Below are 115,343 nucleotides of genomic sequence, written 5' to 3'. Positions count from 1 at the left end.
CACCAGAGGAGAAATACGTAGTTTATTGGCAATCATGCCTAATATAAAAGCGAGTACAAGGCCGCCGACAATGGTGGTGATAAGCGGGGTGGCGTGATGCATTCCGTCTCCTTTGGTTGCTGTGATGATCCTAAAAACCCAAACTGCGAGTAATAGTTTATGACAATTTTAATGTTTATGTTTATGAATAATTATTGAATTTTGAAGAAAACAGGATTTTAAAGGAAAAAAAGCACGGATCGGAAAACTACGAGGGGATGTTTGAGGCAAACGCTGATGGTCACTGTAAGTGATGACGACCAAAGTTTACCTTTGGCCGTCAGAAAATCAGGCTTTATGTCGGTTATCAGGTAAGAATATGGTCAGTATCCCCAGAAGTGGCAGGAAAGCACATATTTTGTAGACCAAATCGATACTGGTATGGTCGGCAATCAGCCCTAACACCGCGGCTCCCAAGCCACCCATGCCGAAGGCAAAACCGAAAAATAACCCAGAAACCATGCCGATACGCCCAGGAAGCAACTCCTGTGCGTAAACCAGAATGGCAGAAAACGCCGATGCGAGGATAAAACCAATGATCACGGTTAAAATCCCGGTCCATTCCAGCGTTGCGTAGGGTAAAACGAGGGTAAATGGCGCAACGCCGAGGATAGACCCCCAAATAACATATTTTCTGCCAATTTTATCGCCTAATGGTCCGCCAATCAACGTCCCGGCCGCGACGGCAAACAGGAAGGCAAACAGGTGAAACTGGGCGTTTTGTACCGATAATCCGAATTTTTGCATCAGATAAAAGGTGTAATAGCTGCTGATGCTCGCCATATAGAAGTATTTGGAGAAAATCAGTACCAGCAGGATGCTTACCGCCAGCACCACTTTATTACGCGGCAACGGATTAACGATAGCGACCTTCGGCTTTCCTTTACTCATCCGATGCTGCGCGGCATACCAACGGCTGATTTGTGCCAGGACGACAATCGCTAATAGCGCAGCCAGAACAAACCAGGCCACATTACCCTTACCATATGGCGCGATGATGACAGCCGCCAGCAACGGTCCCAGTGAGCTGCCGAAGTTGCCGCCAACCTGGAAAATCGATTGGGCAAGGCCGTGGCGACCGCCGGAGGCCATACGCGCCACACGGGACGATTCCGGGTGAAATACCGAAGAGCCGGTGCCAACCAGCGCCGCGGCGAGCAGCACCATATGGAAGCTGCCGGCCATGGCCAGCAAAACAAGCCCGCTCAGCGTGAAGCACATTCCTATGGGCAGCGACCACGGCATCGGGTATTTGTCCGTCCAGTAACCCACCACCGGTTGCAGCAGCGAAGAAGCTAACTGGAAGGTTAGGGTGATCATCCCGATCTGCATAAACGTCAGCGAGAACTCTGACTGCAATAGCGGATAAATCGCCAGGATCAGCGACTGAATCATATCGTTTAGCAAATGGGAGAGGCTGATCGCTCCTAAAATGCCAAATGAGGTGCGTGCTTTAGCAACCGACGCTGACGCGCCAGCCACAGGCTGGGTTGGTTCACTTATTGCCATAGAAAGTCACTTCTGTTTGGGTTGCGATTATGAGGGTAATCTAATTTGTTATTATTACCTGACTAACATACCTGCGGAAGGTGTTTGAAGGAAGTCTCATTTCTGAAAACATTTTCGACTATTATTTCATATCATTGTAATTTCAGTCGTTGATTTTGGCTCAGGGAGAGAAATATGAAGTTTTTAAAACGGGGCGTGGCGCTGGCGTTATTAGCCGCATTTACGCTGGCAGGTCAGCCAGCGCAAGCGTACGAAAAAGATAAAACCTACAAAATTACCATTCTGCATACCAACGATCATCACGGTCACTTCTGGCGTAGCGAATATGGGGAATACGGACTGGCGGCGCAAAAAACGCTGGTGGACGGTATTCGTAAAGAGGTGGCTGAGGAAGGGGGCAGCGTACTGCTGCTTTCTGGTGGTGATATTAATACCGGCGTACCGGAGTCCGATCTGCAGGATGCGGAACCTGATTTTCGCGGGATGAACCTGATTGGCTATGATGCGATGGCGGTCGGAAACCACGAGTTTGATAATCCGCTTAGCGTATTGCGCCAGCAGGAAAAATGGTCCAAATTTCCGTTTCTCTCGGCCAACATTTATCAGAAAAGCACCGGCGAGCGTTTATTTAAGCCGTGGGCCATCTTTAAGCGCCAGGATTTAAAAATTGCCGTACTTGGTTTAACCACTGACGATACGGCGAAAATTGGCAACCCTGAGTTCTTTACCGATATCGAATTCCGTAAACCTGCTGATGAAGCCAAACTGGTTATTCAGGAACTGAATATGGGTGAAAAGCCAGACATCATTATCGCGACCACCCATATGGGACATTATGACAACGGCAACCACGGCTCGAACGCCCCTGGCGATGTCGAAATGGCGCGCAGCTTGCCAGCAGGTTCGCTGGCGATGATTGTCGGTGGCCACTCGCAGGATCCGGTGTGTATGGCTGCGGAAAATAAGAAGCAGGTTGATTACGTACCGGGTACGCCGTGTGCGCCAGATAAGCAAAATGGGATCTGGATTGTACAGGCACACGAGTGGGGCAAATACGTGGGCCGGGCGGACTTTGAGTTCCGTAACGGCGAAATGAAAATGGTTAACTACCAGCTCATTCCCGTTAATCTGAAGAAAAAAGTGACCTGGGACAACGGTAAAAGTGAGCGCGTACTCTACACCCCGGAGATTGTTGAAAATCAGCAAATGCTTTCGCTGCTGACGCCGTTCCAGAATAAAGGTAAAGCGCAGCTCGACGTGAAAATCGGTAGCGTCAATGCGCGCCTCGAAGGCGACCGTAGCAAAGTCCGTTTCGTGCAAACCAATATGGGGCACTTGCTGCTGGCTGCGCAAATGGCGCGAACCAGCGCTGATTTTGGCGTGATGAGCGGCGGCGGTATCCGTGACTCCATCGAAGGTGGCGATATCACCTATAAGAGCGTGCTGAAGGTACAGCCGTTTGGCAACATCGTGGTGTATGCCGATATGAGCGGGAAAGAAGTGATTGATTATCTGACCGCGGTGGCGCAAATGAAGCCGGACTCCGGAGCCTACCCGCAGTTTGCCAACGTCAGCTTTGTAGCGAAAGACGGCAAACTTAATGATTTGAAAATCAAAGGCGAACCTGTTGACCCAGCCAAAACCTATCGTATGGCAACGCTGAGCTTCAACGCCACCGGCGGTGATGGCTATCCGCGCATTGATAATAAACCAGGCTATGTGAATACCGGGTTTATTGATGCGGAAGTGCTGAAAGAGTACGTGCAGAAGAACTCACCGCTGGATGCCAGTGCGTATGAGCCGAAGGGTGAGGTGAGCTGGCAGTAACAGAGCGGAGTGCCGGATGGCGGTGCTGGCACCTTATCCGGCCTACAGGTCAGTGCGATTTGTAGGCCTTAAAGCTGCGCGCCATCAGGCATTCATTCTATAACCGCTTAATCCCGGCGGGCGATATCGGCGAATTTCGCATCCAGAATTTTCGCCAGATCGCTCGCTGCCAGTTCGATATCCAGCCCGCGTTTGCCGCCGGAAACATAAATGGTGTCAAACGTTTGGGCAGGCGCATCGATAAGCGTCGGTAATCTTTTTTTCTGCCCCAGCGGGCTAATACCGCCTACCAGATAGCCTGTAGTGCGTTGCGCGACCATGGGATCGGCCATATCGACCTTTTTGGCACCCAATGCTTTGGCAACCTTTTTGAGATCCAGTTGACCTGCTACCGGTGTGACGGCGACCGCCAGATGCTTCATGTCGCCATTCACGGCAACCAGCAGCGTTTTGTAAACCTGGTCCGCGTTCAGACCTAACTTTCGCACCACTTCATCACCAAAGTTCGTCTCGGACGGATCGTGATCGTAGGTGTGGATCTGGAAAGAAATTTTGTTTTTTTCGAGTAATTTAACGGCGGGTGTCATAGCAATTTTCCTGGCCCAGACAAAATACGACTCAAGCATACGCCTGATGTCTGTCTAAAAAATAGTACCATCTTGCGCAATAGTATTGGCAGGATGATGACTTTGAGCGACAATCGAACTACACCGACGCTTTAAGCGCCGGGATCATAATAATGATGAAATTCCTCTTTGACGGGCCAATAGAGATATTGGCCATTTTTTTTTACCGTAACATCTCCGGCAAATTTCCTTCTCCGTATAAATGCAGCGCGCCAACGGCCACGACGTAGTGACCAGCAGGCATCGCTCTGAGCCGATCGCGCCAGGCTGTGTTGCGTTGATGCATCAATACGTCATACAACGACTGGCTAAAGGTATTGGGAAGCGTCAGTTCGCTATTGCGCGGCGGCGTTTCAAGCCACCAGCCCATCATCTGCTGTAGCAGTCTGGCATTGGTATGCCAATGCGTCAGAGTATCGTCCAACAGGGCCAGTCCGTTATCAGGCAACTGACATAACAGCTCGATTTGACTGGATGCGCCTTCCAGTTCGATTATCGGTTTATGCGCCTGTTTAGCCGCATTCAACAGTTGATAATCAATCCCGTATTCCGCTCGCAGCCCTAGCTGCTGTGCCTGCGTTGCCTGTAATACCATGGCAATTTGCCACAACGGCTGAGTAGATAACAGGGATGGGGAAATGCCCAGTTCGTTGGTGACTTTACGCAGGTTTTCTAACTGCTCCGGGCTGAGACGTTCTTCGAGTGCAGCATAGGCCGGAAGGTTGGCAAACGGCGCGTCGTCACCGGAAACATCCGCTTCGACAATCAGCGCATCGGCATGCTTGAGCTTTTTGAGTAATTTGGCAGGCAGAGGCGCCATATCGCGGCTGCCCATGTGAATGCTGCCAATCAGATGAAAATGGCGGTTGCCGGGCAAAGAGATGTCGATGGCAGGCCAGGTATAGTGGTTGCCGCGCAGTGCAGACCATAATGCTTTTACCCGGTATAACAAATCCATACGACCTCCCTAAGTGGAGAACCATGCTAGCGCGTGGCCGGAAAAGTCGCAATGTGTGAATTGCCGGATGGCGCAGTTGATAGCGCCATCCGGCAAAGGGTTACTCTTTAGGTTTGAAACGCAGCAGTCGGTTCGCGTTGCTCACCACGGTGATGGAAGAAAGCGCCATCGCCGCCCCGGCGACCACCGGGTTGAGCAGCGTGCCGGTGAACGGCCACAGGATCCCAGCTGCAACCGGGATGCCGATGCTGTTGTAGATAAACGCGCCGAGCAGGTTCTGCTTCATATTGCGTAGCGTTGCCCGGGAGATAGACAGCGCATCCGCAACGCCCATCAGGCTATGACGCATCAGCGTAATCGCGGCTGTTTCAATCGCCACATCGCTGCCGCCACCCATGGCGATCCCTACATCGGCCTGAGCCAGCGCAGGCGCATCGTTGATGCCGTCACCGACCATGGCGACCTGACGCCCCTGGCTCTGCAGACGCTTGATCGCCTCGGCCTTACCGTCCGGCAGAACGCCCGCAATCACCTCGTCAATACCCGCCTCTTTGGCAATGGCGTTGGCGGTCGTTGGGTTGTCGCCGGTCAGCATCACCAAACGATACCCGGCGCGGTGCAGGCGCTGGAGCGCTGCCACGCTGTCGCTACGCAGTGGATCTCGCACCGCTAACAGCGCCGCTGCTTTACCATCAATCGCCAACAGGACCGGAGTTGAACCCTGGGAAGCCTGAGCGGTGATTTCAGCCTCCATTTCAGTGGTATCTACCTGCTGTTCATTGAGCAGTGCCTGATTTCCCAGCAGCAACGTATGACCTTCGGTCTCGCCGCTGACGCCTAACCCGCGCAGCGTACGGAAACCGTTGACCTGCGGCAGCGAGACATCGCCTGCTTTGTCCAGAATCGCCCTGGCCAGCGGGTGGCTGGAACCCTGTTCAAGGGCTGCAGCCAGACGAATTGCCCGCGCTTCATCGGTGTTGCCAAACGTTTTGATGGCGACAACCTGCGGTTTGCCTTCAGTCAGCGTCCCGGTCTTATCAAAGACGAGAGTATCCAGCGTGCTGGCGCGCTGCAGCGCATCGGCATCGCGTACCAGTACCCCAAACTCAGCGGCACGCCCCACGCCGGAAATAATCGACATCGGCGTTGCCAGACCCAGCGCACAAGGGCAGGCGATAATCAGAACGGTGGTGGCAATGACCAGCGTATAGACAATCTGCGGTGCTGGTCCAAAGAAATACCAGATAGCCGCACTGACCAGCGCAATGGCGACCACGACCGGAACGAACACCGAGGAGATACGGTCGGCCAGTTTGCCAATTTCCGGTTTGCTGCTTTGCGCTTGACGCACCATACGAATAATGCGTGACAGCGTGGTGTGACTGCCAACGGCGCTGGCGCGGAACAGCACGCTGCCGTCCTGTACGACCGTACCGGCGTGGACGCTATCGCCTTCACCTTTTTGCTGAGGAATCGGCTCACCGGTGAGCATAGCTTCATCCAGCCAGGCTTCGCCCTGCGTAATTTCTCCATCGACCGGCACGCGGTCGCCGGTGGTCAGGCGCAACAACATTCCCGCCTGAACGTCTGCCAGCGGCACGTTCTTTTCACCTTCGTCAGTAACGACGCGTGCGGTCGGTGGCGTCAGATCAAGCAGTTTTTCCAGCGCTTTGGACGAGCGCTGGCGAGCCCGCGCTTCCAGCATGTGTCCGAGGTTAATCAGACCAATAATCATGGCGCTGGCTTCATAATAGAGGTGTCGTGCTTCCATCGGGAACCATTGCGGCCAGAGGTTGACGCTCATGGAATAGAGCCAGGCCACCCCTGTACCCAGCGCGACCAACGTATCCATAGTCGCGGTGCCGTTCATCAGGCTTTTCCACGCATTGCGGTAAAAGTGACCGCCCGCGAAAACCATCACCGCAAGCGTTGCCAGACCAATCGCCAGCCACAGGCTGCGGTTGTCATCGCTCACCATCATGTTGTCGCCAATCATTCCCCATACCATGACAGGGATACCCAGCAGCAGCGCGACGGCTGCCTGCCAGCGAAAACGTTTCATGGTTGCCACGGCGGTTTCTTGCTGACGCTCGCGGCGCTTAGCATCATCTTCAATGGCTTCTGCGCCGTAGCCTGCTTTTTCTACCGCCTGCACTAAATCTGCGGCGGAGGCACTGCCCATTACCAGCGCAGTGCGTTCCGCCAGGTTTACCCGTGCCTGGGTGACACCCGGTACGCTTTGCAATGCATTTTGTACACGGGTCACACAACTGGCGCAGCTCATGCCGTTTAACAGCAACTGTTGGCTGTCATCATCAGCCGTAGCTGCCGGAAGCTCGGAAGGGACCGCTGCCAGTGCTTCCGACGGGATTGATGACTCCGTCAGCGGTTTAGCCTTTGGGTGGCTTAACTCCGCGCCGTAACCGGCTTGTTTGATGGTTTCAATCAGCGCTTCTGCGCTGGCGCTCCCGGTAACATGCGCCTCTGTCACGGAGACATCCGCTTGCTCAACATCCGGACGTTGTTCCAGACTTTCTTTAACGCGTTTTACGCAGTGACCACAGGACAAACCGTCCAGGGTTAGATCGATTGTTTGAGACATAACCAACTCCTTCATTGCAGGTTTAACTGACTGTGATAAAGGTTAAACCTTCCAGCAAGGGGAAGGTCAAGGGTGTTTTTAGAAAAGATGAAAAAAGGGGCGAAGGGGGAAAAAAACGGGAACGTCACCTCAGAGCGTTCCCGGTCTGTTATTGATTGAGAACGATAAGCGGCGTTCGATGCTCCGGTTCATTTATGACCGTGAGATCGGCACCGTACAGCGCGTTCAGCGCCCGTTGCTTCAGGACATCCTGCGGATACCCGTTATCAACAATCCTGCCGCGTTCCATCAATACCACGCGGTCGGCATAACGCGCTGCGAGGTTGAGATCGTGCAGGACGCAGCAGACGCTAAACTGCCGTTCACGCACCAGGCGACGCAGCAGACGAAAAAGGTGCTGCTGGTGGTGAATATCCAGGGCGGAGGTAGGTTCATCGAGAAATAACCATTTGGGCCGAGGCTCGGGCTCCCAAAGCTGAACCAGCAGACGTGCCAGCTGTACCCGCTGTTGTTCTCCTCCCGACAGATGCCGGTAATCGCGCGCGGCCATCGCCTGGCAGTCGCACAACGTCATGATGTGTTCCGTTTCATCGCCCGTATTGCGCGTGCGATACGGATGCCTGCCCATGCGGATAACCTCCTGCACGCTAAACGGGAAGGCCATATGACTATTCTGGCGCATCACCGCACGGGTTTTTGCCAGCTCGGTGATTGACCACTCGTTCAGCGGCTTGCCGAATAAGCTACAACGCCCACTGTGAGGTTGCAGATAACCCGTAAGCTGGCGGAGCAGCGTTGATTTCCCGGCGCCATTCGGGCCCAGAATCGCGATAATCTCTCCTTCAGGTAGCGTCAGGGAAACATCATCGGTCAATCGTCTGCCCTGAATGTGGTAAACCAGATTTTCAGCAACGATCATGACACCCTCCGGCTACGCAGTATTAACCACAGAAAATACGGTCCTCCGATCAGGCTGGTTAACAGACCAACGGGCATTTCGGCAGGCTGCACCAGAGTGCGGGCCAGCGTATCGGCAATAAGGAGTAGACAGGCGCCCGCCAGCGTAGAGCAGGGAATCAACCAGCGATGATCGGCGCCGGTAGTCATTCTGATCAGATGTGGGATCACCAGGCCAATAAAGCCAATTACGCCGCTGACCGAAACGGCAGCACCAACCAGTAGCGAGCTGAGCAACAGTAACTGCTGGCGCTTACGTTTGACGTTCACGCCGAGATAATGCGCCTCTTCATCACCCAATTGCAGCAAATTAAGCGTGCCCGCCATACAGACGGTGACAGCAATGGCTGGAAGAACAACGGTACTGGCAACCAGCAGCGTTGGCCACTGGGCCTGGCCGAGATTGCCCATCATCCACAGCGTAAGTTGACGTAGCTGTTGCTCATCGCCCACATAGCTCAGTACGCCAATAGCCGAACCGCACAAAGCATTGATAGCGATACCGGCTAACAGCAGTTGCATCATTCCGCCGTGGCTATGACGCTGGCTTATCAGGAAAATAATCGTGCAGACCACCATGCTGCCCGCGACGGCAAAAATCATCTGCTCATACAGCACCAGCACCACGGGAAACGAAAATGGGATAACTATCGCGATACCGACCATCAGCGCGGAGCCGCTACTGACACCAAGCAGGCCAGGATCGGCCATCGGATTGCGAAAAAGCCCCTGCATGATAACCCCTGCCGTTGCCAGCGCTGCGCCTACCAGAACGGCCAGCAACACGCGGGGCAAGCGGATGTTCAACCAGATGTCACGGTATTCGTCGTTGAACAGCGCGCTGAAGCTAATGTTCAGCGCCCCCTGGCTGGCTCCGAAGAGCATCAGAGCGACCAACAACAGAGAAAGACCCGTCAGAATGCTGACGGAAGAAAGCGAGTCCTTAAGCACGCAACGCTCCATAACGTCTTTGCGGCGCGAAGTTCCCGCGCCGCGAGGGGTTTACGCGGGTTTCAGTCCTGGCTCAACCAAACTGTAAATCTGGTTATTGAGTGACGGGGCTGTAGCCAGTTCGTGAATGTGCCTTGCAACATCTGCACGCATCACAAAACCATGGCACTCCTCGGCCTGTATCCGTTGCGCCTGACCTGTGGCTGCACCGTTCAGCAAACCGCCGGGGCGGAGAATGGCGTAGTCCAGTTGACTGGTTTGTAGCCAGCTTTCAGCCAACGATTTTTCGCGTACCGCCTGACCAAATGCGGCCCTGGCGCGTGGGGACAAAAAGGGCCAACTGTCGCCACAGCCAAGCGAAGTCACCAGAATCATGCGTTTGATCTCCGCTTTTTCTGCTTCATCAATGACGGTTCTGTGCGCCAGATAATCCTGGGCACCGCCCATGGAGGAGATCACCGTGGCATGTTGACCCGCTGCGCGACAGGCACAGGCGGTGACCTGGCTGTCGCAGGCGTCGCCAATGAAGACCTGCACACCTTTTTCCTGCAACCCGGCAGCGACCTGCGCGTTGCGAACGACGGCAATCACCGGACGTTGTTCCGCCAGTGCGAGTGCCAGTGTTTTCGCGCCGACGCCGCTACCACCTGCACCAAAAATGAGCCATGGAGCCATCAGGCATGTTCCTTTAAGGATGAAGACAGCGTGTGAAAGGCGCTGACCTGGTCGGCCAGTAGCTGACGATGCTCATCCCGACCGAGGAAAATTTTGAACATAGCGCTACCCGCCTGGTTAAAGAAGAGAATGGACGCGGTGTCCATGCCCATAAATTTGCGTTCAATCAGGGCGATATGTGTGCAGTTTTCTGCCTTGATATGACCGGTCATGCCTTTTTTGCCGCGCAGGTTGAAGTAACCGTGGCGGTGGAATCCGGAAGGTAATTCACCGGTGAATTCCAGAATGACATCAGCAGTATGGACCAGGGTGGTGACTTTGCCCCATTCGCTGACGGTTTCCCAGACGGTATCAAATTGACTGCCGGAAACCAGCGTCGGGGAGGGGAGGTTTTTCACCACCTCCAGCAGCGTGGTGTTGTACTGGGCTGCGATAGCTTCCAGCGTACCGTCCGGCTCAGTTTTCAAAAAATCCTGTAAAGAGACATGGCTCATACTTCACTCCTTTTATGGTTGCTCTACCGCAATACGCGGCGTGTTAAGTGTTTGAATCAGTTCATCAAGAGACTGCAAAATATTGCTCGCCCAAAAACGTCCTTCATTGGTCAGGCGTACACAGGTGCTGGCATCTCGCGTCAGTCCTGCGTGATGCCACTGGGTCAGTAGCGGGGTCAGTTTTTGTGCATGAGGTGTCAGTTCATCCAGCGGGACGCGGGCCGTTTCAATACCGGCCTGGAGGGTGTGTCGCCACTGGAAACCACGCTCGGCGGTGCGCATCATCATCATGAGCGGTTTTTTTCCGGCGGCGATGGATTCATGCCATGTGGTCAGATTGCGCTCGACCATCCAGGAATAGCCATTGACTGACCCTCCTGCGCCAGAGCCGAATGCCAGACAGTCTGCGCCCTGTTTAATCAGCAGGTTGTACAGATTGCGTTCCCGTGTGGTGCGCGCCCAGTGGCTGTTGCTGATGCAGCGCCAGCCCGCGCTGTCCATAAAATCGCAGCCCTGAAGATAGAGGTCGCGACGTTCGGCAGGAGAGGGAACCGTTGTGCGCCCGGTTTCAACCGCTTTGCCAAGCGGTGTATTAGGGAGCAGGTTCAGAGCATAAAGATCTACGCCGTCGAGGCCGATGTCGCGGGCAATCGCCAGATCCTCGCTCCACACCTTTGCGTCCTGTCCAGGCAGACCAAACAGCAGATCGCAGACCACGGCGGCTCGATCCCGTTTTACCAACCCCTGCATAAAGGCCATCGCGGTCGGGCCGTCCGAAGTGCGCGCCATTTTCTTGCGGATCCGGCTGTTAAATGACTGAATGCCGATCGAAAATCGATTGGCGCCAGCGTCAAGGCAGGCATCTATTCGCGCATCGTCAAAATTGAGTACCCGCCCCTCAATGGTGATTTCGCAGTCCGGCGCCAGCGGTAGCTTGTCACGTAGTGCGGTGATGATTCTGGCCAGATCCCGTGCCGACAGCGCAGACGGTGTACCGCCGCCAAAATAGACGGCGTGAATCGGGGCCGACTGATGCAATGCGCTATCGGCTTCCATCTCTATTTCGCGTAATAGCGCGTTGGTGTAGCGGGCGCAGTGATCCTCTTCAAAGCGGTTTTGATAAAAACCGCAGAAAGTACAATGTGTTGCACAGAAAGGGATATGCAAGTACACCAACCGTTTCCGCGGTGGGGTTGGCTGGCTGATGACCTCCTGCCAGGTTTGTGACAATAGCTCTTTGGCAACCGGGATCGCCCCACGCCAGGGCATCGTGGCGCGGCGATCCTTAAATGGCTGACTTCCCTCGAGCGCAAAATGCGCGGTGAGATCCAGCGAGTGTTCAGTTTTCATTGTTCTTTATAAATCCAGTTAGTGAGGCCAGAATTGCTGGTGCAGGGCTTCAACCGCATCGGCGACGCGCGGCCCCATACCCAGAATTAGCGCCTGGTCAACCGCCACAATGCGCTGGTTTTTCCAGGCCGCAGTGTGGGTAATACCGGCAATCGCGCTCAGACGAGCCAGACCGCCATCCACCATTTGCGACGTCACCACGATCACCTCTGGGTTGGCGGCGATCAGCGATTCCGCGCTGTAGCTTTTATACTGCGCATGGGTGGCGACATTTTGTGCGCCTGCGAGGGTCATAATGGCATCGGCTACGCTGCTTTTTCCGGCGACCTGTGGCGCGCTGCCGCCAGCGGAGAGAATGAACATGGCTTTGACCGGCGCGTTTTTCGCTGCCACGTTGTGCTGAACGCGATCCAGACGTTGACGTATGCGATCGATCAACGTCTCACCTTGTTCGCGAATGCGCAGGGTTTGAGCCAGTTCCCGAATGTTGGCGTACATCTGTTCGACGGTGGCCGGTACGCGCGGCAACGTCACGACGTTAACTTTTTGCGCCCGCAACTGATCCAACACGATTTGAGGGCCAGCATCCTGCCAGGTGATAAAGCTGTCCGGATGCAGCGATAAAATGCCCTCGCTGCTTAACTGCTTCCAGTAGCCGATATGCGGGAGTGCGGCAGTTTCGGGTGGATACGAGGTGGTTTCATCAACGCCGACCACCCGGTTGCCGATGCCCATGGCGTATATCAGTTCGCTAAGAGAGCCGCCCGCCACCACCAGGCGGTCGGCGGACTGGGCACTGAAAACGCAGGCGAGGCTCAGTAAGCCAATCAAGAGTTTTTTCATCGTCAGAAATTCCACGCAAAGCCAACGGCGGCATTGAAACCAGCGTCTGGAATAGATTCATGCGCGGTTCTGTAACGCTTGTCGGTCAGGTTGTTGAGCGCGAGGTTGACCTGATACTGATCCTGCGGACCGAACTCGGTGTTGAATGCAAGGTTAAGCGTGGCCCAGCCTGGGTAGTTGATTTCCGTGGTGCCGGTATTATCTTTGGCGCTGGACGCCGCGCGGATAAAGACATCGGACGTCAGGTTAGCGGCGTTCATCAACCAGGTATGTTTCAGGCCGACGCGCCCGGTCAGAGTGGGTTCGCCGGTATCCCAGGTTTTAAGGGTATTGCCTTCGTACTGACGGCGAATGAGATTACCGCTCAGGTAAGGTGAAACTGCCCAGCCGTTGTATTCTGCGGTGAGTTCCATGCCCCAGGTTTTGGCCCGATCGATGTTGTCGTAGTAGTAATAGCCGCCCCGTGAAGAGGTGGTATTACCGCTGCATACGGGTTGACCTGAACAGGCCAGGCTGGCGATATAGTCTTTGGCTTCGGAGTAATAAATGGCGCCGTCAATCAGCCACATATTCCCTTTATACCGTGCACCCAGCTCATAGTTATTCGAGTGTTCCGCCTTCAGGTTTGGATTGCCGTAGGTTACGCTGCCGCCTGCGGACGTCTGCATAAACAGCTGAGTCAGCGTGGGGAAGACATAGCCCTGGGCATATGCAGCCCGAAGTTCAAGATCTTTAAAACCGGAATAGCGTAGGCTGGTTGAGGTCACCAGTTCATCATCGTGAACGGAATTTCCTCCGGTGGATTGCCAGGTGCTGCCGCTGCTTTGCAGGGTTTGCGTATCGTTGCGCTTGAGCTTCGAAGACAGCCAGTACTGGCGTGCGCCTACGGTCCACGTCCAGTCATCGGCAAAGCGCCAGTCGTTTTGCGCGAACAATGAGGTGTTGCTTTGCTCCGCTTCGTTGTATGACAGGGTACGTGTTTGCGTATCGAAGAAGCCGGTAGCTGCGGTCTGGCGCGTACTGCCGTCCGTGTCCTGTTTTATTTTGTCATGCTGATATTGAGTGCCAATCACCAGCTCGTTGTTAGCAGGCAGGGAGAAGTTGCTCTGTAGCGTTACCCCTTGGGTATACTGTTTGTCGTTGGTATTGGTCTGATTGCTGACCGTCAGCGCTTTAATCATCGGGCTGGGGATAACCTGGGTCGTTTTGACCCGGTTTTCAAATTTGCGCTCTATTGTCTGGCTGTATGCGTCAACATGGATGTTCTTCAGGTAATCCCCATCGGCCGCGTAGTCGTAGAAAAGACCGATTTTCTCGCGTTCCAGCTTAGGTATTTTGACGCTAAAGTCGTCGAACTGGCCCTCTGGATCGTCAAACCAGGTTTGAGTAGACAGTTTGTAGCGATCGAGGGAGAGCCCAATTTTGTGGCGATCGAAGTTGTAACCCAGCCATACGCCCTGGCCGTTATTACGGAAGTTGGTGTTGGGCAATCTTCCGTCAGGCGTATCGCGGTCCCCCTGGTCGGAATAGCTGCCATTGATGCGGTAGTCAAAGTTTCCGATGCTCCCCCAGGCCGCTGCCGACTCTTCCCATCCTGCCGTTGCGGAGTTATAAACAGCCTTAACGCTGCCGCCGAGAGGCTTATCACCGCCTTTTTTGGTAATAAAGTTTACGACACCGCCAATCGCCTGCGAACCGTAGAGGACAGAATAGGGGCCTTTGACCACTTCAATCCGTTCCAGCGCGGATTCGTCAATCAGCAAACCGGCTCCGTAGTTTTGTCCGGCACGTTGGTAACTGACGACCTGGCCGTCGATCAAAATCAGCACCCGCGAAGACGCTTCGCCACGGATACGAATTTGTTTCCGCCCTGCGAGGGCGTTATCGGTGACTTCGACGCCGGGAATATCTTGTAAATCATCAGCAATAGAAACGCTGGTGGAGTTTTGCAGCGTCTGGCGATCGATAACCTGTATGGTTGCTGGGCTATCCCAAAGGCTACTTTCTGTGCGGTTAGCCGTGACGATAACCGTGTCTTCGTCGGACGTAGAAGCGTGTGTTGGAGAGGTAGCTGCAAAAGCGGCGCCGGACATGCATAATGTCAGGGCTGAAAGAATAAATGGCCTTTGGTTATTCCGTGGCAACATAAGAGAACCTTTATTGAATGTAAATGATCATCATTATCATTCGCGTTTATATATAAAATTGTTTCCCTTTGTTCAAGATGAAAGATGTAGAACCAATATATCTTTTGATTTGAGTCAATTTCGTGCAGTCATTAAATGCATAAATGTGATCTAAATCGGATATAACAATGTGAATTAAAAGGATTTGTGCATCGCGGTGAGGGTGGGAAATGTGCAGGGTTCTCGGGTAAATCATCAGGACAATCTGGGCTATAATGGGCTCAGTACCAACAAGATCCGCGGGGGAAATGTGAATATTAGCGATGTTGCGAAAAGAACCGGTTTGACCAGCAAAGCGATACGCTTTTATGAAGAAAAAGGCTTAGTGACGCCGCCGCTGCGTAGCGAAAATGGCTATCGCACATACAACCAACAGCATCTGAATGAACTTACGCTGCTGCGCCAGGCACGCCAGGTGGGTTTTAATCTCGAAGAGTGCGGCGAACTGGTGAATCTGTTTAACGATCCGGCGCGTCATAGCGCAGATGTGAAAAAGCGTACCTTAGAAAAGGTCGCGGACATTGAGCGGCATATCAGCGAGCTGCAGGCCATGCGCTTGCATTTGCTGGCACTGGCGGAGAGTTGCCCTGGCGATGACAGCGCCGAATGCCCGATCATTGATAACCTCTCCGGCTGCTGCCACCATAAAGCGAAGGCTTAACGGCGAGGGGGATTAAGCATAAATACCACCGTGCCGCGGTACCACGGGGATTTCTCAAGCTGCGCTTCAGCCTGCGGGTCCCGGCTACCGTTTTGCACCAGCCCCAGCTTAAACGGAATGCGCAGACGACTGAGTGCGGGCAGATACGCCTGATAATTCGTTACCGTATGACGGCCCTGATAGCTCTGGACCACCAGTTCATCGACCGCCAGCGCATTCAGCGTGGCGACGTCGCCCGTTTTTGCCCAATCCAGCAGTCCAGTCACGCCAAGTGCAAACTCGGCCGGTAACTGTTGGCGTAATTGCTGCAGAAAGCGGGCGTAATCGGCAAGCTGATGGGTCGCCGCGTCAAAATCAACCTGCAGGCCGACTACATGATTCCCGGCGGCCTGCCAGCGTTGCATCAATCTTATGATTCGAGCCGGGATCGCCTCCGGTACGTCGAGCGTGGTAAAGCGCACGGTCAGCCAGATCGAGGGAAAAGACAGGCGGCTGACCGGCAGCCCGAGACGCTGGAAAACCACGTTACCCGAACGAACCAGCACCTCACCCTGATGCAGATAGACCGTTTGTGCGTCTTTCAGCTCATCACTGGCCTTCACGCCGGACCACAGCCAGAAGGCCGGATGCTCACGGGCGGCGACGATATCCGCCGCCTGCGGCTGGCCTGTCAGCAGCGCGGTTACCAGTAGTATTTGAGTTTTTGCGCCCACGGACTTCCCGGATACTGCGTTTTCAGTTGGGTGAACCAGCCTTTACGCTGCAGTTTATCCACTTCCTCACCGCCGCACTCGTTAGAGCCTGACGGCGCATAGCACATGATGGCGCGATACAGCGCGAAGCTCTTGTCTTCAACCTCTGCTTTCGGCGAAGTGATCACCTGCTGATAGTAGCGTTGCCTGTCGAACTGACCGAACGGCTCCTTGCGCGATATTGCTGATTCAAGAACGTCGTTGCCAGCACTGTTTTTCCACAAATCGACGTGGGTTTGCGTGGTGCGGAAGAATTCGCCTAAGCAGTTCAGCGCGTGGGCATCATCCGCTTTTTTGCTCAATACCGTTACCGTTTCATTGAGGCTGCGACAGGTGTAACCGCGCTCGGCAGCGTCGCCATTCCAGTCGAAAATACTCAGATTAACGTCATCAAACGCGTCGCCAATAACCGGCGGAGTAATGGCGCTGGCCAGTTTTCTGTCATTCAACCAGTCGCCAAAGCGGTTTTCGGTAAGATCGCGTACCAGCAGCGTATGCAGGGCGATGGTACGCTCTTCATTGTTAGGTCCATGGACGGCCTGCTGGCGCAGCAGTTCAGGCGAGGCCTGTGTTTTCAGTATCTGCGAGCGAAAACGTAGGTTGGTTACTGCGCTTTCTGGGGCAAAAACCGCCGCCACGTCGCCGCTATAAACCAGCGTTGCGGCGAGCTTAGCCTGTACATACTGCTGCTGTTCGTTGTCCTGGCTGAGTTTTAGCAACTGCTGCCAGAAATCACGCGCCGCGCGCCAGTTCTTCTGGCCCATCAGCGCTTCGCCGTACAGCACTTGTTCGCTGAAGGCGAGGGTATCGTGAATGGCGAGTTTCTGCGCTGGCGTAACTGCCTGAATAATCGCCGCGTAGTTCTCCGTCGCCAGCCACAGATTCAGTTGCAGATCGCGCCATAGCGGCAGTTTTTGGCTCTGCTCAAACACCGGTTTGCTGGCATCGAGCTGCGCCTGGGTCAGCGTGGGTTTACTGTTGTTATCCAGACGCAGCGCGCGCAGCAGTTCGATATAGCTGACAAGCGGCGCATCGGGGAATGCTTCCACCACGGACTGTTCGTAGAACGCCATACCGTAGACATTATCGTATTCGATGACTATTTCTCGCAGTTGCCGAGCGTCAGCCGACTGCTGGAGCGTCTGCTCATACAACTCGGCCAGCTGCGGCCACGCCTGTAAATACCAGTTGATGCGACGCAGCATACCGCGCGCGGAGTCGGCATACAGGCCTTGCGGGTAACGTTGCAGATAGGCTTGCGCCTGCGTCTGAGCCTGAGTCGCGTCCTCGCGGTTAATTTTTGCAATATCAAAATCGCCGTATTCGCCCACGCTGTTCTGGCTGCTCTTGTTCAACGCCGCACGCATCAGCATGTATTGCGCGGTCTCTGCCAGCCACGGGCGCTCACTTTTGGCAAGCTGAGTGAAATCCCGTTCGGCGCTGGCATAATCACCGGCATAGAAACTGGCAGCTGCGGCCAGATAATTTTTATAGGACTGAGCCGGTGAATCAGCCGGGAGGGTGGCAAGTGAAGACTCAATTTGCTCGCGGGTTGCCCCGGATAGCAGCCCCGTACGCGCCTGGGCTAAGGCCTGGCGCTGTTCCGCTGTTAACGTCGAGTCGGCCAGCAGTGCGGCAAAAAATGCGCTGACGCTCTCGGTGTTATTCGAAACATGACGGTTCTCAAGCTCAGCGTCGTTGACGTTTATTTCGTCTGCGCTAATGTTCAGTTCGGCCATCTGTCGGGAGAGTGGGCTGTCTGCGGCGGATGCCGGAGCAGCGGCTGGCTGCGAGGTTGCCTCATCCCATTGCGGGTGATAGGCAAAATAGAAATCCCGGGAGCGGGTGATATCCGCTGGCATTGATTGCACCGGCAGAGCAAATGATTTTTCCTGGCTCAGCAGCCGCAGCAGGTTGTCGCGGCTGTCGTTTTCAGGGTTAAAGGTTGGCGTGCCTTTCAGCAGGCAGCTGTCGTCGCTCCATTTGCAGTCTTCCATATCGAAAGAGGCGAATGCCTGCGGGGCGGCGGTCAGTAATGTGCAAAGGGCAAAGGCAAGGGGTGTCTTCCTGACCATAGTCTTATTTCCTGTCTTTTTAATGTGATACCGCTTTAATAATCAGGGTTATCCCTTCAACGGCAATGACTTCAACCTGCGTACCGGCGCTCAAATCGTCGCTGGCGCTAACGGGCCAGGAACTGTCGCCGACGCGCATGTGTCCGCGACCATTGACCAGGGCGGTTTCCAGAATAAATCGTCGGCCAACCAGCTGCTGTCCGCGCTGGTTAAGATGGCTGTCGGCGGGTTTCTGCTCCTGAACGCGCCTTGCCAGCCATTTCCACCACAGCCACGCCGCCAGCAGGGTGAGGACGGCGAACATCGCCCCCTGCCACGCCCAGTCTAGCGGAACGAGCCAGACGACCAGACCGGTAATTACCGCCGCTACGCCGCTCCACAGCAGATAGCCGTTACCGCCCAGCATCTCGGCGGCGAGTAGCAAACCGCCGAGGCTGAGCCAGAAGATGTGCGGATGCACCAGAATCATCGCTATCATGATTTTTTCCGCTCGCTGGCGCTGTCCTTAACCAGTTCGGCGATCCCGGCAATAGAGCCCATCAGGCTGCTGGCATCCAGCGGCATCATCACCACTTTGCTGTTATTCGACGAGCCGATATGCTGCAGCGCTTCAGTGTATTTCTGCGCCACGAAGTAGTTCACTGCCTGAATATCCCCAGCGGCAATGGCCTCAGACACCATCTGCGTTGCGCGAGCTTCGGCTTCTGCTGAACGTTCACGCGCTTCAGCCTGTAAAAACGCGGACTGGCGTTCACCTTCCGCTTTAAGGATCTTCGACTGTTTCTCACCTTCGGCCTTGACGATTTCTGCCTGACGGATCCCTTCGGCCTCAAGAATGTAGGCACGCTTGGTACGTTCGGCTTTCATCTGCGCGTTCATCGCGTCGATAAGTTCTGCCGGAGGACGCACGTCGCGGATCTCGATACGGGTGATTTTGATGCCCCAGGGATTCGTGGCTTCATCAACAATATGCAGCAGGCGCGTGTTGATGTTGTCGCGTTGGGAAAGCATTTCATCGAGTTCCATCGAACCGAGAACGGTACGAATGTTGGTCATGGTCAGGTTGATAATCGCCAGTTCCAGGTTGCTGACTTCATAGGCCGCTTTCGGCGCGTCGATCACCTGAATAAAGCACACGGCATCAATTGCGACGTTGGCGTTATCTTTGGAGATGACTTCCTGAGAAGGGATATCAAGCACCTGTTCCATCATGTTGATCTTACGACCAATGCGATCCATGAACGGCACAACAAGGCTTAAACCCGGTTGCAGGGTTTTGGTGTAACGGCCAAAACGCTCTACCGTCCACTGATATCCCTGCGGGACGATTTTGACGCCAGCGCCGACGATCACCAGCGCGACAAAAATAAGAATAGGAATAAAAATGAGCATTGATGAAACCTCCTGTTGTGCTGTCCTTTACTGCCTCATTAATCAAATTATACCCGATTTATCAAGGTGGGCTCCCTTATAATAAATTACAGGCATAGACTGTCTGCACGAAAGATGTAAAAAAGGAATGGGTAATGGAAGAAAGCAGTATTTTGCTTCAGTTAAAAAATGTCGCATGGCAGGCAGGGGAGACGCAGGTTCTCAATAACATCAGTTTTGATCTCCGCGCCGGAGAATTTAAGCTGATTACCGGCCAGTCCGGCTGTGGGAAAAGTACGTTACTCAAGATTGTGGCGTCATTAATGAGTCCGACTGCCGGTGAAATTCTCTTTGAAGGCAAGGAGATAAATACCCTCAAGCCGGAAACGTATCGCCAGCAGGTCTCCTATTGTGCGCAAACGCCTGCTTTATTTGGTGACACCGTTTACGACAACCTCATTTTCCCCTGGCAAATCCGTAACAAACGTCCGGAGCCGGATGCGTTTCTGAGCGATCTGGCCCATTTTGATCTCCCCGAGACGATCCTCAAAAAAAGCATCAATGAGCTGTCCGGTGGCGAGAAGCAGCGCGTCTCGCTAATTCGTAATTTGCAGTTTCTGCCCAAAATTCTGCTGCTTGATGAAATCACCAGCGCGCTGGATGAGGCTAATAAACGTAATGTGAACGAATTAATTCACCACTATGTTCGCGATAAGAATATTGCGGTGCTGTGGGTGACGCACGACAAAGATGAAATTACGCATGCGGATAATGTCATAACCCTTCAACCGCACGCCGGAGAAATGCAGGAAGCACGCAATGAACGAGCATAATATTACCAATGAGTCCCTGGCATTAGCGATGATGCTGGTGGTGGTGGCGATCCTGATTAGCCACAAAGAAAAACTGGCGCTGGAGAAAGATATTCTCTGGAGCGTTTGCCGGGCAGTGGTTCAGCTGATTATCGTCGGCTATGTGCTGAAATATATTTTTGGCGTTAACCACAGTATTCTGACCTTACTGATGGTGCTGTTTATCTGCTTTAACGCGGCTTATAACGCACAAAAGCGCAGTAAATATATTGATAAAGCTTTCCTCTCGTCGTTTATCGCTATCACGGTGGGGGCGGGATTAACGCTGGCGGTGCTGGTTTTGTCTGGCTCTATCGAGTTCACGCCGATGCAGGTCATCCCGATCTCCGGCATGATTGCAGGCAATGCGATGGTGGCAGTGGGGCTGTGTTACAACAATCTGGGACAGCGGTTTAACAGCGAACAGCAGCAAATTCAGGAAAAACTTAGCCTCGGCGCGACGCCGAAAGTGGCCTCTGCGCCGCTGATTCGCGACAGCATTCGCGCCTCGCTGATCCCAACGATCGACTCTGCAAAAACGGTAGGGCTGGTAAGTTTACCGGGGATGATGTCCGGGTTGATCTTCGCGGGTATTGATCCAGTAAAAGCGATTAAATATCAGATTATGGTGACGTTTATGCTGCTTTCTACCGCCAGCCTGTCGACCATTATTGCCTGCTACCTGACTTATCGGAAGTTCTATAATTCGCGCCACCAATTAGTCGTAACGCATTTGAAGAAGACGTGATGTGATGCCGGAGGGATCGGTATTGGTAGAATTTGTATGCCCGATAAGCGCAAGCGTCATCGGGCAAAATCAAACGGATTAGTACAACAGTGCGTACAGTTGGCGGCGGTATTTTGAGGCCAGCGCATCGCCGGTTCCGAGTGCGGCAAGGATCTCCTGGAAGGTCTTACGTGCCTGACCGTCGGCAGCAGTGAGATCTTTCTTCAGGTGGCTGAACAGCAGTTCCAGTGATTCCTCGTTACGTCCGACCTGATGTAACTGGATGGCTAGTTGAGTTGCCAGCGCCGCATCCTGCGGATTGCTGGCGACTTGCTGCTGCAGCTGTTGGATTTCCGGCGTATCCGCCGCCTGCTTCAGCAGTTCTATCTGCGCCACCAGTCCCTGATAGCGGGTGTCCTGATCCTGCAACGGAATGGTTTTCAGCACCGCTTCGGCATCGTCAGAACGATTGAGGGCGATTTGCGTTTCCGCCAGCAACAGGCCAATTTCGCTGCTCTGGTTGGAGATCTGCCAGGCTTCTTTCAGCAGCGGCAGTGCATCCGCGTGATTACCGGCTTCGATGAATTCGATAGCCTGACGCGCTTTCAGCTCTTCTTCGCTCGGCAACACTTTTTCCAGCAGTGCGCGGATAACCTCTTCCGGCTGCGGGCCCTGGAATCCGTCCACTGGCTGACCGTTCTGGAACAGATAAACCGTAGGGATGGCGCGCAGGCCAAACTGAGAAGCGATCATCTGCTCGGCGTCGCAGTCGAGCTTGGCGAGAATAAACTGACCGTTGTACTGGGCGGCAAGGCTCTCCAGTACCGGCGTCAATTGCAGGCAGTGCTGGCTGCGCTCAGACCAAAAATAGAACAGGACCGGCGTGGTCATCGACTGTTCAAGGGTCTGCTGCAGGTTCGATTCGTTAATGTTAACAATATTCTGTGTGGACATGGAGTTACTCTCTTTTGTCGATTTCTTGTTACATGGGGGCTGACGCGCGTGCTTCAACTCAACCCTGTAAAATTTTGTCCATTATGCGGCCTGGCAAGAGGCGTTTAAGTAGCATCACTGCCCAGGTCACCAGCGTAACCGGATAACGTAGCTTTGGTTTATCGCTCTCAAATGCATGACGTACTTTGGCGACAACCGCTTCTGGTCCCAGCGTAAAACGCGCGGCAATGCCAGGGTTCTCGACGGGCTTATCGCTCTGGGTCTGGTTGACGTTTTCGGTAAAGCGGGTACGGATGGGGCCGGGCTCAATCAGGCTGACCTTAATGCCGCTGTGGCGCAGTTCCATACGCAGCGCGTCGGACCAGGCTTCCAGCGCATATTTGCTGGCGGCATAGGCGCCGCGTCCCGGCGTTGAGATCAATCCCATCACCGATGAAGTCATCACGATACGTCCTTCGCCGTGAGGGAGCATAGCGGGCAACAGGCGCATGGTAAGCTGATGTGCGCCAAAGAAGTTGGCGGAAAATTGCTGTTCCATCTGTTCACGGCTGATGGTGGGCAGCGGGCCATAGACGCCGTATCCGGCGTTGTTAAAGATCCCATATAAACGATTATCGGTCAGGGCGATCACTTCATCGGCGGCACGATCCACGCTTTCGGGTGAATCCAGATCCAGCAATACGCCAGTGAATCCCATACTGTTCATACGCGCGACATCGTCAGGTTTGCGACAGCCTGCCAGAATTTGAAAACCCTGGCGCTTTAGTTCAAGCGCGCTTTCCAGACCGATTCCGCTGGAACATCCTGTTATTAAGACCGATTTTTGCATAACTTTACCTGTCAGGATCTCCGTTGTTTTATGAGTCGTGATTTACTAGAGGAGTGAGATGTTGCGCCATCCAGTCGGCAATAAACGGCTGAGCGTCACGGTTAGGATGAATACCATCATCCTGCATCCACTGGGGTTTCAGATAAACCTCTTCCATAAAAAATGGCAGCAGAGGAATATCAAACTCTTTGGCGAGCTTTGGATAAATCGCGCTAAAGGTTTCATTATAACGGCGGCCATAGTTTGCCGGCAGACGAATTTGCATCAGCAGCGGTTCGGCATTTGCCGCTTTGACATCCTGCAGAATCGTGCGCAGGGTTTGTTCGGTTTGCGCAGGCGCAAAGCCGCGCAGGCCATCGTTACCGCCAAGTTCGACCAGCACCCAGCGCGGCTGGTGCTGCTTGAGTAATGCAGGTAGACGGGCCAGACCTTGCTGCGAGGTGTCGCCGCTAATGCTGGCATTCACCACTGGCGTTTTGGTTTGCCATTTATCATTAAGTAGCGCAGGCCACGCGGCGCTGGCGGACATACGGTATCCGGCGCTCAGGCTGTCACCCAGAATTAATAACGTGTCCGCAGCGGCGGCGCGGAAAGTTAACAGGACCAGGAACAGGAAAGGCCAATGCCAGCGGAAAACATTGTTGAAGTTCATCATCTTAAGAAATCCGTCGGTCAGGGTGATCAAGAGCTATCCATCCTTACCGGAGTTGAACTGGTTGTCAAACGCGCCGAGACCATTGCGTTGATTGGCGAGTCGGGATCGGGGAAATCCACGCTGCTGGCGATCCTCGCCGGGCTGGACGATGGCTCCAGCGGTGAAGTCAGCCTGGTGGGGCAGGCGCTGCACACTATGGACGAAGAAGCCCGGGCGCAGCTGCGGGCGCGGCACGTGGGTTTTGTCTTCCAGTCATTCATGTTAATTCCAACCCTCAACGCGCTGGAAAACGTCGAACTACCCGCGCTGCTACGCGGCGAAAATAGCGGAAAAAGTCGTGACGGGGCAAAAACGCTGCTGGAGCAACTGGGGTTGGGAAAACGTCTTGATCATCTTCCGGCCCAGCTTTCCGGCGGGGAGCAGCAACGCGTAGCGCTGGCACGGGCGTTTAACGGACGCCCTGACGTGCTGTTTGCCGATGAACCAACGGGCAATCTGGACCGCCAGACCGGAGACAAAATCGCCGACCTGCTGTTTTCTCTGAACCGGGAACACGGTACCACCCTGATTCTGGTGACCCATGACCCGCAGCTGGCGGCGCGTTGCGATAGGCGTTTACGCCTGGTGAACGGACAGTTGCAGGAGGAGGCATGATTGCACGCTGGTTCTGGCGCGAATGGCGCTCGCCTTCATTACTGATTGTCTGGCTGGCGTTAAGCCTGGCGGTGGCCTGTGTACTGGCGCTTGGCAATATCAGCGATCGCATGGAAAAAGGGTTGAGCCAGCAAAGTCGTGAGTTTATGGCGGGCGATCGGTCGCTGCAAAGTTCGCGCGCCGTACCGAAAGCGTGGATTGACGAGGCGCGACAGCGTGGTCTGAAGGTGGGTGAACAGCTCACCTTTGCCACCATGACCTTTGCCCGGGATACGCCGCAACTGGCGAACGTCAAAGCAGTGGATGATGTGTATCCGATGTACGGCACGCTGCAAACCAATCCGCCAGGGCTGAAACCGCAGCCGGGCTCAGTGCTGTTGGCCCCGCGTCTGATGGCGCTACTCAACTTAAAAATCGGTGATTCCATCGACGTTGGCGATGCCACCCTGCGCATCGCCGGAGAAGTGGTGCAGGAACCGGATTCCGGTTTTAATCCCTTCCAGATAGCGCCACGCCTGATGATGAACATGGCGGATGTCGAAAAAACGGCGGCGGTCCAGCCGGGAAGCCGTGTGACCTGGCGCTATAAATTTGGCGGTACGCCACAGCAACTGGAAGCCTATGAAAAATGGCTGCTTCCGCAGTTAAAGCCGGAACAGCGTTGGTATGGGCTGGAGCAGGATGAAGGGGCGTTGGGGAAATCACTGGAGCGTTCGCAACAGTTCCTGCTGCTGTCGGCACTGTTAACGCTACTGCTGGCGGTTGCTGCCGTTGCCGTGGCGATGAATCATTACTGTCGCAGTCGTTACGATTTGGTGGCGATATTAAAAACGCTCGGTGCGGGCAGGGCGCAGCTGCGCAAGCTGATTATCGGCCAGTGGCTGATGGTGCTGGCGCTGTCTGGCGTGACCGGCGGGCTGTTCGGGCTGTTATTTGAGCGGGTGCTGGTGGTATTACTGAAGCCAGTTCTGCCCGGTGAGCTACCGCCCGCCAGCCTTTGGCCGTGGCTGTGGGCACTCGGTACGATGACCGTCATTTCTCTGCTGGTGGGGCTACGCCCTTATCGCTTGCTGCTGGCGACGCAGCCGCTGCGGGTACTGCGTCGCGACGTGGTGGCAAACGTCTGGCCGCTTAAGGTCTATCTGCCCGTAGCAACGATAGTTGTGGTTGCGCTGCTGGCCGGATTGATGGGCGGAAGTATGCTGCTGTGGGCGGTACTGGCCGGGGCTGTGGTGCTGGCGCTGCTGTGCGGTGTGTTGGGCTGGATGTTGCTTAACCTGCTGCGTGGTCTGACGCTGACCTCGCTGCCGCTGCGTTTGGCGGTCAGCCGGCTGTTGCGCCAGCCGTGGTCAACGCTGAGTCAACTGTCGGCATTTTCGCTGTCCTTTATGCTGCTGGCGCTGTTGCTGGTGCTGCGCGGCGATCTCCTCGACCGCTGGCAGCAGCAAATGCCGCCGGAAAGTCCAAACTATTTTCTGATCAACATTGCCACTGAGCAGGTGGCTCCGCTGAAGGCTTTCCTTGCTGAGCATCAGGTGATCCCGGAGTCGTTCTACCCGATAGTGCGGGCCCGTCTGACGGCGATCAATGAGAAATCGACCGAAGGCAATCAGGATGAAGCGCTGAACCGCGAGCTTAATCTGACCTGGCAGGATACCCGCCCGGATCATAACCCGATCGTTGCCGGGAGCTGGCCGCCAAAAGCGGGCGAAGTGTCGATGGAAGAGGGGCTGGCGAAACGACTGAGCGTTAAGCTTGGCGATCGGGTGACCTTTATGGGGGATACCCAGGATTTCAGCGCTACGGTCAGCAGTCTGCGCAAAGTGGACTGGGAAAGCCTGCGACCAAACTTTTTCTTTATCTTCCCTTCCGGCGCGCTGGATGCTCAGCCACAAAGCTGGTTAACCAGCTTTCGCTGGGAGAACGGCAACGGCATGCTGACGCAGCTTAACCGCGAATTCCCGACTATCAGCCTGCTGGATATTGGTGCCATTCTCAAACAGGTGAGTCAGGTGCTGGAGCAGGTGAGCCGCGCGCTGGAGGTGATGGTAGTGCTGGTCACCGCTTGCGGTATGTTGCTGCTATTGGCGCAGGTGCAGGTCGGGATGCGTCAGCGTCATCAGGAACTGGTGGTCTGGCGCACGCTGGGAGCGGGTAAGAAGTTGCTGCGTACCACGCTGTGGTGCGAGTTCGCGATGCTCGGGATGGTCGCCGGACTGGTGGCGGCCATCGGGGCGGAAACTGCGCTGGCGGTGCTGCAAACCCGCGTGTTTGATTTCCCCTGGGAGCCAGACTGGCGGCTGTGGGTTGTGTTGCCGCTTTGTGGGGCATTGCTGCTCTCTCTCTGCGGCGGATGGCTCGGTTCACGTCTTCTTAAAGGCAAAGCGCTGTTCCGTCAGTTCAGCAGTTAATTCATATTCGTGATGATTACGCACCGGTTTTTTTAAATCGGTGCGTTTTTTTATCTATGTAGCACAAAATGATAACTCATTGATATTTAACAGCACAGAACAATAAAAACCCGACAACACGAGTGTATTAATAAACGTTAATATTTGTATGCTGAATAATTGGCAGGCTATCTATCAAGGTACAAATAATGACTATAAAAAAAACGGCGCTGGCGGTATCGATCGGCGCAGCAGTGGCATTAACGACTTTCGCCTCCCAGGCGGAAATCACGGTCCTGAAACAAGATCCGCAGGCGGGCAACCCGCTGAGCCGTCTTAATTTCACCGTCGGCGGGAGTATTCGTCCGCAGTTCCAGAATATGGCCGGTGACGATGGTAAGAATGGCTACAAACGTAATGGCTTCGACGGTGGGACGCGTTTCCGCTTCGCTGCTGACTACTATCTGTTTGATGACATCAGTTGGGTGAGCTATTACGAGCTGGGCGTTAACTTCCCGGCGATGTTCAACTGGGACAATCACTATGCTAACGGCGCCAACGATACTACGCGTCGTATGCTGTACACCGGTTTGAAGAGCGCGACCTGGGGTACGCTGACCTTCGGTCAACAGAACAGCATTTACTATGATGTGGTGGGCGCGAAAACGGATATCTGGGACTACGACATGATCGGCCAGGCGCCAGGTAACGGTATCAATGGCGACTACGACGGTTCCTATCGTACACGTAAGTCACTGAAGTATAAAAATACGGTAGGCGATGTTGATCTTTACGCGTCTTATCTGTTCAGCGATGACTACAACCCGAACAACGGTTTGCGCTACAAACGTAAAGGCGGCGGCTCCCTGGGTGTGGATTATCACATCACCGATGACCTGACCTGGGGTACGGCGTGGAACTACACCCGCGCGGAAATGCGTGGCAACACCAGCAAAACCTACGATCAAAACATCGTCGGTACTGCGCTGAGCTGGAAACCGGACAACTGGACCTTCTCGCTGGGCGGCGGTTGGTATCAAAACTTCATGACCACCAAAAAAGTCTCTGTTAATGACTATTTTGCAGGTGACGCCTGGGGTCTGGAATACTTTGCGGGATACACCTTCCCGGTTGGCCAGTATGCGCTGAAATCCGTGCAGCCATACTTTATGGGCGATCGTATTGAATACGTGAATGGCCGTAACTACCTGCGTACCGACAACGGTGTGGGTATCAGCTTCCAGCTGGATTACGGTTTCCGTGTGGATTACGAACACGTCTTCACCTCCAGCACCGACAATCTGGGCGACATGAACCTGGTGCGTCTGCGTTACGACTTCTAATCGAACGCCTGCCGCCCGATGCGTTTATCGGGCCTACGAGAGCAGGGGGATCGCGTTATTTGTAGGCCGGATAAGGCACTTGTGCCGACATCCGGCTTTTTCATGCCTTCTCACATTTAAAAACACACTCTGCAACATCATGAAATAATTTCAAGGACAGCAGGTTGTGATCTGTGTCATGTTAACAATCAGCCTGTTAACAGGCCAACAAGAACAACGCCGCAAGAACGGCGTGAGACATGACACCACAACGTTAAAATGGAGAGATTATGGGATTGCGTCAGAGTTTACGCGTCGCGACCGGGGCGCTGTTACTGGCCTGTGGATTACAATTTGCTCATGCGAACAGTGATCCGCACACCATCGTATTTGGCGTCGCACCTGGGCCGTACGGCGATATGGTAAAACAAGCCATTGCCCCTACGCTGAAAGAGAAAGGCTATAAGGTAGTAGTGCGCGAATTCAGCGACTACGTGCAGCCTAACATGGCGCTCTCCAATGGCAGCATCGATGCTAACCTGTTCCAGCATTCACTCTACTTTGACAAATTCACCGCCGATAAAGGCCTGAAGCTGAGCAAGCTGATTGTGGTCCCGACGGCCGGGATGGGTTTTTACTCACATAAAATCAAAAGCCTGGATGAGTTGAAAAAAGGGGATGTGATCACGCTTTCCAACGATCCCACCAACCTGGCTCGCGGTCTGCGTTTCCTGCAGTCTATTGGCCTTATCACCATCAAAGATAACATCGATCCAACTAAAGCCTCCGAGCGCGATATTGCCAGCAACCCGAAAGGGCTGGTGTTTAAACCGCTGGAAGCGGCACAGCTGCCGCGTACGCTGGACGGTGTGACCGGTGCGCTGGTCAACGGCAACTTTGCCGTAGCGGCGAAACTGGATCTTGCCAGCGCCATCAAGCAGGAACACCTGGACGAAAATCTGAAAAATATCATCGCGGTACGCAGTGAAGATGCGGATAAACCATTTGCGAAAGATATTGTCGAGGCGGTGAAATCTCCGGCGTATCGTGCGGTGATCGACGATCCGCAAAATATCTACAGCGCCTTCCAGAAACCGGAATGGATGTCGGCAGCCCAATAATCGCTGCGCACAAGGGTTAACAGGGGCAGCGACGACTGCCCTTTTCGCATTTCTGAGGTGGCTATGATTGAGATTGAGAAAGTTTGCGTGGATTTTAGCGCAGGCCGTGGAGCATCAACCCGGGCGGTTGATGACGTTAGCTTGCGCATTGGCGCAGGTGAGATATTTGGCATTGTCGGGACCAGCGGCGCGGGAAAAAGTACGCTGCTGCGCACCCTGAACGCCTTAACGCGTCCGAGCCAGGGAAGCGTTAAGGTGAACGGCGTAGAAATTTCCGCACTGGAAGGCGCGCATCTACGTAAAGCCCGTCAGCGTATCGGGATGATTTTTCAACATTTTAATCTGATGCATACCCGTACCGTGGCGCAAAACGTCGCCTTTAGCCTGAAGGCTGCCGGATGGGAACGCAGTAAAATTGGCCCGCGCGTGAGCGAAATCCTGTCGCTGGTGGGGCTGTCAGACAAGGCGAACCGCTTTCCGGTTCAGCTCAGCGGTGGGCAAAAGCAGCGTGTGGGTATTGCCCGCGCAATTGCCAATCACCCGGATGTGCTGCTGTGTGATGAACCCACTTCCGCGCTGGATCTGGAAACCTCGGCCACGATTCTGACGTTGCTAAAGCAGATCAACCAACAGTTAGGGATCACGATCGTGCTGATCACCCATGAGATGAACGTGATCAAATCCATTTGCGATCGCGTGGCGGTGATGTCCGGTGGCAAGGTAGTGGAGTCTGGCGAGGTGTTTGATGTTTTTGCTCACCCGCAGTACGCTTTCACTCAGCAACTGGTGTCGCATACCCTCAATCTGACGTTACCCGACCGTCTGCGCCAGCATCTGCCTGGCCAGTTGCTAAAAATTCTGTTCATCGGTGATTCGGCAGAACAGCCGGTGTTGTCAGAAGTGGCGGTTAAATTTGGCGTGGCGGTGAACATTCTGCACGGCAAAATTGAATATATCGGCGAACGTGCGCTGGGGATTCTGGTGGTGCAACTGACCGCGCCGCATAACCCTTCTGCGGTGGATGTCGCCGTGGAACATATTCGTCAACGTACTGCACAGGTGGAGGTGATTCGTGGATGATTTATTGCCTGATTTGACGCTGGCGTTTAATGAAACCTTCCAGATGCTGAGCATCTCTACGCTGTTGGCAATTATTGGCGGTCTGCCGCTCGGTTTTCTTATTTTCGTTACCGACCGGCATTTATTCTGGCAAAACCGTTTTGTGTATCTGCTCAGCTCCGTGCTGGTGAATATTATCCGCTCGGTGCCGTTTGTGATCCTGCTGGTTCTGTTGTTGCCGCTAACCCAGTTTTTGCTCGGCAATACCATTGGACCCATCGCGGCGTCGGTTCCGCTGTCGGTAGCAGCAATTGCTTTCTATGCCCGTCTGGTTGATAGCGCGTTACGTGAAGTCGATAAAGGCATTATCGAGGCGGCGGAAGCGTTTGGCGCCAGCCCGATGCGCATCATCTGCACCGTTCTGTTACCGGAGGCGAGCGCGGGTCTGCTGCGTGGGCTGACGATAACGCTGGTGAGTCTGATCGGTTACTCCGCAATGGCCGGTATCGTTGGCGGCGGTGGAGTCGGCGACCTGGCGATTCGCTTTGGTTATTACCGCTACGAAACCCAGGTCATGATCGTCACCGTGGTGGCGCTGATTATTCTGGTGCAGGTCGTTCAGGTGCTGGGCGACTGGTTGGCGAAACGCGCAGACAAGCGCGACAGACATTGATTACTGTACGCTAAGCCAGTCAGCCACCTCCTGCCATGAGCCGCGAAAGACGATTTTCGCGGTTTTCTTTTCCAACTGATAGCGATACATCGGGTCGTAATACTCGTTGAGCAACGGTACCAGCCAGCTCATATGCGCGTCGGTGCTGCCCGTTGCCTGCTGTTCGCGCAGAGCCACGTCGAGCAGGGTGGTCAGCTCGGCAAAACGTTGCAAACCCAGACGACGGCGGATAGCAAACAGGCCGTGGTGCAGATACTCGCTGTACTCCTGCCAGCCCTGACTCTCGCCATAAGCGTGAGTGAAATCGTGGTGCATGCGCACAAAATACTCTTCGCGCAGCCGCTCCAGCCGTAGCTCAAAAGGATCGTCCACCACCGCAATAGCGGCCTGGCTCATGCGTTCGCGCAAACATTCGGGCAGATGATTAGCGCCGATCATGCGGCCTTCGTCCTCAAGTACCCACAGACGCAGATCCTGACGGCTGTCGGTTTTCAGCATTTCGACCGCCAGCAGGTTTTCAAAGCTTGCCTGGCTCAGCTGCGGTTCAACGGTGCGACCAAATGAGGAACCGCGATGGTGCGCCAGACCTTCGAGATCCACACCGTTTGGCTGCTGTTGCACCAGTTGCGTTTTACCGTTCCCGGTACAGCCGCCAATTAAGACGATCGGTTTTTGCACCAACTCTTCAGTCAGTTGAATCACCGCCTGACGCAATGCTTTATAACCGCCTTGTATTAGCGGGTAGTCAGTACCGGACTCGTGCAACCATTGCTGCACAATGTGCGAACGCTGGCCGCCGCGCGCGCAGCATAAGTAGCCCGCAGGATTTTGACGACAGGCATTAAGCCAGGCCTTCATGCGTTGCTGGCGAGTCTCGCCACAGACCAGTTGATGGCCGAGCGCGAGGGCGGCCTCAGGCCCCTGACGTTTATAACAGGTACCCACGGCAGCACGTTCGTCATCGTTCATTAAGGGAAGGTTTATTGCGCCCGGCATGGCGCCCTGCTGAAATTCGACGGGGGCGCGTACATCGATTAAAGGCGTACCGGCGAGCAGAATTGCGCGATAGTCCGTTCCATCGTTCATGTTTGATCCTGAAAATACAAAACAGCAATGGAGGGGATTTTACGCGCCAGGGGAGGGGCCGGGGAAGGATAAAATCCATTCCCCGGCATTAATGGCTTATTTCAGCTTTGACTGCGCCCAGATAATACCGCTGGCATATTCCGGCGGCAGCAGGGGGATAAGCGCTTCCAGTGTCGCGCTAAGGCGCGCGGTATCGCTGTCGCTCAGGTTCAGGTGCCCCACCTTACGCCCTTCACGCACTTCTTTGTCATACCAGTGCAGGTGTACCAGCGGTAGCTTCAGCCAGTCGTAGTTCAGGTCGCTACCAATCAGGTTTACCATCACCGAAGGATTATTCACCACCGGCGTAGGTAACGGCAGGTTGGTAATGGCGCGCAGGTGCAGCTCAAACTGGCTGATGCTGGCGCCGTTTTGCGTCCAGTGTCCGCTGTTGTGCACGCGCGGAGCCAGTTCGTTGATCAGCAGACCTTCCGGGGTGATGAAACATTCCATCGCCATCACGCCGACATAGCCCAGCTCCTGCATGATGGCGGAGAGCATCGCTTCAGCCTGTGCCTGCTGTCTGGCGTTAGCCTGCGGGAACACCACGCTGGTGCGCAGAATGCCGTCCTGATGCAGGTTATGGGTTAGCGGATAGAAAACGGTGCTGCCGTCATGCGCCCGAGCGCCAACCAGTGAGACTTCGCCAGAGAAGTTGATTCCCCGCTCGACGATGCACTCGCCATAGCAATCATCCGGCAGTTGTGCGGTTTCATTTGCGCGCAAACGCCACTGCCCACGACCGTCGTAGCCGCCGACGCGACGTTTGACGATCGCCAGCTCGCCGAGTTTGTCGAATACCGCAGACCATTCGCTTTTATCTGCCAGCAGATGCCACGGCGCAGTCGCCAGACCGAGCTTGTCAAAAAGCTGCTTTTGCGTCAGACGGTCGGCAATAATCGGGAAGACGTCGCGGTTAACAAATGCCGGGTGGCGCGCCAGTTCGCGGGTGAGTGCCGTTTCCGGCCAGCGCTCAATCTCAGCGGTGATCACGCTTTGCTGAAAAGGGACAGCAGCCGGTTCAGCGTCCAGCCCGACGGGCCAGACCGCAATGCCCAGCGGCTCGCCGGCCTGACGCAGCATGCGTCCTAGCTGACCGTTACCGAGTACGCAGACCTGCTTCATGCCGCACCTCGCGGGTCCGGATTCTCCAGTACCTCATCGGTTTGTGCTTTGCGCCAGTCGTCCAGACGCTGGTGTAATACTTTGTCGTGTGTAGCCAGAATTTGCGCTGCCAGTAGGGCCGCATTGGCCGCACCCGCTTTGCCGATCGCCAGTGTTCCAACGGGAATACCGCGAGGCATTTGAACAATGGAGTAGAGGCTATCTACGCCGCTCAACGCTGCGCTTTGCACCGGAACGCCTAAAACAGGCACCAGCGTTTTCGCCGCAATCATGCCAGGCAAATGCGCTGCGCCACCGGCTCCGGCAATAATCACCTGATAACCGTTCTCTTCAGCGCTTTCGGCGAAGCTGAACAATTTGTCTGGGGTGCGGTGGGCGGAGACGACTTCAACATGATGCGGAACGTCCAGGATTTCGAAGATTTCGGCGGCGAACTGCATGGTAGCCCAGTCGCTTTTGGACCCCATCACGATGGCGACACGCGCCGGATTATTGCGGGAAGACATGCGTCTGAAAACTCCTGTGGTGCACTACACTCGACTTTTGAGGCCACAGAGAATAGCATAATTAACCTTCAAGGAAAACGATTGCGCGCTTTACACTTCACTCTTCAAGCTGCCTCTTTGTTGGCTGCATCTGCTCACCCCAGTCACTTACTTTTGTAAGCTCCCGGGGACTCACAGATTTGCCGCCTCGATGCAACTCGGATAGTTTTGTGTAAAGAGGAACTGGATATCTGCAGAATTAAAACGGAAACGCGATTAGCTCAACGTCGCTGGGCGTGACTTTCACCATTGAGCCTTCGGTATGCCATGCGCCTAATACCACGCGGAAAGCGGGTTGCTCATTGGCCGTGAGTTCGTGGACAGCCGGACGGTGTGTATGTCCGTGAATTAACCACTGGACCTGATGTTTTTCCATCTCGTTAATCACGGCCTGCGGATTCACATCCATGATTTCCAGCGATTTACTGCTGTTAGCGGCTTTACTGTTGGCGCGCATTTTTGCGGCAATGCGCTGGCGAACAAACAGGGGCAGGGCGAGAAACAGCTTCTGTAGCCAGGGTTGATGTACTTTGGCGCGAAACGCCTGATAGCCTGCGTCGTCGGTGCATAAGGTGTCGCCATGCATGATCAGCACCTTGCGGCCATACAAGTCGAGCACTTTTTCTTCGGGAAGCAAGGTCATGCCGCTCGCACGGGCAAAACGTTTACCGAGCAGAAAATCACGGTTGCCGTGAATAAAAAAGCAGGGAACGCCGGAATCAGCCAGTGATTTTATCGCTGCGGCCATTTCATGATGCAGTGGATTCGGGTCGTCGTCGCCAATCCAGGCTTCAAACAGGTCGCCGAGAATGTATAGCGCATCGGCATTGCGTGCATCGCCGGCTAAAAAACGCAGAAAACCGGCGGTGATCGCCGGTTCTTCTGTGCAGAGATGAAGATCTGCAATAAACAGTGTCGCCACGATTACTCGCTGACGGTCACGTTTTCGATGATAACGTCTTCTTTTGGCACATCCTGGTGCATACCGCTGCGACCGGTGGATACGCCTTTGATTTTATCAACCACGTCCATGCCTTCAACAACTTCAGCGAACACGCAGTAACCCCAACCCTGCATGCTTTCACCGGAGAAGTTCAGGAAGTCGTTGTCAGCAACGTTGATGAAGAACTGTGCGGTTGCGGAGTGCGGAGCCTGAGTACGCGCCATTGCCAGCGTACCACGGGTGTTTTTCAGACCGTTGTTCGCTTCGTTTTTGATCGCTTCTTTTGTGGCTTTTTGCTTCATGCCTGGCTCGAAACCGCCGCCCTGGATCATGAAACCGTTAATAACACGGTGGAAAATGGTGTTGTTGTAAAAACCTTCGCGGCAGTAGTCCAGGAAGTTTTTAACTGTTTCAGGCGCTTTATCATCAAACGTTTTGATTACGATATCGCCGTGATTAGTGTGGAAAGTAACCATTTTTGCATCCTGTTCCGATAGATTGGTGCTTCGACCCCGTCAAGGGTCAGAGTTAGGGGTGTGTTATAGCATAACCGCAAGCTGTGATCACCTCGCAAAGTGTGCTGCTTCCGGTCTAAATTATGGGTATTATACAGACTTTACTATCCACACACGTCTACACGGAATCTTCGATGTTAAAAATCTTTAATACACTGACGCGCCAAAAAGAGGAATTCAAACCTATTCATGCCGGGGAAGTCGGCATGTACGTGTGTGGTATTACCGTTTACGATCTCTGTCATATTGGCCACGGACGTACCTTTGTTTCTTTCGACGTCGTCGCGCGCTACCTGCGCTTCCTCGGCTATAAGCTGAAGTATGTACGCAACATTACCGATATTGATGACAAAATCATCAAGCGCGCGAATGAAAACGGTGAAAGCTTTGTCGCGTTGGTCGACAGAATGATCGCGGAAATGCATAGCGATTTCGATGCGCTGAATATTCTGCGCCCGGATCTGGAGCCGCGCGCTACGCACCATATCGCTGAAATTATCGAAATCACTGAGCAGTTGATTGCCAAAGGTCACGCTTACGTTGCTGATAACGGCGACGTGATGTTCGACGTGCCGACTGACCCGAACTACGGTCAGCTGTCACGCCAGGATCTGGATCAGCTGCAGGCGGGTGCTCGCGTTGACGTGGTTGATGTGAAGCGTAACCCGATGGACTTCGTGCTGTGGAAAATGTCCAAAGAAGGCGAGCCGAGCTGGCCGTCTCCATGGGGCGCAGGTCGTCCGGGCTGGCACATCGAATGTTCGGCGATGAACTGCAAACAACTGGGTAACCATTTCGATATTCACGGCGGCGGTTCGGACCTGATGTTCCCGCACCATGAAAACGAAATCGCGCAGTCCACCTGTGCGCATGACGGTGAGTACGTTAATTACTGGATGCACTCCGGGATGGTGATGGTTGACCGCGAGAAAATGTCTAAATCGCTGGGCAACTTCTTTACCGTGCGCGATGTGCTGAAATACTACGACGCCGAAACCATTCGCTACTTCCTGATGTCGGGTCACTATCGTAGCCAGCTCAACTACAGCGAAGAGAACCTGAAACAGGCGCGTTCTGCGCTGGAGCGTCTGTACACTGCACTGCGCGGTACCGACAAAGCCGTTGCCCCTGCGGGTGGCGAGGCCTTTGAAGCACGTTTCATTGAAGCGATGGACGATGACTTCAACACGCCGGAAGCTTACTCCGTGCTGTTTGATATGGCGCGTGAAGTTAACCGCCTGAAGGGTGAAGATATGGCGGCGGCTAACGGTATGGCTGCGCATCTGCGCAAGCTCTCCAGCGTGCTGGGACTGCTGGAACAGGATCCGGAAGCGTTCCTGCAAAGCGGGGCGCAGGCGGATGACGGTGAAGTTGCTGAAATTGAAGCGTTAATCCAACAGCGTCTGGATGCGCGTAAAGCGAAAGACTGGGCGGCGGCTGATGCCGCGCGTGACCGTCTCAATGAGATGGGCATCGTGCTGGAAGACGGCCCGCAGGGCACCACCTGGCGTCGTAAGTAACGCTCTATATTGCCGGATGGCGGCTTACGTCTTATCCGGCCTACGATGGAATGATCGGTAGGCCTGATAAGCGTAGCGCCATCAGGCACTATTAATGACGTTTGTACCACCACAGCACACCCATCATCATAACGGCCGGCAGCCATACCCACATCAACTCCGAAGTTATTACCTGATGCCCATACGGTGTGGCGTAGCGTGATAGCGCAAACGGGGCGACTTTAATCACCTGCCACGGTGCAAAGAAGCGTTCATCCGACCACGGCCACAGCCAGCCGACGCCTTTGCCGCCTGTCGTAACGGAATCCAGCAGACTGTGTGACAGCAGTGAAACCGTCAGGAATAGCCAGCAGCGAATCAATCCCGCCTTAAACCATCGTCGGCCAATCAATACGCAGAGCAGCGGTACCACGAAGGCGAACAGCAGTGAGTGGGTAAATCCCCGGTGGCCAAACACATTGCCATAGGCGACACCGAACTTAAATGACAACACATCGGCATCTGGCAGCATAGCCAGAACGACGCCAGCAAACAGTAATCGTGGGGGGATGACTTTAAGTCCGAGACCTAACCCTAAACAGAGCGGAACGGCTGCGTGGGTAACAATAGTGGGCATGATGATCGCTTCGTGTGGAAAAACAACATGCTAACAGTTCACTGTGAAGCGGGGATGAAGTCATTATCTGAAAACGAGAGGGAGAAGTGGCCGGATACGGTGTTTACCTCATCCGGCACTTAGGGTCATGCCACGACGCTAATGCTGTGACCTTCAAAGCTCACGGTCTGTCCGGCAACGATTTTGCAGCGTTTACGCGTTTCAACAACACCATCGACCTTCACCAACCCTTCGCCAATAGCAATTTTTGCCTGGGCGCCGCTTTCGCTCCAGCCTTCCAGCTTCAGCAGATCGCAGAGTTCAACATGCGGGTGTTTACCCAGTGAAAATGTGGCCATCTTAAACGTCCTTTACATCATGATATTCAACACACGCCTGCAGCGTGTTTTCGATAAGTGTGGCGACCGTCATTGGGCCTACGCCGCCGGGGACCGGCGTGATATATGACGCGCGTGCGGCAGCATCTTCAAAGACCACATCGCCAACAACCTTACCATTCTCCAGACGGTTGATGCCGACATCAATCACAATCGCACCTTCTTTGATCCACTCGCCAGGAATAAAGCCCGGTTTACCGACGGCAACAATTAGCAGGTCAGCATGCTCAACGTGGCGACGCAGATCTTTGGTGAAGCGATGGGTAACGGTGGTGGTGCAGCCAGCCAGCAGCAGTTCCATGCTCATTGGGCGACCGACGATGTTTGAAGCGCCAATAACGACCGCATTCAGGCCGTAGGTGTCGATGTTGTAACGCTCAAGCAGGGTCACGATACCGCGCGGGGTACAAGGACGGAGGCGCGGCGCACGCTGGCACAGGCGACCGACGTTATACGGATGAAAACCGTCAACGTCTTTATCCGGTGCAATGCGCTCCAGCACTTTAACGTTGTCGATACCGGCAGGTAACGGCAGCTGTACCAGAATACCGTCGATGGTGGTATCTGCATTGAGCGTATCGATCAGCTCAAGAAGCTCCGCCTCGCTGGTGGTTTCGGGCAGGTCATAGGAGCGGGAGACGAACCCCACTTCGTCGCAGGCTTTGCGTTTACTCGCGACGTAAATTTGCGAAGCCGGATTGCTGCCTACCAGCACAACAGCCAGGCCTGGGGCGCGTAATCCAGCCGCTAAACGCGCCTGAACTTTTTGAGCAACCTCAGAGCGCACCTGCTGCGCAATCGTTTTACCGTCAATAATCTTTGCTGCCATCAGAGAGAGGATTCCGTCTGTTACGTTAAATCGAAGGGGATGCCACTATTTTGTCAGAAGCGGGACGTGCTGTCAGTTTTCGTTTGCGTTTTTATGTGGGCCAGGGCCATCACGGTCTGTAAATGGTGTCAGCACAAAGGCTGAAGCCTTACGAATAAATAGTAAGCATGCTAATTAAAATTAACGTGAATGAAACATCTCATCACCCTGGGTTCTTTATGGGTAATGCTTCATAATCCAGACTGTTACGTACTATTACGGCGGCATTTAGGTAATATTAACCAAGACTTTTCTTAGATCCCATTAAGAATTAGCCAGGGCTATTAAAAGGATTTGCAGGTATTTTTCATTAATTGAAATGTTTAATTTATCGCTGTGACGAATAGTCATATTCGCGAAGGATAATTAGTAAATCAAATACTCAGGAGAGTCGGGGTAAAAGGTTAGCTAATTCTCTTGCGATATATATCTTTACAGGATGCAGAGATAATTAGCCTGACATTTAATGTCGATAATGAAAACGGATCCCGCAGGATGCTGGAGCCGGATGTGTGTAATTCAAGGGAAATCCATGAAACGTAAATTAATGACCTCTTCTGTTATTGCCAGCCTGATGTTAGTCGCAGGTGCTGCGGTTGCAGCCGATCCGGTAAGCGTGAGCGGCGGTACTGTGCATTTTGAAGGTGAACTGGTCAATGCAGCCTGTGCAGTCAGTACTCAGTCATCCGATCAGGTTGTTACCTTAGGCCAGTATCGTACTGCCAGTTTTGCCGCAGTAGGTGATACAACGGCACAAATTCCGTTCTCCATCGTGCTGAACGACTGTGACCCGAAAGTTGCCGCAACCGCAGCTGTGGCTTTCTCTGGTCAATCCGATATTACCAACAACAATCTGCTGGCTGTCACTTCTGCAGATAACGGTACCACTGCCAGCGGTGTCGGGATTGAAATTCTGGACAACACGTCCACCGCGCTGAAGCCAGATGGTGCCACCTTCTCTACCGCTCAGGCTCTGGTAGAAGGGACCAACACCCTGCGTTTCTCTGCACGTTACAAAGCCACTGCCACCAGCGCTACGCCGGGTCAGGCAAATGCCGACGCGACGTTCATCATGAAGTACGAATAAGCCGTTTTGATTTGCGCAAGGATGACGTTCGCCTCACTGGATGAGGCAATTTCCGGGGATGATGAAGGATGCGGCAGATGATAGGGAAAGGCGTGGCGCTGGCGGGAATGCTGTGCGTACTGCCTGTGTTTGCACATACGGTAATACTGGAAAGTGGCCGCCTTCACTTACGGGGGCAGCTCGTCAATGGTGCCTGCACGGTCGCTACTGACAGCCAAAATTTGCGGGTGCAAATGGGGCAGTATCGCACCAATGCTTTCTCCGGGACGGGGAGCTTTGCCTCTACCAGCGTGCCGTTTTCACTGCGCTTAACGTCATGCAGCTCCGATGTTTATGACCACGTTGGGATTGCGTTTGCAGGCGTGACGCCAGCGGAAGATCCGCAGGTTTTCCTTGCCAGTGGAGATGCGTCTGCGGCTTCGGGGATCGGCCTGGCGTTATTTGACCAGCGCCAACGGCAAATTATTCCGAACGCGCTGCCGCTTCATTATGCGCCGATTATAACGCAAGAGATGACGTTTCATTTCACTGCTCGTTATCGGGCTGTCTCGGAAAATATAACGCCGGGAACGCTTCGTTCAGACGTGTGGTTTACGTTGGTTTATCCCTGATTTATTTCCCAACGATAATCACACCAAAGGTATTTGTAGCTATGTTTAATTATCTAAAATCAGGTTTTATCCTTTTACTGTTCTTATTTCCTGTTGCCAGTGTTCAGGCTGCCGGAGGCATTGCATTAGGCGCTACCCGAGTTATTTATCCAGCCGATGCCAAACAAACGTCACTGTCTATTAGCAATAGTGATACCAAAGAACGTTACCTGGTCAATTCATGGATTGAGAATAGCGCAGGTGTTAAAGAAAAATCGTTTGTGGTTACGCCTCCGTTGTTTGTCAGCGAGCCCAAAAGCGAAAACACGTTGCGTATTATCTATGCAGGTGTTCCGTTGCCCAAAGATCGTGAGTCGCTGTTCTGGATGAACGTAAAAGCCATTCCGTCAGTCAATAAAAACAGTCTTGAGGGCAAAAACGTTCTGCAACTGGCGATTCTGTCCCGCATCAAGCTTTTCGTCCGTCCGAATAATTTGCCGCAAATCCCGGAAGATGCCCCGGGGATGCTGACGTTTTCCCGTTCCGGCAACCACCTGAAAATTAACAATCCGTCAGCGTATTACGTCACGTTGGTCAATCTCAACGTGGGGAAAACGAAGGTCGATAACGTGATGGTTGCACCGAAAAGCGATGCGCAGGTTCTGTTGCCAACAGGCGTGCAGGGCAACGTTACGTTCCAGACGGTCAATGATTATGGCGCTGTGACCCCGGCCCAAACGGTTAGCGTGCGTTGAGATAACGATGAATAAGACAACGTATTTTCCTGGCCTGTTTCCGGGGGTTACGCCACCGCTGGCGGGGGTGGCGTTGTCCACGCTGGCGGCGCTCTTTCCCTCTTTAAGCCATGGTGAAAGCTATTTTAATCCGGCCTTTTTATCTGCGGATACGGCAACCGTGGCGGATTTATCACGTTTTGAGAAAGGTAATCACCAGCCTGAAGGTGTTTATCGCGTGGATATCTGGCGCAATGATGAGTTTGTGGCTACTCAGGATATTCGTTTTACGACCAGCGCGGGTAAATCCGGGGAGAAGTCCGGTGGGCTGATGCCGTGCTTTGGGCTCGACTGGGTGAAGCGCCTTGGCGTCAATATCGCCGCGTTTCCGGCACTCAGTAAGGATGCGAACGATACCTGCATCAATCTACCTGAGGCGATTCCAGGCAGCGAGATTGCGTTTGATTTTTCTACCCTGCGACTAAACGTCAGCCTGCCGCAGGCGTCGATGTTAAACAGCGCGCGTGGCTATATTCCACCGGAAGAGTGGGATGAAGGCATCCCGGCCGCGCTGGTTAACTACAGTTTCACCGGCAGTCGCGGGAGTGATACGGACAGCTATTTCTTAAGTATGCTCAGTGGCCTGAACTATGGCCCCTGGCGCTTGAGAAATAACGGCGCATGGAGCTATTCCAAAGGTGACGGATATCACTCACAAAGCTGGAAAAACATCGGCACATGGCTTCAGCGCGCGATTATCCCGCTGAAGGGCGAGCTGGTGATGGGTGACAGCAACACCGGCAACGACGTTTTTGACAGCGTCGGATTTCGCGGGGCGCGGCTCTATTCCTCAGACAGTATGTATCCCGACAGCTTACAGGGCTACGCGCCTACCGTTCGCGGTATTGCGCGAACAGCGGCAAAGCTAACCATTCGTCAGAATGGCTATGTGATTTATCAAAGCTATGTTTCACCGGGCGCTTTCTCGATAACCGATCTCAACCCGACGTCATCCAGCGGTGACCTTGAGGTGACGGTGGACGAAAAGGACGGCAGCCAACAGCGCTATACGGTGCCGTACTCCACGGTTCCCTTGTTACAACGAGAAGGGCGTTTCAAATATGACGTGGTCGCAGGGGATTTTCGCAGCGGCAATAGCCAACAATCTTCTCCATTCTTTTTCCAGGGAACATTAATTGCTGGGTTACCAGAAGGCTACACCGCTTACGGCGGTACGCAGTTGGCCTCACGCTACACGGCGGTGGTTTTAGGCACCGGCCGAAACCTGGGGGACTGGGGGGCGGTTTCTGTCGATCTGACCCATGCCCGCAGCCAACTGGCGGATGACAGTACGCATCAGGGGCAGTCATTGCGTTTTCTATATGCGAAATCGCTGAACAATTTTGGCACCAACTTTCAGTTGTTGGGATATCGCTACTCTACGCGTGGTTTCTATACCCTCGACGATGTGGCGTATCGCAGTATGGAAGGCTATGAGTACGAATACGACAGCGAGGGCAATCGCCACGATGTGCCCGATGTGAAGAGTTACCACAACCTGAGCTACAGCAAAAAGGGCCGTTTCCAGATAAACATTTCGCAGAATCTGGGGGATTACGGATCGCTGTATGTCTCGGGTAGTCAGCAAACGTACTGGAATACCTCAGACACCAATACCTGGTATCAACTGGGCTATGCCAGCGGCTGGCAAGGTATTAGCTATTCACTCTCCTGGTCGTGGAATGAATCGGTTGGCATCTCCGACACCGACCGTATTGTCGCGTTCAATATGTCAATACCGTTCAGCCTGCTGAGCGGACGGCGCTACTCGAGAGATAGCGCCTTCGATCGCACCTACGCCACCTTTAATGCTAACCGTAATAGCAATGGACAAAACAGTTTGCAGAGCGGGATCGGCGGTACGTTGCTGGATGGACGCAACCTGAGCTACAGCGTGAATCAGGGGCACAGCAGCACCAATGGTTACAGCGGAAACGCCAGTGCCAACTGGCAGGCGGCCTATGGCACGCTGGGCGTGGGATACAACTACGATCGCGATCAGCATGACTACAACTGGCAACTCTCTGGCGGCGTGGTGGGGCATGCGGATGGCATTACGCTCAGTCAGCCTCTGGGTGATACCAACGTGCTGATTAAAGCGCCTGGCGCACAGGGTGTGCGGATAGAAAACCAGACCGGCGTTCAAACCGACTGGCGTGGATACGCGGTGATGCCGTATGCCACCGTCTATCGCTATAACCGTGTCGCGTTAGACACCAATTCCATGAACAACAATACCGATGTGGAAAATAACGTCAGCAGCGTAGTACCAACGCAAGGGGCGCTGGTGCGAGCTGCGTTTGATACACGAATCGGTGTGCGGGCGCTGATTACCGCCAAACATGCCGGTAAACCCGTGCCGTTTGGCTCTATTGTGCGGGAAAACACCAGTGGCGTGACCAGTATGGTGGGCGAAGACGGACAAATTTATCTCAGTGGTCTGCCGCTAAAAGGCGAGTTGCTGATCCAATGGGGGGAAGGCGCAAACGCTCGCTGCGTGGCGCGCTATGCCTTGCCTGAGGAGAGTCTGAAACAGGCGGTGACGCTCACGAACGTGACGTGCGAATCTCCAACGGCACGACAGGAATAATACGATGAAAAGACAAACGCGTTTGTTACTGGGAAGCGCTTTACTGCTGATGGCACATTCGTCATGGGCGACGGTCTGCCATAACTCGAATGGCACGCCAACGGATGTTTTTTACGATTTGTCGAATGTCTTTAACAGCAGCAACAACCAGCCGGGACAGGTGGTAACGTTACCGGAAAAATCGGGCTGGATTGGCGTGAATGCCACCTGTCCGGCCGGAACGTCGGTGAATTACACCTACCGAAGCTATGTCACTGAACTTCCGGTGCAAAGTACCGAGGGCGGTTTTCAGTATCTGAAGCTCAATGACTACCTGCTGGGAGCCATGAGCATCACCGACAGCTATGCCGGGTTGTTTTATCCTCCGCGTAATTATATCCGCATGGGGACTCACCCCAACGTATCGAAACAGCAGCCTTTTGGCGTAATGGATTCAAAGCTGGTGTTTAAACTCAAAGTGATCCGCTCGTTTATTAACATGGTTCCGATTCCGCGGCAGACGATGTTCAGCGTCTATGTCACGACCAGTACCGGAGATGCGCTAAGCACGCCGGTGTACACTATCAGCTACAGCGGTAAGGTGGAGGTTCCACAAAACTGTGAGGTGAACGCCGGGCAGATTGTTGAGTTTGATTTTGGCGATATTGGCGCATCGTTGTTTAGCAAGGCGGGGGCAGGAAACAGGCCCGAAGGCATTAATCCGCAGACCAAAACCGTGGCGATAAAATGCACCAACGTCGCCGCACAGGCCTACTTGACCATGCGTGTAGAGGCTGAGAAAGCCACCGGACAAATGATGGTTTCTGACAACCCGGATTTAGGTTTTATCGTCGCCGATAGCAGTGGTAACCCGCTGACGCCTAACAATTTGTCCAGCAATATCCCATTTCAATTGGATGATAACGCTGCAGCCAGGGTCGGTATTCGGGCATGGCCGGTCAGCGTGACGGGGAATAAACCTACCGAAGGGCCTTTTACGGCTCGTGGTTATCTGCGAGTGGATTATGACTAACAAGCAAACGCCATTCGCAGGGGCGCTTCTGGCGATGGTGTCCCTGCTAACATTCAGTTCGTTGGGCCATGCCTCCTCGTCGCTGGGGGAAATCAATATTGAGCTGCGTGGCAACGTGGTGGACTTTACCTGTGCGGTGATTGCCAGCGACAGCAATAAGTCGGTGGAGTTGGGGACCTGGCCGACAAAGCAGCTTCAGACCAGCGGAGATACCACTCAACCGGTCGCGTTTACGCTGAAGCTTGAAGGTTGCCCGCCGGGATCCGCATCGATAACGTTTTCCGGTACTCCGGCTCCGGGCACGACGCTGTTGGCGCTTGATGATGCGGTCATGGCGCAAAAGGTGGCGATTGAACTGCACGACAGCGATCGTACGCGATTACCGCTCGAACAGGCGAGCCAGGCCGTGGGGATTGATGAGAACGGCAATGCCACGCTGACCTTTTTCGCCAACTATATCGCGTTAGCCGATGGAGTTCAGCCTGGCGTCGCCAGGGCTGATGCCACGTTTATGATTAACTATAACTAATCAATAAGCTGACAAAACGCTCCCGAACGACATCTCGCCGGGAGTGTTATTACATTAACTCATGCATTTTTGCATAATCGATCAGCTCAACGATGGTGTGCAACCCGAGCTTGGAGTAGATATTCGCCTTGTGAGCGCTAATCGTTTTATTGCTGAGTAACAACTGTTCAGCAATTTCCTTATTGGACAGACCGTTTGCCAGATAACGCAAAACCGTAACCTCGCGGTTAGAGAGCGGCATGTCATTCAGCACACCTTTTTGTGCGTTTATATTGTTAATGAAATTAAGGGTGTCCGACGGGAAAAAAGAATATCCCGATAAAATCATTTTTACTGCATTGTAGATATCATTGAGATCCTTTCGTTTACTGACAAAACCATTTGCACCGGCCCGGATAGCACGCCCGGCATAAAAAGACTCCGATTTGGAAGAGAGAAACAGCACCCGAGTTTTCTCCTGCAGAGACTTTATTCTCTTGAGTAATGTAAATCCATCCGAACCAGGTAGTTCAATATCCAGGATGACAAGATCGACCGGGTATGTGCGCAAGTGTTCTATTGCCGTACGGCTGTCGTCGGTTTTCAATACTACCTGAATATTACTGTTTTTCTCGAGTAGTACTTCTATCGACATTCTGACAATAGGGTGTTCGTCCATAATGATAACGGATGCTGGTTTCATTGTTGTATGCCTCAAACTGTTTGCGTATCTTGCGAATTTGATAAAACATCAGGCGTTATAATATTGTCAAATAGCCAAGAATTGTTCTGCGGGAAAACCGAATAAATATTATTTCATCCTTGTTTATTCGGTTGTTCTTCTGCAGAACAATGAATTTGTGGAAAATCCATTTCACACCGGGAAAACTAACAATTAATCAGGAAGCTGTGGGGATTATACCTGCTCTGTTCTTTCGGAAAAGACTTACAACATCCCGGTTGTTAATGTCAGTTAGGATATTCTGAAAGACCCAGATGTGTTAATGACTATTGGTATTATTTATCTGCAGTTCGAATTATGGCAGATTGAAAATTTTTTTTAAATAGTAAAAACGATACAATAAACCAATTGTTTAGGTTTTGTTAAGACTGCAATTAGGCTTTTTTATATTGAAATGCACAGAATCAGTAAGGTTAAGTGTGACAGTGGCACCAGTCATAATACCAGGAATAGTTGTAAATATTAAATATTTGTAAAAATTAGATCTTTTTTCTTATTCAAAAATAAGTAGTTTCCTAAAAAATCTTATCGTACATAGGGTTATGGTGTTAAATTAAATGAAGAGAGGTAACGTTGAGGCGGTGTATCAGATGCAAAAAGCGTTGTCTGCTGGGTAACCCCAGGCGCGTAATCAATTGGTTCAGGCGATAGATGATACGGTGGTAGGGTTGTGTTTGTAACAATGCAATCTTTTTTAAGGAGTTACCTTGTAAAAGTAAGGCAATCATCTCCCAATCGAGCTGATTTATGCGTCTGGAATGAATATAGTCAGGAACCGGCGATAATAAGGCGTGACGCACCTCAGGAAGGCGTAAATTACGTGATAAGATATAAAATGGCCCGGATAGTGAAATAAAGGTAGTCAGGTCTTCATCACGACTGGAAAGCATTATGAAGATCTGGATGTCATTACGCTGCTTAATTAGCTGGCGCAAACGTTCAAGTATATCGAAATAGGGGTGTGTTAAGCTTTCTATGTCAATCACTAACTGGCTAATTACTGGTTCCTGCATGCTGGGTAAGGCCGACTCAACGCTCTGGAAGACCGCCGTACGTGTGCCTGAGAATAAATGTCGACTTAACGCATAGGCCAGGTAGTAGTCTGTTGTAATTATCGCCTGAGATATAGTGTCGTCCGGTAATGTGTATTCGAGTTTTTGCGCCAGATACTCGAGCCTGTCAAATACTTGTGAGGTACAGTGGGGATATTGCCAGGTACAGTTAGTGTTTCGTATGCGGCGATAGCGGTCCCGGCGTTTTGCGCTGTGCATCCTTTTCCATTCCATTTCTGTTGCGGCAGGTCTGGATAAATTGCTGACTATAAACATCCCTGACCCAAATTTTTGCCAGCGTAAAGGTCAATGTCCTTGTGCCGTTGGGTTTCAGTACTTCAACAATCATCAGACTGGCAATTGCGTATCCCATCAGAATAATCTGCCGGAAGTTTTCTGATGTCTTACTCAATGCCCAAAAGATCGTTTTATCCAGTTCAACCTCTCTCTGATATTAGATAAAATATTACCGGGTGTGTCTTTCTGTTACCCCGGAAATAGTATGGCTGGATTATTCTGGCAGTCTGCGGATAGGTACAGTAGGAGTCGATACTTAATCGAGGATGAGATATTTCTCAATAAAAATTAGGCAGAGATACCCCGTCTAATTTTGTAGAAAATTCAGATGGGCGCGGATGTATCTTAAGAATTGCTGATCGTTTTTCACATGCAGCTTTTTCATTATGCCGCGGCGGGTCGCTTTGGCCTGAAGATCGCTTATTGAGAGTAGGTGAGCCGTTTCGGCTAAGGTATATCCGCTGGCGAGAAACATTAAGAACTTGCGTTCGTCGACAGAAAAGTTGCGGGTAGTGCAGTAATGGCAGATAGTTGCAGGCACGTTGTTGCGCAGCGCACGTTTTTGCAGGATGGGGACTAATTTTTTAGTCATTTCCTCAACGTCATCTTCCCGATAGATCAGCGGCAACATGTACAGGCAGGGCCGGAACATCAGCTTATCTTTATCGTTTCTGTTGCAGATGACTACCCGGTGTTGGCGGCGGGTATGGATCGGAATCTGATAGCAATCGGCGCTGAGCCAATCTTCATCCAGGGAGATAAACGCGATGTCAGCGCGATCGATATTCTCGACAGGTAAAAAGCAGATCTCCTGATGCCACTGATTTGACAGATGGGAGATGATGATTTTCAGTCCATGTTCGAAGTGACTGTTTTCTTCCTTGATGGCGATACTTAACATTAAAGAGTTCCTGAACCACTGGAGGGGTAAGGGAATGTTAAGCAAAATCATAAATATTCTAAATACATGTATCCTTAAATCTGGCGTTTCGTGGGCTGAGTTGTTACCAGGTGATTTCCTGGATACCCTTGAACAAGCAGAAAAAATCAACATTCGTACACTTCGCCAGCAACTGAAATAAAAGGCATTGACTCAGCAGGCGCTGACCGTATAATTCACGCGTTTCATCTGCATGAAGTAATCACTTCGCAATGCGCCCTTAGCTCAGTTGGATAGAGCAACGGCCTTCTAAGCCGTAGGTCGTAGGTTCGAATCCTACAGGGCGTACCATTCAAAGTTAGTCCCTATGCTCAGCTTCAACGCACCGTTACGCGCGGGACGGTTTTTCTGCTTCCAGCCAACGTTCTACCTCATAAAGACTTTGTTGGATCTCCTCTCTGAGTGAAAAATCACCCAACGGCTGCTGTTCAAGTGCTGCACACATCGTGCTGGCTGAGCGCATTCCCATGCTGGCGCAGCTGCTTTTGAGCTGATGTGCCAGACGTTTTATCTGCTCGCGCTTATTTAAATCTCGCGCCGTGTCAATTTCATCTAATAAAGGAAGGGCGTGTTGCTTAAAGAGCGCTAACCATTCGTGCACCTTTTGCCATCCCATGACCTGGATATCCCCAGCCAATTGCTGAAAATCTAACCGTTTGTTGTCATTGTCTGATGCAAGCGGGAGAGACTCGTTGGCGTGCAGATAATGCGTAATAAGTCGACTGAGTTCATCCCGGGGAACCGGTTTTTGAATAATGCCGAGAAACAGGGTGCTGGTTCTTTGGTTTAGCGTTTCGTCGATGACGTGTGCGCTAAAGCCGATCAGGTTAAGTGCCGGATAGTCGTGGGCTAACTGCTGCGCCAGCGTGATCCCGTCGATATCAGGAAGATCGAAATCAACCAGAGCAGCATTAAAGCTGGCATCTTCCCGCAACAGGCTTAACGCCTCCTCGGCACAGTCGACAGCGGTGACCTGTGCGCCATTGAGAGTGAGCATTTCTGTGCTGATGCGCTGCGTAAGAGGATTATCCTCGATAAGCAATAAGCGTAAGCCCTGTAACGATATGGAGCGTTGTGCGGGTTTAATGACGGGCATCGTGGTTGCCCGCAATGGCAGACGCAGCTGGAAACAACTCCCGACGCCGGGTGTGCTGGTAACGCTTAGCTCTCCCTGCATTGCCTTGGCGAGACTGGCGCTGATGGTGAGTCCGAGCCCGGTTCCTCCGCGTTTACCGCTTACCTGAACGAACGGCTGAAAAATATCGTGCTGACGGGCAGGGTCAATTCCGCATCCTGTATCCTCAACCTCAATATACCAGTCCTGATCTTCACGCCGACTACGCAGGATAATGTGTCCTCGATCGGTAAAGCGTAGTGCGTTGTTTAATAAGTTAGTAATGATTTGCCGGATACGGCGCGGATCGCCACGCAGGGAAGCGGGAACGTCATCGGCAAAATCCGCAACCAGCACGACCGGGCGACCGCTAACGCGGCTGTTCATGAGTTGAAGCGTACTTTCCAGCAAGGGTTTGGGCTCAAAAGGCTCATCGCCTATCGCCACATTCTTTCCACCGGCTTCGATGGCGGAATAGTCGAGGATATCGTTGAGGATGGTCAGCAGAGACTCGCCCGAGTCGGTGATTGCGCGTAGATTTTCCCGATGCTGTGCCAGGGCTGGATTGTCTGAGAGCAACTGCGCAGTGCCGAGGATACCATACAACGGAGTGCGTATTTCATGACTCATGGCGGCAAGAAACGCCGATTTTGCCTGGTTAGCTTTTTCAGCTTCTGCACGGGCCTGCCGGTGTTCAGATACCATAGAATGCAGCTCGGCGGTGCGAGCTTTAACCTGTGCGGCCAGATGTTTGCGATGGTTATTGAGGGCGTGAACGCTACTGCGAAAGGCATCCATCAACCGCCCGATGGTATCCAGCTCGCGAACGCCTGCGGTTTCCGGAAAGGGGGAGTCAATATCCCCCTCAAGTAGACGCTGCAACGCCTGGGTTTGCTGTGCCAGTGGGCGTGTGACTGAGCGATAAACCACACGCCAAAGTATAAGAATCAGCAAACATAATGACACGCCACCTAACAGCAGCAGCAAGTGTTGCCCGCGCTGGCTGGCCTGTTTGAGATGCGCGAGTCCGCTTTGATTGCGTTGGCCGATGATTTCCACCAACTGGCTGACTTCGCTACTGAAACGGGTAAATTGTTCGATATTATTCTGCGATAAGATCTGCAATTGGGTCGTGATGTCATTATCCTGGCGATACAGGGACAGCAGCTCAATATAACGGCTAATCGTATTGACGGTGTCGGCCACCTGAGTGCGCACCACTGGATCTTCAATACGTATTTGTCGGCGGTGAAGCACTCTGACGGCGGCATTCAACTGGCTTTCCAGCGCAGCCAGGTTATTCTGCGCCTGGTTATTCCCCAGATTCATCACCATTTGCTGCACGCGTAGCGCGCTCAGGCGCAGCTCATTCATCTGGTTATAATATTCCAGATCGATATCGATGAGCCTGTCCAACGCGTGTTCAGCCGCTTGCCCCTGATGACTCTCAATTAAATCATAAATGCTTGCCTGCGTGGCGCCCGCCGAGGTAGCTGCATTGCTGGCCTGGCCGCGCGCCATTTCGGCAACGTCAGCGGTGGCCTCAATAATTTGCTGGCTAAGTTGTTGCTGTTGAGCGCGTAATTTCAGGCGTTCGCCAACCATCTCCCCCTGATGGCTTAACGACTGGGCGATCTCTTTTTCCTGTTGTTCAATGGCCGAGGTATCAAAGCCCTGTTCACGAAGAGTTTTGAGTAATGTGGTTATTTTCAGACTCTGGGCGGTTAGCATTCTCCCCTGAGCCAGCCACATATTTTCATTGTCTGCGGTGGTCAGATTTTGTGCGGAAAACAGTTCCCAGGCACTGGCCTCGCTGAGCTGGCGCGCCATATCCATGGTTGGAATTAGCGCCTGGGTATTGGCCTGCTCAACCTGGCTGACAAAACGCAGGTTATACCAGCCTGTCAGTGTACTGATAAGAGTCAGTGCCGCCATCAGCGCAAAGCCTATCCACAGTCGTTTGGTCAGAGATAAATTCACTGTCTGGTCGCCACAGATTAAAAAGGTTGAGTCCAAAAGAGGAAAGCAACTAGGATAAAGCCTTATCAATGTTGAGGCTATCATGCGCGTATTGGTTTTCCTGCTTATCACACTTTTTCCCGGCTTAAGTCACGCGGCCGGGTCTGCACTGCTGCGCTGGCAGGATACCCGGCAGTCAGTCTCGGTGCCGCAGACGGACGTTACTGCAAGCAAAGTCTGGAAACTGTGCGCGTTGTATCCCAGCCTGAAGGATTCCTACTGGCTTTCAGTGAATTACGGCATGCTTGAGGCGGCAAAAAAATATGGAGTAAGCCTGAAGGTGTTTGAGGCGGGAGGGTATCGTCAGTTCACCACGCAAAAAACACAAATCGCCCAGTGCCAGCAGTGGGGCGCGGATGCCATTTTATTGGGCAGCAGCACAACGACTTTTCCGGATTTGCAGGCGCAGGTTGGTACGTTGCCGGTCATTGAGGTAGTGAATGCGATACACGATCCGACGGTGAAAGCCCGGATCGGAGTTCCATGGTTCCAGATGGGTTACCAGCCAGGCCACTATCTGGTTAAGTGGAGCGCGGGAAAACCGTTAAAGGTTTTATTATTGCCCGGACCTGATGACGCCGGAGGCAGCCGCGAAATGGTGGCAGGATTCCGTCAGGCGATTGCCGGTAGTCAGGTGCACATCGTGGATGTGGCGTTGGGGGATAATGATATTGAAGTTCAGCGCAACCTGTTACAAGAGATGCTTGAACGTCACCCGGATGTCGATGTGGTTGCCGGTACAGCAATTGCTGCGGAGGCAGCGATGGGAGAGAAGCGGAATCAGGGGACGCCGCTAACCGTTGTCTCTTTTTACCTGTCGCATCAGGTTTATCGCGGACTTAAACGCGAAAGAATCATTATGGCTGCCAGCGATCAAATGGTCTGGCAAGGTGAACTGGCGATTCAACAGGCTATCAGAGTATTACAAGGGCAACCGGTGCGGGAAAATATCAGTCCGCCGATCCTGGTGCTCACCCCGAAAAATGCCGACAGCCAGCATGTTCAGCGCTCACTTTCTCCTGGCGGGTTCCGTCCGGTTTATCTGTATCAGTACACGTCGGCCGCTAAAAAATAACCTTCGCCGTGCTGCGTCACCAGTAAATCAGCCCGTAGCTTATGGCGCAAACGGCGGATCAATACATCCACGGTGCGTAAGTCTGGATTGTCTACCCGTCGTGCCGAAAGCATACGCAGTAAACGTTCACGGCTGAGAATTTCCCCCGGATTGGTGACAAAGGCGACCAGCGTTTCATACTCGGCGCGGGTGAGTTTGATCGTCTCATCGCCCAGCTCCAGGGTATGCCGGGAGACATTCAGACAGTATCCGGCAAACTGATAGCAGTTATCTTTGGTCTCAGGCTGTGCCTGGCGGGCAAGATCGATACGCCAGAGCAAATTTTTAACCCGAACCACCAGTTCACGTAGCTCCAGCGGCTTGGTGACATAATCATCAGCACCCATTTCCAGGCCAACGATCCGGTCAATTTGATCGCTACGACCCGTCACCAGAATGATCCCTACCGTTGAGCGTTCGCGCAGGGCACGGGTCAGCATTAAGCCATTTTCGTCCGGGAGATTGATATCCAACAGAATAAGATCGACAGGATGTTGTGACATGATTTCACGTAGGCCTGTAGCGCTGGCGGTGACCGAGACGTGGTAACCCTCCTGTTCAAAGTATGCCTGTAACCTCGCCTGGGTGACGGGTTCATCTTCAACAATTACAATGTGATGCGACATCCTGATGGCGTGCTCTTTCTGTTCATATCTGTTCACATTGTGCCGTAAGTCATTCATCCTGACCAGTGTTGCTGTTCACATTTGAGAAATAAGATCCTCTGTAACTAAACCATAAGATTACAGGGGCTATTATGCGGAAACTATGGAGGGCGCTGCTCAGACCGAGCGCACGTTGGTCAGTGTTGGCGCTGGTCGTTATCGGGATTGTGGTCGGTATTGCGCTGATCGTCTTGCCGCACGTTGGTATTAAATTAACCAGTTCTACCGAGTTTTGCGTGAGCTGCCACAGTATGCAGCCGGTTTACGAAGAATATAAACAGTCTGCGCATTTTCAGAATGCCTCCGGGGTACGCGCAGAATGTCATGACTGCCACATTCCATCCGATATTCCAGGCATGGTGAAACGTAAGCTGGAGGCCAGCAACGATATTTACCAAACCTTTGTTGCCCACTCTATTGATACTCCAGAGAAATTCGAAGCCAAACGCGCTGAGCTGGCGGAGCGCGAATGGGCGCGAATGAAGGAGAACAACTCCGCGACCTGTCGTTCTTGTCATGACTATGATGCGATGGACCACGCTAAACAGCATCCTGAAGCTGCGCGCCAGATGAAGATTGCGGCCAAGGACAACCAATCCTGTATCGACTGCCATAAAGGAATCGCGCACCAGCTTCCCGATATGAGTAGCGGTTTCCGTAAGCAGTTTGACCAGTTACGCGCCAATGCAAACGACGATGGCGAGACGCTCTACTCTCTGGACATCAAACCTATTTATGCCGCCAAAGGTGATAAAGAACCTGCAGGCTCACTGCTGCCCGCTTCTGAAGTGAAAGTGTTAAAGCGTGACGGTGACTGGCTGCAAATTGAAATTGTGGGCTGGACCGAGAGTAATGGGCGTCAGCGCGTGTTGGCGCAACTGCCGGGCAAGCGCATTTTTGTGGCTTCCATTCGTGGCGACATCCAGCAGCACGTGAAGACGCTGGAGCAAACCACCGTTACGGAAACGAATACGCCATGGAGTAAATTGCAGGCCACCGCCTGGATGCAGAAGGGCGATATGGTCAACGACATCAAACCTATCTGGGCTTATGCCGACTCGCTCTATAACGGAACCTGTAACCAATGCCACGGCGCGCCAGAGAAAGAACACTTTGATGCTAACGGTTGGATTGGCACGTTGAACGGCATGATTGGCTTTACCAGTCTGGATAAACGTGAAGAACGTACCTTACTGAAATATTTGCAGATGAATGCCTCTGACACTACGGATAAGCCGCATGGCGATAAGGGAGAAAGCAATGAAAAATAACGATCTCTTTCAGGCATCTCGCCGACGTTTTCTAATGCAGTTGGGGGGCTTGACCGTAGCTGGTATGTTAGGGCCTTCGCTGCTCACGCCGCGTAGCGCTAACGCCGCAGAAGTCCAGGGCACTGGTGTCAAAGAGGGGATTCTGACCGGTTCTCACTGGGGGGCTATCCGTGCCACCGTGGTTGATGGTCGTTTTATTGAGGCCAAACCGTTTGAGCATGATAAATACCCGTCAAAAATGATCGCCGGACTCCCGGATCACGTACACGGTGGGGCGCGTATTCGCTACCCGATGGTCCGCGTGGACTGGTTGCGTAAGCGCCATCAGAGCGATACCACTCAGCGCGGAGATAACCGTTTTGTACGCGTTTCGTGGGATGAAGCGCTGGACTTCTTCTACCAGGAGCTGGAACGCATTCAGAAGACCTATGGTCCGAGCGCGCTGCTGACTGCCAGCGGCTGGCAATCGACCGGGATGTTCCACAATGCTTCCGGGATGCTGGCACGTGCCATTGCGCTGCATGGCAACAGCGTGAGTACCGGGGGAGACTATTCCACCGGCGCCGCTCAGGTCATTCTGCCGCGCGTGGTAGGGTCAATGGAAGTATATGAACAGCAGACCTCCTGGCCGCTGGTACTAGAAAACAGCAAAACCATTGTGCTGTGGGGTTCCGATCTCATCAAAAACCAGCAGGCGAACTGGTGGTGTCCGGATCATGATGTCTACGAATACTACGAGCAACTGAAGGATAAAGTGGCGCGGGGTGAGATTTCGGTCATCAGCGTTGACCCGGTCGTCACCTCAACGCATGACTATCTGGGCCGCGACAAGGTTAAGCACATCGCCGTGAACCCGCAGGCTGATGTGCCGCTACAGCTGGCGTTGGCACACACGCTGTATACCGAGAAGCTCTACGATAAGCATTTCCTCGATAACTACTGCGTTGGGTTTGAGCAATTTCTACCTTATCTGCTGGGCGAAAGTGACGGACAGCCTAAAGATGCTCAGTGGGCGGAAAAAATCTGCGGAATTGATGCAGATACGATTCGTGAACTGGCGCGGCAGATGGCGGGCGGCAGAACGCAAATTATTGCCGGCTGGTGCGTCCAGCGTATGCAGCATGGGGAACAGTGGGCGTGGATGATCGTGGTGCTGGCCTCGATGCTCGGACAAATCGGTTTACCCGGCGGCGGCTTTGGCTTTGGCTGGCATTACAACGGTGCGGGCACCCCGGGGCGTAAAGGGATTATCCTGAGCGGTTTTTCTGGATCCACCACCGTACCTCCTGTGCATGACAGCACCGATTATAAGGGCTACAGCAGTACTATTCCGATCGCGCGTTTTATCGATGCGATTCTGGAGCCGGGCAAAATCATTAACTGGAACGGCAAAACCGTTAAGTTACCGCCGTTGAAGATGTGTGTTTTTGCCGGGACTAACCCTTTCCATCGTCACCAGCAGATTAATCGCATTATTGAGGGATGGCGTAAGCTGGAAACCGTCATCGCCATCGATAATCAGTGGACGTCGACCTGTCGATTCGCCGACATCGTATTGCCGGCGACGACCCAGTTTGAACGTAACGATCTTGACCAATATGGCAACCACTCCAACCGCGGAATTATCGCCATGAAGCAGTTGGTGCAGCCGCAGTTTGAAGCACGTAATGATTTCGATATTTTCCGCGATCTTTGCCGCCGCTTTAACCGTGAAGAAGCGTTCACTGAAGGGCTGGATGAGATGGGCTGGTTGAAGCGCATCTGGCAGGAAGGAAGCCAGCAAGGGAAGGGACGCGGTGTTCATCTTCCGGCCTTCGACGTTTTCTGGAATCAGCAAGAGTACGTTGAATTCGAACATCCGCAGATATTTGTTCGTCATCAGGCCTTCCGCGAAGATCCCGACCTTGAACCGTTGGGGACGCCAAGCGGTTTGATCGAGATATATTCGAAAACCATTGCCGATATGCAATATGACGATTGCCAGGGGCATCCGATGTGGTTCGAGAAAATCGAACGTTCACACGGTGGGCCAGGGTCGCAACGTTGGCCGCTGCATCTGCAATCCGTCCACCCGGATTTCCGTCTGCATTCACAGCTCTGCGAGTCCGAAGCGTTGCGTAAGCATTACGCGGTAGGTGGCAAAGAGCCGGTGTTTATTAACCCACAGGATGCCAACACCAGGGGCATTCGCAACGGCGATATAGTTCGTGTATTTAACGCGCGTGGACAAGTGCTGGCCGGGGCGGTTGTCTCCGATCTCTACTCGCCGGGCGTGGCGCGCATCCATGAAGGTGCCTGGTACGACCCTGATAACGGTGGAGAAACCGGAGCGCTGTGTAAATACGGCAATCCGAACGTGTTAACGATAGATATCGGCACGTCTCAGCTGGCGCAGGCAACCAGCGCCCATACTACGCTGGTGGAAATTGAGAAGTATACCGGCAAGGTGGATAACGTGACGGCGTTCAGTGGCCCGATAAAAATGGTGGCGCAGTGTGAATATGTCCCGGCTGAGCAGGTGAAGTCATGATGAAAGACACCTCCCTGACAAAAGAACAAATGGCCTGCGTGTACGCCTGGCTGGCGCAGTTGTTTTCCCGGGAGCGTGACGATGAAAGCCTGGGGCTTTTGCAGTCCAGCGAAATGGCTGAGTGGTTCGCGGTGCTCAAAGGCGAGCCGCTGCTTGAGGCGCAGGTCCTTCTGCTGGAGGCGAAAATTGCCGCGCTCAAGGTGCGGGAAGACGCCACCCTGGAACTGGCGGCTGATTTTTGCAGCCTGTTCCTGATGTCGGATAAACACGCGGCGTTACCCTATGCATCGGCTCATCTTGAAGGAGGGCCAAACTATGGGGTAATTAAACAACTATTATCTGATGCGGGCATGCAGGTAAGCGATACGTTTAGCGAGTCAGCCGATCATCTGGCAATTTTTATCGAACTGCTGAGCCATCTGCATTTTTCCCTGGCAGAGGCAGGACCGCGTCATCAGCAGGTTGATGCGTTGCGCAGAGAAACGCTGGCAGGGCTGTTACGCTGGTTGCCGGAGTTCACCACTAAATGCTGTCGGTATGATGACTTTGGTTTTTACGGCGCGCTAAGTCAGCTGTTGCTGGCTTTGGTCAGACTGGATAATCAGCGCTGAGAGCAGCACATCCGGCGGTAATGAATCTGTTGCCTCCGTCGTATTGCTACGTTCACCTTATGTTTTTCACTTCTCTGAAACGATACTGTCTGTGAACGTGTTAAGGGTACTATCGCCGTACCCTTAACAATCCCGGCTCCCGGCGGGAAAATTGTTGCTGCGCAATACCCTCCGCTTATTCCTTCAGGCTACCGGGCCGGGCGCGAGGCAACGTCCCTGTAAAACGCGCCCTGAACCCGCATCCCTGCGGGTTCTCCCGGCCTTACGGAAACACGTCGGCAATTTTCAGCCGGACCAGTCCACACTTGACCTCCTGCGCTTTTATTTGAAAATCGCTGAACAGCAAAACAGATTTAACTGGAAATTAGGGCGTTGAAGCGATGACCTCGCTATGGTTGTTCCACTCCCAGTTATTTCCATGGTCTTTCATCTTCGTGAACTGAATGGCATTAGCACATTCGCTCCCGTTTTAACCCTATCACCGTACAACCAGCACCGGACATTTCGCGTGGCGTACCACGGCTGCTGCCGTTGAACCCAGCAGATAAGTGCTAAAACCGGGTTTATGTGAGGCGATGACAATAAGCTCGGCGTCTACTGATTCCGCCAGTTTGAGGATCTGATCCTTTGGCGGGCCGTAAACGACATGAGTTTGACTCCTGCCTGCAGGAATATTGAACTGCTTAATAATCTCTTCGAGTTTTTCGCTGGCCTTGGCCTGCAGACCACTTCTGTCCGGGAATTCGGTAGAGTAGGCCAGCCCCAGCGAGGCATAGAACGGAACGGTAGGAATAACGGCTAAAAAGTGAACCTTCGCGGTTTTGGCATGCGCCTGAACCTGTGGAACAACATGGCGAGTCAAATCGGTTTCAGAGATATCAATGGGCACCAGAATTGAGCGATACATATTCACTACCTCCTGTTTGTTTACCTCTACTCTGAGTGTAGCGAAAGTTGTCTTTGTATAATAAGTGACCAGATCAAGGTTACGTGCATAAATATGCGTCAATGAAATGTGTGTGTCGCATGTCTGGCCGTATATGTATATGTGAGCAAAATTGTAAGACAGATATCTTCATTAATACGTGTAATCAAAAAACAGAAAAGGGTTCTTTTTTATGTGTTTTCATTATATATTTAATTATATAACGATTGTCACCAAAGGATTAATTTCAGCAGCTTTTAATCGTTATCAAACTTTTATTCTGATGTTTGTGTGATTAATAGTTAATCAAACTTTATGTTTGGTTTAAAATTCTAATTTTAAACGAAATTTGATATTTACATTTCGTTCTCATTAATTATGCGAGCCCCTTCAAACTTACCTATTGGCTGATTCTTATTTCTCTCTTCGCTTGATGAATATCAATAAGTAGCTGCTTTAGTATATTTATTGTCTACCTCTAAAAGGGTATTCGTCTGATGGAAATATAAGATGAGAAAAATAAATAAAACTATCATATGGACGATGCTGCTGTGCATTGTTCTTGGTGCAGTTATTGTTTTGGCAGGGCAATGGACATTGCACAAAACCTCGAGCACGGAATTTTGTTTGTCGTGCCATACGATGCAGGCACCTTACGAGGAATATACCGGCTCGGTTCACTTCCAGAATCAGAAAGGCATTCGCGCAGAGTGCGCGGACTGTCATATCCCGGAGGGCGGGCTGGATTATCTGGTGGCTAAGCTGCGGGCCTCAAAAGATGTTTATCACCAGTTCATAACCAAAAAAATCGATACCCCGGAAAAATTTGAAGAACATCGTCTGGAGATGGCGCAAACCGTCTGGGCACAGCTCAAGGCGAGTGATTCTGCGACCTGCCGTAGCTGCCACAGTATGGACGCCATGGATCTTGCTGCACAAAGCGCGGATGCCCAGAAGATGCACAAAATGGGCATCGCGGAAAAGCAAACCTGTATTGATTGCCATAAAGGCGTCGCCCATTTCCCACCTGAAATAAAAATGGATGACAGTGCGCTTAAAGGGCTTGAAGCGCAGTCAGCCTCTACTCCAGCCTCGGCAACTGAGCTTTATGCCGTAAGCAATACCGCGCTTGGCGATCTGGGAACCGTTTACCCGGCAACAAAAATGCAGGTTCTGAAAACAACGGACAACGCACGACTGGTCGAGATTCGCGGTAGCCAGATGCAAGGAAGTGAACAGGTTATTTACTACGCAGCAGGGCAGCGTTTGATTCTTGCCAGCCTGAGTGAAAAAGGTCAGCAGTCGCTGAAGATCCTCTCCGACTGGAAAAAAGATGACTACGGCAATGCGTGGCGAGATGTCGTGCTGCAGGGCGAATGGAGCGGTTCCGCTCTCGCCAGCCGCGAACCCATGTGGGATTACGCACGCAAACTCGACAATGTGTACTGCGCGGGTTGTCATGCGCCAATTCCGGCGAATCATTTCACGCTCAACGCCTGGCCTTCTGTGGCAAAAGGGATGGGTGCTCGTACCAATATCAGTGAAAACGAACTGGATATCCTGAGCCGTTACTTCCAGTACAACGCGAAAGACATGAACAAATAAGCGATAAATCAGGAGAAATCATGAAACTCACAAGACGTGACTTTATCAAGACGGCTGGCGCGGCAACCGGGACAATGGCGATTTCTTCGGTGATCCCAATGCCGGCCTGGGCCGAAGGCCAGAATGGCGGGGCAATCCTGACGGCAGCACGTTGGGGTGCGGTATACGTGGAAGTAAAAGACGGCAAAGTGGTTTCCTCAAAAGGTGCGTTGCCGAAAACGGTGCCGAACTCATTACAGCAAACCGCGCCGGATCAGGTTCATACCAATATCCGCGTTAAGTATCCGATGGTGCGCAAAAGCTATCTGGAAAACCCGGGTAAAGCGGATGGTAAACGTGGTAACGATCCTTTCGTGCGTGTGAGTTGGGAACAAGCGCTGAAGCTCATTCACGAGCAGCATAGCCGGATCCGTAGCAGCTATGGCCCGTCCTCAATATTTGCCGGTTCCTATGGCTGGCGCTCCAGCGGCGTTCTGCATAAGGCGCAAACCCTACTGCAACGCTATATGAGCATGGCCGGTGGCTACGCCGGTCATACCGGAGATTATTCAACCGGGGCCGCGCAGGTGATCATGCCTTACGTTGTGGGATCGGTTGAAGTCTATGAGCAGCAAACCACCTGGCCGATGGTGCTAGAGCACAGTCAGGTCGTGGTGCTGTGGGGGATGAACCCGCTCAATACCCTCAAAATTGCCTGGAGCAGCACGGATGAACAGGGGATTGAATACTTTAATCTGCTGAAAAAATCAGGGAAAAGCGTTATCGCCATCGATCCGATGCGTTCTGAAACCATCGAGTTCTTTGGTGATAATGCGACCTGGATTGCGCCACATATGGGGACCGATGTGGCGATGATGTTAGGGATCGCCCACACGCTGGTGAAGAAAAATCTTCACGACAAAGCCTTCCTGGAAAAATACACCACCGGATATCCTCAGTTTGAAGAGTACCTGCTCGGCAAGAGCGACAAAATTGAGAAAACCGCCGAGTGGGCATCTGGCGTGTGTGGCGTGCCTGCTGAGCAACTGGAAAAGCTGGCGGAAATTTTCTCCAGCAACAAAACCATGCTCATGGCAGGCTGGGGGATTCAGCGTCAGCAATACGGTGAGCAAAAACACTGGATGCTGGTGACTCTGGCGGCGATGCTGGGGCAAATTGGTACCGAAGGCGGTGGTTTCGGGTTCTCTTATCACTATTCTAACGGCGGTAACCCAACACGCACCGGTGGGGTATTGCCAGCAATTTCCGCCAAAATTGAGGGGGGATCATCTGCTGGCAACGACTGGGCGGTTTCCGATGCGGTGACCAGCCTGCCGGTAGCGCGAATTGTCGAGGCGCTGGAAAACCCAGGCGGCAAATATCAGCATAACGGTAAAGAGCAAACCTTCCCGGATATCAAAATGATCTGGTGGGCGGGTGGCGCTAACTTTACCCATCATCAGGATACCAACCGCTTAATCAAAGCCTGGCAGAAGCCTGAACTGGTTGTCATCTCTGAGTGTTACTGGACCGCAGCGGCCAAACACGCCGATATCGTTCTGCCAATCACCACCTCGTTTGAGCGTAATGATCTGACCATGACCGGTGATTACAGTAACCAGCATCTGGTGCCTATGAAGCAGGTCATCGCGCCGCAGTTTGAAGCGCGTAGTGATTTTGACGTATTTGCCGATCTGGCTGAGATGCTCAAGCCGGGTGGTAAGGCGGTCTACACCGAAGGCAAAGACGAAATGGCGTGGCTGAAGCAGTTCTATGACGTCGCGCAAAAAGCCGCCCGCGCCCAGCGTGTCGCCATGCCTCAGTTCAACGCGTTCTGGCAGCAGAATAAACTGATCGAAATGCGTGAGAATGAAAAGAATAACAAATATGTGCGCTACGCGGATTTCCGCAGCGATCCGGTGATGAATGCGCTGGGAACGCCGAGCGGTAAGATAGAAATCTACTCGAAAACGATTGAAGGCTATCAGTATAAAGACTGTCCGCCGCATGCGTCCTGGATTGAACCGGATGAATGGAAAGGAACTGCGGATAAAGATCAGCTGCAGCTACTGACGGCGCACCCGGCACATCGTCTGCATAGCCAGCTGAACTACGCGTCGCTGCGTAAAGAATACGCGATTGCCAATCGTGAACCGGTGACGATTCATCCGGATGACGCGAAAGCCAGAGGGATTGTCGAGGGCGATCTGGTTCGTGTATGGAATGCTCGTGGACAGGTTCTGGTGGGGGCGCACGTCAGCGACGGTATCAAACCGGGAATCATCTGTATCCATGAAGGCGCATGGCCGGATATTGAAAACGGTATCTGTAAAAATGGCGGTGCGAACGTGCTGACGGCGGATATCCCAACCTCACGGCTGGCGAATGGCTGTGCGGGGAATACCAGCCTTGTATATGCAGAAAAATTCACCGGTGAAGCGCCAAAACTCACCGTCTTTGATGAGCCAGCAATTGTCACCATGTAATGATGATGGCTGATAAACGGGGGCCGTAAGGCTCCCGTTTTTTATTACTGTTTGGGCAATGTTTTACTGTTGTTACTCAGCCAGTTCAATCACATCTCCCGTTGCCGGTGCGTCAGTTCCCGGTAGCCACAATCGACCCCATGAACCAGTGCAATGACAGCCGAGTAGTTTTTCGGGTTGTTGTTGCTTAATAAATTGTCGGGTCCGCCATAGCTTAGCGGGGGAGGCAGCACGTAAATGAAACCCACCGACCAGGGCATAAATTTGGTTAACCCCTGTGATTTTCTGGCAATGGCGTACGATGTTCTCTATTCCCCGATGCCCGCAACCAGTAATGATGACTAACCCGCGTTCAGATTTATAGATCAACACGCCTTCGTCACTGATGTAATCTGGTTGGAGTGTTTTCTCGCTAATCACACCATAGGACTGTGGCGTGGGGACGCTAATTTCCCCGGACCACAAAAAGCGATCGCTGATAGCCAGCGGCTCGCGGGTGTATTCCATGATGAATCGAGAGTAGTTGTTATCATGCGAGAGTTTTTTAATTTTTCGTGGTGTTCCCGCAACCGTAACTGAGGCGTATCGTTCACAGGCTATTTGGGGATGACAAATGATACGGCTGTTATCCGCAAGCCACGGCACGCCGCCGCAGTGATCGTAATGGCCGTGCGACAGCACCACGGCGGTTAAGTGCGTCAGGTCCACGCCCATTTGTGCAGCGTTATGCATGAAGCTGCCATCCGGCCCGGTATCAAACAATATTGTGGTCGTTTCATCCTGAACTAACAGACTTAATCCAGGCTTTGCCAGTAATGTTTTTCCAGCGCCAGCAGCACGTCGGTTTTCAAGCAGCACCGTGAGGGTCAAAGCCATGTCTGACTCCAGTATTAAAACGGCATACTGTAATGCATGGCTGTTGAGGGTGCTGTGATCGCAGCGCTCTTTAGCGGTATCTGTTATTCACGCACAATTTTGCCAGCGTTTCCTGCATCGCTGTCATTCCAGCTACCGCGACCATTTGTTTTAATGGTGTAAGTGGCATAACCGACGCGGAAGGTCATCGTATCCTTATAGGTATTTACGTCACGCACTTCCTTACCATTGACGTAAACGCCGGAATCTTCGACGTGAATATCAACGCTGCGTTGACCATTGGCAAATTTGGCCACGTAATTTCCGCTGAATTTGCCATTAATACCCGCATTATCGTGGTTATCCCGGCCTGTGGTATTTTGCTGCTCTTCACCATGGCGATGATGACGATTTTGCTGGCTGTTATCGCTCTCGATAAAGCCATGATCGTGGTTCCACTGATAGGATTTGTTCACATCACAACCATTGAGTTCGCTCATTTGCGTACAACCTGAACGTTCATATTTTTTCTGCATTGCCGGTGTAATTGCATATGCCGTTGTGGCCGTTGTCAGACCAAGGACCAGGAGGGTCAGCAGACGTTTATTCATTTTTCACTCACTATCATCATTAAGTTTATTTATAGGAACACGAACTTTTTGGCTGTCATTTTTACGACGATGGCAGTCTCCCATTAAATATTAACGACGCATACCAGGGGGAATCCTAATTTATAATTAGGGTGAGGTGATAAATGTTGTGATACGCAACATAATAAGTAGTTGATTTACGATTTTTATACAATCTGAATAAAGAGTTAAAAGGTTTTTACTTTTTAATGGAAGATTTAATGAATTATTAATGTTGACATTAACGATGAACAAGGATGCAGGCTTGTATATAAACAGGCCTGCACGGGGAGAGTAGTCCACAATATTCAAACTTAGCGTATTTATGGATATTGTCGTCAATACAGCTCGTCTTTACCCTTGAGTGGAGATCTGTGCGCGGTGCTGCTCGGCCTGTATCTCATGAGCAAATGAATGGCCGTTATTTACTGATTGGTGAACAACCATTGCTTTTTCATGTTTATTCATTTGTGAAAATGATTGCGCATTGGTTGGTGTTGACGATGAATTATTTGCCTGCGAGGCGTGTGCCTGCGCCATTTGTTGATGTGCAGAGGCATCACTGTTATTCATCATTTCATGAGCCATTGCGGCCTGTTGATGCACTTTAGGTGTTTCTGCCGCATTAACGCTAACTGAAATAAAAAACGCGATAGCTAAAAAAGAGGACATCTTATTCATCATATTTCTCCTGTTTGGGTTTACGGAAGAAAGTATAATTAAAGGGGACTGTCAGTGGCGTGACAGGATTATGACGGTTGTGTCAGAGAATAGGTGATGACAGGTATAAGCGTCATCACCATAAATTACATCGCGTGCTTGGGAAGCGTCAGAATAAAGCGAGTGAAATAAGGATCGGAAGTTACCGAGACTTTTCCGTGATGGGCAATCACAATCGATTTCACAATCGCCAGACCAATACCGCTGCCTTCGCCTTTACGCTGCCGTGAAGGGTCCACGCGATAAAAGCGGTCAAAGAGTCGCGGAAGATGTTGCGGGGGAATGGGGGGGCCGGGATTCTCAACGACTATCTGGACCAGACCATCCGCCTCTTTCACCCGCACGGTTACCGACTCACCTTTTGGCGTATAGCGCATGGCATTTGACAGCAGGTTACTCATTGCCCGGCGTAACATTAATGGGTCGCCTGAAACCCAGCATGCGCGTCCTTCAAACCGTAAACCAACCTCACGCTCCTCAGCCCAGGCTTCGAAAAAGTCGAACACTTTACCGACCTCATCAGCCAGATTGAGCGCTTTTTTTTCTGGGATCAGCTGATTGTTATCTGCCTGCGCCAGAAACAGCATATCACTCACCATTTTCGACATACGGCCAAACTCTTCGAGATTGGAATACAGCACATCTTCCAGTTCTTTTTGGCTGCGGGTCTGGCTGAGCGCAATTTCCGTTTGGGTGACGAGGTTAGTTATTGGCGTGCGGATCTCATGGGCAATATCCGCCGAGAAGTTCGACTGACGTTTAAATACGTCCTCGATGCGTTCGAGCATGTGATTAAACGAACTAACCAGTTGTTCCAGTTCAATAGGCACAGCCTGCGGATCGAGACGGACATCGAGATCTTTCGAGGTGATATTTTGGATGCGACGACTAACATTACGGATCGGTTCATGGCCTTTGTATACGGCGAACAGCACGATAAAAACAATCATGATGCTAATCAGCGAAGCCGTCATAATTAACTTGTTTTTCAGATCGTTAATATAGTGCAGGTGAAAATCGATCGATAACGCCAGATACAGCGTATATGCTGGTTTTCCATCGGCAAGCTTTCCTACTGGCAGACGAATCATTCGCCAGTTAGACGATGTTTTCTGTCCGTGGATATGTCTGGAGGTTTGCAGTGTAGGGCCTGAGATAATAAAAACGTCGCTGGCATGAGCATTTTTATCCGGCCTTGCGCTGGCGATAAATTGCCGAAGATCCGGCGCATTGGGCGAATGAAAAATGGCCTTCTGGTTGCTATCTACCAGAGAAATAATGACGTTCGAGTAACCCGCCACCACATTTTTTAGCGTTTCCAGTCGGCGTGATTCTGGCTCGTTAGGTTGGTTAATAATCCGCTCCAGCGTGGTGCTAATCTCTTGTAAATCATTGATGTCCTGCTCGGCGAAGTGGACTTTCACGGAGTGGATCATTATCCATGCAAAGGCGAAAAATGACGCAATTGTCGCCAGACTGATAAAAAAGGTTAGTCGTGTCGCCAGTGAAAAAGGGCGCCGCCATCGTTTACTGGCCATCAGGAACCTCAAGCATATATCCCACGCCGCGCACGGTCTGAATCAGTTTCGGCTCATAATCGTTATCAATTTTGGCGCGCAGACGCTTAACGGCGACATCGATGGCATTAGTATCGCTGTCAAAATTCATATCCCAGACCTGGGAGGCGATCAGCGAGCGGGGTAAAACTTCCCCCTGATGGCGCAGGAAAAACTCAAGCAGCGTAAACTCTTTGCTGGTCAGAGTGATGCGCGTACCGCTGCGGGTAACTTTTCTGCTGACCAGATCGACCATTAAATCCGCGACCTGAAACTGGCTTTCGACAATCACCGCCGCGCCTCGACGCAACAGCGTTCTGACCCGTGCCAGCAGTTCGGCGAAGGCAAACGGTTTAACCAGGTAATCATCAGCACCCAATTCCAGACCTTTAACCCGATGTTCAATGGTACCCAGTGCGGTGAGGAGAAGAATGGGCATTCCTTTGTTGGCGGAACGCAGCATCCGCACGATATCCCAGCCGTTTACATCCGGCAGCATGATGTCGAGTATGAGCAGGTCGTAATCGCCGGTCATCGCCAGGTGATACCCGTTCAGGCCGTTATCCGCTAAATCCACGACAAAACCCGCTTCCGTCAGGCCTTTCGTCAGGTATTCACCGGTTTTTTTCTCATCTTCGACTATCAAAACCTTCATCGCATTCTCCTTCACGCACGGGTTGTGCGGACTTTCAATTCTAGGGAAGCGGGATCGGATAGCAATCGGTTATTGGGAAAATGACAGTTTTGTCATTTTCCTGTCACCGGTTAAACAGAGTCACTTGGTTAAAGTACTGCACTATAAATTCCTACACATTTTAGGGACATCAGTCCGGTCAGGACGAGAAGAACTATGAGCAAATTTAAGCTTCTTACCCTCAGCGCTATATTCGTGCTCGCCGGTTGTTCATTGGCGCCGGACTATCAGCGCCCGGCTTTGCCGGTGCCGCAGCAATTTTCTTTAAAACAGAATGCCCTGGTAGCGGCTCCTGGTGAATATCAGGACACGGGCTGGCGGAGCTTCTTCGTTGACTCCCAGGTAAAGGCGCTGATTGGCGAGGCATTGGTTAATAACCGCGATTTACGTATGGCTGTGCTAAAAGTTCAGGAAGCGAGAGCGCAATATGGCGTCACGGACGCCGACCGCTACCCGCAACTCACGGCAGGCTCCAGTGGTACTTACAGCGGTAAATTAAAAGGTGATAGCAGCACCGATCGTGAATTCGAAGCTGGACTCAATCTTAGTTTCGACCTGGATTTCTTTGGGCGGCTAAAAAATATGAGTGAAGCTGAGCGACAGAATTTCTTTGCCAGCGAAGAAGCGCGTCGGGCGGTACACATCTCATTAATCTCCAACGTGTCGCAAAGTTATTTTAATCAGCGTCTGGCTTACGCGCAGTTGCAAGTTGCTGAAGAAACGCTGCAAAACTACCAGCGCTCTTACGCTTTTGTAGAGAAGCAACTGGTAACCGGTAGCACCAACGTACTGGCGTTGGAACAAGCGCGCGGTGTGATCGAAAGTACGCGTAGCGAAATTGCCAAGCGTAAAGGTGATCTGGCGCAGGCCAATAACGCGCTGCAGCTGTTGCTGGGTACATACGGGAAATTACCTGATGACCACGCGCGCAGCCGTGGGGATATTAAACCGGTAACGCTGCCGCCATCGCTCTCGTCGCAAATACTGTTGCAGCGCCCGGATATTATGGAAGCTGAGCACGGATTATTGGCGGCAAATGCCAATATCGGTGCTGCGCGGGCGGCATTTTTTCCGTCTATAACGTTAACCAGTTCCGTGTCCAGTAGCAGCAGCGATCTTTCCAGTTTATTTAATGCCGCCAGCGGCATGTGGAATTTTGTCCCCAAAATAGATATTCCAATATTTGACGCCGGACGTAATCAGTCCAATCTCGACCTGGCAGAAATTCGCCAGCAACAGTCGGTAGTGAATTACGAACAAAAAATTCAGAACGCGTTTAAAGAAGTGGCGGATGCACTGGTGTTGCGCCAAAGCATTGCCGATCAAATTAGCGGGCAGCAGCGTTATCTGGATTCATTGCAAATCACACTACAACGCGCCAGAGCGCTTTATCAGAATGGTGCAGTTAGCTATATCGAAGTATTAGACGCAGAACGTTCTTTATTCGCTACGCGGCAATCGCTGCTCGATCTTAATTACGCCCAACAGGCTAATGAAATTAAGCTGTTTGCTGCCTTAGGCGGCGGTTGGGTGGAGTAATCCTTAATATTAATCTTTCAGGAGCATCAATTATGAATACGACCGCCAAAGCTGTGCTGTTTAGTCTTTTCTCTATGATCATGTTTAACGCTCAGGCCAATGAGCATCAGCATGGTGAGATGATGAATATGCAGCCAGCGGCTCAACAGGAACAACTCATTAGCGCTACCGGGGTGATTGAAGCTGTTGATATGGGAAGTAAAAAGATTACGATCAAGCATGATCCTATTCCTGCGGTGAACTGGCCAGCCATGACGATGCGTTTTACACGGGTTGCCGGTACGAAGGCTGATGATATTAAGCCAGGCGATAAGGTCGCGTTTACGTTTGTTCAGCAGGGAAATCTCTCTGTGTTACGCGATATTCACATCAGTAAATAACGTTCTCGTTGGTCTCTTTTATTCTTGCCCGGGTTTTTGCGAACGCGGGTGAGACTATCGCGCAATGGAAATCACTATGGCGTCTTTAAATATTAAAAATACCGCGCTTATTCTTGCTGGCATGATTGCCGGTGGGGTTATTTCTGTCGGTATTTATACTTATTATTCATCCGCAAAAGCAACGGCTGAAACCGGGCAGGCTTCGCCAAAAGAAGCCAGAAAAGTGTTGTTCTGGTACGACCCCATGTACCCAAACACGCGTTTTGATAAACCGGGTAAATCGCCATTTATGGATATGGATCTGATCCCGAAATATGCCGATGAAGAGACCGCGAACGCGTCATCACCAGGCGTGCGCATCGATCCTACACAAACCCAGAACCTGGGGCTGAAAACAGAGCCAGTGCGTCGTGGACCACTGCACTACGCGCAAACTTTTCCGGCCAACGTTAGTTATAACGAATACCAGTTTGTTATAGTCCAGGCACGCTCAGCGGGCTTTATCGAGAAGGTTTATCCACTGACCGTGGGGGACAAAATTAAGCAAGGCGCGCCGCTGATCGACCTGACTATTCCTGATTGGGTTGAGGCGCAGAGCGAATATTTATTGCTGCGAGAAACTGGCGGCAGCGCGACGCAGGTGGAAGGAATTCTGGAGAGATTACGTCTGGCTGGAATGCCTGAAGCGGATATTCAGCGTTTAAAATCGACGCGTAAAATTCAGACCCGCTTTACCCTGAAAGCGCCTATTGATGGGGTGATCACCGCATTCGATTTGCGTACTGGTATGAACATTTCCAAAGACAATGTGGTCGCGAAAATTCAGGGTATGGACCCGGTATGGGTCAGCGCGTCGGTCCCGGAATCTATCGCCTGGCTGATTAAAGATGCCTCGCAATTTACCATCACCGTGCCCGCCTGGCCGGATAAGCCTTTCACCATCAGCAAGTGGAGTATCTTACCCAGCGTTGATGCTACCACGCGTACGCTCCAGCTCCGTTTACAGGTCGATAATCCTGACGAGGCGCTCAAGCCCGGGATGAATGCTTACCTGCAACTGAAAACACAAAGCGAGCCAATGCTGCTGATCCCGTCTAAAGCGCTAATTAATACGGGTACCGAGCAGCGGGTAATCACCGTTGATAACGAAGGCCGATTTGTGCCGAAACAGGTTGCGGTATTCCATGAATCTCAAGGACTGACGGCTATCCGCTCCGGCCTGACCGAAGGCGAAAAAGTGGTTTCCAGCGGTCTGTTCCTGATTGATTCCGAAGCGAATATCTCTGGCGCACTGGACCGTATGCGCGCCCAGAACAGTAAGACGCAAGACGCAGCCGCCATGCCAGCCCAGGCGACCCATTCACACTGAGGATATGATAAATGATTGAATGGATTATCCGCCGCTCGGTGGCAAACCGTTTTCTGGTGATGATGGGGGCGCTGTTTCTCAGTATTTGGGGAACCTGGACCATCATCAATACCCCGGTTGATGCGCTGCCCGATCTCTCTGATGTTCAGGTGATCGTCAAAACCAGCTATCCGGGTCAGGCGCCGCAAATTGTTGAAAATCAGGTGACCTACCCGCTGACCACCACCATGCTGTCGGTACCGGGCGCGAAAACTGTGCGTGGTTTCTCGCAGTTTGGCGATTCCTACGTGTACGTCATTTTCGAAGATGGTACCGATCCTTACTGGGCGCGCTCGCGCGTACTGGAGTACCTCAACCAGGTTCAGGGAAAATTGCCGGCTGGCGTTAGCGCGGAAATGGGACCGGACGCTACGGGTGTCGGCTGGATATTTGAGTACGCTCTGGTGGATCGCAGCGGGAAACACGATCTGGCGGAATTACGTTCTCTTCAGGACTGGTTTTTAAAGTATGAGTTAAAAACGATTCCCAATGTGGCGGAAGTCGCCTCGGTAGGCGGCGTGGTTAAACAGTATCAGGTCGTTATCGATCCGATGAAGCTGACGCAATATGGCATCAGTCTGGCGGACGTGAAATCGGCGCTGGATACGTCGAATCAGGAAGCGGGCGGCTCATCTATTGAGATGGCTGAAGCGGAATATATGGTCCGCGCCAGTGGATATCTGCAAACTCTCGATGATTTCAATAACATCGTCCTGAAAACAGGGGCCGACGGTGTACCTGTTTACCTGCGCGATGTGGCGCGCGTACAGATTGGGCCGGAAATGCGCCGTGGGATCGCCGAACTGAATGGCGAAGGCGAAGTGGCGGGCGGGGTGGTTATTCTGCGGTCCGGTAAAAATGCGCGTGAGGTGATCTCCGCGGTTAAAGCCAAGCTCGATACGCTGAAAAGTAGCCTGCCGGAAGGCGTAGAAATAGTTACAACATACGATCGCAGTCAGCTCATTGACCGCGCCATTGATAACCTGAGCTACAAGCTGCTGGAAGAGTTTATCGTTGTTGCGCTGGTGTGTGCATTGTTCCTGTGGCATCTGCGTTCTGCGCTGGTGGCGATTATTTCCCTGCCGCTGGGGCTGTGTATCGCGTTCATCGTGATGCATTTCCAGGGGCTGAACGCCAATATCATGTCGCTGGGGGGCATTGCCATTGCCGTCGGGGCGATGGTCGACGCCGCCATCGTGATGATTGAAAACGCCCATAAGCGGCTGGAAGAGTGGGGGCATCAGCATCCGCATGAAAAGCTGGATAACGCAACGCGCTGGAAGGTCATTACTGACGCCTCGGTAGAAGTCGGCCCGGCATTGTTCATCAGCCTGCTGATTATCACATTGTCGTTTATCCCTATTTTCACGCTTGAGGGGCAAGAGGGGCGACTGTTCGGGCCGCTGGCGTTCACCAAAACGTATGCCATGGCAGGTGCGGCGTTTCTGGCCATCGTGGTTATTCCGATCCTGATGGGATTCTGGATCCGCGGAAAAATACCTGCAGAAAGCAGCAACCCGCTTAACCGTTTCCTGATCCGTATTTACCATCCGCTATTGCTGAAGGTATTGCACTGGCCCAAGACCACCATTCTGGTGGCGGTGCTTTCAATACTGACGGTTATCTACCCGCTGAATAAAGTCGGTGGCGAATTCCTGCCGCAGATTAACGAAGGTGACCTGCTGTATATGCCTTCGACATTGCCGGGGATCTCAGCGGCGCAGGCAGCGGACATGCTGCAAAAAACCGACAAGCTGATCATGACCGTTCCGGAAGTGGCGCGCGTGTTTGGTAAAACCGGTAAGGCAGAAACCGCAACAGACTCCGCACCGCTGGAAATGGTTGAAACGACGATCCAACTGAAGCCGCAGGACCAGTGGCGTCCGGGGATGACGATGGACAAAATCATTGCCGAGCTGGATAAAACCGTACGCTTGCCGGGACTGGCGAATCTGTGGGTTCCGCCGATTCGTAACCGTATCGACATGCTCTCTACGGGGATCAAAAGCCCAATTGGCATTAAGGTGTCAGGTAACGTTCTGGCAGATATCGACGCCACGGCGGAGCAAATTGAAGAGGTGGCCAGAACCGTGCCGGGCGTCTCTTCGGCACTGGCTGAGCGCCTGGTCGGGGGGCGCTATATCAATGTGGATATTAATCGGGAGAAAGCGGCCCGGTACGGAATGACCGTCGGCGCGGTGCAACTGTTTGTCACCTCTGCGGTCGGAGGCGCAATGGTCGGCGAAACGGTGGAAGGGATTGCACGTTATCCGATTAACCTTCGCTATGCGCAGAGCTATCGTGATAGCCCGGAAGCGCTGCGTAATCTGCCCATTCTGACGCCCATGAAACAGCAAATCACGCTGGCGGATGTCGCCGATGTGACGGTGGTTTCGGGACCTTCGATGCTGAAAACCGAAGATGCGCGACCAACCAGCTGGATTTACATCGACGCCCGCGATCGTGACATGGTCTCAGTGGTGAACGATCTGAAAAAAGCGATCGCTGAAAACGTACAGTTAAAACCGGGGACCAGCGTGGCGTTTTCCGGGCAGTTCGAGCTGCTTGAGCGCGCCAGTCATAAGCTCAAACTGATGGTGCCGATGACGCTGATGATAATCTTCGTTCTGCTTTATCTGGCCTTCCGTCGCTTTGGTGAAGCGCTGCTGATTATCACCAGTGTGCCTTTTGCGCTGGTGGGCGGCATCTGGTTCCTTTACTGGATGGGGTTCCATATGTCGGTTGCAACCGGAACCGGATTTATCGCCCTGGCAGGTGTTGCTGCGGAGTTTGGCGTGGTGATGCTGATGTACTTGCGCCACGCTATTGAAGCCGACCCCGCGCTGGAAAATCCGCAAACCTTTGCGGCGGATAAGCTGGATGAAGCGTTATATCACGGTGCTGTGCTGCGCGTGCGCCCGAAAGCGATGACCGTGGCGGTGATTATTGCGGGTCTGTTACCTATCTTGTGGGGGACGGGAGCTGGCTCAGAAGTCATGAGCCGCATAGCCGCGCCGATGATTGGCGGCATGATCACCGCACCATTGCTCTCACTGTTCATTATTCCGGCCGCTTATAAGCTGATGTGGCTGCACAGGCATCGCCACCAAAAGTAATGCCCTGAAGCGCTCGTCTGCCTCGGTTTTACTGCCGAAGCAGGCGTTGCGTTATGCCGCCAACGCTTTCACGCGTTTGCGGTACTCGCCCGGCGTGCAGCCAAATTCCCGTAAAAAGACTTTATGAAACGACGATTCGCTGGCGTAACCCACCGACTCGGCAATAACGATTAACGGCTGTGTACCGCGCGATAGCATCTGGGCGGCGAACTGCAGGCGCAGCGCGGTTAACACCGCCAGCGGCGTGGAGTTTGATACTTCACGGAATAGCTGTGCGAAGCTGGCCCGCGACATATGTGCACGTTTTGCCAGTTCTTCGACGGTCCAGGCAAAAGCCGGTGACTCCAGCATCATGAATACAACGGCTCCAAGCCTGGGGTGCAGCAGTAAATTCAGCACATTTTTAGCGGGTGTCGACTGGGCGAGCCACTCGCGAACGGTTAACGCGAACAGCGTAGCGCATTGCTGGCTGCAAACGATGCTGGAGCCAGGCAGGTCGTTGATGTATTCCTCCTGCATTAGCGTAATCATGGCCTTCAGCCAATGGCTGACGGGGCTGTTCTCCTCAGGCGCCAGTAATAATACTTCCGGAAGCGCGGTTAAAAAATAGCGTGAAGATGCCTGTAATCGCAGGCTCCCGCAGACAATATGCGTTTGTTCTTCCCCTGTCTGGCACAGACGATGCGCGGAGTTTTGCGGCAGAATGACTATTGTTCCAGGGCGTAATGTGGAAGATGTTCCGTCAGGCATATCCAGTTGAGCGAATCCCTGGGTTACCGTATGCCAGCGAATAACGGACAGTTCACCCGCCGCATGCGGCAGTTGCCAGTCCCTGCTCAACAGGCAGTTTTGATCAATCGAGCCCTGCGGGTCGTTAAGCATAAGTAATCGGCTAAGTGCGTCCATGAAGACTCCTGGGCAGTTTTTGCTAATGCTAATTGAGATGATAACAACGCTATCACAAATAATTTTATTAATAATTTTATGGTATTAGTTTAATTGCTCAATAAGTTGAGTGGAAGGGAAAGAGCGGTTTTTTAGACGATCTGACAATAATTGGCGCGTTATGGATACATTGTTCTTGCATCGCTAAACCTATAATTCAGTTCAACAAATGAACAGTGACATGGCGGAGAGACAGCATGAATCAGTATCAGGCGATTGTTATCGGATTTGGTAAAGCGGGTAAAACGCTGGCGGCAACACTGGCCAAAACGGGTTGGCGGGTAGCGATTATTGAACAGTCAAACACCATGTATGGTGGGACATGCATCAATATCGGCTGCATTCCAACCAAAACCCTGGTACACGATGCTGAACTTCAGCATGACTTTGCCGCAGCGATGCAGCGCAAGACCTCCGTTGTTAGTTTTCTGCGCGATAAAAACTTCCATAATCTTGCCGATTTGGAGAACGTGGATGTGATTGAAGGTCGTGCTGAATTCATTGATAACCATACAGTGCGGGTTGTGCAGCCAACAGGTGAGGTTGAACTGAGCGGCGAGAAAATCTTTATTAATACTGGCGCCCAGTCAACGATTCCGAACGTTGAGGGATTAACCACGACGCCTGGCGTATTTGACAGCACCGGGTTGTTGAATTTGACGCAACGTCCCGAGCGTCTGGGCATTTTGGGCGGTGGGTATATCGGCGTTGAATTCGCATCGATGTTTGCCAACTTTGGTAGCAAAGTCACTATTTATGAAGCAGCTCCGCAGTTTTTGCCTCGTGAAGACCGGGATATTGCTGACACTATCGCCAACATTTTACGCGACCAAGGCGTTGAGCTGATCCTCAATGCCAACGTGCAGTCGGTCTCCTCTCACGATAGTGCAGTACAGCTGCACATGCCGGAAGGTACCCAGACGGTGGATGTGCTGCTGGTGGCATCGGGTCGCAAACCGGCGACTGAAAATCTGCAGTTGCAGAATGCGGGTGTAGATGTAAATGACCGTGGTGCCGTTATTGTAAATAAATATCTACGTACCTCGGCAGATAACATATGGGCAATGGGCGATGTCACTGGTGGATTACAATTTACCTATATCTCGCTGGATGACTTCCGTATTGTGCGCGACAACCTGCTAGGCGAGGGGGTACGTAACACGGGCGATCGTCAAAATGTACCATATTCCGTCTTTATGACGCCGCCGCTTTCCCGCGTCGGAATGACTGAAGAACAGGCTCGCGCCAGCGGTGCGGCGGTGCAGGTCGTGACGTTGCCGGTAACGGCTATCCCGCGTGCGCGGGTGATGAATGATACCCGTGGCGTACTTAAAGCGGTGGTAGATAGCGAAACGAAACAAATATTAGGTGTGTCGCTGCTGTGCGTCGATTCTCATGAAATGATTAATATCATCAAGACGGTTATGGATGCGGGGTTACCTTATACCACATTGCGTGACCAAATATTTACCCATCCAAGCATGAGCGAATCACTAAACGATCTCTTTTCACTCATTAAATAATAATAGCGTAGTCTACATATTTGCCCCACCCGTGTGGGGCTTTTTTTATATTTCCTGATACTAATTGACAGTTATTTTGGCGTTACGGATGAAATAAAATAAAGTGACATGTTTTATTATATTTCCACTGAAATAACTTGTTAATGGGAATAGAAATGAACATGTTTAAAACTACGTTACTAATGACTGCATTACTGACTGCTCCGGTGACATTTTCCGTGTTAGCGCAAACCGAGGTTGCCCACGTTAGCGTATCAGCCGTGTCTGGCACTCCTTCCGTGGTGGAAGATGCCATTGCGAAACTGGCACAGGAAAAGAAAGCGACTTCCTGGAAAATTACCTCAATGCGCATTGATAGCAGCACTCACGCAACGGCAATTTTGTACAAGTGAGGAGAGCCGGAATGGAAAAATATCTTCGTATATTGGGCAAAGGTGATAGGGTTGGATTAACCTTGATTCGCCTGAGTATCGCGATTGTTTTTATCTGGATTGGGTTATTAAAATTTGTACCTTACGAAGCCGACAGCATTACGCCGTTTGTCGCCAATAGTCCGGTAATGTCATTTTTTTATGAGCATCCAGAAGAATACAAACAACATTTAACCCACGAAGGTGAATTCAAACCGCAGGCTCGTGAATGGCAGACGGCGAATAACACGTATACGTTCTCAAATGGCCTGGGCGTAGTCGAAGTTCTTATCGCTTTGCTGGTGCTGGCTAATCCTGTTAGCCGTTGGCTGGGATTAATTGGCGGCGTTCTGGCATTTGCCACACCAATTGTAACTTTATCATTTTTAATAACCACACCAGAAGCATGGGTGATGCCGCTGGGTGATTTACACCACGGATTTCCGTACTTGTCAGGCGCTGGACGGTTGGTGTTAAAAGATACGTTAATGTTGGCGGGAGCGGTGATGATCATCGCGGATTCTTCCCGATCAATTATTAAGCAAAAGTATTGAATTTTTAACGTTGTACCCTCTGCAAGACAGTAAGCCACTATAGTTCGATTCGGTAATTACCGGGCCAGCAGGACGCTGGCCTTTTTTCTGCCCTAAGGGAAATTTATGTTATACATGAAATACAATGATTCGCTTTGCCACAATAACCAGTCGGACTTATATTACTGATTAATAATATAGTGACGTAAGCATCTTCTTTCTTCTTTCGATAGAGCACCAGTTCGCATATTGCGTAGTTCCTCCATCAAAACCCATTCATTTTTCTCTGTTTTTTTCTGTACAATTCTTGCTATTTGTTATCTCAAAATGACACTTTAAAAAAGATTGTTATTCACTTTTGTTATAATTAAACAACACGTTCGCATGGTTTTAGGCATGACTTCAGCTAGAATTAACTTTGATTAAATGTTTTTACGTATCAATAAATGGCTAAAGATAGTTAAAAACTTAATTTTTAATCAACTGTTCGACATGGAATCCACTATGGTAATTAAGCACCAGGGGTGGATGCTGATCTCGCGTTTTGTGAGTAACCAAACGCGGGACATATCTTAAATATGGAAATAAGGGTTTTAGAATGAGCTTTGGATTAGCAAAGGAAGATAAGTTTGAAATCATAGCTACCCTTCGTGAAGAGCTGCACAAGAAAACGAAACTGGAAGTGTTATGTGAAAACAGTAGCGTTATCACGCAGTTAGAGAAGGTTGATTTCGAGCGGTTTGTTATCTCCTGGCACGAAGACATTGTTCCTGAAAAGGTCCAATACTTTATCCTGCACAGCGAAAGCGGGATTGTGAAATTTAGTGCCAGATTCGAGCAAACCCCATCAGCAGGTGCAGAAGTAGGATTATCCTACCTCATACCGGATTTGATTTTCTTTGCCCAGCAGAGACAAAATCAGCGTTTTTCCTTCATGAAGGGGTATGACTTTTTCTGTTTTGGTCGTTACAAAAATGGAGAAAACTACTCTTTCAAGATTAAAAATATCTCGCAGGGTGGTTGTGCGTTAATCATTAAAGATGTAAACGCCCGTTTTCTTTATAAAGATGCGGTGATTAAAAATGCATCTCTGGATTTCGATACATTTGGTAGTTTACAACTGGACTTAAAAGTGATCGATGTAGTCCTGATCAATGAATTTGATGAGGATAACCAGTTGTATTCCTGTCATCAGATCTCGTGTGAGTTTGATTTTAAAAATCGTCGTGAAGAGACTGAAGTCGAGAAAATTATTATTAAATTTTTAATGAGTAACAAGATTAGAAGCTTATAAGGAACGGTGAACAGGATGTTGATGTGTGGCAGTGATAATTTTGTGGGCAATGGTATGTTTGCCTACCTCACCAGCAAACATGTACCGATACAAACATTCCAGTTTGAGGATATGTTGCATCAGTCATCATTATGCCAGCATCAAACCATGGTTTTTAATATCATCGATAATGAACATGCGTGTTCGGACATTGTTCAGTTTTTGAATAAAAATCGATTCAAATTTTATAATAACGTCGTGGTGATTGTTGCTGATAGTTTGGTGGCGAAATTATGCGTAGAGTTATTATATGTCGAAAAAATAATAGTTTTGACTGAAAAATCTTCATTGCGTGATTTTGGTCAATTGGCGACATTATCAGTCGGGAAATGGAACCCCCGACTGTATCGTTCGCAGAAAAGATTAACCGAAAGAGAGCAGCAGATCCTGAACTTACTGGTAAGTGGTTATACAGCCAAAGAAATTTCTGAGTTAGTTAGCCTGAACTATAAAACGATTCAGGCACATAAGATGAGAGTCGTCGCCAAGCTTGGCCTGACCAATACCTCTGATTTAAATAAGTTAATTGTCAGATTTACCCATCGTATGTCTTTTTTACCCTAACCTGACCATTCTTTTCTGATGTAATACACCTAATAGTAGATACAATTCGGGAGTGATTTTGACTGGTTTTTAATGTTATGATTTGTAGAGGGAGAGGGGAATGTTTAATTCCAATGAGGTGCTAACTGCGCTTGAAAAGGCTTTGAATACCAGTCAACTTTATATGGTTTATCAGCCTATTTTCAATTTACATGCCCAGTGTATAAGCGGATTTGAAGCATTAATGCGTTGGAATAGTCCTCAGATGGGTATGATCTCTCCCGATGTTTTTATTACGTTACTGGAAGATAGCGGCAATATTATTTCAATTGAAGATATGGTTACTCACTCTCCGTGGGATGTTGCAACCTCCTGGCCTGACCCCATTGTATTATCCGTCAATATTTCCGCGCTTGAATTCTGCGATCCTCTGTTACCCCAACGCGTCAGACAAAATCTTGCCACCTCCGGATTGCCGGTCCATCGATGCCAAATAGAGGTCACCGAAACGTCACCGCTGTACGACAGTCAGATTGCGGCTAAAAATATGACGGAATTAAAGGCGATAGGGGTCAAGCTTGCGCTTGATGATTTTGGAACCGGTCATGCTAATCTTAATTACCTGTTGAAATATCCTTTTGATACCTTAAAAATTGATAAAGAATTTGTCACTGGCATTGAACCCGACACCCGATCGACAAAGATTGTTGAGGGTATTATTTCACTGGCGCATAATTTTGGTATCGAAGTTCTTGCCGAAGGGGTGGAAACCCAGTCCCAACTGGACCGGTTGATGCAGATTGGTTGTGACAAAATTCAAGGCTTTTTCATTTCTCCCCCGGTGCAGGCACAAGAGATCCCTTCACTCTTAGCGCAATATAATCGTTAATCCTTCCTTATTTACGTTTCCCAATCCCTTGATTGTTCTACGTTGCTGGTAAGTCTGTAGGCCTGATAAGCGTCGCGCATCAGTTACCCCTGTAATACTGATAAGCAAAAAAAAGCCCCCTGCTGAACAGGAGGCTGGCGAGTTTATGTCAGCTTAGAACGATTTCTTAAAGCCGATAGAGGCATTGACCGGCGCTTCGACCTGCGACTTACTGCCGCCGTTGCTGAATTGCGTACCCAGCTCACCGTAGACCTGCAGGTTTCTGTCGATGGACCATGACAGGCCGGCTGCAACTTCAGTGCTGGAGTACTGCTGTGAAGATTCCAGCGTAGTGGTGGCTACCGCATTGCTAAAGTGCGTTTTGTCTTTTGAACCCAGACCCTGCCAGACGTTAACCCTGCCGTACGGCTGGAATTTGCCATGGTTGGTGTCATAGTCAGCGACCAGACGCACGCCCAGACGCGCGGTAAAGGAGTCTGCGGTATCCATTTTCACTTTCGTTGGGGTCACACCATCCAGCGTGCTGTTATCAAAGTCGCTGTATTGGTAGATCAACTGAGCCTGAGGCTCCAGACTCCATGCGCTGGCGCCTAAACGGAACGATTTACCCACCTCTGTCGACGCCGTCAGCGTGTTGCCTCTGACGGTATACGAGCCGTTGTTACCGGTCGCCGCCAGGCGGGATTTATGGTTACCGTACTGCAGGACGTTATCAACATACATACCGTCACCCGAGAACCAGGTCGCATAGCCACCGACGTAAAATGCGTTGTCGTCGATGTTACCGCCTTTGCCATCGCTGCCTGTCTTCGTGCCTTTCACATTGCTGTCGATATCAAGGATGCTGGTATACATCCCGGCTTTCCAGCTTTCGTTAGCATACATATCAACGCCGACCTGGATACCCATGGTATGGGAGCTGGTTTGCGTACCGGCTGCATCATCCAGTTTGGTTTTACCGGAGTAGCCAATCATTCTTGCCCAGGCGCGATTGTCTTCATCAATGCCCGGTTTAACCTCATCCCCCATACGTTGGTGCATGTTACCTAACAGGCTAATATCACCCTGACGTACTACGCTGGCGAGGCCAGAATACAGCATGGTTTCTGGACGGTATTCACTTCTTAGATACCAGTTTTCACCCTGGCCCTGAGCATTACCCGCATGTAGTTGGTACTCAAACGCACCTGCAGCCATACGATTGGCGGCAAGATGGAAGGCATCCCGTGAGGTTTGCGCGGTTGTGGTTGCGCCATTGAGCGCAGTCACCACTTCGATACCATCCCCAATGGTCGGCGCGCCAAGACCAGAACCATCGACATCCAGCAGTGTGCTACCGCTGGCTTTACCGCCATCGATAATCAGACGGTCGGCAATGCCTGCTCCGCTACCATTCTGGATAGCTGCCATGTTGATAGTCCCTTTTTCGCCGGTGTAATCCCCTTTGACGGTTAAGGTTGTGCCAGTCTGCTGACCGATGAGCGAGACATCGCCACCGTTGCTCAGGCCCGCTACCGTCTGGTTATAGCCCTGCGTGTTCAACGTGGTGTCTGCGACCACATAGTGGTGTGATGCGCTACTCAGGGTGTTGGTATTACCCGCTTGCAGCACGCCGTTGGCGATCAACGTAGCGCCGCTGTAGCTGTTTTCACCTTGCAGCTCGGTAATGCCGCTACCGGTCTGATGCAACTGGCCTTTACCACTGATATTGCCGGTCAGCGCCAGGGTATCGCCACGATTGACGTTGAGTACGCCGTTATCAACGATATCCCCCTGAATGCTGCCAATATCACCGCCGTTACCCAGTTGTAAAACGCCTTGTTCGATGGTGGTGCCACCGGTGTAGGTGTTATCCAGCGTCAGGGTGAGGGAGCCTTTACCGGTTTTGGTCAGTTGACCGTTACCTTCGACTTCCGTCAGCAGAGAAACGTCATGCCCGTTGGTGTCGAATGTCCCGCCGCCGGATTCCAGCGTCACCTGACGGGCAGTATCAAACGCTTCGCCATACTTCAGCGTACCGCCATTAAAGGTAATTCCCGTATCTGCCGCACCCAGGTTGGTATCACCCGCCACCTGCAGCGTCCCTGAGGTGATGGTGGTGCCACCGCTGTAAGTATTGTCGCCGGTGAGAATCAGCGTACCGAGATCGCCTTTATTCAGGCCGCCGGTACCACGGATAACGCTGTCGATAGTGGCGGTGTAACTGGCGCCGTCTACTGTGCCATCGCCGACACGAATCAGGGTGTTTGCCGTGTCGGTGGTAATGGCTTCTCCGCCCACACGATAACCATCGGTGGCGAACTGCGCGCCGCTGATGATGACATCGCCTTTGCTGTTATCGACGGTTACGTTGCCCGCTTCACCCTGGAAGACGGCGAATGCGGCATCGGTAAACGGTGCGTTCAACGCGCCTTCTGGCGTCGATTCATCGGTAGTCCAGTTGTCGTTACCCTGGCTGGATTGCCAGATACCGTCGCCGCCGTTGATGACGCCGTTATTTTTCAGCTCGCCATTCTCACCGCCGGTGCCGTCCCAGAAGCGCAGCGTCAGTCCGGCGTGGTTGACCAGGTTGACCTGATTTTTCACCGATGTCTGCACGTACAGGCTGTCAGCTGCTTCCGGTGCGTTAGCAATATCCATCACATTGTTGGTCAATGTGCCGGTGTAGTTGATGACGCGGTAAACGCCCACATCAAAGCTTCCGCCTGGTGAGGTTTCAATGTTGAGCTTACCGTCGAGCGTCAGATCGCCATTTACGTCAATCAAGTCGTTGAAGGCACCGCCCGGGGTATAAGCCTGACCAAACTGATAATCCAGTTGGGCGTTATCACTGAGCGTCAGAGAACCGGTAGTGAGTTTACCCACACTGTTGATAGCTGCACCCGCGGTAATATGCGCGTCGTCCAGCACATCAACCGCGCCGCCGATAATACCGTTACCCCCGAGCGTTGCCCCGGATTTCACCGTCACCTGGCCGGTAGCCGCAGACTGATTACCGTTGACCAGCAGCACGCCTTCATTGACGTCCGTGGTGCCGGTGTAAGTGTTATCGCCGGTCAGCGTCAACGTACCGTCACCGATTTTCACCAGGCTGCCGTCGTTGCCGCTGATAATACCGCTGATGGTGTCATCAAGATGCAGATTACCCAGCGACAGTTCTTTATTGCCCAGTTCGACATTACCCGCGCCGGACAACGAGCCGATAGACGTTGCGCTGTCGACTGCGCTGATATCGACCTTACCGCCCACCAGGTTTTTAACGACGGTGTTCTCTGCCATCGCATAGTCAGCAAAGGTCATCAGTCCGCTGTTATTCACGGTGGCATTGCCCCCGCTGGCATTTTCTTCCAGCGCCAGGGTACTGTCTTTTGACACGTTAACCGTCGCGTTGCCCGCGCTGGCGTTGTTGGTTAACACCGCTTTTGCTGTGCCCGTCAGGTTCAGCATTGCGCTTGCGGCGGTGACGTTATCCGCCAGCGTTAACAGGCTGTCGGCGATGTTCATAGTCAGGGATTTCAGGCTGGTATCTGTCCCGCTGACATTGAGCGTCGCACCCTTATTGACATTCACTGTGCTGCTTTCATTACTGCCAAAGGCTCCGGTTTTGCTGACGTTGACCGTCACATTGTTGGCGTTTCCGGTACCGGCAATTTCGGTGTCGCCTTTGTAGCTGTTTGCGCGGTCGAGCGACAAGGTGCTGCCCGCATCGCTAGAGCTGCTGGTGACTTTCAATTTACCCTCGCCGGTAATCTCACCGGTTGGCGTGAAGTGGTGCGAATTAAGGTCAAACACCGCAGCATTCTCATTCGCTCCCAGCTCAATGGTGCGATTGCTGGTCAGGTCCGCGCCCAGTTGCAGCGTTGAACCGTTATTGATGGCCAGGTCAGTTCCGCTCTGGCCGAGATTGCTGTCGGAGGAGATCTGCAACGTGCCGCCATCAATGCGCGTGCCGCCGCGATACTCGTTGTCACCGCTGAGGATCAGACGGCCAAGGTCGGTTTTCACCAGCGTCAGCTTGTCAGCAGTACTGGCCTCGCGGATAACGGACTCAATGGTCGCGGTATAGTTTTGCCCCGCGCCACCGGCGCCAACGCGCACCAGCAGTTCGCCAGTCCCCGGCGTCTGGCCTGCGTGGGTCGCGTTTTCCGTGGTGGCATACGCGTTAAGCGCATCGCCTTTAACGACATAGCCATCAGCATCAAACTGTGCTCCGGAGAAGTTAACTTCTCCCGCGGCGTTATCCACGGTAACGGTACCGCCTTTGGTGGTGAAGACGGCGAAGGACTTCTGTGCCCAAGGGGCGTTACCTTCACCGGTTGCGGTGGTCCAGTTGTTATCCCCCTGACTGCCGATAGCCATCCATTTGCCATCGCCACCGTCAATTTTGCTGTCGCCTTCAATGCCTGACGCGCCGTGGCTCTGATTAACGGTTGCACCGTCCCAGAACTGCAGGGTAACGCCGTTGGCATTCACCAAGTTGACCTGTTTGTCGATGGAGGTCTGAACAAAAATATTGCTCTTATCCTGGCTATTCGGTATCGCGCCTAATTCCAGCGTCTGGTTATCCAGCGTGCCACCGTAGTTATAGATACGGTACACGCCCGGTCCGAAGTTACCACCCTGTGAAGTGGTGACGTCCAGAGTCCCGTCCAGTTGCAGATCGCCTGCGACGTTAATCAGATCGTTTAGCGCGCCGCCTGGCGTATAGGCTTGACCCAGTTCGAAAGAGGAGGTCGTTTTGCTGCCAAGCTGCAGATTACCGTTAATGGATAACGTACCCGCACCGCCGTCACCGGCGCTGAGGGTAGAGGCATCGTTCATCAGCACGTCGCCGCCGATCACCCCGTTACCCCCCAGCGTCGCCGTACCGCTTACTTTGGTCACACCCGTCGCGGCACTCTGATTCCCTTTCACCAGTAGCGTACCGCTGGTGACGGTCGTGTCGCCGGTATAGGTGTTATTGCCCGTCAGGCGAGTAATACCGTTACCAATCTGCTGTAACGCACCGATCCCGGAGATTACGCCGCCAAGCAGCACATCATTGGCCCGATTAATCGCCAGTACGCCATTGTCGATGATGTCAGACACGGCGTTGACTCCGCCTGTATTTCCGCCGTCACCCAACTGCAGCGTACCGGTTTGATCAATAGTGGTAGAGCCGGTATAGGTGTTGTTGGCGGTAAAGACGGTGGTGCCGCCCGCCGCGCGTTCAAACTTCCCATCACCGCTGATGACGCCGTTATAGATCTGTGCCGCCGTCGTGTCGCCCTGCGTGTCAAAGATGACTCGGCTGCCTGCACCCTGAGTCGTCACATTGTAGTCAGCGATGGTCGCGGCAGTGCTGGTGGACTCGCCGTGATCGCCGGTACGCAGCGTTGCGCCATTGGTAACCGCAATGGTTTTACTTGCCAGTTGCAGACGATCGACGATGCGCATATCTGCACTTGAACCGCTAATGGTCAGTGAGTCCCAACCCATGCCGATGTTGGTACCGGTGGTCAGGTTATCGCTGCTCAGGCTGCCAATTTTCGCACTGTTACCGTGTGTATTGGTGAAGGTGAGGGCGTTGCCACTGCCGGCTTCGGTAGTGATATGGCGCGTTTTATCCAGCGTCACATTGCCGATGTTGGCTTTATTGTTGCCGCCGGTTCCGGCGAAATTCACCTCGCCCGCAAAGGTTCCGCTTTGCCAGTTAAAGGTGTCCTTGCCTTCTCCGGTGTTGATCACGCCACTGGTGATACCCTGGCTGATATCAATGGTGTCATTGCCCTTGCCAGATTGAATCGCCACTGCTGTATCGTTGATAGCCTGAAGGGTACCGGTATTGGTGATTTTTTTATTGCTGTCACCGCTGGCATCAATAACGGGTGCGGTGGTGCTGGCAGAGATAATTTTTCCGCTATTGGCTATTGCGCTAACATTTTTAGCGATGATTGCAGAACCACCTGCGCTGTCGTAGACGTTGATATCGGCATTGGTGGTGACCTTACCGTCCGTATTGGCGCGGATACCGCTGCCTTCGCTGTTATGCACCTCAACGGTATAGCCTTTACCGATGGTCAGATTGCCTGTCACTGCGTCACCATTGCGCTGCTCAAAGGCGAAGCCGGTACCTTTACCGTTAACGTTCAGAATGTTATTCAGGCCATCTTTCATGTTTAACGCGACGCTGGTACGGATCCCCGGACCGTCGTTGGCATTGATGGTGACATCATTGAGTGTGATATCGGTATTGTTGGCATCGTTTTGAATGCCCGCGCCAGTACCTTTGGCACTAATAATCACCCCTTTGGCAGCCAGCTTACCGGCCCCTGTGTCCAGGCGAATACCGTCAGCAGTGCCATTGGTGGTGATGGCATCGCCAGTATTACCAGTAATATTCAGGCTGGCGCCGTTGGTCAGCAGAACTCCTGCGGTTCCATCATCGACTTGAATCTGACCCAGTTTTTTAATCTGTGCGTTCGAACCCGAAGCTTGTACGCCAATGCCGTTACTCACATGTAAGGCAGCGGTCGCGTTATTGGTTAAACTCCCGCCTTGTTGCACGTTAACACCAATGCTGTCGGTGCTGGCAAGATCGATAATTGCCTGGGTATCGAGGATCAGGCTGCCCTGGTTCCTTGCCACATAGGCAATAACCTTGTTGCCGCTGGCTTCTGAAGTGATTTTTGCGTTTGAAGTGAGGATGGTCGGAGTGGCGCTACCTTCTGCGTTGCCATTCAACTGGTGAGCCTGACCGTCCACTACCCCGGCAATGGTTCTTTCACCGGTTAAATTGATGGTGGTTTTATCGCTGATGTTACCTGTGGCGCCGCCTTCAACCAGCAGCGCTGCGGAGTCGGTGCCCTGCACGGTGAACGTGGCTTCGCCGGTATCCACACTACTGCCTGTGCCCGTCGCTAATACGCCAACGGACTGTTCGCCGCTTAAGGTCAGGTCAAGGTTAGAGCTGGCCTGACCGTCAGGAGTGGTGGTGTTACCGGCCAGCATTGCACCATTGGCAATACGGAAAATGGTGGTGCGATCTTGCCCGTTGTCATTCATTACCGCCTGACCAATATTGGCGGTCGCGCCTTGACCATACAGGTAATAGCCAATCTGATCGGTGCTGTTGAATGCCGGGCTACTCAGGCTGTCGACGTTAGCGACGGCGTTATCACGCACGTGTACGCCGATGTTCCCGGCTTTGTTTAGCGTGATGTTGGAATAGACGTTGACCACTGCCTTTCCATCTTTGCCACCTTCAGCCCAGACGGCATAGTTACGGTTACCGACACTACCTTCACCATCAACTACGATAGAGCCTGAAGCGCTGGTTGTGGCTTCGGCATTTTTGTTAGTTGCGCTGACGTGGATGCCGACGTTGTTGGTGCCGTTGACGTTAATCTTGCCGTCGTTGCGAATTTCCTGATTATTTTCCGCGCCGCTGTCACGCACGGTGATACCGTAGTTCCTGCTACTCCCCGCGCTGGAATCGCCATTGATCACGATATTACCGGTATTGATGACGTTGCCGGTCGCGTTACCAATCAGCATACCCGCGGCGTTACGTACGCCGGTTCCCAGCGTGATAAGGCCGTTGTTAATCACCTCTTTGGCGCTCTTGGTCATGATCCCGGCGCTCAGACTTGAACCGCCTGCCATGGTGACATCTTTAGACGGATCACTTGCGTTACGGCCAAGATAAATAGAGGCACCTGCGCTGTTGGTAAAGGTGGCGTTGTCGGCGACTTCTACGCCATAGGCGATGCCGCTGCCGTAGGATGCACCGTTTTTGCGCCCGTCCACGACGTTGATATCGCCGTTGTTGACCCCTTGAGCATTGTCAGACAGTTGCATACCAATGGCCAGCGTCAGCTCGCCAGCGGGTTTGTCCTTACTCCAGGGATCGGCGGCAGAAGCGGTACCGAAGTTATCGGTGGTGATCGCCTGGTTGATGGTGCCTTCGTTGGTGATTTGACTGGCGCCTTGCCCCTGCATACCAAATGCGCCATAGCTGTTGACGTTTTGGTTGCCGTCTTTATCAATAAACAGCCCGGAGTTGATGATCCCGTTGTTGGTTGCCGTCGCGTCTTTTGCCAGCATGCCAATCGCCAGGCTTTGCCCGGTAGACGTGCGTAATGCGTTCAGCTCACCAAGGTTAGTGATAACCCCACCATTAATGGCTTTCATCACGCCATTAATACTGCCGTCAACGGCAATAATCGCGTCTTTGTTCAAGGTGCCTGAGGTGCCTGCGCCGTTGGCGTAGATGGCATGTAACTCACCACGGCCAGCGGTCGCGTTGTTGGTATGTGACAAACCGTCGGTCCAGACGTCGTAATCCCAGCTGAGTATGTCAGCTGGCTTACCGGAGGTGAGCAGATTTTCAATCAGCCCGGCGTACTTTGTTTGTGCTGCGGTGACGGTTGTGACTTCCTCCGCATCTATCCACAGCTGGATTTGGCTGACTTTTTCACCATCAGGGTTGAGTGCCGCGTCGTCGCTTTTGCCCAACAGCCAGTCATTGAATTCGGCCAGTTCTTGTGTGTTGGTAATGGTAAATGTGCGCTCCCCGGTTTTGACGACCTGACCATCCTCGTCATAGCCATAGGTCATCAGCGTCACATCATCGCCAAACACGGAGGTTTGCGCTGAACCGGTGAACGTTTTTTCAGGGATCACCGGGGCTGCGTTAAATTTTATATAGTTATCTGACTGCCAGTTCACCTGGCTTGCAGTACCTTGTGCTTCCAGCAGCGAGGAATCTTTTGCCAGCATTTCAATGGTATTGGCTTTGTCACGCACATTGAGGGTGTCGTTGCCAATATTCAGATTGGCAATGGAGCCATTTGTCGCCAGTGCGATACCAAATTGCTTATAGATTTCTGATTTCTGAGCATCAAAGGTGTTTAATACCGCATCGCCGACTTGCGCTTCGGTAAGAAAACCATTTAACTCATTGGTATCAAAGACTTTGATGGTCGTTTTTTCGCCGGGAAACGCCGGATCGTTGATATCAAATTCTGTGCTCTGCGAAGGCGTTGACGACTGGTTGTAAGTCAGGTATTCCGCCAGTTCTTCAGAGTTGGTAATGGTTTTTACGCTCTGGTCAGGGCTGGTCGCCAGCAGGGTGATTTTGCCGCTTTCCAGCAGTTCCCGGATAGTGGTTGATTCAACAACGCCGCTTTGACCCGGGCTAAATGTTGGGATTGCACCACTGATATTCAGTGCCTGACCAGTTGTGTTATCTTCATATAAGAAGCCGTAGTCGTGGATACCCTCATAAACCCCAGCGGAAATACCTGTCTTGAAGTCTTCATGAATATCGTGTTCACCCGTTGCGGTAATCTGGGCTGCAGAAGCCAGCAATGAAGCACCGCTTAATGCGCCAGCTGCCAGTACGGCGACAGTTTTACGCGAACTGCTTTTTTTCTTTCCTTTCGTTAATTCAGAAACGACCACCCAGATACCGAGCTCCGCGTTCCAAATAATGCTGTAAACTTTGTTCATATATAACCCTTGTCTACATTCCTGTTATGTATGTGTTAATACGTTGAGTTGTTGGCTATGGTTGGCACGCGGATGTGCTACCCGGTAATGGATTTTGGAAATAGGGTTCCCTTCCGTGCGATGCGGAATTAAAAAAGCGAGTCGAAAGAAAACCTCTTTAAATAATAACCGTGATAATTGTCCTTAAATAAGTCAGTTACGGCTGGCTATAGTGGGAAATGGTGTACTTGAGCCGGGTGTTATTTTTGCCGAGTTTTCTGGCAATATTGCTTTTGTACGCCCCGATGGTTTTTTCACTTTTTTGTGATGCCCCGGCGATTTGTGTCAGTGACCATCCTCGGGCAAGCATCATCATTACGTTAAATTCGTTAGCTGTAATTTTTGTGTGTAGTTCTTTGATACTTTGTTGTTTTTTGTTTTGCGTGATACGTGTGACGGTCTGTAATAGCTGATCAAGGCTGGTGTCTTGATCGAGAAATTGCATGTTCTTCCCGCAAACGGTTTGAAAAATGGCAAAGGTAGCTTCATCTGCCAAAACAATAATTTTGGTGACAGGTCGTAAAGCCATGTTGCGGATAATCCTGGCATATTTTAAAAAATCTGATTTGTCAGGATTAATGATGATGCAATCCGTTTCATAAGGGAGCATTTTGACAGCAGAAAGTGTCTGGGAGGAGTAGTACGTGATATCAATAAATAATGATGAGCCACGTAGGATTTCTCGCATGCCTAGCCAAGGGTAAATTGAGTCACCCAAAAAAATAGCTTTTGACATAACGATCTCCTTGAAATTTTGGTGCAAGCAGTCGCCTCTTTTTTTAGGTTAAAAAAGAGTTTCTTGCGACGCGTGAAATGTTAATTAAATCTCGTATAACGTTCTGTGCTGTGAACGTATCCTTATTAATTCCAGATCAAACAGAAATTCTCTGTATTAATTAGAATCATTAACTATCCTTAAAGTGGATATTACACTTTGTTAAAATTTAAGATAAATCGTTTATTTCAGCTCTGAGTAAATGATTGATAGATTTCGCTTATGGATCGGGATAATAATAAGAAGGAGGTTTGTATAAAGGCAGGGTATTCCTAGGGTTAAAGAAAGGTATTTATATGTAATGGCTTTAATTTCAATAAGATACTCATTTTTCTTCATGGGATTAATTGAGGGTAGGAGAATTCTTAATCTTGGCCAGGACGCAGGAGGTGGAAGGTCAGGAGAAGAGGGAAATATTGCCGAATTTACACCTATCGGCTAAAAATAGGATTATTCCAGATTATATTTCTACGTTAAAGCAATTTATTAGTGCTTTATCCTTTTTTGGTCTTTTTGTGCCTAATGTTGAAATCTGGCTTGCAGGTGTCATTTTGTCTTAATGCGCTAGCGATAGCGCTTAGCCCGCCAACAGCTCCTGCTCAACCTGTTGCACCTGTTGTTCCAGCGTATTGCGGATTTCCGTAAGCGCCCGTTGTTGATCGGAGAAGTAGGCCTCTTTATCTGTCACGGAGGTGGCAAGCCGCCAGGCGTTCTCCGCTTCCAGTTCGGTAATCTCTTTCAGCAGCGCGTTAATGTGTTCTCTGAGCTGTTGTATTTTGCTGCGTAAATGCTGCAAATCGTTCAATCGGTCACTCGCCATCATCGGTTCGAGGCCGCTTTGCAATTGAGTCAGTAGCGCCCGGACGGCGGCAAGATCGGCATTTTGGCGTGCCTGGTTAAGCTGCACCATCATCTGATGCGCTTTCTCTTTCAGATCATCGGCTACCACGTCCGGGTGGCAAAGACGGCTGGCCTGACGCCACAGGCGTTTTAGCTCATTACGTTCATCAGAGGAAAGCCGCTGGTCACGACTAAAACGATGCTGCGCATCCTGCTGCTGCTCCTGATATTCATCATATTCATGGCTGGCCTCTTCCTGTGCCTGACGGGTTGCGCTGTCGTCCTGGCGAGAAAAGTCGTTTTCCAACTCACGAATCTCCGCCAGCAGGGCGGTAATCAGTTCCGTTTGTTGCTGAATACGTTGGCGTGTTTCCACCGATTCGCGCGAATCTGAATTCTGGTTCATCCAGTGCTGCTTGAGCCTGGCCAGTTGATCAACAGCCTGGGAAATATAGTGCTGGCAGGATTGATAGTCTTTTTCCCGGCGTTTTCGCTCCGCTTCCTGTTTGCGCTGGGCGCTGGCGGCGAGCTGTTTACGCAGTTCGAGAATGCGGCTCATCAGCGGTCCAAGACGGAGGTGATACAGATCGTTGAAATCATCGAGGATTTGAATGCGCGTGTTGCGCTTATCGATCAGATCACGCAGCTGTGTTTCGAGCGCTTTGAGTTCCAGCTTACTGGCGGCAATGGCTGGATCCTGCCACGTAGAGACTGCCCGTTGAGATTGCAGCCAGGCCGAGATTTCACGCAGGGCATCACTAAAACGTCGTTCTTCGATCGCCTGCACAATGGTGCCAGGTACGACTGACAAAGGTTCATTTTTAAGATGCGCCACCTGCTGGAAAATAATCTCCTCATCTTCCAGTTCAATAGCGCTTTTGATGATTTCCAGTCGTTTGATGATCTTATTCATGACAGTCGTTGCCTGGCCTGACTCAAAAACGAGTGCCTGAAACACAGCTGGTTCACCCGTTTGAAAATGTTAGAAAAACAGTAAAGCGCATTCTGTGGCCTGTCATGCCTTTTCGTCCAGAATAATTCACCGTAATTATGAACAAACGCAATGCTACGGGCATAGCAGGTCCTTATTGCGCCTTGCGACAACCAGGTTGAAATGTTAAAAGAAGCCCCTTCAATAAAAACGACACAGGGGAAGGGCGTGAAAAACGCGTCAACTGCATCTGACACCAGCGTGTCTGATGCCGCGTCAACGAATGAGCCGACGCTTCAACGAGGGTTGCAAAACCGCCATATTCAGTTAATTGCACTGGGCGGTGCAATTGGTACGGGCCTGTTTTTGGGCATTGGCCCGGCTATTCAGATGGCGGGACCTGCGGTGTTATTGGGTTACGGCGTTGCCGGGATCATCGCTTTTTTGATTATGCGTCAACTGGGCGAAATGGTAGTGGAAGAGCCCGTTTCCGGATCCTTTGCCCACTTTGCCTATAAATACTGGGGACCGTTCGCGGGTTTTCTGTCCGGTTGGAACTACTGGGTGATGTTTGTGCTGGTCGGTATGGCGGAACTGACAGCGGCCGGGATCTATATGCAGTACTGGCTGCCCGATGTCCCGACCTGGATTTGGGCCGCGGCATTCTTCGTGATCATCAACGCCGTCAATCTGGTCAACGTACGTCTGTATGGCGAAACGGAATTCTGGTTCGCACTGATTAAAGTGCTGGCCATTATCGGCATGATTGGTTTTGGCGTGTGGATGCTGTTTTCCGGTAACGGCGGGGAACATGCAAGCATCGATAACCTGTGGCGTTACAACGGCTTTTTTGCTACCGGCTGGAATGGATTAATTCTGTCGCTGGCAGTGATTATGTTCTCCTTTGGCGGGCTGGAGCTTATCGGGATTACCGCCGCGGAAGCGCAGGATCCGCAGAAAAGCATTCCAAAGGCGGTAAACCAGGTGGTGTACCGTATCCTGCTGTTTTACATCGGTTCTCTGGTGGTGCTGTTGGCGCTATACCCGTGGGTGGAAGTGAAATCCAACAGCAGCCCGTTTGTGATGATTTTCCATAATCTTGATAGCAACGTGGTGGCTTCTGCGCTGAACTTTGTCATCCTGGTGGCTTCGCTGTCGGTGTATAACAGTGGCGTCTACTCTAACAGTCGTATGCTATTTGGTCTCTCGGTTCAGGGGAACGCGCCGAAGTTCTTAACCCGCGTCAGCCGTCGCGGCGTACCGGTGAATTCACTGATCCTTTCCGGTGCTATTACGTCTCTGGTGGTACTGATCAACTATGTGCTGCCGCAAAAGGCCTTTAGCCTGCTGATGGCGCTGGTGGTGGCGACGCTGCTACTGAACTGGATTATGATCTGCCTGGCACATCTGCGATTCCGGGCGGCGATGCGTCGCAAGGGACGTGACACACAGTTTAAAGCGCTGCTGTATCCAGCAGGGAACTACCTGTGTATTGCTTTCCTTGGCATGATCCTGGTGCTGATGTGTACGATGGATGAGATGCGCCTGTCAGCTATCCTGCTGCCAGTGTGGATCATTTTCTTGTTTGTGGCCTTCAAACTGCTGCGTCGTAAGTCCCGCTAAGTTTCTACCTATCTTGTTGCTACCGATCCCATCGTCAGGATGGGATCGGATCCTCCCTCAACGTTTATCGTGACCGTTCTCGCAATTTTGCTTTTGCTGACAGGATCTTTATTTTGTAATCGATTACTTTTCTATTGAATCTATTTTGTAATCGATTACTTTTTAAGGGTGGGGCAAAAATGGTGTCAACAACCGAAAGTAGTGGAAAACAGAGCGTACAGTACCGGCTGCTGGTGCCCCGGCTGTCGCTAATGATGTTCTTACAGTTCTTTATCTGGGGAAGTTGGTCCGTCACGCTGGGGCTGGTGATGAGCCAGCACAACATGTCACTGTTGATTGGGGATGCGTTTTCAGCCGGGCCCATTGCTTCTATTCTGTCGCCGTTCGTCTTAGGGATGCTGGTAGATCGCTTCTTTGCCTCGCAAAAGGTGATGGCAGTGATGCACCTTGCTGGTGCGGCAATCCTGTGGTTTGTTCCGCAGGCATTGGTGGCGCAAAACGGCGCGCTGTTGATTGGTCTGCTGTTTGGCTACACGTTGTGCTATATGCCAACTCTGGCGCTTACTAACAACATTGCTTTTCATAGCCTGTCGGATAAGGACAAAACCTTCCCGGTGGTGCGGGTGTTTGGCACCATTGGCTGGATTGTTGCGGGGATCTTTATCGGTGTAACCGGAATTTCAGACACCACCGGCATCTTTACGCTGGCGGCGATTATCTCTGTGATTCTGGCACTCTACAGCCTGACGCTGCCCAACACACCAGCACCGGCGAAAGGACTGCCGGTAAAAGTTCGCGATCTGTTTTGTGCGGATGCTTTCGCCTTACTCAAGGTTCGTCACTTTTTTGTTTTCTCACTCTGCGCGACGCTCATCTCTGTGCCGTTGGGAACCTATTACGCATATACCGCGTCGTTTCTTGCTGATGCGGGCGTTGGCGACGTCAGTACGGCGATGTCATTTGGTCAGATGTCTGAAATTTTCTTCATGCTGGTAATCCCTTTCCTGTTCAGACGCCTGGGCGTGAAATACATGCTGTTAATCGGGATGTGCGCCTGGTTCGTGCGTTATGCCTTCTTTGCCCTCGGCATCAGCGAAGAGGGCAGATTCCTGCTGTATCTCGGCATTCTGCTGCACGGCGTGTGTTACGACTTCTTCTTCGTGGTCGGCTTTATTTACACCGATCGTATCGCCGGGGAAAAAGTAAAAGGTCAGGCGCAAAGCATGATCGTCATGTTTACCTATGGGATCGGGATGCTGCTGGGCTCGCAAATTTCAGGCGCACTTTACAACCGGCTGGTGGCGGGGCAAACCGTGCCTCAGGCATGGACCACATTCTGGTGGATCCCGGCAGTAGCTGCCGCAGTCATTGCCGTGATTTTCCTTTTCTCTTTCAAGTATGACGATAAAGAGCAGGCGTAATTTTTAGGAGGGGTTATGAAAACCATCAAAGGGCCTGGCATTTTTCTGGCGCAATTTATCGGGGAACGCCCGCCATTTAACACCCTGGAAGGCGTGGCAAAATGGGCAGCGGAGCTGGGCTATAAGGCATTACAAATCCCGTGTAATCACAAGTCGCTGTTTGATGTCGAACAAGCTGCTGTAAGTCAGGCCTATTGTGATGATATTCGCGGGATGCTGGCCGGGCATGGGTTAGTGATTAGCGAATTATCGACCCATCTTGAAGGTCAACTGGTTGCAGTCCATCCGGCTTATGATTACGCTTTTGACGGATTTGCTCCGCCATCTGTACGCGCTAATCCGCAGGCCAGACAGGCGTGGGCCATCGAAACCTTACACCAGGCCGCTGCGGCTTCGCAAAGACTGGGGCTGACTGCGCATGCCACGTTTTCAGGTTCGCTCGCCTGGCCTTTCTTTTATCCATGGCCACCGCATAATCGTCAGCGTTTTGAAGAGGCCTTTCTGGAGCTGGCGCGGCGCTGGAGACCGATTCTCGATCGCTTTGATCATCATGGGGTGGATGTTTGCTTTGAGATCCATCCCGGCGAAGATCTGCACGATGGCGTGACGTTTGAGCGTTTTCTGGCGCTGGTTGATAATCATCCTCGCTGCAACATTCTCTATGATCCTAGCCATCTGTTATTGCAGCAGATGAATTATCTTGGATTTATCGATGTTTACCATTCCCGCATTAAAGCGTTTCACGTCAAGGACGCTGAGTACCACGCCAGTAGCCGTAGCGGTGCCTATGGCGGTTACCAGCCGTGGCTCGATCGTGCCGGGCGTTTCCGTTCCCTGGGGGACGGGCAGGTCGATTTCAAAACGATCTTCAGCAAGCTCACACAATATGATTTCCCTGGCTGGGCGGTGCTGGAATGGGAGTGTTGCCTGAAAGACGCGCAAACCGGGGCGCGTGAGGGGAGTGATTTTATACGCCGCCATATTATTCCGGTTTCTGCACGCGCATTTGATGATTTCGCCGCTGGCGATGAGGTACGCAAATGATACAGGTTGGCATTATTGGTAGCGGATTTATTGGACCTGCACATATTGAGGCATTGCGTCGACTCGGCGGTGTGAACGTGGTGGCGCTCTGTGATAGCTCGCTGGCGGTTGCCCAGGAACGTGCAGATGCTCTTCATATTCCTCATGCGTATGGCAGCGTTGAGGCGCTGCTGGCGCATCCCGGACTGCAGGTAGTGCATAACTGTACGCCGAATTATCTGCATGCCGACATCAATCGGCAGATTTTACGCGCGGGCCTGCATGTGTTTTCAGAAAAGCCGCTGTGTATGACGCCGGATGAGGCTCGTGAACTGGAAAGGCTGGCACAGCAGGTGGGAGTGGTGCACGGCGTGAGCTTTGTCTATCGTCAGTTTGCAATGGTGCAGCAGGCGGCCAGTATGGTCAGAAGCGGCAGCGTAGGCCGTCTGTTTGCCGTTCAGGGGAGCTATTTGCAGGACTGGATGCTGCTGGAGACTGACTACAACTGGCGGGTCGATGCTGTACAGGGCGGCAATTCGCGGGCGATAGCGGATATCGGTTCACACTGGTGTGACACGGTGCAATTCGTGACTGGAAAACGTATTGTCGAGGTGATGGCAGATTTGGCTATCGTCTGGCCGGTACGTAAAGCCAGCATTGCCAGTAACGCTACGTTTGGTCAGCAAATGGCTGATGTGCAATTTGAGGATAAAGCGGTTACGACGGAAGATCGTGGATCGGTGCTGGTACGTTTTGATGATGGCAGCAAAGGCTGCTTTAGCGTTTCGCAGGTGAGTGCAGGGCGCAAGAATCACCTGAGCTTTGAAATTAACGGTAGCCAGTGTTCACTGCACTGGGATCAGGAAACGCCGCAACAGCTTTGGGTTGGGCACCGTCAGCAGGCGAACCAGATCCTGACGGATGACCCTGGATTGATGAATGCGGATGTTGCTGCCAGTGCGCACTTTCCTGGCGGGCATATTGAGGGCTGGCCGGATGCGTTCAAGAATATGATGCAGCAGTTTTATCAGGCGGTGTCGGCAGGCAAAATGCCCGCGACGGCGGAGCGTCGATTTGCGTCATTTTCTGATGGCGCGGATGTGATGTATATCATTGATGCAATTATAAAAAGCCATCAGCAGCAGCGTTGGATATCAGTACAGCGCTAAACACGCATCCGGTTCGCCAGGCGGCGATTTTATGGTAGCCTCAACGCAAAGCGTAAACCGCAGGATGTGTCGTCGTTATGTCTATTCAAAAAATCGCTCAGCTTGCCGGTGTGTCAGTGGCGACGGTATCGCGTGTGCTGAATCACAGCGATACCGTCAAAGCCAAAAATCGCGAGCGCGTGCTACAGGCTATTAAAGAAAGCAATTATCAGCCCAACCTGCTGGCGCGTCAGTTGCGTACGGCACGTAGTTCGATGATTCTGGTAATGGTTTCCAACATTGCCAACCCTTTTTGTGCAGAGGTTGTTAAAGGTATTGAAGAGGAGGCGGAGAAGAATGGCTATCGCATTTTGCTGTGTAATTCCGGCTCGGATACAGCCCGCTCAAAATCGGCGTTGAAGTTGCTGTCGGGGAAAATCGTCGATGGCATTATCACCATGGATGCATTCTCAAAATTACCGGAACTGACTACGCTGATTGGCGACGCGCCCTGGGTTCAGTGTGCGGAATACGCTGATAAAGGTGCGGTTTCCTGCGTCGGGATTAACGATGTTGACGCTGCACAGTCGGTAATATCTCACCTGGTGGAAAAGGGCTACCAACGCATTGCCTTAATCAACCATGATCTAAGTTATAAATACGCCCGGTTACGCGAACGCGGCTATAAAGCGGCGCTACATGCGCTGTCGCTTGAATATCAGGCCGTGGAATACGCCAGTGAATTAAGTTCCAGCGCAGGAATTGCGGCGATGAAAACATTCCTTGCCGCAGAGGTGAAACCCGACGCGGTGTTTGCCGTATCGGACACGTTAGCCGCTGGTGCGATGCGAGCTATTTTCGATGCCGGATTACAGATCCCGCAGGATATCGCCGTCGTTGGATTCGACGGTACGGAACTGGCAGAAATGGTTTCCCCTCAGCTTTCGACCATTGAGCAGCCCTCGCGGGATATAGGCCGCAAAGCGGTAGGATTGCTGCTGAATAAAATAGAAAATCCTGACGCGCAGACGGAAAGGGTGATGATGGACTGGCGCTATATTTCACGCGCCAGTACCTGAGCGTTATCGCTGAAATGCGCCAGACAGTGCGCGAATATCGTTTCCGGTAGGCGACTGATGAATGCGCAGGCCAAACTCTTCGACCACGGCAAAGATATGGTCGAAGATATCAGCCTGAATACTTTCATATTCCAGCCAGACCACCGTATTGGTAAAAGCATAAATTTCGATTGGTAATCCGTGATCGTCTGGCGCAAGCTGGCGCACCATTAACGTCATATCTTTGCGAATACGCGGGTGATGACGCAAATATTCGTTCAGATAAGCGCGGAAGGTGCCAATATTGGTCATTTGACGGTGATTCAATACCGATTCAGGCGCATCTAATTGCTGATTCCACGCGTCGATTTCCTGGTGACGCGTGGTCAAATACGGTTTCAGCAGGTGCGCTTTATGCAGTCGCTGACGCTCATCCTCATCAAGAAAATGGATGCTGGTGGCATCAATGCTGATGCTGCGTTTAATTCTCCGACCGCCTGAAGCCGACATTCCGCTCCAGTTTTTAAAAGAGTCTGATACCAGTGACCAGGTGGGGATCGTGGTGATGGTGTTATCCCAGTTGCGCACTTTGACGGTGGTTAAACCAATATCGATAACAGCACCGTCTGCACCGTATTTCGGCATTTCCAGCCAGTCGCCAAGCTTAAGCATGTCGTTGGCCGAGAGCTGTATTCCGGCCACCAGACCGAGTATCGGGTCTTTAAATACCAGCATTAGCACGGCTGCCATGGCACCCAGGCCGCTTATCAGTATTGCCGGCGATTGACCTATCAGCAGGGAAATCATCAGGATCCCGACCAGGATGGCGGCGATCAGTTTGATACCCTGAAATATACCTTTTAAGGGTAATTGGGATGCGGCTGGGAGCTTTTGTGACAGGTTAAGAATAACGTCCAGCAGAGAAAACAGGGACAGCAGGGCGTACATCATGATCCACAGCTGTGCGCAAGTCACTAATATATCGGCCGCTTCACTGCCTTTTTGTAGCCAGAGTGTGGCCTGTATATTGACGATGATACCTTGCAGCGTAAACGCCAGGCGGTGGAATAATTTGTTCTGCGTGATAATTTGCAACCACAGACGGGAACTGGTGCTGGCGCGTTTTTCAAATGCGCGTAATACCACCCAGTGCAAAATAACGTGAACAATAATGGCGGTGATAAAAATAATGCCAAAAATCATCACCAGCGAAGTGGTGTGATTTATTTCAATGCCGAGTTCTTCTACCTGAGATATCAATTCCTGCATAACGTCTCCTTAATAAACAGCGGTCTATGATGACCGCTGTGTGGAGCTTATGCAAATGCGGGGATTAGACTTCTGTCAGCGTTGTTTTCAGCGGCAGGCGGGATTTCGGCAGCGCGGCGTTGAAATCTTCTACGCTGTGATGACCCACCGGGACCACCACTACGCTGGTGAAACCTTTTTCTTTCAGACCAAACTCTGCATCCATCACCGCCGCATCAAAGCCTTCGATCGGCACTGCATCCAGACCCATTGCTGCAACGCCCAGCAGGAAGTTACCAACGTTCAGGTACACCTGTTTTGCCATCCAGTGGTTGTCATCTTTCAGTTCTTTGCGATGCATATCAGCAAAGAAGGTACGACCTTTGTGGTTTGCAGCTTTAGCTTCAGGGGTGGCGAAGCGGCCATCGCTCTCTTCCTGATCCACCACGCGCTCCAGCCACGCGTCGTCCATCGCCGTTTTGGCGCAGAACACTACTACGTGGGAAGCATCCAGCATTTTACGTTCGTTGAACACAAAGCCGCCGGCTGCGGATTTGGCCACACGCGCTTTACCTTCATCAGTACTGGCAACGATAAAATGCCATGGCTGAGAGTTGGTGCTGGATGGGCTAAACTGCAGCAGCGTTTTTAATTTTTCGGCCTGCTCAGCGGTCAGTTTTTTAGTCGGATCGAATGCCTTAGTGGAGTAACGTTTTAAGGCGACAGAAACAATATCCATAACTACTCCTGGTGGTTTTTTATACCCTGCGGGTACGTTTTGTTTCAGCAGGGTACAGGGTTAGCAGGAAAAAGATAAGACAGGAAAATGCAAAAACACTTATCGGGGTTAACGATAAATCAGTCTGGACGCAGGCGTTTTTGATCCCGCTTCGGCAAGCCGTCAACGACGCGGTGCCAGGAATCATTCACCAGCTCTGCCAGTAATGACTCGGTAATGTCGTCGCCCGGATAGACCGAGATCCAGTGCTTTTTATTCATGTGATAGCCGGGTTCAATGCTGGGGTAAATCTGCTGGTTTAACAGTGATTTTTGCGGGTCTGATTTCAGGTTAACCAGCGGGCGTCCGCGTAGCTCTGAGACCAGCATAAAAATTTTTCCGCCAACCTTGAATACATCGTATTCCGGGCCGAATGGCCAGCAGTGTTCGGTAAAAGGCAGTTCGAGCGCAAGGCGTTTCGCACAGGTATGCAGTGTCTGGCCGTCCATTATTGTTCCTCGCGGGTTAGTGCGCGCCACATCGCTTCAAATCCCATCGATATGTATTCCTTGGCCCGGGCAGAGTCGCGGGCTGCGAACTCCATGGTGGTTTCCGCCAAAGAGAGAAAAAGGCCATCGCCGAATGCGCGATATTCGTCAGACATAAACTCAGGTCGCACGGAGCGATGACAAAGATCGCGCAGTTCCGGGAACATATCGTCGGCCTGCTGTTCTGTTTCTTTGCTGATTTTCTCGCTAACGGCTAACTGGCGAATCGTGCGATGCCCACAGGTATGGTTCAGGCCCCAGCTAATGTAGCTGTTCCAGATATAGTGAGTCATGGTTTTGGCATCGGTCACTGAGCGATCCAGATTTGCCATCATCGACTGACAGAGATCGTGCTTTAAAAAGAGGTAAAGCTCGTTGATTAAATCATCTTTGGTCGCGAAATAGCGAAACAACGTTCCCTCCGCAACACCTGCATTGCGGGCAATTACGGCGGTAGACGCCGCAATACCTGATTGTGCAAATGCTGTGGTTGCAGCTTCCAGTAATGCCAATTTTTTGTCTTCACTCTTCGGACGAGCCACTACACTTTACCCTTAAGTTGTAAAAAGCATGATTGAATCACGGCCTTTGCAGCACCGCAACGGTGAATGTCAAAGATTGAAAATCATCTTGACGGCGAACTTTCGATTTCTATAATGAGTGCTTACTCACTCATAATCAAGAGTCAGTCACGCAAACCAGCGGAAAGGGGGCGTGTTTAAGGTCAGGATATGAAGCGTCTCACAGTTTGTGTGGTTGTTATTATGCTCATTGGCGCAGCTGCAAGTTTACCGTTTTTACTCAATGCCGGGTTTGGTCAGGCACCGAAAGGGGCACAGCTGAGTCAGGTTGAACAGTCACCGCACTATCGTGATGGACAGTTTCATAACCAGGTACCAACACCGGGCTATACCGGCAACAAAAGTATGCTGGCTGCCTGGTGGGAGTTTTTGGTCGCTAAGCGCGAAAATGCGCGGCCAGCACATCCGTTGCCATTGGTGGCGACCGATCTCGCCGGGTTATCTCCAGAGCAGGACACGCTTGTCTGGCTGGGTCACTCTTCGTGGTATTTGCAGCTGGCGGGTCAACGTATCCTGATCGATCCCGTGTTTAGCAACTATGCCGCACCGCTTTCATTCCTGAACAAAGCCTTTGCCGGTGATTATCCGTGGTCCGCACAGACGATGCCGGAGATCGATCTGCTCATTATCTCGCACGATCACTATGACCATCTGGATCTCGCCACGATCAAGGCGTTAATGCCGAAAATTAAGCGGGTGATTACGCCGCTTGGCGTAGGGTCACATCTGCGTTATTGGGGAATGCGCGGCGAGATAATCGACGAGATGGACTGGAATCAATCCATCAGAGTAACGGATTCGCTGATCGTTCATGCGTTGCCAGCCCGTCATTTTTCGGGGAGAGGCATCAAGCGCAATCAGACGCTATGGGCGAGTTTCATGTTTGAAACGCCGGAGCAGAACGTTTATTACAGCGGCGATTCCGGCTATGGACCGCATTTTAAAGCCATCGGCGAGCAGTTTGGCTCGGTTGATTTGGCGATTATGGAGAACGGCCAGTATGACCATGACTGGAAGTTTATTCACATGATGCCGGAAGAGACGGCACAGGCTGCGGTCGATCTGCATGCGAAAGCCGTTCTACCAGGGCATGCAGGTCGTTTCGTTCTGGCGAAACATACCTGGGATGATCCTTACAAACGACTGGCGCTTGCCAGCCGTCGTTACGATTACCGATTGCTGACGCCAATGCTGGGTGAACCGGTAATACTGTCCGCACCGGACCAACTGTTTACGGCCTGGTGGCAACAGGTGACTCAATGAATACAGGGGAGAGCATGATGACGATTTCTGCTCAGGTAATTGATACGATTGTTGAATGGATTGATGATAATTTGAATCAACCATTGCGCATTGATGATATTGCACGCCATGCGGGATATTCAAAATGGCACCTGCAGCGTCTTTTTATGCAGTATAAAGGCGAAAGCCTCGGGCGTTACATTCGGGAACGCAAGCTGCTACTGGCCGCGCGCGATCTACGCGATACCGACCAGAAAGTGTACGACATCTGTTTGAAATACGGATTCGATTCGCAGCAGACCTTTACGCGTATTTTCACCCGTACGTTCAGCCAGCCGCCGGGCGCTTATCGCAAAGAAAATCATAGCCGAACGCATTAACAGCTAAGGGTTCTCGCGGGTCTAATCCGCCAGCGAGAACCAGCGCCGCCATATGAAGCGCAAAACGAAATACTCAATCACTCCCAGCAGTAAAAACCATAGACAAAACAGCAAAGTATAAAACTGGTTGAGATCCATCAAATGAAAGGTGGCCACGAATTTTTGCGCCAGTACCAGGCCAACTGAGGGGGCGGGCAGCAGCAGACAGGACAAAAATGCCAGCAACAGGATCCCGGCGGCGGTCATCAGTGATTCAAGCGGGTGTTTCATGGTATTGTTAAACTTGAGTTAAAAAGCCATTGTCCGGGATCTCTGTGGGCAACGCAAATTCCCACGCTCAAAGCCCGGCCCAAATCTCACAATGTTTTTTCACCAGACCACTCAGCGACCCGCCTTCGGCGACGAAGTCACGCATGTTTTGCGCCTCGTCATGACCATGCTTAACCTGCAGATGCAAGGCTTCAATCGCGCTGGCCGCGCCCACTTTATCCGCAGAGACCGCAACATTCTCCAGTAGTCGCAATGTGTCATCTGACAAGCGGCAACCGTCGCCGGTATTGACGTCGGTGATGATTCCCACCATACCAAAGCGACAGGCCTGAAAACGATTGAATTTATACAACAGGTAATCACGCTCCTGGTGCTTGAACGGACGTTTGGTGAGTAACCAGTGGGCGGTAGCCTGAATAAGCCCTGCCATATTGACCGCATGATCAAGGGTCAGCGGCGTATCCATTACCCGAACCTCTACCGTGCCAAAGTGCGGGCTGGGACGGATATCCCAGTGTAAATCTTTAATACTATCAATCATGCTGGTGTAAGCCAGTCGACGGAATAGCCCCTCGAATTCCTGCCAGTTATTCACCCATGGCATCGGGCCATTATCGGGAAATCCGGAGAATATATTCAGTCGCGCGCAGGCAAACCGCGTGTCGGACGTCTGCATATAAGGTGAAGCGGCAGAGAGCGCAATAAAATGCGGAACAAATAGCGACAGGCCATGCAGAAGGTATATGGCATCGTCGCCGTTTGCGCAGCCGATATGCACATGCTGACCGAATACCGTCGCCTGCTGAATGAGATAACCGAAATTTTCCAGGTTACGCCGATAGCGTTCATCATCGCAGACTTCCTGACGTTGCCATTTTTGAAATGGATGCGTACCCCCGCCACAAATGGCGAGGTGCTGCTCTGCAGCAACCCGCGTGATTATCTGCTGCATAGCGGATAATTCAGCACTCGCCTGGTCGATATTACGACAAACTCCGGTCGCCATCTCCAGCATACTTTCCGTGATATCGTGCTTGACTTCTCCGGCGGTAAGCAGCGGCTTTACGGCGTCAATCAGCCGGGAAGAATCCTGGCTCAGGTCGTAGCCTGGAGGATTGACCACCTGCATTTCCAGTTCAATGCCTAACGTGAAAGGGTCAGAAACATGAAAATCGGGAAGTGGCATAAGACTCTCTTCAGCGTTGATTTTTAATCAGTATAGAAGGGCGGCTGATTTTCTGTTCGTTGTCAGATATTCCCTGGTGACGCTTTGAAGGTGAAATAGCTGGTGTTATAACTATTTTTTACTTCGCAACAGGGGTTGAATCGTGCCGGAAATAAATCTTTATGGGCAGACCGTCGGCGATGTTGTGCCGGACTGGAATGGCGCTGCCGTACTGCCACGGGAAACGCTTGTCGGTCAATATTGTCGACTGGTTCCTCTGGATGCAGACAGCCATGCCGCCGATCTGTTTGATGCTTACGCGCAGGCACCGGACGATCGCGACTGGACCTGGCTTGCAAGCTCTCGCCCCACAAGCGTTGAGGCTGCAGCTTGTTGGGTTGAGGGGAAATCCACTGATGCCTCTTTGGTTCCCTATGCCGTCATTGATCAGCGTTTCGGACGTGCCGTCGGACTGGTGTGTTTTATGGCGATCGAACGAGAGCACGGTTCGGTCGAAATTGGTCATGTGACCTGGTCACCGCGCATGAAAAATACGGTACTTGGCACCGAAAGCATCTGGCTGCTGCTGCGCCAGGCGTTTGCGTTGGGTTATCGTCGCGTGGAGTGGAAATGCGATTCTTTGAACACCGCTTCTCGACGGGCAGCGGAGCGCCTTGGGTTTATCTTCGAAGGACGCTTTCGCCAGAAGATTGTGCGCAAGGGTCGCAATCGCGACAGCGACTGGTTATCGATGATTGACGGCGAATGGCCCCAGTGTGACGCCGTGTTACAGCGCTGGCTGGCAGCGGAGAACTTTGATGAACATGGGCGGCAACGCCGGTCAATGGCTGACTTTGTTACAAAGTCGCTTCACACAGAGTAATGATGTTTTCATCATGCTGAAACCAGCGAACATTAACTTCCTGTCCGGTGAGGTTTTGCGAAAATGACGGGGTGATTTGCACCGTTAAGTGTGTCGCTGTGAGTGCAACTATTTTGGCGCTGGCAAAACCCGGCAGCTCTGATGCCTGCGCGGAAAATGTTTTATACACGCTCTCTTTGGCGGAAAACGCCAAGGTTAAGGCGAGCTGAAAGGGCAAAGGACTGAGCTGTAAAATTCGTTGTTCGCTGTTGTCGATAATACCGCCAGTCAGCTCAACTGCGGTTTGCCGCGTAAAAATAGCTTCTATATCCAGTCCGACGGGATGCGTCGATACCACCGCCAGCGCAGTTGACGTACTGTGGCTGATGCTGCCAAACAACTTTTGTGGCCACAGCGGTTGTCGCTGCCCGCCGATGCCAGGCACAGTTTTGATACCGTATTCACGTAATGCATGTACTGCGGCAATACGCCCCGCTAAGTGCTCAGCTTTACGCTTACGCCCACAGGATTGAAGCTGAGTATGGTGGGGGAGCCAGAACAGGTCTTGCTCTTGGAAGGTGTCGGGATCGAACTCGACAATGTGCAGCGTGTGGTCTGCGAAAGTGAGCGTTGTGTGCGTTGTGTGCATCGTCGTTATTGTTTCCCTCTCCCCGTAGCGAGGAGAGGGAGAAACGTTATCAGAAGTGCGTATTAACGCTCATGAACCACGTCCGGCCCGGTTCGTTATAGGTGTGCGCGCCAGCGCCCGCCATATAGTTCCCGGTTACAATATCGCCCGTGGTCTGGGCATTGCCTTCACGCCACAGACGTTTGTCGAAGACGTTATCCACGCCGCCAGTCAGGCTGACATTTTTCGTCACGTCCCAGGTCGCGCTCAGGCCGACGATGCTGTACGGGCTGACTTCACTCGCCGAACTACCGGTTACCGGTTTACCCTGGTAATCGTATTTCTTCGGCTGCTGTTTACCGTACCAGGTGAAGGTTGACTGCAGCGATAAATCTTCACGCGCTTGCCAGCTCAGCGTTGAGTTCAGCGTGTATTCAGGAATAATCGACAAGCGCTCGCCGGTCTCTTTATTCTTACTTTGCAGCATGTAGGTAATGTTGTTGGTCCAGTTAACGGTTTCGCTAACCGGTACGTTCAACGTACCTTCCAGACCCTCAACCACTGCTTTAGGAATGTTTTCCCACTGATAGATATCAGTGTAAGTCGTCTTCCCTTTGCTGGTGATAGACGTTCTGTCGAACGGTACCGTACCCGCTTCAATCTTGTTGCGGTAATCGTTACGGAACCAGGTTACCCCGGCCAGCCAGCCGTCACGTTTGAACTCAAGACCAATCTCTTTGTTGATACTGGTTTCGGCCTTCAGGTCATCGTTGCCCATCATGTAGCAACCAATGCCCGTCGCGGAACCGGTGGCGTAGCAACCCTGGCCTTTGCTGTACAGAATGTAGTTCGGGTTGAGCTGGTACAGGCTTGGTGCTTTATAGGCTCGCGCAATCCCCATCTTCAGCGTGAAGTCATCACCCAGACCCTGGGACAGGTTCAGAGATGGGCTCCAGTTGTCGCCAACGATGCTGTGGTGGTCGAAACGCAGACCCGGCGTCAACATGGTGCTGTCGGTCAGTTCCATGTTGTTTTCAGCAAACAGAGAGAAAATCTCTGCGTCTGAGTATGGGCTACGGTTGGTACTGCTCGAACCTGGAATATCACCGCCCATAAAGGTCTGTGAATTGGACAACATGTCCTTCATGCGTTGCTGGTTCCATTCGGTACCAAGCGTCAGGTTTTGGTTGACCAGCAGATCTAACGGAATGCTGACTTCACTGTGCAGCATGACGTCACTCAGGTCGGCGTCGAGATATTTTTGTGACGCATTCGGGTCGAAGATACCCTCAGTACCGCCCGCCAGACCTTCAGGCGTACGGGAGTTACGTGTATGTTCGTACTGTACCCAGTTGCTGGTGGTGACGCCGTTATCCCAGCCGCCATTCCAGGTCAGAGAATAGTTCTGACGGTAAAGACGGTTGGTCTCTTTCCCGTAGTTATCTTTCACCAGTTGGTTGGTGTTAGTGTTTTGAGTGTCGCCCGCATACAGGTTGCCCTGACGGCTATAACCGGCTTCCAGTTCCAGTGACTGGAGTGGGGCGAAATCCCAGCGAACCACACCGTTAATGTCTTTGTTGATCACCCCTTCACGACCGGCTGGTAAGGTATTTGAATATGTGCCGGTACGTTCTGACTGATGACCCTGGTTGATGTCCCATGCGTCGGCCTGGGTTTTATCGAGATTACCGTACAGGCGGAAGCTGAAATCCCCACCCATTGGACCATTCAGGCTAAAGTTGGTGCGCTTGGTCGATCCTTCGTCTTTGTGTTCCGGGGCGTTGAAATAGGTATCCCAGGAACCGTGCCATTCATTGCTGCCTTTTTTGGTGATGATATTCACCACGCCGCCAGCTGCGCCATTGCCATAGCGTGCCGCGGCAGGACCGCGCAGCACTTCAATACGCTCAATCATTTCCGGTGGAACCCAGGCGGTATCGCCGCGGGTATCACGCTCGCCGCGCCAGCCCTGGCGTACGGAGTTACGGCTGGTAACCGGTTTACCGTCGATCAAAATCAGGGTGTTTTCTGGCCCCATGCCGCGAATATCGATCTGGCGGTTGTTGCCGCGCTGACCGCTGGTTGAGTTACCGGTCAGGTTAACGCCAGGCATGGTACGGATGATTTCCGACACATCGCGAGCGGGAGGGTTCTTACGAATTTCATCAGCGGTAATGGTTGAAACGCCCGGCGCCTGTAGGTTCTGCTGGGCGGCGGTAACGACGATGGTGTCTTCATGAGAGACAGCTACGCTATCGGTTTGATCTTCCGCCATTGCTGGCAGGGCTACCCCGTAAATCCCTAAATTGACCAATAAGGCCAGTGAATGAATCTTGTTGTTCATTGTATGTCCTGCTGTTCTTTTAGCCACGAGTACCAATGTGCCTCGGTGTGGCATTTGGTCTGATGTCGCCCGCATCTGCGTAAACTATCCATTCCAGAAAAAGTACGCAGCGCCAGGTCGGTTTATAAGTGGTGAAAAACTGTGCGCGCTTCCCACAGCGCGACAATACGCTATTGCAAATGCAAATAGTTATCAATAATATTATCAATATATTTCACGCTAGATCATAAAATTTCACAATAAACATGGGGTTATGGCGGTGACGACGTTAAAGATGGGAAGCGAGGCGTGGTGGCAGTCAAAAAAAGGCCCGGAGTGGGAGCGTGAAGACAACGGAAATTATCGGGTAACCTTCTGGTGGCGTGACCCGCAGGGAACGGAGAAAGAGTCAGCCATTCATCGCGTGTGGGTCTATATCACTGGCGTCACCGATCATCATCAAAACGCTACCCCTCAGTCGATGCAACGCATTGATGGAACAAATGTTTGGTGCTGGCGTGTTTCTCTCAGCGCCAACTGGCGCGGCAGCTACTGTTTTATCCCGACAACACGAAACGATATCTTTTCCTCGCTGGCGGTGGGCGCAGCGCCTGACCGAAGCGTACTGCGTGAAGGCTGGCGGCAATTGCTGCCGCAGGCCATTGCCGATCCCCTTAATCCGCAGAGCTGGCAGGGCGGTCGCGGTCATGCGGTGTCTGCGCTGGAAATGCCGGAGGCGCCCGTACAGCCCGGATGGGATCGACCTGAAAACCCCGATTCACCCGCAGTTTGCCTGCAATGGCGTAGCGCCAGGCTCGGTAATACGCGTCGCGTATGGGTATTTACCACCGGAGAGGCCCAAGCGGAATCTCGTCCGCTGGCTATCCTGCTGGATGGGCAGTTTTGGGCACAGAGTATGCCGGTCTGGCCTGCGCTAACTTCACTTACGCATCGTGGACACCTTCCTCCTGCCGTTTATCTCCTGATTGATGCCATCGACACGGCTCACCGTAGCCGCGAACTGCCGTGTAACGCGGATTTTTGGTTGGCGGTACAAGAGGAGCTGTTGCCGCTGGTGAAGACGACGACCGCATTCAGTGACGATCCGCAGCGTACTGTGGTCGCCGGGCAAAGTTTTGGCGGGTTGTCATCGCTGTATGCCGGGCTGAACTGGCCCGCGCGCTTTGGCTGTGTTCTTAGCCAGTCGGGCTCTTACTGGTGGCCGCATCGTGGTGGTGGTCAGGACGGAGCGATCGTCGAGCAACTGAAGACCGGGACCATCAGCGCTCAGGGACTGCGTATTGTCCTGGAAGCGGGGATCCGCGAGCCCATTATTTATCGCGCTAATCAGGCGTTATATGCCCAGTTACCTTCTGCACCACAGTCTATTTTCTGGCGTCAGGTTGATGGTGGACACGATGCGCTTTGTTGGCGCGGCGGTCTGATGCAAGGGCTAATGACGCTCTGGCAACCGCTTACCGACACGATTTAACCGGACGACATTCCACGACAGGAGTTGAGTATGGAATTCAGTAACCCCTTCGATAATCCGCAGGGCCAGTTTTACATTCTGCAAAATCCCCAACGTCAGTTTAGCCTTTGGCCGCAGCAGTGTTCACTTCCTGCTGGTTGGCAAATTGCTTGCGGACCCCAATTCCAGGAAGCCTGCCAGCAATGGCTGGATGCAAACTGGACCACGCTGACGCCCGCGAACTATGTCGATGTGCAGGAGGCTCCATGACTCAGCGTTTACCGTTAGTGGCGGCTCAGCCGGGGATCTGGATGGCGGAAAAACTCTCCACATTGCCCTCGGCGTGGAGCGTGGCGCACTACGTAGAATTAACCGGCGAACTGGACGCGTTGTTGCTGGCGAAAGCGGTTGTGGCGGGCCTGGAGCAGGCCGATACCTTGCGAATGCAGTTTAGCGAAGATAACGGTGAGGTCTGGCAATGGGTGGATCCTGCGCTCACTTTTGCGCAACCCGAAATCATCGATCTGCGCGAAAAATCCAACCCACATGAGGCGGCGCGTGCGTTGATGCAGGCAGACCTGCAGCAGGACATACGTGCTGACGGCAATAAGCCGCTGGTTTTTCACCAGCTTTTACAGGTGGGAGATAAACGTTGGTATTGGTATCAGCGTTACCATCATTTGCTGGTCGATGGCTTCAGCTTCCCGGCCATTACCCGCCAGATAGCCGCAATCTATCGCGCATGGCTAGATGGCGAGTCTACGCCAGACTCGCCTTTTACGCCGTTCGCCGAGGTGGTGGAAGAGTATCAACAGTACCGTCAAAGTGATGCCTGGCAACGCGACGGCGCCTTCTGGCGCGATCAGCGAAAGCAACTCCCACCTCCTGCTTCGCTGTCGAACAATCCGTTGCCGGGACGCTCGGCCAGCGCGGATATTATTCGCATGAAGTTAACCGCGCCTGAAGGAGCGTTTCGCCGACTTGCGGCACGCATGCCTGACGTTCAGCGTGCGGATCTGGCTCTGGCGCTGGTGGCGTTGTGGCTGGGACGCTTATGCAGCCGAATGGATTATGCCGCCGGGTTTATCTTTATGCGGCGTATGGGCTCGGCGGCGTTGACGTCCACTGGACCGGTTTTAAACGTTCTGCCATTTGGTGTGAGGCTGGATGCGGCAGAAAGCTTGCCTGCGCTTGCACAACGACTGGCCGGGCAGTTGAAGAAAATGCGTCGGCATCAACGTTATGATGCCGAACAAATCGTTCGCGATATTGGGCGTGCAGCCGGTGCAGAGCCGCTGTTTGGCCCGGTGCTGAATGTGAAAATATTCGACTATCATCTGAATATTCCCGGCGTTCAGGCGCAAACTCATACGCTGGCGACAGGACCGGTGAACGATCTTGAACTGGCGTTGTTCCCGGATGAAAACGGCGGGCTGAGTATTGAAATCCTGGCCAATAAACAGCGCTACGATGCAGAAACGCTGGCGCAGCATGCCTCGCGTTTAATCGGGCTTATCGAGCAGTTTGCTGACAATCCGTCGCTATGCTGCGGCGACGCCGGGATGCTGTTGCCTACAGAACATGAGCGGCTGGCGAAGATTAACGACACGACCGTGGAGATCCCGTTCACTACGCTTAGCGCACTGGTGACACAGCAGGCCGATAAAACGCCGGATGCCCCGGCGCTGGCCGATGCCCGTTATCAGTTTAGCTATCGCGAAATGCGCCAGCAGGTCGTGGCGCTGGCGAGCCTTCTGCGCGAACGCGGCGTCCGTCCTGGCGACAGCGTAGCTGTGGCATTACCGCGTTCTGTGTTCCTGACGCTGGCGTTGCACGGTATTGTGGAAGCCGGAGCTGCCTGGCTGCCGTTGGATACCGGATACCCGGACGATCGCCTGCGGATGATGCTCGAAGACGCGAAGCCAAAATTGTTGATAGCGACTGAAGAGCAACTGGCGCGTTTTAGCGATATCCCAGGGCTGGAAAGTCTGTGCTATGACTCGCCGCTGCCAGCAGAAGATGCTGCTCCGTTGGCGCTATCTCAACCCAATCATACCGCCTATATCATTTTTACTTCCGGTTCTACCGGTAGACCAAAAGGGGTGATGGTTGGGCAAACCGCCATCGTTAACCGTCTGCTGTGGATGCAAAATCACTATCCGCTGACCGCAGATGATGTGGTGGCGCAAAAAACGCCATGCAGTTTTGACGTCTCGGTATGGGAGTTTTTCTGGCCGTTTATTGCCGGGGCAAAACTGGTCATGGCAGAACCTGAAGCGCACCGCGATCCGCTGGCGATGCAGCAGTTCTTTGCCCGTTATGGGGTGACGACCACGCACTTTGTCTCCTCTATGTTGGCCGCTTTTGTCGCTTCACTGACGCCGGAAACCGCGCGGGAGAGTTGTGCCTCTCTAAAACGGGTATTTTGCAGCGGCGAAGCCTTGCCAGCCGATTTATGCCGTGAGTGGGAGCAGTTGACTCATGCGCCACTGCACAATTTGTACGGACCAACGGAAGCTGCGGTCGATGTGAGCTGGTATCCGGCCTGGGGAGAAGATCTCGCTGCCGTAACCGGCAACAGCGTACCGATTGGCTATCCGGTATGGAATACCGGTTTACGCATTCTGGATGCCATGATGCGCCCGGTGCCTTTCGGCGTAGCGGGTGACCTGTATCTGACGGGGATCCAACTGGCGCAAGGCTATCTGGGGCGTCCGGATCTGACGGCGAGCCGCTTTATCGCCGATCCGTTTAGCGTCGGTGAACGTATGTACCGCACCGGAGATGTGGCGCGCTGGCTGGAAAATGGCGCGGTGGAATACCTCGGGCGCAGCGATGACCAGCTTAAAATTCGTGGACAGCGCATTGAGCTCGGCGAGATTGACCGGGTGATGCAGCAGTTGCCTGATGTCGAGCATGCCGTTGCCCATGCCTGCGTATTCAACCAGGCTGCGGCGACAGGCGGCGATGCGCGCCAACTGGTGGGGTATCTGGTGTCGCAATCGGGTTTGCCGCTGGATACGACTGTGTTGCGGGAACGTCTGCGCGAAAAACTGCCTGCGCACATGGTACCGACGGTATTGTTACAACTGGCGGAGCTGCCGCTTAGCGCGAACGGCAAACTGGATCGTAAAGCGCTACCGATGCCGCAGTTGATGTCGCGTGTTTCCGGGCGCGCACCGCGAACAGGGACTGAGACCACCATCGCGCAGTCTTTTGCGGCCTTGCTGGATTGTGAGGTGAATGATGTAGAGGCTGATTTCTTTGCGCTTGGTGGGCATTCGCTGCTGGCGATGAAGCTGGCAGCGCAGTTGAGCCGCATTTTTGAGCGTCAGGTGACGCCCGGGCAGATTATGGTGGCTTCCACCGTGGAACAACTGAGCGCATTGCTGGAGAGCAATGATGATGAACAGTCGCAGCGTCTGGGATTTGAGACGCTATTGCCACTGCGTGAAAGTCACGGCCCAACGTTGTTCTGCTTCCATCCGGCGTCGGGTTTTGCCTGGCAGTTTAGCGTGCTGTCGCGTTATCTCAGCCCTCAGTGGTCGATTATGGGTATTCAGTCGCCACGACCGGATGGCCCGATGCAAACGGCGGATAATCTCGACTCGGTATGCGAACATCACCTGGCAACGCTGCTCAGTCAACAACCTCACGGACCTTACTATTTATTAGGTTATTCGCTGGGCGGCACGCTGGCACAGGGGATCGCCGCGCGCTTACATGCCAGAGGAGAGACGGTTGCATTCCTCGGTCTGTTGGATACCTGGCCGCCAGAGACGCAAAACTGGCAAGAAAAAGAGGCCAATGGGCTGGATCCAGCGGTGCTGGCGGAGATCGAGCGTGAACGCGAAGCCTTTCTGGCGGCGCAGCAGGGGAATGCGTCAGAGGCCTTATTTAACGCGATCGAAGGCAACTACGCCGATGCGGTTCGCCTGCTCACCACGGCGCACAGCGTGCCGTTTGCAGGTCACGCCACGCTGTTCGTTGCTGAGCGTACCTTAGTGCCGGGTGTCAGCCCTGAACGTAGCTGGGCCCCGTGGATATCCAGTCTGGATGTTTACCGCCACGACTGCGCGCATGTTGATATTATTTCCCCCACCGCGTTTGAGGCGATAGGACCTGTAATAAATACGCTGATTAATAAATCTGTGTAACAAGACGAATATTGCAATCGCGGTGATCGAACAGCTCTACAATGTAAAGAATATGTTGTGGAGTTGTTGTTTTTGTGCGGTGCAAGGTGATGAAAGGGGTGAATAAATTCCGAATATAATTTTTGGTAGGGCGACAAGCGCAAAGAGTGTTTCGGATAATTCTGACTAGCTGGTAGACTTCTCCCACAGGAATGTTTTTCTTTTAGGAAAGTTTTCAGGTCACGCAACATGTCATCATTAAATATTAAGCAAGATAACGTTTCGGAATTTACTGGCTATCCTCAGCCAGCGGCAAACGCAAATGAAATCGATTTAGTGAACCTAATCGAAATCTTATGGCGAGCAAGAACGAAAATTATAGCGACCGTTTTCGCCTTTGCTTGTGCGGGTATTCTGGTATCTTTCCTGCTTCCGCAAAAATGGACCAGTCAGGCAATCGTGACCCCCGCAGAACCGGTTCAGTGGCAGAGTCTCGAGAATACGTTGACCAAATTGCGCGTGCTGGATATGGATATTAGCGTTAGCCGTGGTGATGTGTTTAACCTGTTTATCAAAAAATTCCAGTCGCCTTCATTGTTAGAAGAATATCTGCGCTCTTCACCTTACGTGATGGATCAATTGAAAGGCGCTGATATCGACGAAATGGAGTTGCATCAGGCAATTGTCAGGCTTAGTGAGAAAATGAAAGCGGTTGATACTAACCTGGGTAAGAAGAACGAAACTTCGCTGTATACCTCATGGACGCTGAGTTTTACCGCACCTCATGCCGAAGAAGCTCAGTCTGTGCTGAAGGGATATATCCAGTATATTTCTGATATTGTAGTGAAAGAAACGCTGGAAGATATTCGCAATAAACTGTCGATCAAAACCAGCTTCGAGAAAGAAAGGCTGGAGATGGATCGCGTCAGGCTCAAGAACCAGCTGGAAGCAAATATCCAGCGACTGAACTACTCGCTGGAGATTGCCAATGCCGCCGGGATTAAAAAGCCGGTCTACAGTAATGGTCAGGCGGTGAAGGATGACCCCGATTTCTCTATTTCACTGGGTGCTGACGGCATCGAACGTAAATTAGAAATAGAAAAATCAGTAACGGATGTTGCTGAAATTAACGGTGAATTACGTAATCGGCAGTATCACGTTGAGCAACTGTTAGCGATGAATGTGAGCGACGTAAAATTCACACCGTTTAAATATCAACTTACGCCTTCGCTGCCGGTGAAAAAAGATGGCCCGGCTAAATCAATGATCGTTATTCTGGCCGCATTACTGGGTGGAATGGTGGCGTGTGGTGGCGTTTTGCTGAACTATGCTATGGTGTCGCGTAAGCAAAAAATGACGTTTATTGATCAGCAACTGGTGTGATGAATTGTCGTATGGCGGCAAGCCAGCCGCCTTACGATAACGCGTGTTATTTGCTGCGTCCAAGCGGCACTACTAACGGCGTTCCGGCAACTGGATCGTCGATAATCATACAGCGCAGTCCATAGATTTTTTCAATAAGCTGCGCGGTGACGATCTCCTTCGGTGCTCCCTCGGCAATAATTTTTCCGTCTCGCAGCGCAATCAGATGCGTCGCATAGCGACAGGCCTGATTCAGGTCGTGCAAAACGGCGGCCAGCGTGTAGCCTTTTTCCCGGTTTAACTCACTCAG

The 115,343-nt window shown here is 52.1% G+C and carries 97 protein-coding genes and 1 tRNA gene (2 of these 98 only partly in view); 47 read left to right on the top strand and 51 right to left on the bottom strand.

Annotation, left to right across the window (positions count from 1 at the left end):
- Positions 1–102 carry the 5' portion of a YbaL family putative K(+) efflux transporter gene (ybaL, locus tag OGX66_RS10950; protein ID WP_003835904.1) on the bottom strand. The gene continues 1,578 nt to the left of window position 1, outside the view, so the window shows 102 of its 1,680 coding nt (coding positions 1–102); it begins with the start codon at positions 100–102; its stop codon lies beyond the left edge, outside the window.
- A 225-nt stretch (positions 103–327) separates the two neighbouring features.
- Positions 328–1,548, bottom strand: a complete 1,221-nt coding sequence (locus tag OGX66_RS10945; protein WP_088902648.1) for an MFS transporter — start codon at positions 1,546–1,548, stop codon at positions 328–330.
- Positions 1,549–1,722: 174 nt separating this feature from the next.
- On the opposite strand from OGX66_RS10945, the gene ushA reads away from it, so the two are divergent.
- A complete protein-coding gene (gene ushA, locus OGX66_RS10940; RefSeq protein WP_044699384.1) occupies positions 1,723–3,375 on the top strand; it encodes a bifunctional UDP-sugar hydrolase/5'-nucleotidase UshA in 1,653 nt (550 codons plus the stop codon).
- A 107-nt stretch (positions 3,376–3,482) separates the two neighbouring features.
- Here the strand turns inward: ushA and ybaK are convergent, their stop codons facing one another.
- The 10 genes from ybaK to OGX66_RS10890 all read right to left on the bottom strand — a co-directional run bounded on the left by ybaK (position 3,483) and on the right by OGX66_RS10890 (position 14,978).
- Positions 3,483–3,962: a Cys-tRNA(Pro)/Cys-tRNA(Cys) deacylase YbaK gene (gene ybaK, locus OGX66_RS10935; RefSeq protein ID WP_003021794.1), complete on the bottom strand. Its 480-nt coding sequence runs from the start codon at positions 3,960–3,962 to the stop codon at positions 3,483–3,485.
- Between the two features lie 202 nt (positions 3,963–4,164).
- Entirely contained in the window at positions 4,165–4,959 is a 795-nt protein-coding gene (locus tag OGX66_RS10930) for a TraB/GumN family protein (RefSeq protein WP_088902647.1), read from the bottom strand.
- A 100-nt stretch (positions 4,960–5,059) separates the two neighbouring features.
- Positions 5,060–7,561 (bottom strand): copper-exporting P-type ATPase CopA, encoded by a 2,502-nt coding sequence (gene copA / locus OGX66_RS10925; RefSeq protein WP_096890116.1) that lies wholly within the window; start codon positions 7,559–7,561, stop codon positions 5,060–5,062.
- 148 nt (positions 7,562–7,709) lie between these two features.
- On the bottom strand, positions 7,710–8,480 hold the full coding sequence (locus OGX66_RS10920) for a heme ABC transporter ATP-binding protein (RefSeq protein WP_088902645.1): 771 nt from the start codon (positions 8,478–8,480) through the stop codon (positions 7,710–7,712).
- Positions 8,477–9,469 (bottom strand): FecCD family ABC transporter permease, encoded by a 993-nt coding sequence (locus OGX66_RS10915; RefSeq protein ID WP_270921593.1) that lies wholly within the window; start codon positions 9,467–9,469, stop codon positions 8,477–8,479. Before OGX66_RS10915 ends, OGX66_RS10920 begins: the two co-directional genes overlap by 4 nt.
- Before the next feature lie 51 nt (positions 9,470–9,520).
- Positions 9,521–10,144 (bottom strand): anaerobilin reductase, encoded by a 624-nt coding sequence (gene chuY / locus OGX66_RS10910; protein WP_003021809.1) that lies wholly within the window; start codon positions 10,142–10,144, stop codon positions 9,521–9,523.
- Complete coding sequence (hutX, locus tag OGX66_RS10905; RefSeq protein WP_088902644.1) at positions 10,144–10,638, bottom strand: heme utilization cystosolic carrier protein HutX; 495 nt, start codon at positions 10,636–10,638, stop codon at positions 10,144–10,146. Before hutX ends, chuY begins: the two co-directional genes overlap by 1 nt.
- 12 nt (positions 10,639–10,650) lie before the next feature.
- Positions 10,651–11,988: a heme anaerobic degradation radical SAM methyltransferase ChuW/HutW gene (hutW, locus tag OGX66_RS10900; protein ID WP_032948719.1), complete on the bottom strand. Its 1,338-nt coding sequence runs from the start codon at positions 11,986–11,988 to the stop codon at positions 10,651–10,653.
- Between the two features lie 18 nt (positions 11,989–12,006).
- Positions 12,007–12,831 carry a heme/hemin ABC transporter substrate-binding protein gene (locus OGX66_RS10895; RefSeq protein WP_088902643.1) on the bottom strand — a complete coding sequence of 275 codons (825 nt, stop codon included), beginning with the start codon at positions 12,829–12,831 and terminating at the stop codon, positions 12,007–12,009.
- A gap of 2 nt (positions 12,832–12,833) precedes the next feature.
- Positions 12,834–14,978 carry a TonB-dependent receptor plug domain-containing protein gene (locus OGX66_RS10890; protein ID WP_003021819.1) on the bottom strand — a complete coding sequence of 715 codons (2,145 nt, stop codon included), beginning with the start codon at positions 14,976–14,978 and terminating at the stop codon, positions 12,834–12,836.
- A 289-nt stretch (positions 14,979–15,267) separates the two neighbouring features.
- Between OGX66_RS10890 and cueR the strand changes: the two genes are divergently transcribed.
- Positions 15,268–15,678: a Cu(I)-responsive transcriptional regulator gene (gene cueR, locus OGX66_RS10885; RefSeq protein ID WP_003021822.1), complete on the top strand. Its 411-nt coding sequence runs from the start codon at positions 15,268–15,270 to the stop codon at positions 15,676–15,678.
- Here the strand turns inward: cueR and OGX66_RS10880 are convergent.
- From OGX66_RS10880 to OGX66_RS10865, 4 genes are read right to left on the bottom strand one after another with little or no spacing between them, the layout of a single operon-like run.
- Positions 15,675–16,391 (bottom strand): DUF3142 domain-containing protein, encoded by a 717-nt coding sequence (locus tag OGX66_RS10880; protein ID WP_003021825.1) that lies wholly within the window; start codon positions 16,389–16,391, stop codon positions 15,675–15,677. The two genes, cueR and OGX66_RS10880, sit on opposite strands and share 4 nt — an antisense overlap.
- The gene (locus tag OGX66_RS10875; protein ID WP_136345795.1) at positions 16,361–18,505 is read right to left on the bottom strand and encodes a PA5441 family protein; all 2,145 of its coding nucleotides are present in this window, start codon (positions 18,503–18,505) and stop codon (positions 16,361–16,363) included. The genes OGX66_RS10880 and OGX66_RS10875 overlap by 31 nt, the downstream gene beginning before the upstream one ends.
- 19 nt (positions 18,506–18,524) lie before the next feature.
- Entirely contained in the window at positions 18,525–18,983 is a 459-nt protein-coding gene (locus tag OGX66_RS10870; protein ID WP_003021832.1) for an NfeD family protein, read from the bottom strand.
- Entirely contained in the window at positions 18,980–19,897 is a 918-nt protein-coding gene (locus OGX66_RS10865; RefSeq protein WP_003021835.1) for an SPFH domain-containing protein, read from the bottom strand. The genes OGX66_RS10870 and OGX66_RS10865 overlap by 4 nt, the downstream gene beginning before the upstream one ends.
- Before the next feature lie 134 nt (positions 19,898–20,031).
- Between OGX66_RS10865 and fetA the strand changes: the two genes are divergently transcribed.
- Together fetA and fetB are read left to right on the top strand one after the other, a co-directional pair.
- Positions 20,032–20,709: an iron efflux ABC transporter ATP-binding subunit FetA gene (gene fetA, locus OGX66_RS10860; protein WP_003021838.1), complete on the top strand. Its 678-nt coding sequence runs from the start codon at positions 20,032–20,034 to the stop codon at positions 20,707–20,709.
- Positions 20,696–21,475, top strand: a complete 780-nt coding sequence (gene fetB, locus OGX66_RS10855) for an iron efflux ABC transporter permease subunit FetB (RefSeq protein WP_003835795.1) — start codon at positions 20,696–20,698, stop codon at positions 21,473–21,475. Before fetA ends, fetB begins: the two co-directional genes overlap by 14 nt.
- 78 nt (positions 21,476–21,553) lie before the next feature.
- On the opposite strand, the gene OGX66_RS10850 is transcribed toward fetB, so the two are convergent.
- The 3 genes from OGX66_RS10850 to tesA are packed head-to-tail and all read right to left on the bottom strand — an operon-like array spanning position 21,554 to position 23,889.
- Positions 21,554–22,408 (bottom strand): co-chaperone YbbN, encoded by an 855-nt coding sequence (locus OGX66_RS10850; protein ID WP_003847508.1) that lies wholly within the window; start codon positions 22,406–22,408, stop codon positions 21,554–21,556.
- A 58-nt stretch (positions 22,409–22,466) separates the two neighbouring features.
- Entirely contained in the window at positions 22,467–23,237 is a 771-nt protein-coding gene (locus OGX66_RS10845; protein ID WP_003021847.1) for an SDR family oxidoreductase, read from the bottom strand.
- Between the two features lie 28 nt (positions 23,238–23,265).
- Positions 23,266–23,889 (bottom strand): multifunctional acyl-CoA thioesterase I/protease I/lysophospholipase L1, encoded by a 624-nt coding sequence (gene tesA, locus OGX66_RS10840; protein WP_032932667.1) that lies wholly within the window; start codon positions 23,887–23,889, stop codon positions 23,266–23,268.
- Here tesA and ybbA point away from each other — a divergent pair.
- The 6 genes from ybbA to OGX66_RS10810 all read left to right on the top strand — a co-directional run bounded on the left by ybbA (position 23,860) and on the right by OGX66_RS10810 (position 31,111).
- Positions 23,860–24,546 carry a putative ABC transporter ATP-binding protein YbbA gene (gene ybbA, locus OGX66_RS10835; protein WP_003021853.1) on the top strand — a complete coding sequence of 229 codons (687 nt, stop codon included), beginning with the start codon at positions 23,860–23,862 and terminating at the stop codon, positions 24,544–24,546. The two genes, tesA and ybbA, sit on opposite strands and share 30 nt — an antisense overlap.
- Complete coding sequence (ybbP, locus tag OGX66_RS10830) at positions 24,543–26,957, top strand: putative ABC transporter permease subunit YbbP (RefSeq protein ID WP_088902641.1); 2,415 nt, start codon at positions 24,543–24,545, stop codon at positions 26,955–26,957. Before ybbA ends, ybbP begins: the two co-directional genes overlap by 4 nt.
- 188 nt (positions 26,958–27,145) lie before the next feature.
- Positions 27,146–28,279, top strand: a complete 1,134-nt coding sequence (locus tag OGX66_RS10825) for a porin (protein WP_003021860.1) — start codon at positions 27,146–27,148, stop codon at positions 28,277–28,279.
- A gap of 269 nt (positions 28,280–28,548) precedes the next feature.
- A complete protein-coding gene (locus OGX66_RS10820; protein WP_003021862.1) occupies positions 28,549–29,379 on the top strand; it encodes a MetQ/NlpA family ABC transporter substrate-binding protein in 831 nt (276 codons plus the stop codon).
- A 63-nt stretch (positions 29,380–29,442) separates the two neighbouring features.
- Positions 29,443–30,459: a virulence-associated ABC transporter ATP-binding protein SfbB gene (sfbB, locus tag OGX66_RS10815; protein WP_088902640.1), complete on the top strand. Its 1,017-nt coding sequence runs from the start codon at positions 29,443–29,445 to the stop codon at positions 30,457–30,459.
- Positions 30,452–31,111: a methionine ABC transporter permease gene (locus OGX66_RS10810; protein ID WP_003021866.1), complete on the top strand. Its 660-nt coding sequence runs from the start codon at positions 30,452–30,454 to the stop codon at positions 31,109–31,111. The genes sfbB and OGX66_RS10810 overlap by 8 nt, the downstream gene beginning before the upstream one ends.
- On the opposite strand, the gene mnmH is transcribed toward OGX66_RS10810, so the two are convergent.
- The 5 genes from mnmH to ppiB form a co-directional block, all read right to left on the bottom strand.
- The gene (gene mnmH / locus OGX66_RS10805) at positions 31,112–32,197 is read right to left on the bottom strand and encodes a tRNA 2-selenouridine(34) synthase MnmH (protein WP_088902639.1); all 1,086 of its coding nucleotides are present in this window, start codon (positions 32,195–32,197) and stop codon (positions 31,112–31,114) included. It lies immediately after the preceding gene.
- Positions 32,198–32,293: 96 nt separating this feature from the next.
- Positions 32,294–33,361, bottom strand: coding sequence for a 5-(carboxyamino)imidazole ribonucleotide synthase (gene purK, locus OGX66_RS10800; RefSeq protein ID WP_103798165.1), 1,068 nt, complete (start codon positions 33,359–33,361; stop codon positions 32,294–32,296).
- On the bottom strand, positions 33,358–33,867 hold the full coding sequence (purE, locus tag OGX66_RS10795) for a 5-(carboxyamino)imidazole ribonucleotide mutase (RefSeq protein WP_088902637.1): 510 nt from the start codon (positions 33,865–33,867) through the stop codon (positions 33,358–33,360). Before purE ends, purK begins: the two co-directional genes overlap by 4 nt.
- 238 nt (positions 33,868–34,105) lie before the next feature.
- Positions 34,106–34,828, bottom strand: coding sequence for a UDP-2,3-diacylglucosamine diphosphatase (lpxH, locus tag OGX66_RS10790; protein ID WP_048216735.1), 723 nt, complete (start codon positions 34,826–34,828; stop codon positions 34,106–34,108).
- Between the two features lie 2 nt (positions 34,829–34,830).
- Positions 34,831–35,325 (bottom strand): peptidylprolyl isomerase B, encoded by a 495-nt coding sequence (gene ppiB, locus OGX66_RS10785; RefSeq protein ID WP_003021875.1) that lies wholly within the window; start codon positions 35,323–35,325, stop codon positions 34,831–34,833.
- A gap of 173 nt (positions 35,326–35,498) precedes the next feature.
- On the opposite strand from ppiB, the gene cysS reads away from it, so the two are divergent.
- Positions 35,499–36,884 (top strand): cysteine--tRNA ligase, encoded by a 1,386-nt coding sequence (gene cysS, locus OGX66_RS10780; RefSeq protein WP_081366017.1) that lies wholly within the window; start codon positions 35,499–35,501, stop codon positions 36,882–36,884.
- A 91-nt stretch (positions 36,885–36,975) separates the two neighbouring features.
- Here cysS and OGX66_RS10775 read toward each other — a convergent pair whose 3' ends face one another.
- From OGX66_RS10775 to folD, 3 genes are all read right to left on the bottom strand, one after another.
- A complete protein-coding gene (locus tag OGX66_RS10775; RefSeq protein WP_003835753.1) occupies positions 36,976–37,500 on the bottom strand; it encodes a metal-dependent hydrolase in 525 nt (174 codons plus the stop codon).
- A 125-nt stretch (positions 37,501–37,625) separates the two neighbouring features.
- A complete protein-coding gene (gene ybcJ, locus OGX66_RS10770) occupies positions 37,626–37,838 on the bottom strand; it encodes a ribosome-associated protein YbcJ (protein WP_003021885.1) in 213 nt (70 codons plus the stop codon).
- Position 37,839: 1 nt separating this feature from the next.
- Positions 37,840–38,706, bottom strand: a complete 867-nt coding sequence (gene folD / locus OGX66_RS10765) for a bifunctional methylenetetrahydrofolate dehydrogenase/methenyltetrahydrofolate cyclohydrolase FolD (protein ID WP_003021887.1) — start codon at positions 38,704–38,706, stop codon at positions 37,840–37,842.
- 571 nt (positions 38,707–39,277) lie between these two features.
- On the opposite strand from folD, the gene fimA reads away from it, so the two are divergent.
- The 6 genes from fimA (at position 39,278) to sfmF (ending at position 45,347) form a co-directional block, all read left to right on the top strand.
- The gene (fimA, locus tag OGX66_RS10760) at positions 39,278–39,832 is read left to right on the top strand and encodes a type 1 fimbrial major subunit FimA (protein WP_003835752.1); all 555 of its coding nucleotides are present in this window, start codon (positions 39,278–39,280) and stop codon (positions 39,830–39,832) included.
- Positions 39,833–39,909: 77 nt separating this feature from the next.
- Entirely contained in the window at positions 39,910–40,443 is a 534-nt protein-coding gene (gene fimI / locus OGX66_RS10755; RefSeq protein ID WP_003847496.1) for a type 1 fimbrial protein subunit FimI, read from the top strand.
- A 41-nt stretch (positions 40,444–40,484) separates the two neighbouring features.
- Positions 40,485–41,177, top strand: a complete 693-nt coding sequence (gene fimC / locus OGX66_RS10750) for a type 1 fimbria chaperone FimC (RefSeq protein WP_003835750.1) — start codon at positions 40,485–40,487, stop codon at positions 41,175–41,177.
- Positions 41,178–41,184: 7 nt separating this feature from the next.
- Positions 41,185–43,806 (top strand): fimbrial biogenesis usher protein, encoded by a 2,622-nt coding sequence (locus tag OGX66_RS10745; RefSeq protein ID WP_088902636.1) that lies wholly within the window; start codon positions 41,185–41,187, stop codon positions 43,804–43,806.
- A 4-nt stretch (positions 43,807–43,810) separates the two neighbouring features.
- Positions 43,811–44,818 carry a type 1 fimbria D-mannose specific adhesin FimH gene (gene fimH, locus OGX66_RS10740; RefSeq protein WP_088902635.1) on the top strand — a complete coding sequence of 336 codons (1,008 nt, stop codon included), beginning with the start codon at positions 43,811–43,813 and terminating at the stop codon, positions 44,816–44,818.
- Between the two features lie 34 nt (positions 44,819–44,852).
- Positions 44,853–45,347, top strand: coding sequence for a fimbria assembly protein (gene sfmF, locus OGX66_RS10735; RefSeq protein ID WP_085951539.1), 495 nt, complete (start codon positions 44,853–44,855; stop codon positions 45,345–45,347).
- Between the two features lie 49 nt (positions 45,348–45,396).
- Here sfmF and fimZ read toward each other — a convergent pair whose 3' ends face one another.
- From fimZ to fimW, 3 genes are all read right to left on the bottom strand, one after another.
- A complete protein-coding gene (gene fimZ, locus OGX66_RS10730; protein WP_003021902.1) occupies positions 45,397–46,029 on the bottom strand; it encodes a fimbria biosynthesis transcriptional regulator FimZ in 633 nt (210 codons plus the stop codon).
- A 587-nt stretch (positions 46,030–46,616) separates the two neighbouring features.
- Positions 46,617–47,339: a fimbria biosynthesis regulator FimY gene (gene fimY, locus OGX66_RS10725; protein WP_088902634.1), complete on the bottom strand. Its 723-nt coding sequence runs from the start codon at positions 47,337–47,339 to the stop codon at positions 46,617–46,619.
- 385 nt (positions 47,340–47,724) lie between these two features.
- Positions 47,725–48,318, bottom strand: a complete 594-nt coding sequence (gene fimW, locus OGX66_RS10720; RefSeq protein WP_044699458.1) for a fimbria biosynthesis transcriptional regulator FimW — start codon at positions 48,316–48,318, stop codon at positions 47,725–47,727.
- 253 nt (positions 48,319–48,571) lie between these two features.
- Here fimW and OGX66_RS10715 point away from each other — a divergent pair.
- Positions 48,572–48,648 (top strand) — tRNA-Arg (locus tag OGX66_RS10715).
- A gap of 37 nt (positions 48,649–48,685) precedes the next feature.
- Here OGX66_RS10715 and torS read toward each other — a convergent pair.
- Positions 48,686–51,451 carry a TMAO reductase system sensor histidine kinase/response regulator TorS gene (gene torS, locus OGX66_RS10710; RefSeq protein ID WP_270921596.1) on the bottom strand — a complete coding sequence of 922 codons (2,766 nt, stop codon included), beginning with the start codon at positions 51,449–51,451 and terminating at the stop codon, positions 48,686–48,688.
- An 82-nt stretch (positions 51,452–51,533) separates the two neighbouring features.
- Here torS and torT point away from each other — a divergent pair, with 82 nt between their 5' ends.
- Complete coding sequence (gene torT / locus OGX66_RS10705) at positions 51,534–52,565, top strand: TMAO reductase system periplasmic protein TorT (RefSeq protein WP_088902632.1); 1,032 nt, start codon at positions 51,534–51,536, stop codon at positions 52,563–52,565.
- On the opposite strand, the gene torR is transcribed toward torT, so the two are convergent.
- A complete protein-coding gene (gene torR / locus OGX66_RS10700; protein ID WP_088902631.1) occupies positions 52,538–53,230 on the bottom strand; it encodes a two-component system response regulator TorR in 693 nt (230 codons plus the stop codon). The two genes, torT and torR, sit on opposite strands and share 28 nt — an antisense overlap.
- 131 nt (positions 53,231–53,361) lie before the next feature.
- Between torR and torC the strand changes: the two genes are divergently transcribed.
- The 3 genes from torC to torD are packed head-to-tail and all read left to right on the top strand — an operon-like array spanning position 53,362 to position 57,681.
- Positions 53,362–54,540, top strand: a complete 1,179-nt coding sequence (torC, locus tag OGX66_RS10695) for a pentaheme c-type cytochrome TorC (protein ID WP_088902630.1) — start codon at positions 53,362–53,364, stop codon at positions 54,538–54,540.
- Entirely contained in the window at positions 54,530–57,070 is a 2,541-nt protein-coding gene (torA, locus tag OGX66_RS10690; protein WP_088902629.1) for a trimethylamine-N-oxide reductase TorA, read from the top strand. The genes torC and torA overlap by 11 nt, the downstream gene beginning before the upstream one ends.
- Entirely contained in the window at positions 57,067–57,681 is a 615-nt protein-coding gene (torD, locus tag OGX66_RS10685; RefSeq protein WP_032936924.1) for a molecular chaperone TorD, read from the top strand. The genes torA and torD overlap by 4 nt, the downstream gene beginning before the upstream one ends.
- A 478-nt stretch (positions 57,682–58,159) precedes the next feature.
- Here the strand turns inward: torD and uspF are convergent, their stop codons facing one another.
- Positions 58,160–58,588 (bottom strand): universal stress protein UspF, encoded by a 429-nt coding sequence (uspF, locus tag OGX66_RS10680; RefSeq protein WP_003835732.1) that lies wholly within the window; start codon positions 58,586–58,588, stop codon positions 58,160–58,162.
- 528 nt (positions 58,589–59,116) lie between these two features.
- Between uspF and OGX66_RS10675 the strand changes: the two genes are divergently transcribed.
- Entirely contained in the window at positions 59,117–60,211 is a 1,095-nt protein-coding gene (locus OGX66_RS10675) for a NapC/NirT family cytochrome c (RefSeq protein WP_003835730.1), read from the top strand.
- A 20-nt stretch (positions 60,212–60,231) separates the two neighbouring features.
- Positions 60,232–62,676 (top strand): trimethylamine-N-oxide reductase 2, encoded by a 2,445-nt coding sequence (locus tag OGX66_RS10670; protein ID WP_003021928.1) that lies wholly within the window; start codon positions 60,232–60,234, stop codon positions 62,674–62,676.
- A 72-nt stretch (positions 62,677–62,748) separates the two neighbouring features.
- Here the strand turns inward: OGX66_RS10670 and OGX66_RS10665 are convergent, their stop codons facing one another.
- The 5 genes from OGX66_RS10665 to cusR form a co-directional block, all read right to left on the bottom strand.
- Positions 62,749–63,552, bottom strand: coding sequence for an MBL fold metallo-hydrolase (locus tag OGX66_RS10665; RefSeq protein WP_016149743.1), 804 nt, complete (start codon positions 63,550–63,552; stop codon positions 62,749–62,751).
- Between the two features lie 83 nt (positions 63,553–63,635).
- Positions 63,636–64,142 (bottom strand): hypothetical protein, encoded by a 507-nt coding sequence (locus tag OGX66_RS10660; RefSeq protein ID WP_088902628.1) that lies wholly within the window; start codon positions 64,140–64,142, stop codon positions 63,636–63,638.
- A gap of 372 nt (positions 64,143–64,514) precedes the next feature.
- A complete protein-coding gene (locus tag OGX66_RS10655; protein WP_088902627.1) occupies positions 64,515–64,841 on the bottom strand; it encodes a PcoE/SilE family metal-binding protein in 327 nt (108 codons plus the stop codon).
- A 125-nt stretch (positions 64,842–64,966) separates the two neighbouring features.
- A complete protein-coding gene (locus OGX66_RS10650; protein ID WP_088902626.1) occupies positions 64,967–66,418 on the bottom strand; it encodes a Cu(+)/Ag(+) sensor histidine kinase in 1,452 nt (483 codons plus the stop codon).
- Entirely contained in the window at positions 66,408–67,091 is a 684-nt protein-coding gene (gene cusR, locus OGX66_RS10645; protein WP_003021940.1) for a copper response regulator transcription factor CusR, read from the bottom strand. The genes OGX66_RS10650 and cusR overlap by 11 nt, the downstream gene beginning before the upstream one ends.
- Before the next feature lie 195 nt (positions 67,092–67,286).
- Between cusR and OGX66_RS10640 the strand changes: the two genes are divergently transcribed.
- The 4 genes from OGX66_RS10640 (at position 67,287) to OGX66_RS10625 (ending at position 73,573) form a co-directional block, all read left to right on the top strand.
- Entirely contained in the window at positions 67,287–68,669 is a 1,383-nt protein-coding gene (locus tag OGX66_RS10640) for an efflux transporter outer membrane subunit (protein WP_270921598.1), read from the top strand.
- A 32-nt stretch (positions 68,670–68,701) separates the two neighbouring features.
- Positions 68,702–69,049, top strand: coding sequence for a cation efflux system protein CusF (gene cusF, locus OGX66_RS10635; RefSeq protein WP_163198584.1), 348 nt, complete (start codon positions 68,702–68,704; stop codon positions 69,047–69,049).
- Positions 69,050–69,125: 76 nt separating this feature from the next.
- Entirely contained in the window at positions 69,126–70,418 is a 1,293-nt protein-coding gene (locus OGX66_RS10630; protein WP_046669837.1) for an efflux RND transporter periplasmic adaptor subunit, read from the top strand.
- 11 nt (positions 70,419–70,429) lie between these two features.
- Positions 70,430–73,573 (top strand): CusA/CzcA family heavy metal efflux RND transporter, encoded by a 3,144-nt coding sequence (locus OGX66_RS10625; protein ID WP_270921599.1) that lies wholly within the window; start codon positions 70,430–70,432, stop codon positions 73,571–73,573.
- 51 nt (positions 73,574–73,624) lie between these two features.
- On the opposite strand, the gene rclR is transcribed toward OGX66_RS10625, so the two are convergent.
- Complete coding sequence (gene rclR, locus OGX66_RS10620) at positions 73,625–74,479, bottom strand: reactive chlorine-specific transcriptional regulator RclR (protein WP_044699470.1); 855 nt, start codon at positions 74,477–74,479, stop codon at positions 73,625–73,627.
- Between the two features lie 236 nt (positions 74,480–74,715).
- Here rclR and rclA point away from each other — a divergent pair, with 236 nt between their 5' ends.
- The 6 genes from rclA to OGX66_RS10590 all read left to right on the top strand — a co-directional run bounded on the left by rclA (position 74,716) and on the right by OGX66_RS10590 (position 79,749).
- Positions 74,716–76,041 carry a reactive chlorine resistance oxidoreductase RclA gene (gene rclA / locus OGX66_RS10615; RefSeq protein WP_044699473.1) on the top strand — a complete coding sequence of 442 codons (1,326 nt, stop codon included), beginning with the start codon at positions 74,716–74,718 and terminating at the stop codon, positions 76,039–76,041.
- 161 nt (positions 76,042–76,202) lie between these two features.
- Complete coding sequence (gene rclB / locus OGX66_RS10610) at positions 76,203–76,433, top strand: reactive chlorine resistance periplasmic protein RclB (RefSeq protein ID WP_003021959.1); 231 nt, start codon at positions 76,203–76,205, stop codon at positions 76,431–76,433.
- 11 nt (positions 76,434–76,444) lie between these two features.
- Positions 76,445–77,005 (top strand): reactive chlorine resistance membrane protein RclC, encoded by a 561-nt coding sequence (gene rclC / locus OGX66_RS10605; RefSeq protein WP_003021961.1) that lies wholly within the window; start codon positions 76,445–76,447, stop codon positions 77,003–77,005.
- A 577-nt stretch (positions 77,006–77,582) separates the two neighbouring features.
- Positions 77,583–78,278, top strand: coding sequence for a flagellar brake protein (locus OGX66_RS10600; protein WP_088902624.1), 696 nt, complete (start codon positions 77,583–77,585; stop codon positions 78,276–78,278).
- Between the two features lie 21 nt (positions 78,279–78,299).
- Complete coding sequence (locus OGX66_RS10595) at positions 78,300–78,881, top strand: helix-turn-helix domain-containing protein (protein ID WP_008319941.1); 582 nt, start codon at positions 78,300–78,302, stop codon at positions 78,879–78,881.
- A gap of 100 nt (positions 78,882–78,981) precedes the next feature.
- Positions 78,982–79,749, top strand: coding sequence for a putative bifunctional diguanylate cyclase/phosphodiesterase (locus OGX66_RS10590; protein WP_032948757.1), 768 nt, complete (start codon positions 78,982–78,984; stop codon positions 79,747–79,749).
- Between the two features lie 153 nt (positions 79,750–79,902).
- On the opposite strand, the gene OGX66_RS10585 is transcribed toward OGX66_RS10590, so the two are convergent.
- Together OGX66_RS10585 and OGX66_RS10580 are read right to left on the bottom strand one after the other, a co-directional pair.
- Complete coding sequence (locus OGX66_RS10585; RefSeq protein ID WP_286511497.1) at positions 79,903–89,241, bottom strand: autotransporter outer membrane beta-barrel domain-containing protein; 9,339 nt, start codon at positions 89,239–89,241, stop codon at positions 79,903–79,905.
- Between the two features lie 196 nt (positions 89,242–89,437).
- Complete coding sequence (locus tag OGX66_RS10580; RefSeq protein WP_003835695.1) at positions 89,438–90,016, bottom strand: LuxR C-terminal-related transcriptional regulator; 579 nt, start codon at positions 90,014–90,016, stop codon at positions 89,438–89,440.
- A 428-nt stretch (positions 90,017–90,444) separates the two neighbouring features.
- Between OGX66_RS10580 and OGX66_RS10575 the strand changes: the two genes are divergently transcribed.
- Entirely contained in the window at positions 90,445–90,615 is a 171-nt protein-coding gene (locus OGX66_RS10575; RefSeq protein WP_156182975.1) for a hypothetical protein, read from the top strand.
- A gap of 17 nt (positions 90,616–90,632) precedes the next feature.
- Here the strand turns inward: OGX66_RS10575 and OGX66_RS10570 are convergent, their stop codons facing one another.
- Positions 90,633–91,808 carry a coiled-coil domain-containing protein gene (locus tag OGX66_RS10570; RefSeq protein ID WP_016149752.1) on the bottom strand — a complete coding sequence of 392 codons (1,176 nt, stop codon included), beginning with the start codon at positions 91,806–91,808 and terminating at the stop codon, positions 90,633–90,635.
- Positions 91,809–92,054: 246 nt separating this feature from the next.
- Here OGX66_RS10570 and pheP point away from each other — a divergent pair, with 246 nt between their 5' ends.
- The 5 genes from pheP (at position 92,055) to OGX66_RS10545 (ending at position 98,120) form a co-directional block, all read left to right on the top strand.
- Entirely contained in the window at positions 92,055–93,449 is a 1,395-nt protein-coding gene (gene pheP / locus OGX66_RS10565; protein ID WP_003021979.1) for a phenylalanine transporter, read from the top strand.
- Positions 93,450–93,628: 179 nt separating this feature from the next.
- Complete coding sequence (locus OGX66_RS10560) at positions 93,629–94,870, top strand: MFS transporter (protein ID WP_003835691.1); 1,242 nt, start codon at positions 93,629–93,631, stop codon at positions 94,868–94,870.
- A gap of 15 nt (positions 94,871–94,885) precedes the next feature.
- Entirely contained in the window at positions 94,886–95,914 is a 1,029-nt protein-coding gene (locus OGX66_RS10555; RefSeq protein ID WP_088902621.1) for a sugar phosphate isomerase/epimerase family protein, read from the top strand.
- Entirely contained in the window at positions 95,911–97,062 is a 1,152-nt protein-coding gene (locus tag OGX66_RS10550; RefSeq protein ID WP_044712770.1) for a Gfo/Idh/MocA family protein, read from the top strand. The genes OGX66_RS10555 and OGX66_RS10550 overlap by 4 nt, the downstream gene beginning before the upstream one ends.
- A 77-nt stretch (positions 97,063–97,139) precedes the next feature.
- Positions 97,140–98,120, top strand: a complete 981-nt coding sequence (locus tag OGX66_RS10545) for a LacI family DNA-binding transcriptional regulator (RefSeq protein WP_003835685.1) — start codon at positions 97,140–97,142, stop codon at positions 98,118–98,120.
- 3 nt (positions 98,121–98,123) lie between these two features.
- Here the strand turns inward: OGX66_RS10545 and OGX66_RS10540 are convergent, their stop codons facing one another.
- From OGX66_RS10540 to OGX66_RS10525, 4 genes are all read right to left on the bottom strand, one after another.
- A complete protein-coding gene (locus tag OGX66_RS10540) occupies positions 98,124–99,368 on the bottom strand; it encodes a mechanosensitive ion channel family protein (RefSeq protein ID WP_003835682.1) in 1,245 nt (414 codons plus the stop codon).
- A gap of 64 nt (positions 99,369–99,432) precedes the next feature.
- Positions 99,433–100,086: an oxygen-insensitive NAD(P)H nitroreductase gene (gene nfsB / locus OGX66_RS10535; protein ID WP_088902620.1), complete on the bottom strand. Its 654-nt coding sequence runs from the start codon at positions 100,084–100,086 to the stop codon at positions 99,433–99,435.
- A 119-nt stretch (positions 100,087–100,205) separates the two neighbouring features.
- The gene (locus tag OGX66_RS10530) at positions 100,206–100,574 is read right to left on the bottom strand and encodes an MmcQ/YjbR family DNA-binding protein (protein ID WP_088902619.1); all 369 of its coding nucleotides are present in this window, start codon (positions 100,572–100,574) and stop codon (positions 100,206–100,208) included.
- Positions 100,574–101,155 (bottom strand): TetR/AcrR family transcriptional regulator, encoded by a 582-nt coding sequence (locus OGX66_RS10525; protein WP_003835677.1) that lies wholly within the window; start codon positions 101,153–101,155, stop codon positions 100,574–100,576. Before OGX66_RS10525 ends, OGX66_RS10530 begins: the two co-directional genes overlap by 1 nt.
- Positions 101,156–101,344: 189 nt before the next feature.
- Between OGX66_RS10525 and OGX66_RS10520 the strand changes: the two genes are divergently transcribed.
- Entirely contained in the window at positions 101,345–102,457 is a 1,113-nt protein-coding gene (locus OGX66_RS10520; RefSeq protein ID WP_003835671.1) for an MBL fold metallo-hydrolase, read from the top strand.
- Positions 102,458–102,474: 17 nt separating this feature from the next.
- Positions 102,475–102,816, top strand: a complete 342-nt coding sequence (locus OGX66_RS10515; protein ID WP_003021996.1) for a RamA family antibiotic efflux transcriptional regulator — start codon at positions 102,475–102,477, stop codon at positions 102,814–102,816.
- 21 nt (positions 102,817–102,837) lie between these two features.
- Here the strand turns inward: OGX66_RS10515 and OGX66_RS10510 are convergent, their stop codons facing one another.
- Together OGX66_RS10510 and OGX66_RS10505 are read right to left on the bottom strand one after the other, a co-directional pair.
- Positions 102,838–103,086, bottom strand: a complete 249-nt coding sequence (locus OGX66_RS10510; RefSeq protein ID WP_003835669.1) for a DUF1158 domain-containing protein — start codon at positions 103,084–103,086, stop codon at positions 102,838–102,840.
- Positions 103,087–103,153: 67 nt separating this feature from the next.
- The gene (locus tag OGX66_RS10505; protein ID WP_088902618.1) at positions 103,154–104,272 is read right to left on the bottom strand and encodes a YbdK family carboxylate-amine ligase; all 1,119 of its coding nucleotides are present in this window, start codon (positions 104,270–104,272) and stop codon (positions 103,154–103,156) included.
- A 142-nt stretch (positions 104,273–104,414) separates the two neighbouring features.
- On the opposite strand from OGX66_RS10505, the gene OGX66_RS10500 reads away from it, so the two are divergent.
- On the top strand, positions 104,415–105,134 hold the full coding sequence (locus OGX66_RS10500; protein ID WP_003022005.1) for a GNAT family N-acetyltransferase: 720 nt from the start codon (positions 104,415–104,417) through the stop codon (positions 105,132–105,134).
- Here OGX66_RS10500 and entD read toward each other — a convergent pair.
- Together entD and OGX66_RS10490 are read right to left on the bottom strand one after the other, a co-directional pair.
- Complete coding sequence (gene entD, locus OGX66_RS10495; protein WP_088902617.1) at positions 105,109–105,762, bottom strand: enterobactin synthase subunit EntD; 654 nt, start codon at positions 105,760–105,762, stop codon at positions 105,109–105,111. The two genes, OGX66_RS10500 and entD, sit on opposite strands and share 26 nt — an antisense overlap.
- A 49-nt stretch (positions 105,763–105,811) precedes the next feature.
- A complete protein-coding gene (locus OGX66_RS10490) occupies positions 105,812–108,085 on the bottom strand; it encodes a TonB-dependent siderophore receptor (RefSeq protein WP_003835658.1) in 2,274 nt (757 codons plus the stop codon).
- 253 nt (positions 108,086–108,338) lie between these two features.
- Here OGX66_RS10490 and fes point away from each other — a divergent pair, with 253 nt between their 5' ends.
- The 4 genes from fes to wzz(fepE) all read left to right on the top strand — a co-directional run bounded on the left by fes (position 108,339) and on the right by wzz(fepE) (position 115,054).
- The gene (fes, locus tag OGX66_RS10485) at positions 108,339–109,556 is read left to right on the top strand and encodes an enterochelin esterase (protein WP_016149760.1); all 1,218 of its coding nucleotides are present in this window, start codon (positions 108,339–108,341) and stop codon (positions 109,554–109,556) included.
- Between the two features lie 30 nt (positions 109,557–109,586).
- Positions 109,587–109,805, top strand: coding sequence for an MbtH family protein (locus tag OGX66_RS10480; RefSeq protein ID WP_088902616.1), 219 nt, complete (start codon positions 109,587–109,589; stop codon positions 109,803–109,805).
- Positions 109,802–113,692, top strand: coding sequence for an enterobactin non-ribosomal peptide synthetase EntF (gene entF / locus OGX66_RS10475; RefSeq protein WP_270921602.1), 3,891 nt, complete (start codon positions 109,802–109,804; stop codon positions 113,690–113,692). Before OGX66_RS10480 ends, entF begins: the two co-directional genes overlap by 4 nt.
- 228 nt (positions 113,693–113,920) lie before the next feature.
- Positions 113,921–115,054 (top strand): LPS O-antigen length regulator Wzz(fepE), encoded by a 1,134-nt coding sequence (gene wzz(fepE), locus OGX66_RS10470; protein WP_048219378.1) that lies wholly within the window; start codon positions 113,921–113,923, stop codon positions 115,052–115,054.
- Positions 115,055–115,100: 46 nt separating this feature from the next.
- Here the strand turns inward: wzz(fepE) and fepC are convergent, their stop codons facing one another.
- Positions 115,101–115,343: the 3' end of an iron-enterobactin ABC transporter ATP-binding protein gene (gene fepC, locus OGX66_RS10465; protein ID WP_003022023.1), read on the bottom strand. The gene runs 555 nt beyond the window's last position; the window shows 243 of its 798 coding nt (coding positions 556–798); its start codon lies off the right edge, out of view; the stop codon is at positions 115,101–115,103.

Origin of the sequence: Citrobacter sp. Cf072, assembly GCF_030334485.1 — a bacterium.
Lineage (GTDB): Bacteria > Pseudomonadota > Gammaproteobacteria > Enterobacterales > Enterobacteriaceae > Citrobacter > Citrobacter freundii.
The sequence above is the reverse complement of the archived record's forward strand: the minus strand, read 5'-3'. Positions and strand labels throughout refer to the sequence as shown.

Excerpts from the sequence above, each read along its gene's own strand:
- OGX66_RS10520 (WP_003835671.1), top strand. The coding sequence starts at position 101,345 with ATGAAGCGTCTCACAGTTTGTGTGGTTGTTATTATGCTCATTGGCGCA.
- OGX66_RS10745 (WP_088902636.1), top strand. The coding sequence starts at position 41,185 with ATGAATAAGACAACGTATTTTCCTGGCCTGTTTCCGGGGGTTACGCCA.
- entD (WP_088902617.1), bottom strand. The coding sequence starts at position 105,762 with ATGCACACAACGCACACAACGCTCACTTTCGCAGACCACACGCTGCAC.
- OGX66_RS10550 (WP_044712770.1), top strand. The coding sequence starts at position 95,911 with ATGATACAGGTTGGCATTATTGGTAGCGGATTTATTGGACCTGCACAT.
- entF (WP_270921602.1), top strand. The coding sequence starts at position 109,802 with ATGACTCAGCGTTTACCGTTAGTGGCGGCTCAGCCGGGGATCTGGATG.
- OGX66_RS10920 (WP_088902645.1), bottom strand. The coding sequence starts at position 8,480 with ATGATCGTTGCTGAAAATCTGGTTTACCACATTCAGGGCAGACGATTG.
- OGX66_RS10875 (WP_136345795.1), bottom strand. The coding sequence starts at position 18,505 with ATGGTCAGGAAGACACCCCTTGCCTTTGCCCTTTGCACATTACTGACC.
- OGX66_RS10515 (WP_003021996.1), top strand. The coding sequence starts at position 102,475 with ATGACGATTTCTGCTCAGGTAATTGATACGATTGTTGAATGGATTGAT.
- torC (WP_088902630.1), top strand. The coding sequence starts at position 53,362 with ATGCGGAAACTATGGAGGGCGCTGCTCAGACCGAGCGCACGTTGGTCA.
- fimW (WP_044699458.1), bottom strand. The coding sequence starts at position 48,318 with ATGTTAAGTATCGCCATCAAGGAAGAAAACAGTCACTTCGAACATGGA.
- copA (WP_096890116.1), bottom strand. The coding sequence starts at position 7,561 with ATGTCTCAAACAATCGATCTAACCCTGGACGGTTTGTCCTGTGGTCAC.
- fimY (WP_088902634.1), bottom strand. The coding sequence starts at position 47,339 with ATGCACAGCGCAAAACGCCGGGACCGCTATCGCCGCATACGAAACACT.
- OGX66_RS10560 (WP_003835691.1), top strand. The coding sequence starts at position 93,629 with ATGGTGTCAACAACCGAAAGTAGTGGAAAACAGAGCGTACAGTACCGG.
- OGX66_RS10670 (WP_003021928.1), top strand. The coding sequence starts at position 60,232 with ATGAAACTCACAAGACGTGACTTTATCAAGACGGCTGGCGCGGCAACC.
- OGX66_RS10895 (WP_088902643.1), bottom strand. The coding sequence starts at position 12,831 with ATGAAAAAACTCTTGATTGGCTTACTGAGCCTCGCCTGCGTTTTCAGT.
- fimZ (WP_003021902.1), bottom strand. The coding sequence starts at position 46,029 with ATGAAACCAGCATCCGTTATCATTATGGACGAACACCCTATTGTCAGA.
- OGX66_RS10665 (WP_016149743.1), bottom strand. The coding sequence starts at position 63,552 with ATGGCTTTGACCCTCACGGTGCTGCTTGAAAACCGACGTGCTGCTGGC.
- purE (WP_088902637.1), bottom strand. The coding sequence starts at position 33,867 with ATGTCTTCCCGCAATAATCCGGCGCGTGTCGCCATCGTGATGGGGTCC.
- mnmH (WP_088902639.1), bottom strand. The coding sequence starts at position 32,197 with ATGAACGATGGAACGGACTATCGCGCAATTCTGCTCGCCGGTACGCCT.
- OGX66_RS10600 (WP_088902624.1), top strand. The coding sequence starts at position 77,583 with ATGAGCTTTGGATTAGCAAAGGAAGATAAGTTTGAAATCATAGCTACC.
- OGX66_RS10555 (WP_088902621.1), top strand. The coding sequence starts at position 94,886 with ATGAAAACCATCAAAGGGCCTGGCATTTTTCTGGCGCAATTTATCGGG.
- OGX66_RS10890 (WP_003021819.1), bottom strand. The coding sequence starts at position 14,978 with ATGTTGCCACGGAATAACCAAAGGCCATTTATTCTTTCAGCCCTGACA.
- OGX66_RS10930 (WP_088902647.1), bottom strand. The coding sequence starts at position 4,959 with ATGGATTTGTTATACCGGGTAAAAGCATTATGGTCTGCACTGCGCGGC.
- fimC (WP_003835750.1), top strand. The coding sequence starts at position 40,485 with ATGTTTAATTATCTAAAATCAGGTTTTATCCTTTTACTGTTCTTATTT.
- tesA (WP_032932667.1), bottom strand. The coding sequence starts at position 23,889 with ATGAACTTCAACAATGTTTTCCGCTGGCATTGGCCTTTCCTGTTCCTG.
- OGX66_RS10540 (WP_003835682.1), bottom strand. The coding sequence starts at position 99,368 with ATGCAGGAATTGATATCTCAGGTAGAAGAACTCGGCATTGAAATAAAT.
- OGX66_RS10660 (WP_088902628.1), bottom strand. The coding sequence starts at position 64,142 with ATGAATAAACGTCTGCTGACCCTCCTGGTCCTTGGTCTGACAACGGCC.
- cysS (WP_081366017.1), top strand. The coding sequence starts at position 35,499 with ATGTTAAAAATCTTTAATACACTGACGCGCCAAAAAGAGGAATTCAAA.
- torA (WP_088902629.1), top strand. The coding sequence starts at position 54,530 with ATGAAAAATAACGATCTCTTTCAGGCATCTCGCCGACGTTTTCTAATG.
- uspF (WP_003835732.1), bottom strand. The coding sequence starts at position 58,588 with ATGTATCGCTCAATTCTGGTGCCCATTGATATCTCTGAAACCGATTTG.
- OGX66_RS10640 (WP_270921598.1), top strand. The coding sequence starts at position 67,287 with ATGAGCAAATTTAAGCTTCTTACCCTCAGCGCTATATTCGTGCTCGCC.
- sfbB (WP_088902640.1), top strand. The coding sequence starts at position 29,443 with ATGATTGAGATTGAGAAAGTTTGCGTGGATTTTAGCGCAGGCCGTGGA.
- OGX66_RS10945 (WP_088902648.1), bottom strand. The coding sequence starts at position 1,548 with ATGGCAATAAGTGAACCAACCCAGCCTGTGGCTGGCGCGTCAGCGTCG.
- OGX66_RS10545 (WP_003835685.1), top strand. The coding sequence starts at position 97,140 with ATGTCTATTCAAAAAATCGCTCAGCTTGCCGGTGTGTCAGTGGCGACG.
- OGX66_RS10625 (WP_270921599.1), top strand. The coding sequence starts at position 70,430 with ATGATTGAATGGATTATCCGCCGCTCGGTGGCAAACCGTTTTCTGGTG.
- sfmF (WP_085951539.1), top strand. The coding sequence starts at position 44,853 with ATGGTGTCCCTGCTAACATTCAGTTCGTTGGGCCATGCCTCCTCGTCG.
- OGX66_RS10570 (WP_016149752.1), bottom strand. The coding sequence starts at position 91,808 with ATGAATAAGATCATCAAACGACTGGAAATCATCAAAAGCGCTATTGAA.
- OGX66_RS10590 (WP_032948757.1), top strand. The coding sequence starts at position 78,982 with ATGTTTAATTCCAATGAGGTGCTAACTGCGCTTGAAAAGGCTTTGAAT.
- ybcJ (WP_003021885.1), bottom strand. The coding sequence starts at position 37,838 with ATGGCCACATTTTCACTGGGTAAACACCCGCATGTTGAACTCTGCGAT.
- ybbP (WP_088902641.1), top strand. The coding sequence starts at position 24,543 with ATGATTGCACGCTGGTTCTGGCGCGAATGGCGCTCGCCTTCATTACTG.
- fes (WP_016149760.1), top strand. The coding sequence starts at position 108,339 with ATGGCGGTGACGACGTTAAAGATGGGAAGCGAGGCGTGGTGGCAGTCA.
- OGX66_RS10865 (WP_003021835.1), bottom strand. The coding sequence starts at position 19,897 with ATGCTCATTTTTATTCCTATTCTTATTTTTGTCGCGCTGGTGATCGTC.
- cusF (WP_163198584.1), top strand. The coding sequence starts at position 68,702 with ATGAATACGACCGCCAAAGCTGTGCTGTTTAGTCTTTTCTCTATGATC.
- chuY (WP_003021809.1), bottom strand. The coding sequence starts at position 10,144 with ATGGCTCCATGGCTCATTTTTGGTGCAGGTGGTAGCGGCGTCGGCGCG.
- rclR (WP_044699470.1), bottom strand. The coding sequence starts at position 74,479 with ATGGACGCACTTAGCCGATTACTTATGCTTAACGACCCGCAGGGCTCG.
- OGX66_RS10845 (WP_003021847.1), bottom strand. The coding sequence starts at position 23,237 with ATGCAAAAATCGGTCTTAATAACAGGATGTTCCAGCGGAATCGGTCTG.
- OGX66_RS10650 (WP_088902626.1), bottom strand. The coding sequence starts at position 66,418 with ATGGCCAGTAAACGATGGCGGCGCCCTTTTTCACTGGCGACACGACTA.
- nfsB (WP_088902620.1), bottom strand. The coding sequence starts at position 100,086 with ATGGATATTGTTTCTGTCGCCTTAAAACGTTACTCCACTAAGGCATTC.
- OGX66_RS10510 (WP_003835669.1), bottom strand. The coding sequence starts at position 103,086 with ATGAAACACCCGCTTGAATCACTGATGACCGCCGCCGGGATCCTGTTG.
- OGX66_RS10655 (WP_088902627.1), bottom strand. The coding sequence starts at position 64,841 with ATGAATAAGATGTCCTCTTTTTTAGCTATCGCGTTTTTTATTTCAGTT.
- ybbA (WP_003021853.1), top strand. The coding sequence starts at position 23,860 with ATGCCAGCGGAAAACATTGTTGAAGTTCATCATCTTAAGAAATCCGTC.
- ppiB (WP_003021875.1), bottom strand. The coding sequence starts at position 35,325 with ATGGTTACTTTCCACACTAATCACGGCGATATCGTAATCAAAACGTTT.
- torR (WP_088902631.1), bottom strand. The coding sequence starts at position 53,230 with ATGTCGCATCACATTGTAATTGTTGAAGATGAACCCGTCACCCAGGCG.
- fimI (WP_003847496.1), top strand. The coding sequence starts at position 39,910 with ATGATAGGGAAAGGCGTGGCGCTGGCGGGAATGCTGTGCGTACTGCCT.
- OGX66_RS10820 (WP_003021862.1), top strand. The coding sequence starts at position 28,549 with ATGGGATTGCGTCAGAGTTTACGCGTCGCGACCGGGGCGCTGTTACTG.
- OGX66_RS10675 (WP_003835730.1), top strand. The coding sequence starts at position 59,117 with ATGAGAAAAATAAATAAAACTATCATATGGACGATGCTGCTGTGCATT.
- OGX66_RS10825 (WP_003021860.1), top strand. The coding sequence starts at position 27,146 with ATGACTATAAAAAAAACGGCGCTGGCGGTATCGATCGGCGCAGCAGTG.
- fimH (WP_088902635.1), top strand. The coding sequence starts at position 43,811 with ATGAAAAGACAAACGCGTTTGTTACTGGGAAGCGCTTTACTGCTGATG.
- purK (WP_103798165.1), bottom strand. The coding sequence starts at position 33,361 with ATGAAGCAGGTCTGCGTACTCGGTAACGGTCAGCTAGGACGCATGCTG.
- rclC (WP_003021961.1), top strand. The coding sequence starts at position 76,445 with ATGGAAAAATATCTTCGTATATTGGGCAAAGGTGATAGGGTTGGATTA.
- fetA (WP_003021838.1), top strand. The coding sequence starts at position 20,032 with ATGGAAGAAAGCAGTATTTTGCTTCAGTTAAAAAATGTCGCATGGCAG.
- OGX66_RS10775 (WP_003835753.1), bottom strand. The coding sequence starts at position 37,500 with ATGCCCACTATTGTTACCCACGCAGCCGTTCCGCTCTGTTTAGGGTTA.
- ushA (WP_044699384.1), top strand. The coding sequence starts at position 1,723 with ATGAAGTTTTTAAAACGGGGCGTGGCGCTGGCGTTATTAGCCGCATTT.
- OGX66_RS10585 (WP_286511497.1), bottom strand. The coding sequence starts at position 89,241 with ATGAACAAAGTTTACAGCATTATTTGGAACGCGGAGCTCGGTATCTGG.
- OGX66_RS10595 (WP_008319941.1), top strand. The coding sequence starts at position 78,300 with ATGTGTGGCAGTGATAATTTTGTGGGCAATGGTATGTTTGCCTACCTC.
- folD (WP_003021887.1), bottom strand. The coding sequence starts at position 38,706 with ATGGCAGCAAAGATTATTGACGGTAAAACGATTGCGCAGCAGGTGCGC.
- rclB (WP_003021959.1), top strand. The coding sequence starts at position 76,203 with ATGTTTAAAACTACGTTACTAATGACTGCATTACTGACTGCTCCGGTG.
- OGX66_RS10870 (WP_003021832.1), bottom strand. The coding sequence starts at position 18,983 with ATGATAGCGATGATTCTGGTGCATCCGCACATCTTCTGGCTCAGCCTC.
- OGX66_RS10490 (WP_003835658.1), bottom strand. The coding sequence starts at position 108,085 with ATGAACAACAAGATTCATTCACTGGCCTTATTGGTCAATTTAGGGATT.
- hutX (WP_088902644.1), bottom strand. The coding sequence starts at position 10,638 with ATGAGCCATGTCTCTTTACAGGATTTTTTGAAAACTGAGCCGGACGGT.
- cusR (WP_003021940.1), bottom strand. The coding sequence starts at position 67,091 with ATGAAGGTTTTGATAGTCGAAGATGAGAAAAAAACCGGTGAATACCTG.
- OGX66_RS10530 (WP_088902619.1), bottom strand. The coding sequence starts at position 100,574 with ATGGACGGCCAGACACTGCATACCTGTGCGAAACGCCTTGCGCTCGAA.
- OGX66_RS10630 (WP_046669837.1), top strand. The coding sequence starts at position 69,126 with ATGGCGTCTTTAAATATTAAAAATACCGCGCTTATTCTTGCTGGCATG.
- torD (WP_032936924.1), top strand. The coding sequence starts at position 57,067 with ATGATGAAAGACACCTCCCTGACAAAAGAACAAATGGCCTGCGTGTAC.
- fetB (WP_003835795.1), top strand. The coding sequence starts at position 20,696 with ATGAACGAGCATAATATTACCAATGAGTCCCTGGCATTAGCGATGATG.
- fimA (WP_003835752.1), top strand. The coding sequence starts at position 39,278 with ATGAAACGTAAATTAATGACCTCTTCTGTTATTGCCAGCCTGATGTTA.
- OGX66_RS10580 (WP_003835695.1), bottom strand. The coding sequence starts at position 90,016 with ATGTCAAAAGCTATTTTTTTGGGTGACTCAATTTACCCTTGGCTAGGC.
- ybaK (WP_003021794.1), bottom strand. The coding sequence starts at position 3,962 with ATGACACCCGCCGTTAAATTACTCGAAAAAAACAAAATTTCTTTCCAG.
- OGX66_RS10480 (WP_088902616.1), top strand. The coding sequence starts at position 109,587 with ATGGAATTCAGTAACCCCTTCGATAATCCGCAGGGCCAGTTTTACATT.
- hutW (WP_032948719.1), bottom strand. The coding sequence starts at position 11,988 with ATGAAAACTGAACACTCGCTGGATCTCACCGCGCATTTTGCGCTCGAG.
- rclA (WP_044699473.1), top strand. The coding sequence starts at position 74,716 with ATGAATCAGTATCAGGCGATTGTTATCGGATTTGGTAAAGCGGGTAAA.
- OGX66_RS10850 (WP_003847508.1), bottom strand. The coding sequence starts at position 22,408 with ATGTCCACACAGAATATTGTTAACATTAACGAATCGAACCTGCAGCAG.
- OGX66_RS10505 (WP_088902618.1), bottom strand. The coding sequence starts at position 104,272 with ATGCCACTTCCCGATTTTCATGTTTCTGACCCTTTCACGTTAGGCATT.
- torT (WP_088902632.1), top strand. The coding sequence starts at position 51,534 with ATGCGCGTATTGGTTTTCCTGCTTATCACACTTTTTCCCGGCTTAAGT.